Origin of the sequence: Streptomyces sp. BK340, assembly GCF_007827595.1 — a bacterium.
GTDB lineage: Bacteria > Actinomycetota > Actinomycetes > Streptomycetales > Streptomycetaceae > Streptomyces.
The window spans coordinates 1-110,695 of record NZ_VISR01000013.1 but is presented as its reverse complement, the minus strand read 5'-3'; the positions used below and the strand labels follow the sequence as shown (position 1 = coordinate 110,695).

Here is a 110,695-nt window from a genome sequence, read left to right as displayed (position 1 = left end):
CGTTCGGCTACGTCACCTCCGTCGCCACCGCGGCCGGCATCTGGACCTGGCTGATGATCCTGGTCAGCCACGTCCTGTACCGCCGCGCGGTCGACGCGGGCCGGCTGCCCGCCTCGTCCTTCCCGGCGCCGGGCGGTGCGGTGTGCTCGTACATCGCCATCGCGTTCCTGCTCTTCGTCACCGGCCTGATCGCCTACGACGCCGACTCCCGCGTCTGCCTGTACGTGATGGCGGTCTGGGCGGTCGCGCTCGGCATCGGCTGGCTGTTCCTGAAGAACCGCACGCCTCAGATCACCGACCGGCGTGAGCCGGAGCTGGAACAGGTGGGCTGACCACCGGGGAGACCATCCCCAGGACGTCCGGCCGCCGGGAGTACTCGTGGCACTCCCGGAGGCCGCCGCTCAGGACGTCCATCATGCGGGCCGTCCCGTACCACACCTCGGTACGGGACGGCCCCTCTGCTTATCCTGGCGGACATGCTGACCATCACCCAGGCCCTCGTCGACCAGATCGTCGCGCACGCGCGCAAGGACCACCCCGACGAGGCGTGCGGCGTCGTCGCGGGCCCGGCCGGTTCGGACCGCCCCGAGCGCTTCGTCCCGATGCTGAACGCGGCCATGTCGCCCACGTTCTACGAGTTCGACTCCGGCGACCTCCTCAAGCTCTACCGCGAGATGGACGACCGGGACGAGGAGCCGGTGGTGATCTACCACTCGCACACGGCGACGGAGGCGTACCCGTCCCGCACCGACATCTCGTACGCGAACGAGCCCGGCGCCCACTACGTCCTGGTGTCCACCGCCGACACCGACGGACTCGGCGACTTCCAGTTCCGCTCCTACCGCATCGTGGAAGGCGAGGTCACGGAGGAGGAGGTCAAGGTCGTGGAGGCCTACTGATCCCGCGATTCGGTCAGAATTCATCCACCATCTGAGATCACACTCTGGGAGCGGGACCGGGAATCGATACGATGAGCCCATGGTTCTGAACGACGTGAGCGAGATGACGCCGGGCATTCTGCTCGTGGCGCGGCTGCACGTCGACCTGTGCAGGCTGAACAGCGCCATCTGTTGACGTTCCCCGCCGCCGCACGGCCGTGCCGCGGCGCTCACCCGGTGCCGAACGCCTGGGGGGACCCGGGCGCGCCCACACCGATTCGACGAACCAACCCTTTCCGACAGGAGCCCGCAACCATGGCCATCGAGGTCCGCATCCCGACCATCCTCCGCCAGTACACCGACGGTCAGAAGGCGGTGGAGGGCAGCGGTGAGACCCTCGCCGACCTGTTCACCGACCTCGAGACCCGGCACGCGGGCATCCAGGCCCGCATCGTGGACAACGGCCAGCTGCGCCGCTTCGTCAACGTGTACCTGAACGACGAGGACGTCCGCTTCGTCGACGGCATCGACACCAAGCTGACCGACGGCGACACCGTGACGATCCTGCCGGCCGTGGCCGGCGGCATGGCCTGAGACCGGCATGCGCTACGACTCCCCGCTGGCCGCGGTGGGCAACACCCCCTTGGTGCGCCTGCCGCGGCTGTCGCCGTCCCCGGACGTCCGTATCTGGGCCAAGCTGGAGGACCGCAACCCGACCGGCTCGGTCAAGGACCGCCCGGCCCTGCACATGATCGAGCAGGCGGAGAAGGACGGCCGGCTCACCCCGGGCTGCACGATCCTGGAGCCGACCTCCGGCAACACGGGCATCTCCCTGGCCATGGCGGCGAAGCTCAAGGGCTACCGCATGGTGTGCGTGATGCCCGAGAACACCTCGCAGGAACGCCGGGACCTGCTCGGCATGTGGGGCGCCGAGATCATCTCCTCACCGGCCGCGGGCGGCTCCAACACCGCCGTGCGCGTGGCCAAGGAGCTGGCCGCCGAGCACCCCGACTGGGTGATGCTCTACCAGTACGGCAACCCGGACAACGCGGGCGCCCACTACGCGACGACGGGTCCGGAGATCCTCGCCGACCTGCCCTCCATCACCCACTTCGTCGCGGGCCTCGGCACCACCGGCACCCTCATGGGCGTCGGCCGCTACCTGCGCGAGCACAAGCCGGACGTGAAGATCGTCGCCGCCGAACCGCGCTACGACGACCTGGTCTACGGCCTGCGCAACCTCGACGAGGGCTTCGTACCGGAGCTGTACGACGCCTCCGTGCTCACCACCCGCTTCTCGGTCGGCTCGGCCGACGCGGTCACCCGCACCCGTGAACTCCTGCAGCAGGAGGGCATCTTCGCGGGTGTCTCCACCGGCGCCGCACTGCACGCGGCGATCGGCGTCGGCAGGAAGGCGGTGCAGGCCGGCGAGAGCGCCGACATCGTCTTCATCGTGGCCGACGGCGGCTGGAAGTACCTCTCCACCGGCGTCTACACGGCGGCCACCACCGAGGAGGCCATCGAGACGCTCCAGGGCCAGCTCTGGGCGTAGCACGCCTCAAGCGCACGTCAGCCCCCTCCTATGAGGGGGCCAATCCCATCCTATGGAGGGGCAAAGAATTACCTCCGGTACTGCCGGTGGCTCTCCGGCCGGGGCTACGGTCCTCCCGCACCCTGTCATGTCACGCTCACTCGACATGCGGGACGCCTGAAGTGTCATGCTCATGACTGCGCGGTACTGCCGCCGCTACGCGCGTCAAGGGCCTGCCCAACCAGTGCGAGAAACCCCACTTCCCCATGGAGGCAGTACCCCATGCGTGAGTCACGCCCGAGCGGGCGGACACGGAGTCTTCGAAGACTCGTCTCCGTCGCCCTCCCCACCCTCGCCCTGACCGTCGCCGGACTGGCCGCGGCGCCGGTGGCCGGGGCCCAGGCCGCCGCCGCTCCCGCGCCCCACATCTCGCGGGCCGCGCAGAACGCCAAGGCCCTGACCGCACCCGAGCGCCAGATCTTCCACTCGACCGGCAAGGCCGGGCAGAAGGTCCCGACGACCCATCTGTGCGCCACCGCCGAGCCGGGCCACGCGTCCTGCTTCGCCCAGCGGCGCACCGACATCAAGCAGCGGCTCGCCTCGGCGCTCGCCGCCGCCGCACCCTCCGGCCTCTCCCCGGCCAATCTGCACAGCGCCTACAACCTGCCCTCGACGGGCGGCTCCGGCCTGACCGTTGCCATCGTCGACGCCTACAACGACCCCAACGCCGAGTCGGACCTGGCCACTTACCGCTCCACCTACGGCCTGTCCGCGTGCACCAAGGCCAACGGCTGCTTCAAGCAGGTCAGCCAGACCGGCTCCACCACCTCGCTGCCGACCAACGACACCGGCTGGGCCGGTGAAGAGGCGCTCGACCTCGACATGGTCAGCGCGGTCTGCCCGAACTGCAGCATCGACCTGGTCGAGGCGAACTCCGCGAACGACACCGACCTCGGCATCGCCGAGAACGAGGCCGTCACGCTGGGCGCCAAGGTCGTCTCCAACAGCTGGGGCGGCTCCGAGTCCTCCTCGCAGACCAGCGAGGACACCCAGTACTTCAAGCACCCGGGCGTCGCCATCACCGTCTCCTCCGGTGACTCCGCCTACGGCGCCGAGTACCCGGCGACCTCCCAGTACGTGACCGCCGTCGGCGGCACCGCGCTCTCCACCGCCTCCAACTCCCGTGGCTGGAGCGAGTCGGTGTGGCACACCAGCTCCACCGAGGGCACCGGCTCCGGCTGCTCGGCGTACGACCCGAAGCCGAGCTGGCAGACCGACAGCGGCTGCTCCAAGCGCATGGAGGCCGACGTCTCCGCGGTCGCCGACCCGGCCACCGGCGTGGCGGTCTACGACACCTACGGCGGCTCCGGCTGGGCGGTCTACGGCGGCACCAGCGCCTCCGCCCCGATCGTCGCCGGCGTGTACGCCCTCGCGGGCACCCCGGGTTCCGGCGACTACCCGGCGAAGTACCCGTACTCCCACACGAGCAACTTGTACGACGTGACCAGCGGCAGCAACGGCTCCTGCTCCACCTCGTACTTCTGCACCGCGGGCACCGGCTACGACGGCCCGACCGGCTGGGGCACCCCGAACGGCACCACCGCCTTCACCGCCGGCACCAGCACCGGCAACACGGTGTCCGTCACCAACCCGGGCAGCCAGTCGACCACCACCGGCGGCTCGGCCGGCCTGCAGATCCACGCCACCGACAGCGCGGGCGCGACCCTGACCTACAGCGCCTCCGGCCTGCCGACCGGTCTGTCCATCAACAGCTCCTCCGGCCTGATCTCCGGTACGGCGTCCACCGCGGGCACCTACCAGGTCACGGTCACCGCCACCGACTCCACCGGCGCCTCCGGCTCGACCTCCTTCACCTGGACGGTCGGCTCCTCCGGCGGCACCTGCACCTCGGCCCAGCTGCTCGGCAACGCGGGCTTCGAGTCGGGCAACACCACCTGGACCGCGAGCAGCGGCGTCATCACCAACGACTCCGGTGAGGCCGCGCACGGCGGTTCCTACAAGGCCTGGCTCGACGGTTACGGCTCCTCGCACACCGACACGCTGTCCCAGTCGGTGACCGTCCCGGCCGGCTGCAAGGCCAGCTTCACCTTCTACCTGCACATCGACACCGCCGAGACCGGCAGCACCGCGTACGACAAGCTGACCGTGACCGCCGGTTCGACCACCCTGGCGACGTACTCGAACGTCAACGCCGCCTCCGGGTACGCGCAGAAGACCTTCGACCTGTCCTCGTTCGCGGGTCAGACGGTCACCCTGAAGTTCAGCGGGGTGGAGGACTCCTCCCTGCAGACCAGCTTCGTCGTGGACGACACCGCCCTGACGACCAGCTGATCCTTACGGCAATCGGATCCCGTACCCGGAAGAAGGCGTTCCGGGTGCGGGATCCGTCCGTGCCGGTGGTACGTCTCATCTGCACCAGGAGACCGGCAGGCCGGCCGGTCACGGCAGAAAGGCGGACCCCATGCGCCGTACGACGACCGTCGCCCTCGCGGCGGCAGCGCTGCTGCTCGCGGGCTGCGGCTCCCAGAACGGCGGGGGCACCGGCAGCGGCAGCGGTGACAACGGCAAGGTGTCGCCCTCGGCGTCGGCCCCTTCGTCCGGCAGCGGCTGCGTCACCCACGTGGAGCTGACCGCCGCCGACAACGGCCGTACCGTCTGCCTGGCCAAGGGTGGCGAGCTGCGGCTCACCCTCGACGGGACCAGGAGCCGCCCCTGGAAGCCGGTAGCGGCGAGCGGCACCGCCCTCAAGGCGATCAACGCGGGCTTCGTCCTCCAGCCGGGCGACGCGAGCGCCGCCTACCAGGCGGTGGCGGCCGGAAAGGCCGAGCTGACGTCCTCCCGCCCGCTGTGCCCCGAGCCCACGGCCTCCGGCCAGGTCTCCTGCAAGGGCATCGAGGAGTGGAGGGCCACCGTGACGGTCAGCTAGCCGGCGAGGTGTCTGACCTGGTCCCACAGGACCGGGTCGACCACGCCCACCCGGCGGCGGAAGTCCCACACCGGGACCTCCCGCAGCTCGTCCGTCTGCAGGAAGCTGGGCCGGCCGTGGGCGTCGCCGACGGCGCCGGGCGGCAGCGGGATCACCCCGGCGCGCTCGTCGTGGTACTTGCTGGTGATCTTCGCGACCGTGGCCCGGTCGCCGCGCACGGCCAGCACCAGACAGGGCCGGTCCTTGATCTCGGATCGGTCCTCGTAGGGCACGTTCGCCCACCAGATGTCCCCCGGGTGCGGACGTGTCGTCACCCGGGCCCGGCCGCCGGGGCGCCCGGGCGGCCGCAGCCTGCGCCCGCCGGGACGGCGGCCCCGGCCCCAGCCGTCGACGAGCGTGGCGACCAGCGCGAGCAGCACCACCGCCGCGAGCGCCAGCCACCATGACGTGTCCATACGGACGACGTTACCGGCGTGCGCTTGGCGGCGCGCGCCCTCTTGTGAGCTACCTGCGCCCCCGGTCCAGCCGAACCGGTGACAGCACAGGTGAGTTCGCCCACAACGGCCCCTGGCGGAGGAGCGACCGGCCCTTTTGCGCCTTACGCTCGACGAACCGCACGACCCCCGTCTGCTCCCTTCCCGACCCCTCTCCCCGGATCCCGCCCATCGGTTTCCCGCCTACGGAGGTTTCTGCTTCATGAAGCTCACCGTCGTCGGCTGCTCGGGGTCGTTCCCGTCCGCGGAATCGGCCTGTTCGAGCTACCTCGTAGAGGCCGACGGCTTCCGGCTGCTCCTCGACATGGGCAATGGCGCCCTCGGAGAGTTGCAGCGTCACTGCGGTCTCTACGACCTCGACGCCATCTTCCTGAGCCATCTGCACGCCGATCATTGCATCGACATGTGCGCGTACTTCGTCGCGCGCTACTACCGTCACGACGGCGGCCGCTGCGGCCCGATCCCGGTCTACGGCCCCGAGGGCACCGAGCACCGTCTGACCACGGCGTACGCCGACACCCCCTCCGCCTCCTCCATGAGCGAGGTCTTCGACTTCCACACGGTCAAGCCGTCCACGTTCGAGATCGGCCCGTTCACCGTGCACACCGAGCGGGTCCGGCACCCCGTGGAGGCGTACGCCATCCGCATCGAACACGGCGGGAAGTCCCTGACGTACTCCGGCGACACGGGCGTCAGCGAGGCGCTGGACGAGCTGGCCCGGGACACCGACCTGTTCCTGTGCGAGGCGGCGTTCACGCACGGCAAGGAGAACATCCCCGACCTGCACCTCAACGGCCGTGAGGCGGGCGAGGCGGCGGCCCGCGCGGGCGCCCGCAGGCTGGTCCTCACCCACATCCCGCCGTGGACGGACCCGCAGGTCAACCTCGCGGACGCGCGCGAGGTCTTCGCGGGGCCGGTGGAGCTGGCCGCGCCGCGGGTCACGTACGAGATCTGACCCCGCCCCCGGACAACGCGAAGGCCCCCGGAGCCGGCACGGCTCCGGGGGCCTTCGCGTTGTCCGGGGCCGGCCGGCCTACTTGGCCTCGGCCTTCTGCAGTTCGGCGAGTTCCTCGTCGGACTCGCGGCCCGGCGTGGGCAGGTTGAACTTGATGATCGCGAAGCGGAAGACCGCGTAGTAGACCACCGCGAAGCACAGGCCGACCACGACCAGCCCCAGCGGGTTGCTCGCGATGCCGAAGTTCAGACCGAAGTCGACCGCGCCGGCCGAGAACCCGAAGCCGTCCCGCATGCCCAGCGACCAGGTCAGCGCCATGGAGACACCGGTGAGGACCGCGTGGATGGCGTACAGGACCGGCGCGATGAACATGAAGGTGAACTCGATCGGCTCGGTGACGCCGGTGACGAAGCTGGTCAGCGCGAGCGAGAACATCATGCCGCCGACCACCTTGCGGCGCTCCGGGCGGGCGCAGTGCACGATGGCGAGGCAGGCGGCCGGGAGACCGAACATCATGATCGGGAAGAAGCCGGTCATGAACTGGCCCGCGTGCGGGTCACCGGCCAGGAAGCGCGCGATGTCACCGCTCTTGCCGTGGTACTCGCCCGCCTGGAACCACGGGAAGGAGTTCAGCAGGTGGTGCATGCCGATCGGGATCAGCGCACGGTTGGCGACACCGAAGATGCCCGCGCCGACGGCGCCCGAGCCCACCAGCCACTCGCCGAAGTTGTGCAGGCCCGTGCCGAGGACCGGCCAGATGTAGCCGAAGACGATGCCGATGAGCAGGCCCGCGAAGGCGGACAGGATCGGGACGAGGCGGCGGCCGCCGAAGAAGCCCGCCCAGTCGGGCAGCTTGGTGCGGTAGAAGCGCTGGTACAGCAGAGCCACGACGATGCCCATCACCACGCCGCCGAGGACCTTGGCGTCGACCGGGGCGTTCACCATCTGGACCTTGCCGTCGACGACCGTCGCGATCTTCGGCAGGTTCTTGTCGGTGAACGTGGCGAGCACGTTCTTGAAGACCAGGTAGCCGACCACCGCGGCGAGCGCGGTCGAGCCGTCCGACTTCTTCGCGAAGCCGATCGCGATGCCCACGGCGAACAGCAGCGCCATGTTGTCGAGGATCGCGTTGCCGCCGGCCGCCATGAAGGAGGCGATCTTCGTCAGGAACGCCGGGTAGTTCGGGTCGCCCAGCATGTCCGTGTTGCCCAGACGCACCAGGAGGGCGGCGGCGGGGAGCACCGCCACCGGCAGCATCAGGGAGCGGCCGATGCGCTGTAGCACAGCCATCGCCCCGGCGCCCTTCTTCTTCTCCGCCGCGGGAGCGGCGCTGGCCGTGGTCACAAGTTCCTCCAGGAGGGCAAGGCGCCGCCCGGGAACCATGGAAGGGGACGGCAGCGTCTCTGGTCTACACCACTTAGTGGTGTAGACCTGTTGTACACGATGAAGGCGGCATAAGGAACCCGTGAATCCGCTGTCGTGGGATTACGCGCCGTGCTGGTCACCGGGCCCGTCGGCGGGGACGCCGAAAGACCCCCGGACCATCGGTCCCGGGGCCTTTCTCGGACGGGGCGTCAGACCTTCGTGACGTCCTCGACCTGGTCCTCGGGTTCGCGGCCGGGTGTTCTGAGGTCGAACTTCGTGATGGCGAACCGGAAGACGACGTAGTAGACGGCCGCGAAGCACAGACCGATCGGGATGATCAGCCACGGTTTGGTGGCCAGGTTCCAGTTGATGACGTAGTCGATGAGACCGGCCGAGAAGCTGAAGCCGTCGTGCACCCCGAGCCCCCAGGTCACCGCCATCGACACCCCGGTGAGCACCGCGTGGACCACGTACAGCAGGGGCGCGATGAACATGAACGAGTACTCGATCGGCTCGGTGATGCCGGTCACGAACGAGGTCAGCGCCACCGAGAGCATCAGACCGCCCACCTCCTTGCGGCGGTTCGGCCGCGCGCAGTGGGTCATCGCCAGCGCGGCCGCCGGCAGCGCGAACATCATGATCGGGAAGAAGCCCGAGGTGAACTGGCCCGCGTGCGGGTCGCCCGCCAGGAACATGTTGATGTCGCCGTGCACGACCTTCCCGTCGGGTGTCGTGTAACTGCCGAACTGGAACCAGATGGGCACGTTCAGGAACTGGTGCAGGCCGATGACGAGCAGCCCCCGGTTCGCGACGCCGAAGACGCCCGCGCCCCACGACCCCGCGTCCCGCAGCCAGTGGCTGAAGCTCTCCAGGGCGTCGCCGACCGGCGGCCAGACCCACAGGCACACCGCCGCGAAGGCGATGGCGACGAACGACATGATGATCGGGACCAGGCGGCGGCCGTTGAAGAAGCCCAGCCAGTCCACCAGTTTGGTGCGGTGGAAGCGGGCCCAGAAGAACGCGGCCAGCAGACCCAGGACGATGCCGCCGAAGACACCCGGGTTCTGGAACGTGAAGGTGGACACCGTCCCTGCCTGGACCTGGCAGCCGACGTCCGGGATCGTCCTCGAGCCGGCCGGGCACTGCTCCGGGAACTGGTGCAGCACGCCGTAGTAGACGAGGAAGCCCGCCACCGCCGCGAGGGCCGTCGAGCCGTCCGACTTGCGGGCCATGCCGATCGCGACGCCCACACAGAACAGCAGCGGAAGGCCGATCGAGCTGTCCAGCAGCGCGCCGCCCGCCCCCTTCATCACCTTCGACAGGTCCGTCCAGCCCAGGCCGTCGGACCCGAACACGTCCGGCTGCCCCAGCCGGTTCAGGATGCCCGCCGCCGGCAGCACCGCGATCGGCAGCTGGAGGCTGCGGCCCATCTTCTGCAGGCCCTGGAAGAGGGTGTGCCAGCGGGCGCGCGCGGGGCTGACCGTGCTGTCGGCGCTCATGGACGTCCTCCCGGGCCGCTCGACTCGGACGCGGTTTGTCGACCGTACCGGCTGTGGTGTAGACCAGTTGGCGGACGGTTCCGCTGTCGTGATCGCCATCCTTCGGCACGCGCGGCATGACCGCTCGCAAAGATGGGCCAACTGTGGGTTACTGCGACAAAGCGGTTCTTATCAGGGAGAAGGAACATGGCCAGCAAGGCTGAGAAGATCGTCGCCGGCCTCGGCGGAATCGACAACATCGAGGAGATCGAGGGCTGCATCACCCGGCTGCGCACCGAGGTCTCGGACCCCTCGCTGGTCGACGAGACCGCCCTGAAGGCCGCCGGCGCCCACGGCGTCGTCAAGATGGGCACCGCCATCCAGGTCGTCATCGGCACCGACGCCGACCCGATCGCCGCGGAGATCGAAGACATGATGTGAGACCCCGTTCGAGCCGGGGTCACCTGTAAGGGGTTCTTCCCACCGTGGGAGGAGCCCCTTCCGTCACTCCCGATAGGCTCGTGGCCATGTCTCGAATCGACGGCCGCACTCCCGAACAGCTCCGCCCGGTCACCATCGAACGCGGCTGGAGCAAGCACGCCGAGGGCTCCGTCCTCGTCTCCTTCGGCGACACCAAGGTCTTCTGCACCGCCTCGGTCACCGAAGGCGTCCCGCGCTGGCGCAAGGGCAGCGGCGAGGGCTGGGTCACCGCGGAGTACGCCATGCTGCCCCGCGCCACCAACACCCGCGGCGACCGGGAATCCGTCAAGGGCAGGATCGGTGGCCGCACCCACGAGATCTCCCGCCTCATCGGCCGCTCCCTGCGCGCCGTCATCGACTACAAGGCGCTCGGCGAGAACACCATCGTCCTCGACTGCGACGTCCTCCAGGCCGACGGCGGCACGCGCACGGCGGCCATCACCGGCGCCTACGTCGCCCTCGCCGACGCGATCTCCTGGGCCCAGGGCAGGAAGCTCATCAAGGCCGGCCGCCAGCCGCTGACCGGCACGGTGTCGGCCGTCTCCGTCGGCATCGTCGGCGGCGTGCCCCTCCTCGACCTCTGCTACGAGGAGGACGTGCGCGCCGAGACCGACATGAACGTCGTCTGCACCGGCGACGGCCGCTTCGTCGAGGTCCAGGGCACCGCCGAGGCCGAGCCCTTCGCCCGCGAGGAACTGAACGCCCTGCTCGACCTCGCCGTCACCGGCTGCACCGAGCTGACCGCGATCCAGAAGGCCGCGCTGGCCGCCACGCTCGAAAAGTAAAGGACGTACCAACACTCGGGGGTGCGGCAGGGCAACCCCCGCCCGCTCCCCGACGTCCGTATGGGTACGGGCGTACGACCACCACCGTGCGCCCGGCCAGCCACCAGGGGAGGGAACACCACCATGGCCGCCAGCCGACGCCGAGGCCGTCTCACCGCCGTCGCCGCCGTCATAGCGACCGCCGCGCTCACCGCCGGCCTCACCACCGGCTGCGACGCCGTGAACAAGGCCCTCGACTGCGTGCAGACCGCCGACTCCATCGCCGACAGCGTCACCGATCTCCAGCAGGCCGTGGAGAACGCCTCGAACGACCCGACGCAGCTCGACCAGTCCCTCGCCTCGATCGACAAGAACCTCGACAAGATCGGCGACAAGACCGACAACGCCGACGTCAACAAGGCGGTCGACAACCTGAACAAGGCCGTGGACAACGTCCGTACGGCGATCAAGAACGGCGACAACACGCCCGACGTCAGCCCGGTGACGGACGCGGCGGGCGAACTGACGAAGGTCTGCACGTCGTAGGCGCCTTCCCGAGGGAGGGGGCGCGGACGAGGCCCGGGGCACAGCCCCGGGGACGTCAGCCCCCACCCCGGGGACGCATCACCCCTCGAGCCCGCGCCGCTCCTTGCGGTCCAGCCGCTCCTGGCGCCGCTGCTCCTTCAGCCGCTGCCGCTCCGCCCGGGGCACCTTGCGCTCCACGCCGACCCCGCCCCAGAAGGCGAAGCCGCCGATGACCACCCGCGGCGCGCCCGGCTCGGCCCGCTCGTCGCCCCTGGGGTGCTCGAAGCCCCCCATGACACCGATCCCGCGGACGACGACCTCGACACCCGGCGGCACGGTCACCTGCACCCCGCCCATGATCGCCACACAGTTGATGTGGACCTCGCGGTCCGCGAAGTCCGCCTCCCGCAGGTCGATCTCGCCGCCGCCCCAGAAGGCGAAGGCGGTGAACTTCTTCGGCACCGTCCAGCGGCCCTTGCGCTGGAAGCCGGACATGACGGCGACCGCCCCCGTGGACGAGCCCTCACCCCCGACGATCCGCCCGGCCCAACTCCCGCTCTCCACCGGCTCCTTGGTGAAGGAGACCGGAGCGGGCGCCACGGCCCCGCTGGCCGGCAGGTCACGGGTGATCGGCGTCAGCTCGGCGTACGTACGCGCCTTGTACGTCGCCTCCAGCCGCTCCTCGAACTCCTCCATGTCCAGCCGCCCCTCGGCGAGGGCGTCCCGCAGGACCTCGGAGACCCGCTCACGGTCGGCGTCGGAGGCACGGAGTTCCGGCACTGCGTCGTCGGTCATGGCAGAAGCCTACGAGAAGATGCCCGCGAAGAGTTGCCCACGAGATGCCCAGGAGATGCCCAGCGAGAAGACGCCTACGAGACCGCCTTCTCGGCGTACATCTTCGCGATGACGGCCTCGATGTCCGGCTCCCGCACCGACAGGTCGACCAGTGGATACTCGGCCGCGACCGCCGCCACCAGCGGCGCCGCCGACTGCCCCGCCGGGAACGCCAGCCACTGCCGCGGCCCCTCCACCCGCACCACCCGGCACGACGGCACCTCGATCGGCGGCAACTCCCGCTCCAGGTCCACCACCAGCGTCCGCTCGCCCTCCCCGGCCTCGTGCAGCCCGGCGAGCGGACCGTCGTACATCAGCCGCCCGTGGTCGATCACCATCACCCGCGAGCACACCTGCTCGATGTCCTGCAGATCGTGCGTCGTCAGCAGCACCGTCGTACCGCGCTCGGCGTTCAGCTCCCGCAGGAAGCCCCGTACCTTCGCCTTCGACACCACGTCCAGGCCGATCGTCGGCTCGTCCAGGTACAGCACCTCCGGATCGTGCAGCAGGGCCGCCGCGATGTCACCGCGCATCCGCTGGCCCAGCGACAGCTGCCGCACCGGTACGTCCAACAGCGGCTCCAGCTCCAGCAGTTCCACGCAGCGGTCCAGATTCTCCCGGTAACGGGCGTCCGGGATGCGGTACATGCGGTGCGCCAGCCGGTAGGAGTCGATCAGCGGCAGGTCCCACCACAGTGTCGTCCGCTGCCCGAACACCACCCCGATCCGGTGCGCCAGCCGCGTGCGCTCCCGCGAGGGATCGATCCCCGCCACCCGCAGCCGGCCCGCGCTCGGCATCAGGATGCCGGTCAGCATCTTGATCGTCGTCGACTTGCCGGCGCCGTTCGGACCGATGTAGCCGACCATCTCACCGCGCGCCACGGTGAAGGAGATCGAGTCCACCGCCCGCACCTGCCGCCGCTCCCGCTTCAGGAACCCGGTCCTCCTGCGCACCTCGAAGACCTTCTCGACCCCGGCCACCTCGATGAACGCGTCCACCGCTAACTCCCTGTACTCCGATACGACCGAAGGCCCACCCGCCACGCCAGCCCCGCCGCCACGCAGCACACCGCCGCCACCAGCGGCGGCGCGAACGCCGCCCACCGTGGCACGCCGTCCAGCGGATAGGGCTGCCCCAGCACATAGGCCGCCGGCACCCAGTTGACGAAGGCCAGCGGGAGCATGAACGTCACCCCGCGCACCAACTCCTTGCCGAACACCGTCGGCGGGTACTGCAACAGCGTCTGGCCGCCGTACGTGAACGCGCTCTGCACCTCGGACGCGTCCTGCGCCACGAACTGGAAGGCCGCCCCCGCCACGAGCACCGCGGAGAAGATCACCCCGCCGCAGACCAGCATCCCCGGCACCATCAGCACCTTGACCGGCGTCCAGCCGATGTCCGACGCGACCAGCGCATAGCCCAGCACCAGCGCCCCCTGCATGATCCGGCTGATCCGGCGCAGCGCGAACCGGTCGGCGGCGACCTGCGCCAGCACCGGCGCGGGCCGCACCAGCAGGGTGTCGAGCGTGCCGTCGCGCACCCGGCTGCCCAGCCGGCCCGCCGAACCGATCGCCAGGTCCGCGAGCCCGAACGAGGTCGCCGACAGCCCGTACAGGAACGCGATCTCGGGCAGCGACCAGCCGCCGAGCACGTCGACCCGCGAGAACATCAGCAGGATCGACACGAAGTCGAGACCGGTCACCAGCAGACCGCCGACCACGGTCATGACGAAGGACACCCGGTAGGTCAGCGTGGAGCGGATCCACATCCCGGAGATCAGCCGGTAGGCGCGCAGCCCCTCGGCCAGGGCGTTGTACTCAGCCACCCTGCACCACCACCCGTCGCGCCGCCGCCGTCTGCACCAGCCGCCCGGCCGCCAGCAGCACCACCGCCCACGCCGCCTGGAAGACGAAGGCCGGCAGCGGGTCGGCCTCGCCCATCAGCACGTCCGCGGGCACCTGGAGCTGCGCCGCCCACGGCAGCACCCGTACGACCTCACCGAGCGTCCCCGGGAAGGCGTTCAGCGGGAGAGTCATCCCCGAGCAGAAAATGCCGAGGATCATCAGCGCCTGAAGCGCCCCCGTACCGTCCAGCAGCCAGAACCCGGTCAGCGCCACCAGGTAGCGGATCCCGAAACTGACGATCATCGCGAGCGCCACGGAGACCAGGAAGGCCAGCCACCTGCCCGGATCGTCCGGGAGCGCCGTCGGGAACACGAGCGCCCCGAAGGCGAACGGAACCACCCCGCGCCCGAGCAGCTGGAACAGCGCCCGGCCCAAATCGTTCGCGAGCCACCACACTTGCAGATCCGCCGGCCGGTACAGATCGATCGCGACCTCACCCGTACGGATGCGTTCCATGAACTCGGTCTCGAAGCCGCCCCCCTGAATCGCCAGCGTCGCGTACAGTGCCTGCCCCAGCCACACGAAGGTGACCGCCTGCGCCTGGTCATAGCCTCCGAGGTGCGGTTTCTCGTCCCACAGCGCCAGGTAGGTGTAGACGAGAATCAGTCCGAAGACCGTGTTGGTGAACACCCCTGCCGCAGTGGCCGCCCGATACGTCGCGTACCGTCTGAATCCCCCCGCCGCGACGGCCACGTACAACCGTCCCGCGCCCACGCCAGTCGACCTCCCTGGACCGCTCGACACCGAAGCGCAGGAGCCTAGTCCGGAGGCCCGGCGACCGGCCACGCATTTTCCGCCCCGGATGCGTGCCGGAATCCGGGAACGGAACGCCAGGTGCGAGAGTCTTCAAACCGGGGGCGCAGAAGGCGTACGAGGCGTACGGGAAACGTACGACGCGAAACAGGAGTCCGTGCACGAGATGAGCGACGAGCCGCAGCCGCAGCAGCACACCAAGGGCGGGGCACCAGACGAACCGCTGCCGGCTGAAGTGTCCGGAGAGCCGGGGTCCACCACCCGCGGCCGCGAGGAGCGGACTCCGAAGACGCCCGACAGCGAGACCGCCGCCGAGAAGGACGGGTCCGTGGAGAACCGTCCGGGTCCGGCCGCCGGGTCGGTCCGGGATGCCGGTGCCGGTGCCGGTGCCGGTGCCGTTTCCGATCAGGCCGCGCGGGCTCGCCGGGCGGCTCAGGCGAGCCGTGCGGGGAGGACGGAAGGCCGGGGACTCCAGGTGGGTGCGGAGGCCGAGGAGTCCCCGAAGCCTCAGAAGCCCCAGTCGGCCGTGGAGCCGCAGGGCTCTGACGGGTCCCGTCGGCCCGAGGGGCCTGAGGCGTCCGACAGGTCGCAGGCGTCCGGGAAGACCCAGGGGGCCGAGAAGTCCCCGGCAGCCGGGAACGCCCAGGGTGCCGAGAAGTCCCAGGGTTCTGCCGAGTTCCGCCCCTTCGACAAGGCCAAGGGCTCCCAGGCGTCCGCGGGGTCGCGGCTCCCGGGGCAGTCGCAGGGCCCGGCGAAGTCCGGCGAGCCCCAGAAGCAGGGCGACCCTGCCACGACGTCCCAGCGGGCCTCGGTGCCCCAGCAGTCCGGGCGGACCCAGGCGGGCGACGGTTCGCACGAGTCCGAGCAGCCCAACGCAGCGGAGAGCACCCAGGTCCTCCGGCGTATCAAGGCACCCCGCGCTTCCCAGGAGGGGAACCAGGCGGCCGCCGCCTCCCAGGCCTCCGGCGAGGCTCCGGCTCCCGCCGAGACCACTCAGGTCCTCCGCCGCGTCAAGGCTCCCGGCAAGGCCGAGTCGACCCAGCAGAGCCAGTCGGCCCAGCAGAGCCAGCAGAGCCAGTCGGCCCAGCAGAGCCAGTCGACCCGGCCGACCCGGCCGACCCGGCCGAGCCGGCCCGGCAAGGGGAGCGCCGCCGCTGCGGCCGCCGCCGCGAGCGGTGCCGCCATGGCCGCCGGTGCCTCCGCGGCTGCCGCCCCGAAGCCCCCGGCCGGTGCTGCCGCCGCGGCCGGAGCCGCAGCCGGCGCTGCATCCGCAGCCGGCGCCCGCGCCACCTCCACCGCCCGAACCCCCGACGAGCCCGCCACCCCCCTCGCTGACAGCGGCGCCCCCGGCGCCCCCGGCGGCCCCGGAGGTCCCGACGGTCCCGGCGGCGGCAAGGGCAAGAAGCCCAAGCGGCCCAAGCGGACCGGATGGCGGCGGATCATCCCCACCTGGCGGATGGTGCTCAGCACCTTCGTGATCGGCGTCCTGCTGATCATCGGCCTCTTCTTCCTCGGCTACTCGCTCGTGAAGATCCCGCCGGCCAACGCCCTCGCCACCAAGCAGAGCAACGTCTACCTCTACGCCGACGGCTCCCAGCTCGCCCGCGACGGCACGATCAACCGCGAGAACGTCGACCTCTCCCAGGTCTCCAAGGACGCCCAGCACGCCGTCCTGGCAGCCGAGGACCGCGACTTCTACACCGAGTCCGCCGTCGACCCCAAGGCCATGCTCCGCGCCGCCTGGAACACCGCCACGGGCAAGGGCAGGCAGTCCGGCTCGACGATCACCCAGCAGTACGTGAAGAACTACTACCTGGCCCAGGAACAGACGGTCACCCGTAAGGCCAAGGAGTTCTTCATCTCGATGAAGCTGGACCGCAACAAGTCCAAGGCCGACATCCTCGAGGGCTACCTCAACACCAGCTACTTCGGCCGCAACGCCTACGGCATCCAGGCCGCCGCCCAGGCCTACTACGGCCGGGACGCCGCCGAGCTCGACCCGGCCCGCGCCGCCTACCTCGCCGCCCTCGTCAACGCGCCGAGCGAGTACGACGTCGTGGCCCACCCCGAGAACAAGTCCGCCGCCCTCGCGCGCTGGAACTACGTCCTGGACGGAATGGTCAAGAAGGGCTGGCTCAGCGAGACCAAGCGCGCCGGCATGAAGTTCCCCATGCCGAAGGAGCAGACCATCTCCACCGGTCTCTCCGGCCAGCGCGGCTACCTCGTCGAGGCGGTCAAGCACTACCTGACCACCAACAACATCATCGACCCCGACAAGCTGGCCCTGGGCGGCTACCGCATCACCACCACCATCCAGAAGGACAAACAGGACGCCTTCGTCAAGGCCGTCGACGACCAGTTGATGTCCAAGCTGGACAAGAAGAACAACAAGGTCGACAACGCCGTCCGCGCCGGCGGCGCCTCCGTCGACCCCAAGACCGGCAAGGTCGTCGCCATGTACGGCGGCGTCGACTACGTGAAGCAGTACACCAACGGCGCCACCCGCGGTGACTTCCAGGTCGGCTCCACCTTCAAGCCGTTCGTGTTCACCTCCGCGGTCCAGAACGGCTCGACCACCCAGGACGGCCAGACCATCACCCCGAACACCTACTACGACGGCACCAACAAGCGGCCCGTCCAGGGCTGGAGCGGCGGCCCCTACGCCCCCGAGAACGAGGACTCCAAGTCCTACGGCGACATCACCGTCCGCAAGGCCACCGACCTGTCGGTGAACTCCGTGTACGCGCAGATGGCCGTCGACGTCGGCCCGTCCAAGGTCAAGCAGACCGCCGTGGCACTCGGCGTCCCCGCCGACACCAAGGACCTCCAGCCCTACCCCTCCATCGCCCTCGGCACCGCCACCGCCAGCGTCCTGGACATGGCGGAGTCGTACGCGACCCTCGCCAACCACGGCAAGCACGGCACGTACACCATGATCGAGAAGATCACCAAGGCCGGCACCGACGAGGTCAAGCTCCCCGACGAGTCCGTCAAGCAGGCCGTCAGCCGCGAGGCCGCCGACACCACCACCTCCATCCTGCAGAGCGTGGTCCAGTCCGGCACCGCCACCGCCGCCCAGGCCGCCGGCCGCCCCGCCGCCGGCAAGACCGGCACCGCCGAGGAGGACACCGCCGCCTGGTTCGCGGGCTACACCCCCGACCTCGCCACGGTCGTCTCCGTCATGGGCCAGGACCCGGTCACCGCGGCCCACAAGCCGCTGTACGGCGCGATGGGCCTGCCGCGCATCAACGGCGGCGGCGCGCCCACCCAGATCTGGGCCCAGTTCACCAAGGACGCCCTCAAGGGCAAGCCGGCCACCGAGTTCGACCTCCAGCTGCAGCAGGGCGCCGAAGTCCAGGCACCCGGCACGCAGGCCCCGACCAACGGTGCCACGACCACCGGCGGCCAGGACAACGGCGGCGCCGACACCACCGGCGGCCACGACAACGGCGGCCCGACCGGCACCCCCACCAACGGCACCACCACCGGCGGTCAGGACACCGGCGGCCAGGACACCGGCGGCACCCCCGGCGGCGGCACCACCACGGACGGCGGCGGTACGACCACCACCGGCGGAGACACCACCGGGGGCGACACGGCCGGCGGCACCACGGCCGGCGGCCCGACCACCGGCGGAGGCACACCCGCCGGAGGCACGACCACGGGCGGCGGCACACCCGGTGGCACCACAGGCACCACCGGCGACGCCGGAGGCCAACCCTAGGAAGAGTCAGTGACCGCTGGTCGCCTTCAGCCCCACGACGGCGACCAGCAGCAGACAGACGAAGAAGATCCGGGCGGCGGTGACCGGCTCACCCAGCACCACCATGCCGAGCACCGCCGCCCCGGCCGCCCCGATCCCCACCCACACGCCGTAGGCGGTACCGATCGGAAGCGACCTGGCGGCGTAGGACAACAGCACCATGCTGGCGACGATCCCGGCACCGGTGAGCACACTGGGCACGACCCGCGTGAACCCGTCGGCGTACTTCATCCCGATCGACCAGCCGACCTCGAGCAGACCGGCCACGACAAGCAGCACCCAGGCCACGACAACACCTCCGAGACGAACGGACGACTCTCTGCGGTGCGTCGTCTTTGCCTGCATCCCGGTACGGCGCGTCTCGTCGGGCTCCTTCGAACATAGCAAAGCAACGACAAAGGGGCTGGCGACAACCGTCACCAGCCCCTTCCCGGCTTCCGAGCAGAGATGCCTCTGATCAGAGATACAGGCCCGTGGAGTCCTCGCCGCCCTCGAACCGGTCGGCGGCCACCGCGTGCAGATCACGCTCCCGCATGAGCACGTACGCCACGCCCCGCACCTCGACCTCGGCCCGGTCCTCCGGATCGAACAGAACCCGGTCACCCGGCTCCACGGTCCGTACGTTCTGACCCACCGCGACGACCTCGGCCCAGGCCAGCCGCCGCCCGACCGCCGCGGTCGCGGGAATCAGGATGCCGCCGCCCGACCGCCGCTCGCCCTCACCGGCGTCCTGCCGCACGAGAACCCGGTCGTGCAGCATCCGGATGGGCAGCTTGTCGTGCTGAGGGTTGCTGTGCTCGTTTCTGTTGGCGCTCACGCCTCGAACCTACCTGCCTCGGACGGACTCGTACGACCCCGGGCCACCACTCGTCTCCGCCCTGGTCAGCGCTTACGCCGCCGCGACCCGACCGCGAGCAGGCCCACGACCCCGACGACGACCAGCGCGACGGGCACGACCCGCTCGAGCCGCGGCGCGCCCTCCTCGTCCACGAACTGCGCCCGCACCTCACTCACCACCCGGTTGACCTGGACGTAGGCCCGCCCGACCGTGTGATCGATATTGGCGACGACCTTGGCCTTGGCGTCCGCGACGATCGTCTGCGGATGCACCCGCACCCCGATCTCGTCGAGCGTCTCGGCCAGCACGTCGCGACGGCGCTTGATGTCCGCCTCGATCTGCGCCGGGGTTCTGGTGTCCGACGTGTCCGCCACCGTACGGCCTCCGAAGTCTCCTGATGCTGTCCCGGACAGTCTGTCAGCTCCACCCGCCACCGCGCCGCAACGCCCCCCGTTACGCTGGACCGATGAGCGAGCGACTCCAGCCCGGTGACGTGGCCCCCGCCTTCACCCTCCCCGACGCCGACGGCAACGAGGTGTCCCTGTCGGACCACAAGGGCCGCAAGGTCATCGTCTACTTCTACCCCGCGGCCCTGACTCCAGGCTGCACCAAGCAGGCCTGCGACTTCACGGACAACCTCGAGGTCCTGGCCTCCGCCGGCTACGACGTCATCGGCGTCTCCCCCGACAAGCCCGAGAAGCTGGCCAAGTTCCGCGAGAAGGAGTCCCTGAAGGTCACGCTGGTGGCCGACCCCGACAAGAAGGTCCTGGAGGCTTACGGCGCCTTCGGCGAGAAGAAGCTGTACGGCAAGACCGTCGTCGGCGTCATCCGCTCCACGGTGGTCGTCGACGAGGAGGGCAAGGTCGAACGAGCCCTCTACAACGTCAAGGCGACCGGCCACGTCGCCAAGATCATCAAGGACCTGGGGATCTGAGTTCCCGCGGCACGCTTCTCGTGCCCGACGGCCCGCACCGGGACACCCCGGCGCGGGCCGTTCCCATTCCGTGCGTGACTGTCCGATAAACGGTTCGTTACTCCGTACGAGCTGCGAACACGCAGCCGGAACGGAGGGGGCTCGATGGGGGCCAGTGCGTACAGCAAGGAGCGGCTGGAGGAGGCGGCTCGGGGGGCGCGGACGTTGTCGGAGGCGCTGATTCGGCTGGGGGTGGATCCGAAGAGTTCGACACGGCAGTACGTGCTCGGGCGGATGAAGAAGCTCGGAGTGGATGTCTCGCACTTCGAGCGGGAGGGGGTGAAGTGGACGCGGGAGGTGCTTGAGCAGGCGGTGGCTGCGTCCACGAACATGTGCGAGGTGCTGCGCCGGCTCGGGCTGGAGGTTGTCGGCGGTCATCACACGCACATCAGTCGCCGGATCCAGGCCTACGGCATCGACACCTCCCACTTCCGGGTGTCGAACCAGCGCGGCAAGCCCCGGCGTCCCCGAACCCCCGAGGGCCTGCTTGTCGAGCAGCCCGTCGACCAGGCCCGACGTATCCCGAGCGACCGGCTCAAGTGGGCGATGACGGCACTGGGCGTGCGGGAGTGCTGCGCGCTCTGCGGTACGGAAGGGAGCTGGCGGGGCCGTCCACTCCCGCTGGAGGTGGATCACGTCGACGGCAACTGGCGGGACAACCGGATCGAGAACCTGCGGTTGCTGTGTCCCAACTGCCATTCAGCGACGGACCATTACCGGGGGCGGGGCAAAGGGAGCGCCAGGGGTGGCGACGCATGAGCAGCGGCGTGCAGTACACCCGTGAGAGGTTGGCCGAGGCCGCCAAGCAATGTTCCGACATCGACGAGGTCATCGCCTTCTTCGGTACCCAGCCGTACGGCAATCTTCGGTGCCACCTCTTCCGGCGCTTCGACCACTTCGGGATCGACGTCTCCCACATGCCACGGCGGAGGCGAGGCAAGGCGCCGCACAGGCCAACCGCCGATGAACTGCGGCACGCGGTCGAGGGGACGACGTCTGTCGCCGGTGCGCTGCGTGCCTTGGGCCTTGAGCCGTACAACGGCCCGCTGCGCGCCCGGTTCCGTCAGTGGGTGACGCAGGACGGTCTCGATGTCTCCCACTTCCTTGGGCAAGCACACCAGCGCGGGAAACCGGGCGTGACCCCCGTGAGGCGTGCCGAGGACATCCTGGTGCGGCACGATGGCCGACGCCGGACGAGGACCCATCTGCTGCGCCGCGCGCTACGCGAGGTGGGAGTTCCCGAGGTGTGCGCCGAGTGCGGTGTGGGCCCTGAATGGCGAGGCAAGCCCATGACACTGGAGGTCGATCACATCAACGGGGACTGGAGCGACGACCGCCAAGCGAACCTGCGCTTGCTCTGCCCCAACTGCCACGCAGCCACCAGCACCTGGTGCCGAGGCGGTCGGCGACGGCATACTCTCCCCCGGTAATGTAGGGCCTGGCTAGGCGCCCGTACGCCAACGGCCGAGCGGCGATCTTTAGGTGGTCGTGTTTGTCGGTTCGAATCCGACCGGGCGCACAGGTGAATGGAGCCCCACACCTTCGAACCGTAGGTGCGGGGCTCTTTCGTGAAGTCAGCCCAACAACTCCCGCACAACCGGCACCAACCCCCGGAACGCCTTCCCCCGATGGCTGATCGCGTTCTTCTCCTCGGGGCTCAGCTCCGCGCAGGTGCGGGTCTCGCCCTCCGGCTGCAGGATCGGGTCGTAGCCGAAGCCGTTCGTGCCCGACGGGGCGTGCCGCAGGACACCCGGCAGCCGGCCCTCGACGACGCGCTCACGCCCGTCCGGCAGGGCCAGCGCCGCCGCGCAGGCGAAGTGGGCGCCGCGGTGTCCGTCCGCGATGTCGGAGAGCTGGGCGAGGAGCAGGTCCAGGTTGGCCTTGTCGTCGCCGTGGCGGCCGGCCCAGCGGGCGGAGAAGATGCCGGGGGCGCCGTTCAGGACGTCGACGCACAGGCCCGAGTCGTCGGCGACGGCGGGCAGGCCGGTGGCCTGGGCCAGGGCGTGGGCCTTGAGGAGGGCGTTCTCGGCGAAGGTGACGCCGGTTTCCTTGACGTCGGGGATGTCGGGGTAGGCGTCCGCGCCGACGAGTTCGTGGGGGAGTCCGGCTTCGGCGAGGATGGCCCTCAGCTCGGTGATCTTTCCGGCGTTGCGGGTGGCGAGGATCAGGCGGGTCATGGGGGCCAGTATTCCTGGGCGGCGGGGGGTCGGGGTGCGGGGGATAGGGGTGCGCGGGTCAGGCTCCGAGGCTCTGTGAGATCACGTAGATCAGCAGGCCCGCGAGTGAGCCGACCACGGTGCCGTTGATCCGGATGAACTGCAGGTCGCGCCCGATGTGGGCCTCGATCTTGCGGGTGGTGTGGTCGGCGTCCCAGCCGGCCACGGTGTCGGTGATCAGGGAGGTGATCTCCTTGCGGTAGGTCGTGACGATGTGCACGGCCACGCCCTCGAACCAGCTGTCGACCTTCTCCTGGACCTTGGGTTCGGCGGCCATCCGGGAGCCCAGGGAGAGCAGGGCGGCCCGTACCCGCAGCCGCAGCTGGCTGTGTTCGTCGTCGGCCGCGGCGACGATCATGGAGCGTACGGCCGTCCAGGCGGAGGCGATCAGGTCCTGTACCTCGCCGCGGCCCAGTACCTCGCCCTTGAGCCGCTCGACCCGCGCGCGGGTGTCCGTGTCGGACTGGAGGTCGGAGGCGAAGTCGGTGAGGAAGCGGTCGAGGGCGCCGCGTGCGGGGTGGGAGGGCATGTCGCGCATCTCGGTGACGAAGCGCAGCAGCTCCTTGTAGACGCGTTCGCCGACCTTCCGGTCCACGAACCGCGGGGTCCAGCCGGGTGCGCCGCCCTCCACGGCGACCATGACGTCCTCGCGGTGTATGACCAGCCAGTCGTGGGCGCGGGCGACCACGAGGTCGACCACCCGTTTGTGGCCGCCGTCGGCGACGATCTTCTCCAGCATCTTGCCGATGCCGGGTGCGATCTCCTGGGCGTCGGCGCGCCGGGTGATGGCCTCTCCGACGACGGCCTGTACGTCGGAGTCGCGGAGCACGGTCAGGGCGCCTCTGACGGCGGTGGCGAGTTCCGCGGTGACCCGGTCGGCGTGGGCGGGTTCGGCGAGCCAGGCGCCGAGCCGGCTGCCGATGCCGACGGCGCGCAGCCGCTGTCGTACGACGTCCTCGGAGAGGAAGTTCTCGCCGACGAACTCGCCGAGGGAGACGCCGAGCTGGTCCTTCTTGGTGGGGATGATCGCGGTGTGCGGGATGGGCAGTCCGAGCGGGTGCCGGAAGAGGGCGGTGACCGCGAACCAGTCGGCCAGGGCGCCGACCATGCCGGCTTCGGCGGCTGCGGCCACGTAGCCCGCCCAGGGGCCGGCGCCCTGGTGCGTGGCCCAGGTGGCCAGGACGTAGACGACCGCGACGAGCAGCAGCAGTCCGGTCGCCGTCAGTTTCATGCGCCGTACCCCGCGCCGGCGCTCCTCGTCGGCCGGGGTGAAGGCGGTCATGGTCCGGTACGACGTGGTCCGGGTCGGTGTTTCGGTCTCCGTCTGTTCCATCAGCTCCACCCGTTCGGTGATCCCGCACACAATTGTCCCTTCCTGACCGACTCCCGGAACGGAACAGGAGTTCCCGGCGTCTGTCTGGACGGGGGTTTTTGGGCAGGGCCCTGTCAGCTCTCCCTGGCCCATGAGCGATCATGGGCTCTTCAGACCGGAGCCTCGGGCTCCCATTTTCCGGGGGAGAAAAGCAGCAGCGTGACCAAGCGTCGTGGTTATGCCGTTCTCAGCGCGCTCGTCGCGCTGGTCGTGGTCGTCTGTGCCGCCATCTACGTCACCGTGGCGACCGACGACGGCACCCCTGGCGGCGGCTTCGCGGGCGGCCGCCCGCACCACGACTCGTCCGTCGCTCCCGCTTCGACCGGCACCTGGGTCGGTGCCTGGGCCACGGCGCCGATGGGCGGTGAGCCGGGCACGGAGACCCAGGGTCTGGCCGGCCGCTCGGTGCGGAACGTGGTGCACGCGAGCACCGGAGGTACGAGTGCCCGGATCACGCTGTCCAACCTGTACGGCCAGTCCCCGCTGACCATCACGCACGCCTCCCTCGCCCTCTCGGCGGGCGACGGCACCGCCGCGGCCGACGCGGAAACGATGCGGCGCCTCACGTTCAACGGAAGCACCAGCGTCGTCATACCGGCCGGCGGGCAGGTGCTCAGCGATGCGGTGCGCCTGGCGATCGCGCACGGTACGGACGTCCTGGTCACCACGTACTCGCCCACGCCGTCGGGCCCGGTGACGTACCACCCGCACGCGCGGCAGCTGTCGTACGTCGCCCAGGGCGACCGCACCGAGGACGCGACCGGTACCCCGTACACCGAACAGACCCCGTACTGGCGTTATCTGACGGCCCTCGACGTCCTCAGCAACGAGGCCACGGGCACGGTCGTCGTGTTCGGCGACTCCATCACCGACGGCATAACCTCCACCGTCGGCGCCAACCACCGCTGGACCGACGTCCTCTCCGGCCGGCTGCGCACGGCCGTCGAGAACGGCGACGCGCTGCCCCGCTACGGCGTCGTCAACGAGGGCATCAGCGGCAACCAGGTCCTCGCCGACGGCCTCGGGAGGCCCGCCGAGAACCAGAGCGGCCTGGGCCGCTTCGGCCGGGACGCGCTCTCCCGGACCGACGTCAAGGTCGTCGTCATCGACCTCGGCATCAACGACATCCTGCGCAACCCGAAGCTCGCCGACCCGAACCGGATCGCCGACGGCCTGCGCATCCTGGTCCGCCAGGCCCACGCCCGCGGCCTGAAGGTGGTCGGCGCCACGCTCATGCCGTTCAAGGCCCACCGCGGCTGGACCCCGGCCCGCGAGGCGGTGCGTCAGCAGGTCAACGCCCAGATCCGGGCGGGCCGCGTGTACGACGCCGTGGTCGACTTCGACAAGTCCCTCAGGGACCCCTACGACCCGCGCCGCCTGCGCCCCGAGTACGACTCCGGGGACCATCTGCACCCCAGCGACCTGGGTTTCGCCAAGATGGGCGAGGTCTTCGACCTGAACGCGCTCAAGGGCGCGGGGCAGGCGGAACTGTAGGCGCTGCCGGCGCTGTTCCGAGCGCGGGCGGTCGTGACCCGCCGCCGACAACAGGGACTCAGGCTCCGGTCGTCGACCCCGGCCGCACGATCATCAGGATCGTCACGGCCGCCCACAGCAGGTTGAACACCCCGGTGAACATGGCCAGTCGTACGGTCTTCTCGCGTGTCCCCTCGCCCTCCACGAGCGCGGTCTGGGCGGGCAGCACCAGCGCGGCGAGCACGAGGGCGGCCAGCGCCGTGAGCCCTATGGACACGATCAGCCAGGCGCTGCCGAGCACGCCCATGTTGCTCGCGGTGGCGAACCCGAAGACCGGGACGACGACACCGGCGACGGCGTAGACCTTGCAGATCCGGTGCAGCAGCCGCACCGTCTCCGCGGCCCGGGTGTCGTCCGGGGCGGCCAGGGCCCGGCGGGCGGCGGGCGGGAACATGCTGGCGGCGACGGTGACGGGCCCGATGGCGACGATCGCGGCGAGGACGTGGACGGCGAGGAGGAACTTGGTCACGGGGGGAGGCTAGGCGGGCGGCGGATCCCGGGAACAGTGGCGAGGTTGCCACCGGGCGACGGATTCTCGCCAGTTCTCTGTTCGCGGGTAACAGGGGAGACAGGCCTGCAGGGCCAGGTTGGCGACAATCCGGCGTACGGCTAGTTTCCTGCCATGCACACCGTGGCCGTCCTGGCGCTCGACCAGGTGATCCCGTTCGACCTGTCCGTCCCGGTCGACGCCTTCGGCTGGGCCCGGCTGCCGGACGGGCGGCCCGCCTACCGGGTGCGGGTCTGCTCCCCGGCGGGGGAGGTGAGCGCGGGCGCGGGGGTCTTCACCGTGCGGGCGCCGTACGGCCTGGAGGCGCTGGCGGAGGCGGACACGATCATGCTGCCGGGCGTCGCCGACCCGACCGCGCCGCTGCCGCCGGGGGTCGCGCAGGCGGTGTGCGCGGCGGCGGCGAACGGGACGCGCGTCGCGTCGATCTGCGTGGGCGCGTTCGTGTTCGCGGCGACGGGGCTGCTGGACGGGTGGCGGGCGACGACGCACTGGAGGGCGGCCGGGGACCTCGCCGCGATGTACCCGAAGATCACCGTCGACCCGAACGTCCTCTACGTCGACAACGGCCAGTTCCTTACCTCCGCGGGCGCGGCCGCTGCCATGGACATGTGCCTGCACATGATCCGCAGGGACCACGGCTCGGCGGTCGCCGCGCATGCGGCACGGTCGGCCGTGATGCCGCTGGAACGGGAGGGCGGGCAGGCCCAGTTCATCGTCCACGACCTGCCTCCGGCCCCGGCCGGCGCGACCCTGGAGCCGCTCCTGGCCTGGCTGGAGGACAACTGCGACCGCGACCTCACCCTGGACGAGATCGCGGTACAGGCCCGCATGAGCGGCCGCACCCTCAACCGCCGCTTCCGCGAGCAGACCGGTACGACACCGCTGCAGTGGCTGCACCGGGCGCGGGTGCGGCGGGCGCAGTACCTGCTGGAGACGACGCCGTACCCGGTGGAACGGATCGCGGCCCAGGCGGGCTTCGGGTCGCCGACGGCTTTCCGGGAACGGTTCCGCCGGGTGGTGGGGACGAGTCCGCAGGCTTACCGGCGGTCGTTCCGGTCGGCGAACGGGGTGGGGTGACCCGGTTCCGGTGGTCCGGTCGGCGAACCGGGGTGGGCCGATCCGGATGTGAGCCGACTCAGCCCCGACGCTCCGGTCGGCGAACGAGGTCGTCCGACTCGGCCCCGGCGGTCGGCGAACGACGTGGGGATACTTCAACCCCGGCGGTCGGTGAACGACGTGGGGACAGCTCAGCCCCGCCGGTCTGCGACGGCCCAGGAGGCCAGGGCCACGGCGCCCGCGACACCGAACACCGACGGCCAGGCGCCGACCTTCTTCGCCAGCGGGTGCGATCCGGCGAACGCGGCGACGTACGCGGCGGTCAGCGCACCGGCGGCCCTGCCGCCCGCCTGCCGGCGCCACTGCTGCGCGGCGGCGGCACCGGCGACGGCCAGGACGGCCCCGCCGAGCTGCCGCTTCTTGGTCCAACGGGCGACGCCGTAGCCACCGACGAGCCCGGTCGCGGCGATCACCGAGCTGGGAACCTTCGCCATGTCTGCCTCCCTTTGTCTGTGTCCCGAGGCTAACTCCGGGGTCGGCGGACGAGCTGAACCTGAGTCGGGGCTTGTCAAGTTTCCACGGAGGGAATCACCCCGACCGGTTCCGAACCCGGCGATGGACCGGTCAGTCCCACTGCTCGGCCGCGAGGGAGCTGACCGGCTGCGGCTTGCCGATGACGGCCAGGGCGATGAAGAAGTTGATCTGGCCGATCGCGATGGTGAGGGTGGCCAGCGCCTTCTGGTCGTAGTGCTTCGCCACCTCCGCGTACAGCTCGTCGGAGACGCGCTCCTGGCCGTGCGGGGCGGGCTGGAGGGTGGCCTCCACCAGGGCGAGGGCGGCACGCTCGGCGTCGGTGAAGTACGGGGCGTCCATCCAGGAGGAGACAGCCGTGATGCGCTCCTCGGACTCCCCGGCCTTGCGCAGGAAACCGGTGTTCAGGACCGTCAGGTAGGTGTTGCCGACGATCTGCCCGGCGCGCAGGTGGACGAGGCTCATCGTGCTGCGCGGCACCGAGCGGTTGCCCGTCGCCCGGAAGAGGGCGGCGCTGATGTCGTTCAGCTCGGGGACGAACTCGGCCGGGTTGGGCATACGGGAGATCGAGGTGTTCGTCATGGCTGCTCTCCTTGGTGAGTGCCTGATCGGCGTCTGCACAGCACTGACGGATGGGTGCGCGGAGATGTGACAGGAATCGGGGAGAGATTTTTTCGGACGTGGTCCGAGCTTGCTTCGGGCATGCTCGGGGCTTGCTCCGGGCCTGGTGGCGGCCCTGCTTGCCTCAACTTCGCTCGTAGAAAGAGACGTTGATGAAGCCCGCACCCGTACGCGGACGGCAGTGGCACGGCACCCTCACCGCGGCCTCGTTGGGCCCGACGGGTGCTCCAGCCCCTTCACCGTCGAGGCGTATGACGGGAACGGCGGTCGAGCCGTGGAAGGATCGGCGCCATGGGTGGCACCGAGAAGCACTGGGTGTACCGGGTCGACGAGCCGCACGGTTCGCAGGGCTGGCGCCCTTATGGCGGCCACCCGGAGCGCCGGCGGGGGACCGTCACCACCGACGACCCGGCCCATGGCGCGAGGTACGTCGCCGCGCTCGTCGTCACCGACCTGGTGACCGAGTGGGAGCTGCGCGGCATCGGGGAGCGGCATGTGCGCGTGATCGTCTGGGAGGACGAGGAAGGCGTCGGCCCCGAGGACGCGGTCTTCACCCTGGAGATCCAGCCCGACATCAACTCCTGAGAGGGCGCCTCTCAGACCCGCTCGAGCGCCCGATGCGGGCTGTCGGGCAGCTCCACGGCGATGGCGTCCCCGGGCCGTACAACGCCCCCCACCTTCACCACACCCATGACCCCGGCCCTGTACACGACGCGCCCGTCCTCACCGCGCCCCACGACCTCCTTCAGAAGCCCCTTCTGAAAGGTGTCGATCTGAGCACAGGGATTGCGCAGCCCGGTCACCTCGACGACGGCGTCGTCCCCGATCCGCAGCAACGCCCCGGTGGGCAGCCCCAGCAGATCGATCCCCCGGGTGGTGATGTTCTCCCCGAGCTCCCCGGCCGCCACCCGGAACCCGTTTCCCGCGACCTCCTCGAAGAGCTCCTCCTGAATGAGGTGCACTTGGCGCAGGTTGGGCTGAGTCGGATCCTGGGCAATGCGGAACCGGTGCTTGACGGTGACGCCGGCATGCACGTCCCCTTCGACCCCGAGCCCGGCAAGCAGCGTGATGCTCTCCCGATTCGGCTTGCTGAAGGAGTACTCCCCGTTGCTGCTCACAGCAGTGACAGTCCCACCCATGTCGCAACCCCCGCTTCCGCTCGTCCGCTCGTCCGCTGTCGGCTCCAAGATCCGCCGAGAGCCTAACCCGCGCCGGATGCGGCGCTGATGGCGGCGGGTCGGGGGACGGGTTGGGGGCGGGTGCTCGCCCGACGACGGAATCGGCCGGCCGAGCACCCGAAGACACGGCGACGCGGTCCCCTCGCCCCCTCCTTGCCGCCCTCCTTGCTCCGCGGGGCCATGGCATCCTTCCGGGGGACCGTCCCTGACCCGACAGGCGGTGACCCCTGTGAACAACCACGACCGCAACCACGACCACGACCTGGACCTGGCCTTGGAACTGGACCTGGACCGTGCTCTGGCGGTCGCGACCGACCTGGCAGCCTGGGCGTCAGAGGCGATCCGCCGCCCGCGTGACGGCGGGGTACGGGAGAAGGCGAGCCCGGCCGACATCGTCACGCAGACGGACGAGACCATCGAGGCCCACGTCCGTTCGGTCCTGCGGTCGGCCTTCCCGGCCCACGGCATCGAGGGCGAGGAGTACGGCACCGACGAGCCGGCGACCCCGAACGCCCCGTACTGGGTGGTGGACCCGGTGGACGGCACGACGAACTACGCCCACGGCATCGGCTGGTGCTCCTTCTCCCTGGGCCTGGCGGCCGCCGACGGCACCCCGCTGCTCGGCCTGGTGGCCGACCCCTGGCGAGGGGAGACCTTCACGGCGGTCCGAGGTCGGGGCGCCTACTTGAACGGCACCCCGATCCGCGCAGCCACCCACACCACCCTCACCGGCCACCTCTTCCTGACGGAATGGGCGGCTCACGCCCACTGGCCGGGCCTGGACGCTCTCCTCGCCGCCCTGTCCGCCCGCCACTGCACGACACGGGTGATGGGCTCGACGGCACTCTCCTTGGTTCAGGTGGCAGCAGGCCGAGCCTCCGCGGCAGCCGTCGGCGAGTTCCACGCGGTGGACGGGCTTCCGGCGTACCTGATCGCGAGGGAGGCGGGGGCGGTGGCACTCCCTCAGGTGCCTGCGTATGACGAGCCGTTGCTGCTGATGGCGCCTGGTGTGGTGGAGGAGATGGCGGAGCTGTGGCGGGCGATGACCCCTCGGAGGAACACGTCCGAGTAGACCTCACACCGTCTATCCGTCTATCCGTACTAACCCGGACACGTCAGTTCAGGCTTCGAACGGTTCGGAGAGCAGGTAACCACAGCAAGCGACAGGTACGAGGGCCGCTCGAGATAGAACCCGAGCGACACATCACTCCCTGAACTGAGCTTCTCGACAGCCGAGTTGACCAACAAGCCGAGTTCGATGAAGTCGCGCTCCCCTTCGGAGGCGAACCTGGGCGCGTACTCGGCCATGCGCGCTGCGATCCAGGAGGCCGCGTCCTTCGCCTCATCCCACGTGTCACGAACCAGGGAACGTGGTTTGACGAGCCAGTAAGCCGTCTCCAGCGGAGGGAGGTCCACGGTCGTGAACGCCGCCGCCACCTCGCGATAACGCTGGATCAGCTCGGGCTTGCTTCCGGCCGGTGGCGGCACGGGATGCGGAGGTCGCCGGAGGGCCTCCTGGTCGAAACGCTCTTTCGCCCCAACCCATAGATAGCCGTGGTGATGCACGAGTCGTTCCTGTCGCGCGTCGAAGACCGAGAGGGGACCGGTCCCGGTTCCACACGGGAGCCGGGACCGGCCGAGGGGGAGGGTCAGACACGCAGTCCGAACCGCGCCGGATCGATGCCGGCCGCGTCCAGCTCCTCCGTGGTGAACCGAAGCGGCTCCACATCCGGCCGCTTGCTGTCACCCAGCGCCCAGGCGTCGTCGCCGATCCGGGCCAGCGTCACGCACCCTTCCGTGCAGGGACCTCCGCAGGCCTTCACGAAGGAGGCCCCGCTGATGTCGAGCCCGTACAGCTTGGTTCCGTCCAGCATCACTGCACCTTCCTGCTCAGCTGACGCGGCCGCGAGCGACCGCCGCCGCCCATCCCGGGCGGGAGATCTTGGAGTAAGACAGATGCCTCGGGGCGCGGCGGAGCTGTCCCCGATGAAGTCCGGGTGGGTTGGGGGGACTCCGACCGAGGTTTCAGGCCCTGTCGAGCGGCATAGCCGAGGGCGACTCGGTCGGGAGGGAGGAGACGGTCACACGAGCGTGGTCGGTGCATGCACGCCGGAACAGCTCGTGGTCCGTCTTGGCCGTGTGGCGCATGGCCCATTCGGAGCACTTTTTGTCTCGGTCGGCGATGTGCGAGTCGGCGCAGCCGAAGGTCGCGCAGAAGATCTCCCACGTCACGCCGGCCTCGCTCACGTGACTGATCGTGTAGTTCACGAATCGCCATACAGAACGCGCCGGCATCAGAACCGCCTCGTGTTCATCTCGTTCACACGTGCCCGCAAGCGTTCGTTGGCGTCGGCCGGCCAGAGCTCGTCCGGATCTGCCTCCCATTCGATCCCCCCGCCCAAGGGGCGCAGCAGGGCCCGTCCCGCCTGGTAGTCCACTACCTCGCCGACACGGTCTCGCTTGGTGTCGTAGACCAGCTCACCTACGTCAGGAGTCACCGTTTCCGCCATGCAAATCACGCTAGGTAGCGGCCAGGTGCGCCCTCAACGAACGTGCCAGAACTTGCCGACGATCACCTGAGTGCGTCGATCGCCGAGGTAATCAGCTCGCGGGCCTTCGAGCCGTAGACGGCCAACTCCTGCAGTGCACAGAAGGTCTGCGCATACAGGTCGATCTCGTGGCTCTGGGTCACAGTGAGGTGCGCGGAGACCAGCTCGACGTTGGCGACCTCGGTGTCGTACAGAAAGAAGCCCTCAACGGGCCAGATGCGAGACCGGTCCGCGGTCAGCGGGATGATCCCGAGCGAGACGGACGGGAGGGAGGCGGCGGACAGCAGGTGGCCGAGCTGTCCGGCCATGACCTCGGGGCCGCCGATGCGGTAGCGAAGCGCGGCCTCCTCCAACACGATTGCGAAGCTGTGGTCGCCTTCGTGGATGACGTGCTGCTTGGCAATGCGGACGCGCACCGCTTCTTCCACGTCATCGACCAATTGGCGGCGATCACGGATCGACGTCAGCACCGCTTCAATGTAGGGGGCCGTCTGCACTGGGCCCGGGATGAGCCAGGACGAGTAAATACGAAAACGGCGGGTGCGTTCCCAGAGTGGAACCACAGACTCTTGCGCGCGACGCAGCCCGGATCGCTCCATGCGCCGCCATTCGACGTACATGCCGTCGATACCGCGTGCCGTCGTGACGAGATCGTCAGCGAGGTGGGGAACACCGCAGTGCAGTGCCCATGACCGAAGATCGGCTTCAGAGGGACTACGGGTCCCGCTCTCGTACCGAGAGCACTTGGATTCGTGCCAGCCGGCAAGCGCAGCCAACGCCCGCGCCGTGAGGTCGGCGTCGAGCCGGATCTCACGCAGGCGTTGGCCGAGCGCCTTACGGGCTTCCTGAACGCTGGAGGAAGGGGACGACATGGCGTTGCGCTGAACTCTTCCCCTGCCGATCAGGCGAGTTGGTAGTCGGCGTGAGGGACTCCCAGTTCCCAGACCGCCTCAAAGGCACTCGCGCACAGCTTGATTTCCTGGGGATCGGTGCTGAGAGACGGCTCCAGCCACTCACCCTCGCCGTCGAAGTGGTTCACGAGTAGCAGGGACGAGTCGAACAGCCAGAAGTCGTTGCCGGGCAGAGCGACGCCGGTGGCCTTCCTGCGCGGCAGCCAGCGCACTTCTTCGCCTGCCGCTATGTTCAGGGCATTGGTCACCTCGTGCTCGAACCGGATGTACTTGCTCACTGGCTCGGACACGACGCGGGCGCGGCGGACCTCCACTCCTCGCCTCGTCGCCTCGGTGACCAGTGCGAGCCAGTCAGCCCACCTCTCAGCGGGGTTGATCACCGCGCCGGCGGCCCAGGCGATGTACGCCGGATCCGACTTCATGTAGGCGTCCCGCATCTCCAGATGGACTGCTGATTCGCGGCAGTCGCGGAACAGTTCCTCAAACGTCGGAACCGTGGTCACGCTGTACCTCCAAGAAGAACTGGACCATGCGTCGCGGGATCTCCACCACGGACTCGTGGCCGGGGATGTCCATCTGGCCGAGCCGCTCGTCGTCCAGCACCTTCCATCCCTGCACGAGATAGGTGTCCTTCTCCTCGTCCAGATACACAGTGGGCGAGCCACCGCTCGGGCTTTCGGGGTCCTTGCCGAGCTTGCGCAGGGCCATAGGTCCACCTCCGTCGTAGGTGACGATCCGTATGCCAGAGCCTGCCGCCCAAGACGCTTCAGAGGACAGTAGCTTGCCAGAACTTGCCAGTAGTGACAGCTATTCGCCTGCGGCGAGGGGCGTGCACAACTGGCTGGCCGCGTCGGACGGCGTCATCGTGTGGGGTTGCGGTGTGCTTCGAAGCCGTCATTACTGATGCGCGGAGCACCGGGTGACAAGGAGAAGAGAAGCGCCGTGATCGAAGCGGAGCTGGAGGCCCGGATCCACTCGCCTGAGGCGCTTGTGCGGCAGATCGATGAGCGTGCGACAGCGGGCGTTGAGGCATACCGGGTCCCGCACTACGACCGGCCCGACGGCTCGTTGGAACAAGTCGGATCAGGGGGGTGGCGGGACGTGGCCGTTCAGGTGCCGTCAGCCTTCGGCGCCGTGCTTCACGGAACGTATGAAGGAGAGCCAAGCCCCGCTGCCGACGGTGATCTCAGGTCCGTCTGCACTCTTCGAGTCTCGCACCTGGGCCTGATCATCCGCCAGCGCGCACTGGACGCACTCCCCTCCGGCACCGTTGCTGTACGACGACGTGCGCCACACCGGTCGGCTGCTCCCATCCGGGGCTGCAATGGTCAACTTGCGTATCCCTTCAAGACCGTTTCGATGAGTTGGGCCGAACGCTGAGGGCTCAAGGCGGCAGCCCGGAGGCCGTCGAAAGCCCGGGTGTACTCACGAACATGATGCTCGCCCTCCAAGTAGACAGCATCAGTGATGCCGTCCCGGTAGACGATGTCCGGATCCTCCAGGGCAGGAAAGCCCAGCATGGTGAAGGAGCCCGTGGCCGGATAGGTGCCCGAGTCGAAGGGGAGGACCTGCAGGGTCACGGTGGGCAACTTGGCTGTGTCCAGGATGCGTTCGGTCTGCTCCCGCATCAGCCCACGATCTCCGATGACATTGCGCAGAGCGCCTTCGTTCACGATGAACCAGGCTTCTGGCGCATCGGGCCGCGTCAGCATGGCTTGACGCTCCATGCGTACTCGAACCGCCCTGTCGATGTCCTCGGCGGACATGTGCGCACCGGTCTTGTGGATCTCGGAGGCGTAGGCGTGGGTCTGCATGAGGCCGGGCACCAACTCGCACTGGTACTGGCGGAAGCTCGACGCGTCCTGTTCCAGGCCGATGTAGATGTTGAACCACTCCGGAACACCTGAGCCGTGGACCTGCCACCAGCCCCGCACCTTGGCCTGGCGGGCCAGCGACTTGAGAAACTCGCGCAGCTCGTCGCCGGTGCCGTAGAACCGGCACAGGGCATCGATGTCCGAGGGCTGCACCCGGCCGCTGCCCGTCTCCATGCGGTTGACCTTGGAGCCGCTCCAGTCCAGAGCCTGGCCGACCTGGGCGCAGGTCAGCGTGCTCTGCTCACGAAGCTTCTTCAGTTCGATAGAGAGGCGGCGTCGGCGTGCCGTGGGTGATCCGGCCATATCAACCCCGTTTCGACTAGCGGGCGTTCAGTCTCGCGCCAAGGGGTGGGCTTGCCAATCACTCGGAAGTGGGAATCCCGTCGTGCACATTGCATGAAGGGATCCGCTCGTCGCACTCTGATGGCGACGCAACTCATCGTGATCCCCTGTGACGCTATGTGGTTCATGGGGTGTCGCCTGCGACGAGAGGGGTTTTCGTGGGGCAGGAAGCGTGCATGACGCGCAAACCATGGGATCTCGCCTTCACCGCCGAGCCGACGGAAGTGGCCGTCTTACGACGGGCCTTGCGGCTGCACCTGGGCATCTGGGGTTTGCACGAAGTCACCGACGAAGCTCAGCTCTGCGTGAGCGAGTTGGCGTCCAACATCATCACGCACGTCGGCCTTGGCACCCCGGCCACACTCGCGGTTTCGATGAACGGGGTGCACCTGCGCATCGAGGTCCACGATCCCGATACGCGCGTTCTGCCCACCCTCCTCGACCCAGACCTGGACTCGGAGGGCGGGCGAGGCATGGCCCTCGTCGACGCGATCGCCGCCCGCTGGGGTGTGCAGCTCCGCCTCGACCGGAAGGTCACGTGGTGTGAGCTGGCAACCGGTCTCACGTCACCGAACGGCCACGTAGAGGGCCCCGGCGTGCAGCGGGCCGAGGCCCTGTTGGAGTTCTACGCAGGTGCGAAACCGCCCCTCCGGCCCGGTGCCGGGAAGCTGGGGAGGGCTGTGGCCGAGGAGTCGGTGATCACGGCCATCACGGACTTTCTTCATTGGCTCCGCGCGCACGGCTGCGACGCGGACGAGGCTTTGGATCGTGCTCAGACACGCTACGACGCTCAACTGAACAGCTGAGATTACGGCGTCGCCGTACGTGGCGAGCAGAAGTGCATCGTGCAGGGCCGTCCGGTACCCCTGCCCTGATGCAGGGCCATCCCTGCATCAGGGCGACAGGCCACTGCTCGCCGTGCTGGCGCAGGTGTGCGACGGCGGACCCTGGATCGAGATGAGGCGTGCGTTGCATGCGCACTCTGCCCGCCAGCAACGGGAGCTTCCATGAAGCGTTGAGACAGCGGGCCGAACGTTGGGTGAGTAGGCTCTCCGTACTCAGGCCACCCGATTCAGTCGCGCAGGTAGGAGTGAATTGCCGCCGCGATGGCCTTCCCCAGTGGAATCGGAACCGCATTCCCGATCTGGGTGGCAATTTCTGTCTTCGTGCCACACCAGCGAAAGTCCATCGGGAACCCCTGGATGCGAGCCGCCTCGAAGTGTGTGATGGGGCGATCTTCTTGCGGGTGGAGGTAGCGACCCTTCTCGGGCTTGAAGAACTCGGTGCGGATGGTCACCGACGGTTCGCCGAGGCGGAGCCTGCCCATGACGTCGCCGGTTCCGGAGTTGTGCTTGTCCCAACTTTCGGTCGAGAGGTATCCGACTGGAGTCCTCACGCCAGGAGGATTCGATGTGTTGAAGTACTTGAACTCGCCGAATTCGTCCTGGGTGTACCACCGGCCACTGAGGTGCTTGCGGTTCCCACCGGCAGGGATGGCGCCGTATCGGGCCAGAGAGATCGTCTCCGGATTCCGGCCGAAGTGAAGGTCTTCGGTGTTGAAGATGCCGGGCAGCTCGGTCTTCAACTCGGGCACGAACTTCTTCATGTTCGGCAGTTCTCCAAGTGCGCGCTTGGAGGATTCACGGAAGATGTCGTCCACGGTCTCCCAGTACGAAATCCCCGCGTCGACACCGTCGATCGGTCGATTGGCCGGCGTGGATCCGTTTTTCGGGCGACGGAAGTGCGACTTGATGGGGTATGTCATCGTGCGGCCGTTTTCAACATCGCGCCGAACGCCTATGACGATGGCTCTGCGGCGAGCCTGCGCGGCACCGTAGTCCGCAGCGTTGAGGAGGTAGCGCTTGTTCTTCTCCTCCTCGGAGTCGGTGGGCTCATGGCCGGGGGGATCGACGAGTCGGTATTCGGCGAGCTTGCCCCCCTTCTTCACCTCGTTGAGGAGATTCCGAAATTCGTCCGACTTCAGGAAGCGGTCCACATTTTCGATGACGAAGACCTTGGGGCGGATTTCCGCCACAATGCGAACGTACTCCTCCCAGAGGCGGTTGCGTTCGGTGCCCTTTTTCGCGCGGTTCAAGGCCGAGAAGCCCTGGCACGGAGGACCCCCGACGACGACGTCCGCGTGGAGCGCCTCCGGGGTCGGCCTCCAGGCCTCGATGTCGCCGACATGCACCCGAGCCGCCGGCACCCGACCGTCCTTCCGGAGCTCCCCGAAGTTCACCGCGTACGTGGCCGCCGCGGCACGGTTGTGTTCGACGGCGGCGAGGCTGTGAAAGATCGGCCCGCCATCGCACTTCCCGGCGGGGCGGAACTCGTGGAACCCCTGAGTGAAGCCCCCGCAGCCGCTGAACAGATCGACGACGGTGATGGGTTCGGGGGTGACGGAACGGGGCGTGAGCATAGGCCGATCTTAGCTTCGGAGTGCGGTTGCGAGGGCGTGGCCGAGAGCGGCTGCCAATGGAGGTGGCATCGCGTGGCCCACTTGACGATACCTGGACGTCTTGCCGCCGAAGAGCTTCCAACCATCCGGGAAGGCCTGGATCGTCGCCGCCTGTTCCACGGTCAGCTTGGGCAGTTCATCCAAGGGGAAGTCGGCTCCCGGAGGCTCGTCCCCGAGGCTGTTGCCGTTGACTCCGAGTGCGGCCCACGCCTTCTTGCTGCCCGTCGGACCGAGGTCGGCTCCACCTCTGCGGTCGGAGCCCCCGACGAGGGCCGGGGCGATCCGGTCGGCTTTCTTGATCCAACGCTCGGCGCCGGGCCAACCTCCGGCAGACATGGAAGCGCCGAGGGCCTCTCCCACCGTGGGCGGTGGTTCGTCATTCGGCAGGGGCCATGAGAAACGCCCGAAATACGGCTCTCGCAGAGCGACCAGAAAACCGCTCTTCCGGTTTTGAGGGACGCCGAAGTCGGAAGCATTCAGGATCTTCCAACCGGTGCGGTAGCCAGCCTGGTGCAGCTCGTGGTCGATCCAGGCCCGATCCGCGGCAAATTCCGGGCCGTCGACCAGATCAGGGACGTTTTCGAAGAGAACTGCCTTCGGTCCGATGTCGCACGCAAGGCTGATCGCGGAGCGGAGGACCCGGCGTTCCTCCGTGTCCTCTGCCCGCCCGACCGTCGCCGACGACTTGACACGTGGCAGTCCGCCGCTGATGAGATCGACGTCAGCGGCGTCGGAGCGCATCCGCGGGTTGAATTGGACCACGTCCATGCACACGACGTCCCAAGCCGGTCGGTTGAGGTCGATCGAGAAACAGGCATCAGCCTTGCTGTCGATGAGCAGCACCGGGTCGAATCCGGCGCGTTCGAGGCCGAGTGCCTGGCCTCCTGCTCCCGCACAGATCTCCAAGGACCTGAATCGTCGGCTTTCGGGGGAAGCTGGCGGTGTTCTTTGGGGGAGCGGGGGCACCTGGTCAGGGGACGCAGAAATGGGAGCGGGATCGACTGCGCCGCCGGAAGCCGCCGGATCCGAAACGGCTTGGGTCGAATTCGGTGCTGGTCTCGGGCGCTGGGCGTCCACCGACTCCTGGGCCACGGCACGCAACTCGCTGTCGAGAGCGTGCTCCGCGATGCCGTCGAACAGCACGAACGGGGCGAGTCGGAGCAGACGCTTGAGGAAGTCACGGAGGGTTTCGCGCTCGTTCAGACCGGTCAGATCGAGATCTTTCCACACCCGCAGGATCGCCCTCACCAAGTGAGGGCTTCCACCCAGCGCGGCGCGGCGCGCGTAAATCTGGTCGAACGCGGCCTCACCGAGGATCTCGAGAGCGCGGTACGGCTCCGACTCCTCGGGCGCCCGCACGAGCTGTGCCCGCCACCAGAGACGCCCAAACACGTGCCGCGTGAGGTCAGTGCCGAGGACCCGGTCCTTGGGAGGCTGCGGATAGCGCCAGAACGCAACATCAGGAAGGACGACGAGAGCCAAGAAGGCCCAGACGTCTCTGGATGCGGCTTCGGCGGGCACCATGCCCATCTCGGAGTGCAGCAGCGCGGCCAGCCGCAGGTCGAACTCGGCATTGCGCGCACGGTCGGAGTCGTCGGGGAAACCGGCACGCTTCGCGAGCTCCAACACGCCTTCCCGCATTTCACGGAGCTGAGCGGAGGGGACCCGGTCACCGCCCGTGGCCACGTACACCGCGGAGTCGTGGGTGAGGGCGACGCGTCGGGACAGGTCGGCCGGCGTGAGGTGACGGCACTCCTCGAAGAGAGGTCTTGCTTGTTCGGCGAGGAGTCGAGGGTAGAGAAAGCTCATCATGACACCTCGAAGATCTTGACGGCGGCCTGCAGATCCGACGAGAACAAGGCGGGCGACTGCCGGCGGCGGAGTCGTATGTCGGTGATCGACTGCCCGGGGAACAGCTGGTCGAACAAACTCAGCAGGGTGGCGCCAAGGGAACCGTCGGGGAAGTCCGCGTCCTCGACGAACTCTTCATGTCCTAGCGCGTGCTCGACCATGACCCTGGCGGCATCCGCGTACACCGCCGAGAGAACGATCCGATCAACGGGGCGAGGCTTGGCCGCGTTCTGGAATGCCGTGGCGGTGACCGTGTTCTGCTCGTTGACGAGGAGTAGCAGGGCACCCATGGTGGCGCTCTCCAGGCCTCCACTGATTTGCAGGTGCCAGGCGGCGTGCTCCGGGAACGATGTCCGCGCGAAGTCGATCACGGCCATGGGGAACTGCGGGGCGTCTCCCTGCAGACGAAGTGCCTCGCGATCGCTCCACAGCACGGATCCCGCTCGCCTCGGCGAGCTCGGCCGTGCGTCGTTCATACGTTCGGCGAGCACGAGCGCGGTGTCCAGGAGTAGCAGACCGCCGAGGTCGGCACCACGCAACCGGACGTCGAATGCGACTGTCTTTGTGCCGGCTTCGGACATGCGCACATGCTGAGCAGGGCCACTGAGGTTGGAACCTGTGGCAGTCCAGACGACCGAGAGCATGAGCGCCGCGTTCGCCGACAGCCCCGTCTGCTGCCTGACCCGGTCCAGGTCGACACGGACGGTTCGGCGTACGTGCACGTCCATTTGGTAGTCCCAGTCGGGCAAGGCCTCGGGCAGGGTCACCTCGCCGTCCTCGACCACCAGACGCCAGGGTTCCGGTGTCACGACGTCCTCGGTCGGGGCCCGGTAGGGCAGTACGCGTCGCGTCACGGCGTCCTCACCGCTTCGACCTTGATGCCGATCTCGGTCATGGTGTCCGGAGCAGGCCGTACAACGGCACGCCAGACGGAGTCGCCGCCTTCGACCACTTGCGGATCGGAGGTGTGGAGCTGTCCTGTGGCGTCCTCCCAACCGATCAGTACGGGCATGCTCGCCCCGATGGGCGGATCGGTCTCTCGCCCGCCGGTGCCGGGCAGAGTGACCGCGAGATCGATGCGTACGCGCTGAGGCCCGGGTACCGGCAGTCGGAACTCCTGAACCAGAACGGAGCTGTCTCCGCGGTCGTCGTAGTAGGGGTCGCCGACGTACTGCACTCGAGGACGACGACGAGGAGCGTCGAGCATTCCAGGGTCAGATGTTCCTGTGGCCGGCCGGTCGTCGTCGCCGAAGCCCTCAGTGGGGTGTGTGCCGCTGAAGTCGGTCCGGTCGCTGAACTGCGTCGTGGTGCGTCGACCGCCGGCGGCCTGGTGCGTTGTGGTCTCCTCGGCGTCGGTCGACCTGGAGGAACTCGTAACGGTGCTGCCCGGTTTGGAATAGGCGGTGGCTCCACCGATGCCCCAGGCTCCGCCGACCAATCCCGAAAAGAGTGAACTGGCCGCTCCCAGGGCGACGTTGCTGGCGCCGGGGCGCGCGGTGCCGCTCAAGGAGAGCAACGTATCCAGACCTTCGCCGATGCGTCGAAACGTCGTCTGTACGTACGTGCTCTCAGGTCTGTCGAGGGAATGTGGGTTCCAGGCGTCGTGAGTGGGTGGCTCGGCCTTGGCGTACACGTCGTCCATGGCTTCGTCGGCCCTGAACACTCCGGCGTATCCCTGATTCGAGCTCGGTGGTTTGGGTCCGGCGTGATAGGTGACGACGAGCTCGGCAGGTCGCATCAGGCAGACGTGATGGATCAGGTCCTCGATATCCAGCATGCGGGAGGCTCGCGTGGGGTCCAGCGGGGGCATGATGCGCTTCACCAGGCCGAGCCGGCCCAAGTGCTTCTTGGGCTTGAGGCATTCCAGGTCGTTGCCGCCCGGGCCGACCATCGTCTCGTATGCCGCGACGAACATGTTGAGGGGGCGCATGGTGCGTGGATCAGGTACCGGGTGCTGCACTCCGTCGTGGGCCACGGAGAATCGCATGGCAGCTGGTTTGCCCGCTGTGGAGATCATTTTGGGCCACAGGTGCCAGGCGATGGTGTCGCCCAGATATTCGGCCGCCTGTGCGGGCTCGAGATCGTCAAGATTCGGGTCGATGACGGCGACCGTGGTGCCGGTCTCCTCCGGTCCGAAGGCCTTGAGGCCGAGGCGTTGAGCCACGGCTTCCGCCTCTGCGCCCACGAGTGGCTCGATCACTTCGCCCGATGTGTCGCCCCACCAGTGTCTACCGGTGTAGCGGCGACCGCCGTCGGATTCCGCCGCAACGTAGCTCTTCCAGAGGGTGCAGCCGATGAGACGTGTTTCGTGTCCGCCCGCAGCGGTTCGGCAGCGGGAATGGACGATGACGGTCCCGGGCCTGGACAGCAGGTAGAAAATGCCTTTGCCGAAGCCGTAAGTGCCACCGCCGAGCGCTGTGTCGCGTGGTTCGCCGATGTTGCGGATGAAGGAGACGAAATCCCGCTCGGGACCCACGGCATTGTCCGCTCGCGTGGGGCCTCCGAGCCCTCGGGTGCCGCGATCGGACACGGACAGAACCCGGACCGGGGCCCCCTTGAGCGTGTCACGAAGCGGGAAGTGCTCGGTGTTGTTCGGAGCGCCTGCCAGCAGAAGCTCTCGCCACGCGCCGGCGTGGGCGGGTCCGACGGTCCACATGTCGATGCGATAGTCCACGGGTGCCGCTGACTGCTCGAGCCGGGCATCCCAACTGTTCTGGGCGGACTCCCGCACCAGGATGGTGAGCAGATCGAGCTCGGGCCGGCCGAGCTGATTGCGAATGCCCTCGGCGGCGCTCGCACCTTCCGGAGGGTAGGGCTGGGAGAACCAGCGGGGTTCCGTCACGCGGACTCCTGGATCATGCGGTCGATCGTTCGGGACACCGCGTCGGGCGCCATGGGGACCGGAGTCTCACCGGAAAGGTCGATGGTGTACTCGACGTCGAGAACGGAAATCGGCAGGCCTGCTGTGACGAGTGCTCGGCTGGTCAACGAGGGAAAGCCGGCGGTCACTTCGTACCAACGCTCCTCAGTGACGACGAAGCGCACATCGCGGTACCGCTCGGCATCGACGGACCGGTAACCGGCTTGGGAGAGAAGGTCGAGGAGCGCGATTTCGTCGTCACAGGAGCGAAGCGTCCGTTCGAGCAGTTCCAAGAATCCGACACCCGAACCGCCACTGACGGTGCGGTGCAAGCGGAACCAGGCCAGGCTGAGGGTTCCACCCTGCGGGGCGTCGAGTTGGTCGAGCCCGTGAACACGCGGCCTTCGCCCTTCTCCTTTGGTGCTCGTCTTCACCTCGACAGCGAGGTCTCCGGAGGTGAAGTCGTGGTGGTGACCTTCTGGTCCGCGCCAGAGGCGATGCGCGCTGGGGTCCAAATGCAGGAGTCGGTCGAGCACCAGCAGCTCCCCGAACAGGCCCGCCAGTTGTTCGGGACCCAGCACGGCGCCCTGCGGTTGGAACAGAGCCTTCCAGCGGTCGAGGACCCGATAGAGAGCCTTGACCGGGTTGTTCGACAGTCCCTCTGTCGCAGCCAGTATGTCGGCGCACAGCTCTGTGAACAGGTCGTTCAGGTCCGTGCGCAGGCAGGCGAGATCGGCGTACGTCTGGTATGTCTCCTCATCCTCCAGGGGGCGCTTGTGCAAGTGGAGGACGGGGCCGTCGAGGCCGGAACGAATCTTCAGATGCGGGTGCACCGGTACGAGCACGTGACGGAACCCGTCGTGATCGACCGCTGCCACCAAGGCGCCTTGCTCGGTCAGCACCGGCAGTTGTGAAACGCGGAGGCGACGCTCGCCGCTGGTCGGCGCTGCTTCGAGCGCGGCCCAGTGCTCCTCGACCACCTCACGGAAGGCATCGCCGCTCATGCGTCTTCACCTTCGAGGAGGCTGAGGTCCTCGTCCTCCAATCGCACACCCGACAAATCGGCGGAGACGTACTTCTCCACCGTGCTGTCCCCGTGCTGCGGTTCCGGGAAGACGAGGCCGACGCCGATCACGTCTTCCTCGGCGTTCAAAGGGGCACGCAGCTTCTTTCCCGGGCCGGGTTCGGACGTCTTGTCGATCGGATACAGAACCAGCAGGCCCGTGTCCGGAAGCTGGACGCGACGCTCGTCGATGATGCCCTTCTCATTGAGTTTCGCAGTGTCTCCGGTCAGATCCACGGCAGCATCACGGCGGCTCATGAGCGTCTTGATGTCGGCGAAGTCCGGAGAGGGGTTGGTCGTGGCGACGCGGCTACGGAGGTTGCGCCCGACGGATATCCCGGGCACGAACTCGAAGGACTCGCCCGCGGAGCTGCCGACGATCGCGATGTTCCACCGGCGCAGCGAGCCGGCTGCCACCCGCTTCCGGATGTAGCCGCTGATCAGGTCCGCATCGTTCTCGGGCGACTTCTCATGGAACTTGTAGGACGCCAGGAAGTCGGTCACGGCGTCGTACGGCACGTCACGGAAGATGTATCGGCTCTCGGTCGAGCGACTCTCCACCCTGACGGCATTCGAGAGCGCCGCAGTGACGAGCTCTCGTGCGGCAGCGGTGTTTCCACGCAGCCAGTCGGCGTTGGTGTGGAAGTAGTGGGTCTGAACCCGTTTGCCTGCGTACGAGGATGCAGCCGTGACCGCGTCGCGCATTTTGGCGGCCGCAGTCACGCGCAGAGCAGGGTGGGTACGCAGACGCACGGCGAAGGTGAGGGGCGTCTCGGACTCGGTTATGTAGATGTCGATGTCCCGGCGCATCTCGGTCTCGACCGTGGCAAGGTGCCGGAACCACTCGGCCAGTTCGTCGGTCATCCAGATGCGGGGCAGGTCGGCGTAACCGTTGCGGAAGCCGAACCAACGGCCCATCTGCAGCAGAGTGTCGTATGCGGAGACGGCACGTACGAAGTAGCTGACCGACAGGCCTTCGAGGGTGAGTCCGCGCGAGAGGGTGTTGCCTCCCACGGCTATCGCCACGACTGGACCGTTCTCGTAGTCGAGGCGAGCCTCACTGCTGGAGTTGTCCATGATGATGCGGCAACTGCGAAGAACTCCTGGCAGTTCGGGCAACAGGTCGTCGAACGGCACCTTGGTCTCGCCGAAGTCCTCGGCGGGAACGCGCGCCGTCTCCTGATCCCAAAGATCACGCAACCGGGAGAGGAAGACCGTGTCGGTCATTGTCTGCGAGGCCCGGTTCAGCAAGTGCTGCAGCGGTCGCTCGAAGCTGTTGTGCACGGCGGTGTTGACGCTTGTGTGGATCAGCATCGTGCTGTGCGGATTGCCGGTACGGCGGACACGGCGAGCAGCCGTCACGAGCCAGAAGTACTCGACCGCCCTGCGGAGGGTGTCGGTGATGACGGGCTCGAAGCCCTCAGCGTCGGCCTTTGTCTCGGGACGCACGCACGGGACATCGTCCTCCGGCACAGACCTGATCATGTCGTGGCCGTCGTCGACCTGGTCGGGATCCTCGCCGTCCAGTGCATAGCGCCCGAAGAGGACCTCCGTACCGAAGTGTCCATCAGGCTTGGGCAGATTGACGACGAAGTCCCGCGGATAGAGATCCTCGGCGCTCGGATCGATCAGCAGGTTGGCGAACGGCGATGCCGTGTATCCCACGTACGCGGAACGCGGCAGGCTCTTCATCATGCTGAGGATCAGCGGATTGATGGACTTCGTTGCAACGGTGGCCTGGTCCGCCTCGTCGTCGATGATCAGGGCCGGGCAGTCCTTCAGGTAGTCCGCCGCCTTGTCCAGCCACACGGCCAGCTTGCGCAGCACGGTTGCGTTCTTCTTCACCACGCACAGCACGTGCGTCTTGTTGCTCTTCCCGAAGTACGAGGCTGGATTCGCCGTAGGGGTGAAGTCCTTGTCCAAATCGGTCAGTTGGGACCACAGTGAGGGGTTGGGCTCCACGAGCTGCTGAACCAGGCGGGCCTGGGTTTGACGGCGAAGGCCGTTGTGAATGCCCGCAAGGACAATGAACAGCTTGTAGCCGCGATCGGCGGCCTTGGCCATGACCGAAGTGAAGTTCGTCGTCTTGCCGGACTGGACATAGCCGACTACGAGACCCCGCGTCGAGAACGCCTTTTCCTTCGGGTGGTTAAGCAGCGAGACGACCCGAGTGGAGGAATCGTCCAGGTTCTGGATGGCGGTGTCCTTGGGCCAGCCGTCCTTGAGCAGCAGGTCCTTGATTGCGGGCCAGTACTTGTCCCTGGGCTGTGGGCCCGTGTACCAGGTGTCGCGGTTGCCCAGAACGACGGCGTGGGGTTCTTCGAGTTCCTTGATGCGTATCGTCTGCTGCTCGTGACGATCGCGTATCTGCTGGATGACCTCCGAGGGGACGCCCATCAGCTCCAGTCGCTTCACGGCCTCGGACGGGGGGAAGGCGTCCAAGATTGCCTTGAACGTCTCGTACATGTCATCGAATTCGTCGGTCACAGGACTCGACCGCCCCCGCTCTCGCTCGTCACGCCGCCCGACCGTAGAGCTCTGCCGTCGCGACAGACCGCTCTGAAGCGCAGGTCGGCACCCCACTTGCACAACCCCTACACATTATTGGGTGAGGCGGTTGTTGATAAGTGGATCAGGGGCACGATTGGTTGTCACCATCACCGGTCTCGGTGTGGCCTGTGCCGGTGGCGTGCTCCGGTGGGAGTGGTCGCTTGGATGCCAAGGACGCGGAAATGTGGCGGGCTACATCCGCAGCAGACTCGTGCTCCCAGAAGCGCAGTACTGTCCACCCTGCAGCGGTGAGGTGCTCGGTAGTCTCAAGATCGCGCGCCATGTTCTTGTCGAGCTTCGCCCGCCACCACTCTGCGTTGGACTTCGGCTGCGTTGCGTGTTCGGGGCAACCGTGCCAGAAGCAGCCGTCCAGGAAGATCGCGATCTTGGCTTTACTGAAGGCGATGTCGATGGTTCTGCGAGGTATGCCCGGTACGGGGACATTGACCCGATAGCGAAGCCCCGAGGCGTGCAGCAGGCGTCGGACAGCGACCTCTGGTGCCGTATCGCGGGAGCCCTGGCGGCTCATGCGGGCGGAGACGGATGGGGAGGACGGGACAGCGCCAAACACTGAAGTATTCTGCCGGCGTGCTTGAGGCATGGCCAACTCTGACCGCAGATGTCATCGATCGCCGTATGCTTCGACTGCGGCTGGACCAGACGCGACCACCGCCAAGTAGCCCGTGGAAACTATGTTGTTCTCCATGAATCGGGCACCGCGCTGGCAAGGTTGTAGTGACCGGCGCCGCCCGAGGCCAAGGCACCGCAGAAGCGGATGCCCCCGCCCGTGCAGCGCCCAGGTGATCAGGACTGACGTACGCCTCGAAGACAACTGCCGAGACTTCGACGTCGCCAGTGAGGTGGACTGGTCGGATCTGTCCACCGAAGTCCGTGACACCTATGGCCACACCCACGGCCTGGTCAACAACGCTGGCATCATCCAGCGGGACCGCCTCGGCGAGGTGCGCCCAACTTCGCGCAGTCCCCGCAGCGAACACGACCGGCCCGCTGTTGGGCGCCCAGTAACTCGCCCCGTTGATGCCGCCCGACTCGTCCATCGTGAACGTCGGGTCGTCTGTGTGCTCATTGGTTACTACCCAGTGGCGCACAGCGCCAGTATGTGGGCCTTGCGTGGGGTGACGAAGATCGCTGTTCTGGAGTTGGGCCGCGGGGGATCCGGGTCAATACCGTGCACCCGAGCTACATCCAGACCGAGATGACGTCCGCTGTCACCGCTGCCTTCCGTGAGACGACCATCCCGGAGACGCTCCCGGCTGAAGAGGTACCGTCGACGACATCGTGCCTCTCGGGGGCTACACCTCTCCGACGAGTCTTCCTTTGTCACCGGAGCGGAGATTCCCATGGACGGAGGCCTCACCGCGCACGGTGGTGTGAAGTCCATCTCGGACCTGATGCGACCGGACCAGACGACCGTCGGGTGAGCCACCCTCGTGCCGATCTGCCTCTACGCTTCGTACATTGCTGCCCCGTGGCACCCCTCATAGATCCCACCAGAGCCACACCAGCACTCCGCCCCCCGCTGAGGCGGCCAAACCACAGCCCGCCCCCGCGCAGCCAAAGTCGTCGCATACTGCGGCAGCAACGTCGCATCCCCCGGCGACGCCCCCTCCGACGCCGCGAACGCCTCGTACGACGGGACCGTGCCCGTGACGATGCCGAGGTTCGGAGTGCCGGAACCCGCCAGCTCCCTCAGTGAGGTCTCTATCGTCGTGAGGTGCTCGGGGTGGGAGGGGTACTCGTCGGCCAGGTCCGGGTACGCCGAGAGCAGTTCGCCCAGTTCGTCGGACGGCCAGTGCAGGACCGCCACGGGGAAGGGGCGGGACAGGGCCTCCCGGTACGCCCCCAGCTCCGCCCGCAACCGCGAGATCTCCGCCTGCAGCTCCGCCGGATTGTCCGACCCCAGCGACCACACCCGCTTCGGGTCGTGGAGTTCGTCCAGGGAGACCGAGGAGACCGGGGACGAGTGGAGGGTGTCCGCCAGGGTGTCCCAGTCGTCGTGGGCCAGGCCCAGCATCCGGCGGACGCGGTGACGGCCGAACAGCACCGGATGTGTCGAATACGGAGGCTCCGAGCCGTCCGTCAGCAGCAGGGTCGCCGCCTCCGTGAAGGTCTCCGCCGCCGCCTGCAGCTCGTCGTGCGCCTCCAGGGACTCGGCCACGATCACCCAGGGGGCCGGGTCGCGGGGCGCCGACGCCCGGATTCCGTCGATGATCGCCCTTGCCTCTGCCTCGTGGTCGTACTCCCAGAGGTTCGACGCCTTCAGAGCCCGCACCAGGTGGGGGTTCTCCAGCGAGGAGAGATCGGACAGCAGGCGGTCGTAGAGCGTCGTCGCGGCGGGGCGGTCGCCGGAGAGTTCGAGGTGGGCCGCGGCGCGCAGCAGCAGGGCCTCGGCGTCCTCGGGGTACAGGCCGGCGGTCCGCTCCAGGCGTGCCGCCTCGGCGGTGTGGTCGACATTCTCGGCAGACGTGTCGGGGCGCATGGGTGACACCGTACTGCCGGGCGGTGACAAACGTGAGGCGCAAAGGGGAGGGAAAGAGGTGAGAAAGGGGAGGTGGGAAGTGGGGCCGGGCGCGCGGGAGATGGTGGAACGGCCGATATGGGCCGCTATCGTCGACGCTGACATCGACAAGCGGAGTCGGCATGGATAACACAGGCGCCCTGGTCGCCGAGGAGCAGGCGCCAGCCGGCGCCGTGGCGGACGGTGCGGGAGACCGTGACGCGAGGCAGGAGCGGGCCCGGTACTGGCCGCTTCTGCTGATCGGATCAGCCGTCGTGCCCGGCACGGTCGTGGTTCTCCTGGGGCGCTGGGGGGACGCCCCCGCCGTGCAGGCCTGGCGGACCGTGTGCCTGGCCGTCACGGTGCAGGCCCTGCCCTTCCTGCTGCTCGGCACGGCCCTGTCCGGGGCGATCAACGCGTTCGTACCGGAGCGGGTGTTCACCCGGGTGCTGCCGCGGCGGCCCGTGCTCGCCGTACCGGTCGCCGGTGTCGCAGGGGCCGTCCTGCCCGGGTGCGAGTGTGCTTCCGTGCCGGTCGCCAGCAGTCTGATCGGGCGCGGGGTCGCACCCGCCGCCGCCTTCGCCTTCCTGCTGTCCGCCCCGGCCATCAACCCGGTCGTGCTCACCGCCACCGCCATCGCGTTCCCCGGGAACCCGGCCATGGTGCTGGCCCGCCTGCTCGCCTCGCTCACCGCCGCCGTCGTCATGGGGTGGCTCTGGCTCCGGTTCGGGCGGGACGAGTGGCTGCGGCCCTCCGTACGGCACACCGGGCACCAGGAGGGGCACAGCCGGTGGAACGAGTTCCGGCTCGGGTTCCAGCACGACTTCCTGCACGCCGGCGGGTTTCTCGTCCTCGGGGCCATGGCGGCCGCCACCTTCAACGTCGCCGTTCCCCGCTCCGTCCTCGACACCTTCGCCGGGGCACCCTGGCTGTCCGTTCTCTTCCTGGCAGGTCTGGCCGTACTGCTCGCCGTGTGTTCCGAGGCGGATGCCTTTCTGGCCGCCTCGCTGACCGGGTTCCCGCCGGTCGCACGGCTGGCGTTCATGGTGGTGGGGCCCATGGTCGACCTGAAGCTCATCGCCCTGCAGGCCGGCACCTTCGGGCGGGCCTTCGCCGTACGGTTCTCCGCCGCCACCGTCGTCGTGGCCGTCGCGTGCAGCTCGGTGATCGGCGGGGTGCTGCTGTGAAGCGATTCCTCCAGCCGCTCCTGCTCGTGCTCTGCGGGCTCGGGCTGCTGCACGTCTCCCTCTTCACCGACCTGTACCTGAGGTACGTCAAGGAGGGGATGCGGCCCCTGCTGATCGCCTCCGGGGCGGTGCTGCTCCTGCTGGGCCTGGCCGGCGCCGTGCTCGACAAGCAGAAGGAGGAAGAGGAGGGACACGGTGGGCACGGGCACGATCACTCAGGCCTGCCCCGCGTCGCCTGGCTGCTCCTTCTCCCGGCGCTCAGCCTGCTCTTCTACGCGCCTCCCGCCCTCGGCGCCTACACCGCCTCCCGGCAGCCTCCCAAGGTCATCGCCGAGGAGAGCGACTTCGATCCGCTCCCCGCCATCTCGCCCGTCCCCATGACCCTCTCCGACTTCACCAGCCGGGTACAGCAGGACCGGGACGACCAGGACGTCAAGGGGCGCAGCATCCTGATGACCGGGTTCGTGACACCCGGAGGGCCGGGCGGCAGCTGGGACCTGACCCGGGTCATCCTCAACTGCTGCGCCGCGGACGCCCAGTCCGTGAAGGTGCGGATCTACGGCGGTCCCGCGCTCTCCGCCAACACCTGGGTGACGGTCACCGGGACCTGGCACCCGGGCGGGAAGCTGGGCACCAGGTCCGCGCCGGTCGCGCTCGACGCCCGTACGGTCAAGAAGGTGCCCCGCCCGTGGAACGCGTACCAGGACTCGCTCCCGCCCGGGGCGCTGAGCCTCGGGGCTACACGGTGACCCCGTCGACCTGCAGCGTCTGCACCGACTTCGCCGCGAAGGGGACGGCCACGGTCCTGCCGGACAGGTTCGTGTCCGAGTGGGAGGCGTAGAGGTCCCCGCCGCCGGTGGTCACCGTGTTCCAGCGGGGGACCAGGCCGCCCGTCCCGCCCGTCACCGTCGTGAACCGGGACAGGTCGAACGTGAGCGTCTGGGCCGACGACGAAGTGTTCGCCGCCACTATCACCAGCCGTTTCGCCGGCTTGTCCAGCGCCGCCACCGCGTAGCTCACGCCTGTGTCCAGGATCGTCATCCCCGGGCGGATGTGGCGGCTGAACTGAGCCATCACGTAGTACTTGGTCTGGATCGCCCCGGGCTGCAGCGTGCTCGCGTCGTAGGCGATCATCGCCCAGCCCGCGCTCGGGTCCATCACCTGCCAGTAGACCCAGGCCGTGGGGTGCAGCCAGCGGAAGTCGTAGAGGAGGTTGCCGGCCAGGGTCATCCCCGTGCCGTCGCTGTCTCCCGTCTCCGAGTTCCACAGGGCCTTGCCCGCGGTCGTCACCACGTCCGTGTACAGCAGGTCCCGGCGGCCGCCCGAGCCCTGGTAGCCGTGGACGTTGACCCGGTTCACATAGCCCTTCGTCGTGGCGGAGAAGGAGTTCCAGGTGGTGCGGGCCAGGTCGTAGCTCGTCTCGTCCGATGCCGAGATCCTCGTGGCCGTCAGGCCTCGCTTGTCCAACTCGCTTCTCAGGTACGGGAGTACGGCCGACTGGACCGTCGCGTCCATGTGGCAGCCCTCCTGGGTGCCCGTCGCCGTCCACCAGGACGACGACGGCTCGTTGAAGGCCTCCACCGTCGCGAAGTCCACGCCCCAGTTCTGCTTCGCGTGGAGGGCCACCGCCGCGAGGTGCGAGGCGTGCTGGCGGTAGTTCCAGGACTGGAGGTTGTTGCCGCCGCCGGCCGCGCCGGAGGGGTTGTGGTTGAGGCACATCCACCACATCGGGGAGTTGGCGAACAGCTCGGTCGTGGCGCCTCGCGCCGTCGCCTTCACCAGCATCGCGCGCTGCGTCGCGTCCGCCGTCCACTTCCACGCCGAGGACGTGGGGTCCTCGTTGTTCCAGTCCTGCCAGTAGCCCTCGATCTGCTTGAAGGACGGGATGTCGGGGGAGACCGCCATCGACTCGCCGCCGACGCTGTTCGAGCTGCACGCGCCCAGGTTGTAGCGGGCGATGTTCAGGCCCAGGCCGGGGAGCGCCGTGCCGTTGTACGTCGTCGTCTTCGTGGTGAAGAAGAGGTCCGCGAAGTCTTCCCGGGCGCCGAAGACGTTCGCCCACCAGGCCAGGGAGGTGCCCCAGCCCTCCCAGGTGCCGTAGGTCGTGGACGGGTTGACGGCGATCGTGGCGTCGGCGTGGGCCGTGCCCGTGGCCAGGGCGCTGCCCAGGAGGCCACCGCCCGCGGCGGCCAGCAGCGTTCTGCGTCGGATCATGGCTTCTTCTCCGCCTCTCCGTGCGGCTCGAACGCCGGTTCCCCGACCGGCGTCGTCTCGTCCCCCCGCATGCCAACAGGAAGCATCGGGTGTGGCGCGTGAGGTTGTCGAGGGTTGTGACAGCCCTTTCTAAAACCAGTTGAGGAAGCCGACGCCGGCGACAAGAGGCCTACGGACTCTGGTGAGTTCACCCGGCTCGCCCTATCGTGCGGGCGGCTCCTGGGAGGCGGGTGTGCGGATGCGTGTCGTGCAGCATCGTGATCGGCGCAGGCGTGCCAGGTGGCGGCGGGGGCTGTGGGGTGGCGGCGAGGTGCTCGTCACCGTCGGGGCCGTGCTCATGCTGCTTGTCGTACACCAGTTGTGGTGGACCAACAGGGAGGCGCGGCAGGGGGCCGAACGGAAGGTCGCCGCCCTGGAGAAGGAGTGGGGGAGCGGCAGCCCCGCCTCGGGTGACGCGCCCGCGTGGCCGTCGGCGCCGGCGCCGACGGCCACGCGGGCGCCCGGACGTGCGCGGCAGCGGTCGTACACCCCCGTCCTCGTCCCGGGCAGGCCCCGCCGTTCCCAGGCGTACGCCGTCCTCACCATCCCCAGGCTGCATCTGCGTGTCCCCGTCGCCGAAGGCGTGAGCAAGCCGGACGTCCTCAACAGGGGGTACGTCGGCCACTATCGGGGCACCCAGCAGCCCGGCCAGGCGGGGAACTTCGCGCTCGCCGGGCACCGGAACACCCACGGCGAGCCCTTCCGGTACCTGCCGAGGCTCCGGCCCGAGGACACCCTGCAGGTGGAGACGGAGGCGGCCACGTACACGTACGCCGTCGACAAGATCCTTCCGCAGACGTCCTCCCGGGACTCCGGGGTCGTACGGCCCGTGCCGCGGTCGCTCGTCCGGCCGTCCTACGGGTACGACCGGCCGGGCTACTACATCACCCTGACCACCTGCACCCCGGAGTTCACCTCGCGCTACCGGATGGTGGTCTGGGGGAAGCTGGTGTCGATGCGGCCCAGGGGGTAGCGGGACCGAGCCGGTTCACCCCCGCTCCCGCAGCACACCCACGGCCACCGCGCCGAGTGCGGCCAGGCCCGCCGACACCACCATCGCCACGTCCGCGCCGCGCGCCAGGCCGCCGCCCGACGACGTGACGAGGGCGATGGTCAGGGCCACGCCCGCGCAGGAGCCGATGTAGCGGAACGTCTGCTGGGCGCCGGAGCCCATGGCCGCCCGGGCGACCGGTACCGACTCCACCGCCAGGAGGGGCAGGGCGGCGTTCAGGAGGCCGCTGCCCACGCCGCCGAGCACGAGTCCGGGCAGGAGCCGTGTCCAGGAACCCGAGCCGATCGCGCCCAGCATCGTCAGCGCGCCGACCGCGTGGAGCAGGAAGCCGGCCGCCAGCTGCCGGCGCGGGGCCACCCGCCCCGCCAGCCGCTTGGCCTGCAGCGCGACGGTGAAGGAGACGCCGGACCAGAGCAGGAACAGCCACGCCGTGTCCATCGCGGACATGCCCAGGGCCTGCTGCAACAGGGCCGGCAGGAAGCTGAACAGGCCGATCACGGTCAGCCCGGTGAACAGGCCGCCGGCGGAGGAGGCCAGGAAGCGGGGGTGGCGCAGCAGGCCCAGGTCGATCATCGGGGTCTTCGCCACACGGGTCTCCACCAGGGCGAACAGCCCGAGCAGCACCACGGCCGCCGCCAGCAGCAGGCCGACCGGTGCCCGCAGCCACCCGTCCCGGCCCAGCGTGAGCGCGGCCACCAGGGCGACCAGTGCCGACCCGAAGGTGAGGGCGCCGAGCACGTCGGGGCGCCCGCCCCGTGGCGCCCGGGACTCGGAGAGCCGGCCGAGCGCCAGGCCCGCCACGGCCAGCGCGGCCGCGCCGAGGACGACGTAGGCCAGCCGCCAGTCGGGTATCGCGCCCGAGACCAGCGGGCCGACCGCGATGCCACCGCTCACGAAGGCACCCCACACGCCGGTCGCGTGCAGCCGGCCGCGCGGGCTCGGGAAGGCGGTCACGAGCAGGCCCAGGCTGCTGGCCAGGATCGCCGCGCTCGCCGCGCCCTGCGCGACCCGGGTCAGGGTGAAGACCCAGGTGGAGGTGGCCAGCCCGCTCAGTGCGGTGGTGAGGCCCAGGGCCAGGGTGCCGGCGAGGAAGACGCGGCGGCGGCCGTAGTCGTCGGCCAGGCTGCCGGCCACCAGGAGCAGGGCCGCGAGGCCCAGCGGGGTGCCGTTCAGGAGCCAGGCCTGGGCGGAGAGGGGGGTGTGCAGCGCGGCCGCGGTGTCCGGGAGGGAGACCGCCGGCGCCGTGTACGTCATCAGGGCCACGCCGGTCGCGGCGCTGGTCAGGGCCAGGGTCGCCCGGGGGTGGTGCGGGGGCGCCGAGGGGTGGGTGTCCGGTCGCGCCGCCGTGGGGCGCGCGGTGAGAGTTCTTTCATTGAACCTAACCATGGATGTACCGTAGCACCGTAGGTTCGGTCACTGAACCAACATGTCGGAAAGTGGCTAAGGTGGACGCCATGGCACTGGGCAAGGACTATGCGACGCAGGAATGCGCGATCGCCCGCGCGCTCGAGGTCGTCGGCGAGCGGTGGACGCTCCTCGTCGTCCGCGACGCGATCTACGGCGTCCGGCGCTACAACGACTTCCTCGTCCACCTCGGCATCCCGCGCGCGGTCCTCTCGGCCCGGCTGAAGACGCTCACCGAGGAGGGGGTGCTCGACAGGCGCCGGTACCAGGAGTCGCCGCCGCGCTACGAGTACGTCGTCACCGAGCGCGGTGTCGCGCTGTGGCCGGCTCTGCGGGCCCTCGCGCTGTGGGGCCGTGAGAACTTCCAGACGAGCCGGCTGCGGACCTTCCAGCACGCGGAGTGCGGCACCGAACTCGGGCCGTACGGCGAATGTCCCGTCTGCGGAACCGTCGTACCCGCCGCGGACGTTGTCATGATGCCGGGCCCGGGACTCGATCCCGACCCGGCGGATCCGGTCAGCAGGGCGCTGCTCAAGCCGAAGAGGCTCCTGGAGCCTCTGGAGATCGATCCTGTATAACCGGAAGTGAGCAGAGACAGCAGGTCAGCGGCGAAGGGGGAGGAAGTGGATCGCAGTCGTGTCCTCGGCACACGTCCCGTCGCCCTGCTGCTCGTTCTGGTGAATCTGCTCCTGCTCCAGGCCGCGCTCCTCGACACCGGCAGCCTCTCCACCACCGTCGCGCTCGCCGCGACCGCCGCCGCCGGTTCCGCGCTCGCCGCGAGCTCGCTCGTCGCCGCCCGCTGCGCACCCGCCGTCCCGCCCACCCGGGTCCGTACGGCGATACGCGACCGGGCCCGCCGTACGGCCTTCCTTCCCCAGCGCGACCCCGACGCCTCGGGACGCCGCCGGCCCCGGGCACCCGGACACGCCCTCGCGACGATCCGCGCGTAGGGCACCGCCGAACCCGGTCACACACCTGGCTTCCGCCGGATTCGGTCACGGCCGGTTCGTCCCGCCGGGCTCGGCACCAGCTGGTCTCTGCCGGACTCGGTCAGAGCTGGTTCCCGCCGGGCATCGGCGACGTCTGGTCTCCGCCGAACCCGGCAACAGCTGATCTCCGCCGGTGAGGACTCACTTGGCCCAGCCGATTCCGGTCACGCCCGGCCCCAGCCGATTCCGGTCGAGCCCGGCCCCAGCCGATTCCGGTCGAGCCCGGCCCCGGCCGAACCCGGTCACCCCTGCCCCCCCGCGGGTCGTCATGCCGCAATGCCATCTCCGGTCACCCCGGCACGACGACACACCCCTGCACGGAGGGTCCCGCCATGTCCGCGTTCATGTCCGTTTTCGCCCGCCTGGTCGAGCAGCTCGCCGACCTGCTCCAGCCGCTCTTCCACGCCTCCGCGGCCGCCGCCGCGATCGTCCTGTTCACCGCGCTCGTACGGCTGCTCGTGCATCCCCTGTCCCGGGCCGCGGCCCGCGGCCAGCGTGCCCGGGCCGAGCTCCAGCCGAGAATCGCCGAGCTGCGCAAGGAGCACGCCAAGGACCCCGAGCGGCTGCAGAAGGCGGTGCTGGAACTGCACGCCGAGGAGAAGGTCTCGCCGCTCTCCGGCTGCCTGCCCAGCCTGCTCCAGCTGCCCGCCTTCTTCCTCCTCTACCACCTGTTCTCCAACACCTCGATCGGCGGCGAGGCCAACACGCTGCTGACCCACTCGCTGTTCGCCGCGCCGCTCGGCGGACGCTGGGCCGACGCCCTCTCGGGCGGCGGGGTCTTCGGGGCGGCCGGACTCGTCTACCTCGCGCTCTTCGCCCTCGTCGCGGCCGTCGCCGCCTTCAACTACCGGCGCACGAAGCTGATGATGGCCAAGAACCCGGTCACGGTCACCGCCGGTGAGGGCGCGCAGGTGCCGGGCCTCGGCGCGGTCAACAAGGTCATGCCGTTCATGTCCTTCTTCACGCTCGTCACCGTGGCGGTGATGCCGCTCGCGGCCGCGCTGTACGTCGTCACCAGCACGACGTGGAGCGCGGTGGAACGGGCCGCGCTCTACCGCTGAGCCGGCTCGCCCGGAGCGACCGGTCCGGCGCACCCGGAGCGCGGGGCCGCCTCCTGGGCAGGGGCGTGGTTACGGTCCAGTCCGTGAACAAGGTCTTGCGGACTGGACAGCCGGATTGGAGGATCGACCAGTCCTCCGATGGCTGCACCCATTGGCGGGCGCCCGCGATCGAGGGAGATTGTGACCATGAAGCTGCTGCGAGTCGGTACGGCAGGGGCTGAGCGCCCCGCGCTGCTCGACGCCGAGGGGACCCTGCGGGATCTGTCGGGGATCGTCGACGACATCGACGGGGCGCTGCTCGCGGACGCCGGTGCGCTCGGCCGGGTACGGGCGGCGGCGGGGGCCGGTGAGCTGCCCGCGCTGGACGTGGAGGGTCTCAGGATCGGGCCCCCGCTCGGCCGGATCGGCAAGGTCGTGTGCATCGGGCTCAACTACCACGACCACGCCCGCGAGACGGGGGCCGAGCCGCCCGCCGAGCCCGTGATCTTCTTCAAGGCCGCGGACACGGTCGTCGGGCCGAACGACACCGTGCTCGTGCCGCGCCGGTCCACCAAGACCGACTGGGAGGTGGAGCTGGCCGTGGTCGTCGGACGTACGGCCCGCTACCTGGAGTCGGCCGAGGAGGGGCTCGCGCATGTCGCCGGGTACGCGGTGGCGCACGACGTGTCCGAGCGGGAGTTCCAGATCGAGCGGGGCGGGACCTGGGACAAGGGGAAGAACTGCGAGACGTTCAACCCGCTGGGGCCGTGGCTGGTGACCGCCGACGAGATCGCCGACCCGCAGACCCTGCCGCTGCGGCTGTGGGTCAACGGGGAGCTGAAGCAGGACGGGACCACCGCCGACCAGATCTTCCCCGTGGGCGAAGTCGTCCGCTACGTAAGCCAGTTCATGACCCTGTACCCCGGCGACGTCATCAACACCGGTACGCCGGCGGGCGTCGCGCTCGGGCAGCCCGAGCCGAAGCCGTTCCTGCGGGCCGGGGACGTGGTGGAGCTGGAGATCGACGGACTCGGCCGGCAGCGGCAGGAGTTCAAGGACGCCTGAGGCGCCGGGGCGTCGTGCTTGCCAAGCGACACTTCCGCGGGCAAGCATGGCGCCGTTGCCGGCAGTGCCGAAGGGTGGGGGATGGCCGCGACGGGAGCTGATGAGACCTCGACGACCGGTCGGAGAGGAGTCAGGCCGTTCCAGTGGGCGGCGGCTGTGCTGGTGACACTCGCTGCGGGCGCGGCCATTGTCCTGTTCTTCACCACCGACGTGTGCGATCAGCAGATGGCTTCGAACGGGAACGTCGTCACGGTCTGCCGGCACCCGCAGATGACGGATCCTCCGATGGTCGTCCTCGGCCTCGTGATCCTGGTGCTGCTGGGTGTCTTCTTCTCCGAGATATCCGGATTCGGGATCACCCTGAAGCGCCAGGTGGAGGAAGCGCGGAGTACGGCGCAGGAGGCCATCCGCGAGACGCGGCAGATCGAAGCCAGGCATCAGGAGGCGGCCGGCGACCTGGCCGACGGGGTGCGGGAGGCGCTCAGCAGAGCGCAGCCGGGCGGCCTGCCCGCCGCGCCGACGCCGGCCGACCCGGTCGATCAGCTGGCGGCGCGGTACAACGAGATCCGATGGACCATGTCCAGCGGGCGGGCGCGGACGCGTGCGATGTCCGAGGTGGCGGACGAGATGGTCGGTCTGCTGCGAGACGCCCGGGACTTCGACGTCGAGAGCCGTCTCCGCAGCAGCGACAGCGGCGTGCGACTGACCGCCGCCACATACCTCTACGCCAATCCGGACCCGGCGTGGGTGGGCCCGCTCGCCCGGGCGGCGGTGTCCGAGGACAAGCCGTTCAACGAGTACTGGGCGCTCAAGGCGCTGCGCGAGGTGCTCCGGGGGCACTGCGAGGCACTCGACGAGGAGACGAGGGGCCTGCTCCGACGGCGCATGCGCCGACTGCCCCCGGGCACCGACCGCGCCGAGCAGATCGGCAAGCTGCTGCGCGACTGCCCGGAGCAAAGCGGCGGTCAGGACACGATCTGAGGCACGCTGACCGAGTTCAGCCCAGCACGGACGCCAGCCTGCGCCATGCCTCGCGCGGCAGCGCGTCGCGCGAACCCCCGTCGACCACCTGGATCGCCACGTGGTCCGCGCCCGCCTCGTGGAACGCGTCGATCCGCTCCCGGATCCGGTTCTCGTCCCCCCACGCGTAGAGCGCGTCGACCAGACGGTCGCTGCCACCGGCGGTCAGGTCGTCCTCGGTGAAGCCGATGCGCAGGAAGCTGTTGGTGTAGTTGGGGAGCGTGAGGTACAGGCCGAGGTGGTCGCGGGCCAGTTCGCGGGCGCGGGCCCGGTCGGTCTCCAGGACGACCCCGAACTCGGGTGCCAGCAGCGGCTCTTCGCCCAGGATCTCGCGGGCCTGAGCGGTGTGCTCGGGGGTGACGAGGTAGGGGATCGCGCCTGCCGCCCGGTCCCGGGACAGCTCCAGGGTCTTCGGGCCGAGGGCCGCCAGGACCCGGTGCCCGGCCGGGACGCCGGCCGCGTCCAGGGCGTCCAGGTAGGCGACCAGCGCCGAGTACGGGCGGCGGTACTGGTCCGCGAGCTTGGCGTGGCTCACGCCGAGGCCGAGCAGGAAGCGGCCGGGACGGTCCTGCTCCACCTCGGCGAAGGCGGCCGCGCTCGCGTCGGCCTCGTACTGCCAGATGCTCTGGATGCTCGTGCCGACGACCAGCCGCGACGTCGCTTCCAGGAGCGGGGCGGCATGCCGGACGGCGCTGCTGCCGCCCAGCCAGGCCGCGCCGTATCCGAGTTGTTCCAGTTCCGCCGCGGCCTCGGCGATGTCGCCGCGCCGGGCCGGGTCCTCCGAGCGGAGCCCCACGCTCCAGACGCCGTACCGGCCGATCGACTCCTTGACGGAGCGCGCGCTGCTCGTCGACTCGCTCATCGGGTCCGTTCCCTCCGGGTGGGTGTCGTGCCGTGATCGTCGTGCACGTCGGTGCCAACCGGAGGGAGCCGCGCGGTAATCCCACGCACGGGCTATTCGCCCAGGAACTGCTCCAGAACCTCCACCACGAAGCGGTGGTCCTGCAGTTGGGGCAGGCCGGACACGGTCACCGTGCCGATGACGCCCACGTCCTCGACATGGATCGGGAACGAGCCGCCGTGGGCCGCGTAGGTGTCCGGGTCCAGACGGGAGGACTCCTCGAACGTCGTGCCCTTGGCGCGGAAGCGGGCGCCGACCAGGTAGGAGGAGGCGCCGTAGCGCTCCACCACCCGCCGCTTGCGGTCGATCCAGGCGTCGTTGTCGGGCGTGGAGCCGGGCAGGGCCGCGTGGAAGAGCTGCTGGCCGGCGCGGCGGATGTCGATGGCCACCGGCGCCTGGCGTTCCCTGGCCAGCTCGACCAGGAGGGAGCCGAGGGCCCAGGCGTCGTCGTGGGTGAACCGGCGGAAGACCAGGCGGCGTTCCTGCGCCTCCAGCTCCTCGACGCTCGGGGTGATCTCGGGGGCGAACTTCGGGGTGATCTTCGGGTGGTGCATCACAGGGTCACCGTCACCTTGTCGCGGGCGGAGCGCCGGGCGGCTTCCAGCACGTCGAGTGCGGCGGCCGCCTCGAGGGCGGTCACCGGGTTGGAGCCGGCGCCGGTCAGCGCCGCGGCCACGGCCGCGTAGTAGGCCGGGTAGTCGCCGGGGACGCCCGGTACGGGGCGGCCGCCGCCGGTGAGCGGGGACTCGCCGGAGCCGATGCGGCCCCACAGGGACTCGGGTTCGGCGCCCCAGGCGGGGCCCGGCCGCAGGCCTTCCCTGAGTGCCGCCTCCTGCGGGTCCAGGCCGTACTTCACGAAGCCCGCCTGCGAGCCGAGGACCCGGAAGCGCGGGCCGAGCTGGGCCGTGGTGGCGGAGACGTAGAGGTGGGAGCGGGTGCCGTTCTCGTGGGTCAGCGCGATGAAGGTGTCGTCGTCCGTCTCGGCTCCGGGGCGGCGGACGTCGGTCTCGGCGTACACCTCGGTGACCGGACCGAACAGGACCAGGGCCTGGTCGACGACATGGCTGCCGAGATCGTAGAGCAGACCTCCGATCTCTGCCGGGTCGCCGGACTCGCGCCAGCCGCCCTTCGGCTGCGGGCGCCAGCGCTCGAAGCGGGACTCGAAGCGCCAGACGTCGCCGAGTTCGCCCTTCTCCAGCAGCTGGCGCAGGGTCAGGAAGTCGCTGTCCCAGCGGCGGTTCTGGAAGACCGAGAGCAGCAGGCCGCGCTCCTCGGCGAGGGCGGCCAGCTCGCGCGCCTCGGCCGCCGTACCCGCCACCGGCTTGTCCACGACCACCGGCAGGCCCGCCTCGAGGGCGGTGGTGGCGAGCGGGACGTGCGTCCTGTTCGGCGAGGCGACGACGATCAGATCCAGCTCGTCGGCGCGGTCGAACAGCTCGTCGGGGGTGCTGACGACGCGGACGCCCGGGAACTCGGCCTGGGCCTGCTGCTGCCGCTCGGAGTACGAGGTGACCACCGTGTCCAGGGCGAGGCCCTCGGTGGCGGCGATCAGCGGGGCGTGGAAGACGGAGCCTGCGAGGCCGTAGCCGACCAGGCCGACGCGGAGGGGGGTACCAGTCATGCGTCCTACTTTCGCAACGCTGTTGCCAAAGTGCAAGCGGAGGGGAGAATGGTGGCGTGAACAGGACGAGGAGCGGCGGCCCGGTGGGAGCGAACCTGCTGGCCGTGCGCAGTCACAACACCGCGCTGGTGCTGGATCTGCTGCGCGCGGCGGGGGCGGAGGGCATCAGCCGTCTGGAACTGGCCGAGCGGACCGGGCTGACCCCGCAGGCCGTCAGCAAGATCACCGCACGGCTGCGCGAGGAGGGGTTCGCGGCGGAGGCCGGGCGCCGGGCGTCCACCGGGGGCAAGCCGCGCACCGTGCTGCGGCTGGTGCCGGACGCCGGGCATGCGGTGGGGGTGCATCTGGACCGGGACGAGCTACGGGCCGTGCTGGTGGATCTGGACGGGGCGGTGGTCGGGGAGCGGCGTGGTGGCGTGGACCTCGGGGCCGGGGCCCAGGCCGTGCTGGGGGTGGTCGCCGACGCGGTGACCAGGCTGGTCGGGGAGGTCCTGGGCGGCGCCGGCGGAGGACTTCGGGCCGTCGGGTCGCTGCTCGGTGTGGGGGTCGCTCTCCCCGGGCCGCTCGATCACGCGCGCGGGGTGCTGCACCGGGTCACCGGGTTTCCCGAGTGGGACGGGTTCCCGCTGCGGGACGCGCTGGCCGAGCGGCTCGGGGTGCCGGTCGTGGTGGACAAGGACACCAACGCGGCGGCGCTCGGGCTCTCGGTGGACGGCGAGGGCGGGTCCTTCGCCTATCTGCATCTCGGTACGGGCCTGGGCGCCGGCCTGGTGATCGGCGGCAGCGTGCACCGGGGGGCGCGGACCGGAGCCGGGGAGTTCGGGCACCAGGTGCTTCAGCTGGACGGACCGCTGTGCGAGTGCGGGAACCGGGGCTGCGTGGAGGTGCTGTGCCTGGGGGCCGTGGCGCGGGGAGAGGTGGCGCAGGCCGCGCGGGTGCTGGGGGTCGGGGCCGGGAACCTGGTGGGGCTGCTGGACATCGACCTGGTGCTGCTCGGCGGGCGGACGGTCTCCGGAGCGCCGGAGCCGTTCGTGCGCGGGGTCGCCGAGATGCTCGACGCACGGGCCCGGCGGGAGGGTGTGCCCGGCGGGACGGTCCCCGTGCGGGTCGTTCCACGAGGGGAGCGGGTCGTCGCGGAGGGCGCGGCGCAGCTGCTGCTGGCGCCGCTGTTCGGGCGGGCGGACGGCTGACCCGGGCGGGCGGTCCGCCGGTCCGGGCGGGTGGCCCCGGGCCGGGGGTGCACCGTCCGGACCACTCGCCTGCCCCATCGGGTGATTGCCGGACGAGTCGCGAGCGGAGCACGCGTCGCACGGGTACGGCGTCTGCGCACGGAGATGCCCCGGACTCGTGAGGAGAACAGCGTGTACGCAGCCGTCAGACGGTACGAAGGGGTCACCGATCCGGCCGAGGCCGGGCGCCAGGTGAACGAGGGATTCGTGCCGCTCATCCGCGACATCCCCGGCCTCCTGGCCTACTACTGGGTCGACGCCGGCAACGGCGTCATGGTCTCGACCAGCGTCTTCCAGGACGAGGCGGGAGCCCACGAATCGATCAGGAGGGCGGCGGTGTTCGTGCGCGACCACCTCGCGTCGCTGCTTCCCAACCCTCCCCAGGTCATGTCCGGCCAGGTCGTGGCCTCCGTCTAGCCCGTCGGCCGATCGAGCGGACTTGCCGACGACCCCGGAGCGGCACGCCGTGCCTGCGCTCCCCACCCGGCATGGTCATATGTTCATGCGACTGTGCACGTCCCTGCCCCTCAGTCTCGCCGCAGCCGCCGCTCTCGTGTCCCTGTCGCCGGCTGCCGCCCACGCGGACGCGGACGCGGACGCGTCGTCCTCCTGCGCGGCACCCGGCGGCCGTGCCTTTCCGGTGACCACCCGGATCCACGGCGGGCCCGCCTCCTACGAGGCGGGCGGAGGCTTCGGCACCTGGTACATCGACCTCACCAACACCACCGGCCGCACCTGCACCGAGGTCCACCCCGTCGTCGTCCTCGTCGACGACAAACGCACCCTGAAGCCGTCCCAGCCCAAGCTGGACTTCTACGACGGCTCCCGCGCCCGTCCCGTCACGTTCGAGAGCACCGACGAGCAGGAGCTGGTCGGCGTACTGGACGGCACGGGGTTCGACGGGTTCACCGTGGCGCCCGGCGCGACCGTCAGCGTCAGGGTCAGGCTCTCGCTCACCTCCGACGCCGTGCCCGACGACGTCACCGTCAAGGCGGCCGTCGTCCAGCGCCGGGGCGAGGACGGCGACTGGGTCGGGGAGTCCAACGACTACCGCTTCGGCATCGGGGACGAGCCGGACGAGCCCGTCGATCCACAGGAGTCGCAGGGTTCGGGGCAATCGCGGGGTCCGGGGGACCCGGAGCCGACGGCGACCGCCCCGTCCGGCACTCCCACGGCCACCCCGAGCAGCACCGGCGACCCCGACGGACCCGACGACCCCGACGACTTCGGCGACCCTCACGACTTCGGCGACCCCCACGACTTCGACGACCCCTCCCTCCCCTTCGCGGCCGAGGCAGAGGAAGCCGGAGAGCGGGCCCGGGAGCTCGCCCGCACCGGGCTCGGGCTCGCCCACGGGCTGCTCGCGGCGGGAGCCGCCCTGCTCTCCGTCGGCGCGGGCGCGTTCCTCCTGGGCCGCCGGCGCCGCTGAGGCGCGGGCCGCCCTAGGGCCTGTCGTCAAATTCCCGTCGTCGCCCGAAGGGCGGCCTCGCGGCGTCTGGTGCGTGCTCTCGGCGTGCCGGGCGGAAGTCCTCGTACTGGACGTACTTGGGCTTTCGCCCGGTGCGGCGAGAGTGCGTGCCAGGCGTCGTGGGGCAGACGGGAATTTGACGACAGGGCCTAGGACCGGCCCGCCCCCGTCTGCGACGATCCCTGCGTGGACTACCCGAACGACCAGGCCCCCGGCGCCCCCGTCCGCTCCGGCATCCCCGAGCACGGGCGCATCCCGAAGTACTACGCGGTCAAGGCGCGCATCGCCGGACTGCTGGAGGAGCTGGGGGAGGGGGGCCTCATCCCCACCGAGCGCGATCTCGCCGAGCGGTACGACGTCGCCCGCGAGACCGTACGGCAGGCCGTGCGGGAGCTGGTGCTGGAGGGGCGCCTGCAGCGGCGCGGCCGGGGAACCGTCGTCGCCGGGCCCAAGCTGGCCCAGCCGCTGTCCCTCGCCAGCTACACCGAGGGCGTACGCCGGCAGGGCCGTACGCCCGGCCGTACCCTCGTCACCCTCGACCGCTTCCCGTGCCCGGAGCCCCTCGCCGCCGAGACCGGGCTGACCCGGGGCGAACTCGTCTGGCACCTGGAGCGCGTGCTGCTCGCCGACGACGAGCGGGTCGGCCTGGAGAGCACCTACGTCGCCGTCGACCGGGTCCCCGACCTCGACTCCCGCTTCGACCCCGACTCCTCCTTCTACGCCTACCTGAAGGATCAGGGCATCGAGTTCGGCGACGCCGACGAGCGCATCGAGACCGTGCTGGCCACCCCTCGCGAGGCCCTGCTCATCGGCACCCCGCCCGCCCTTCCGATGCTGCTGATCCACCGCGTGTCCCGGGACACCGGCGGACAGCCGCTGGAGCGCGTGCGCACCCTGTACCGGGGCGACCGATTCTCCTTCACCACGCACCTGAAGGGCTGAGAACCGCCTGAAATCACCCGTCACCCACCCCCCTATCATCACGAAAAGATAACGGGTCTAGCCCAAACGCGATGGGTCGTTCACGCTCTCGTTGTCAGCCGGACCCCTTCCGGTTCCCTGTGCGCGAGGAGCGTCGCCGCCGTGAGAGTGACAGTCGTAGGAGCAGGCGTGGTGGGCACCATGCACGCCTGGCAAGCAGTGCGGCGCGGCCACCAGGTCGTCCAGATCGAGCGTGAGGCGGAGGCGCGCGGCGCCTCGCTGCGCAACTTCGGGCAGATCTGGGTCAGTGGGCGCGCCGGTGGCGAAGAGCTGGAGACCGCGCTGCGGGCACGGGAGTTGTGGGAAGGAATCGGCGGGCGCGTGCCCGGGCTCGGCTTCCGGGCCAACGGGTCGCTCACCCCGGTACGCGGTCCCCTCGAACTCGCCGTCGCCGAGGCCGCCGTGGCCCGCCCGGACGCCGCCGAACGCGGCTACAAGCTGCTGACCCCCGGCGAGGCACGAGCCCTCAACCCCGCCCTGCGCGGCGAGTTCACCGCCGCCCTGCACTGCGAACGCGACGCCGCCGTCGAGCCACGCACCGCCCAGCCGGCGCTGCGCGCGGAGCTGCTGAAGTCCCCGGACTACACCTTCCTTCCGGGGCGCGAGGTACGCGAGGTGGTCGGTGCCGGGGCCGTCCGGGACGACCACGGCGACGTGCACCACGCGGACGCCGTCGTGCTGTGCACCGGCGCCTGGCTCGGCGGACTGGTGCGGGAACTGGCCGGGCCCGAGCTGCCCGTGCGCCGTGTCCGCCTCCAGATGATGCAGACCGACCCGCTCGGCGAGCCGCTCACCACCTCGGTCGCGGACGCCGACAGCTTCCGCTACTACCCGGCCTACGCCTCCTCGGCGCTCGACGCGCTCAACGCCGGGCAGCCGCAGCCGGCGACCGCCGCCGAGCACAAGATGCAGCTGCTCATGGTGCAGCGCGCCGACGGCGGCCTGACCATCGGCGACACCCACGAGTACGAGCACCCCTTCGCCTTCGACACGCTCGAGGACCCCTACGACCACCTCACCGAGGTCGTCGAGTCCCTTTTCGGCCGGCCGCTGCCGAAGATCCGGCGCCGCTGGGCCGGCGTGTACGCGCAGTGCACCGACACCAGCCGGGTCGTGCACCGGCAGCAGGTGAGCGACGGCGTGTGGCTGGTCACCGGGCCCGGCGGGCGCGGCATGACCTGCTCGCCGGCGATCGCCGAGACCACCGCGAACGAACTGGGCTGGTGAGAGAGTTGACCAACGACATCCACGACATCCGTCTCGTCGTCCTCGACATGGCCGGCACCACCGTCGCCGACGGCGGCCTGGTCGAGCGCGCCTTCGCGGCGGCCGCCGCCGAACTGGGCGTCGAGCCCGGCTCCGCCGACCACGCGGAGAAGCTGGACTACGTCCGCGCCACCATGGGCGAGTCCAAGATCTCCGTCTTCCGGCACCTGTTCGGGGACGAGAGCCGCGCCCAGCGCGCCAACACCGCCTTCGAGAAGGCGTACGGCGACCTCGTCGACGCGGGCCTGATCGCCCCGGTCCCCGGCGCCCGCGAGGCGATCGAGGAACTCATGGGCAGCGGCCGTACCGTCGTCCTGACCACCGGCTTCGCCCGCGTCACCCAGGACGCAGTCCTGGCCGCCCTCGGCTGGCAGGACCTCGTACCGCTCACCCTCTGCCCGGCCGACGCGGGCGGGCGCGGACGGCCCTTCCCGGACATGGTCCTGGAGGCCTTCGTGCGGACCAAGGCCGCGGCGGACGTCCGGCAGGTCGCCGTGGCCGGGGACACCTCCTACGACGTGCTGAGCGGCGTACGGGCCGGTGCGGGCCTGGTCGCGGGCGTGCGCACCGGGGCCCACGGGGACACCGAGTTCCGCGCCGCCGGCGCCACCTTCGTCCTCGACTCCGTCGCCGCCCTGCCCGACCTGCTCGCGGGAGCCCGGTGAGATGGGCATCCGCTTCGACTCCGTCACGGTCGCCTAAGACGGCAACGTCGTCCTCGACTCCCTCGACCTGACCGTCGAGCCCGGCGAGGTCATGGCGCGGCTCGGGCCGTCCGGCTCCGGCAAGACCACCGCGCTGCGGGCGGTCGCCGGGTTCGTACGGCCCGCCTCCGGGCGCGTGTTCCTCGGCGACCGTGACGTGACGGACCTGCCGCCCCACCGGCGCGGCATCGGCATGGTCGTCCAGCAGTACGCCCTCTTCCCGCACATGCGGGTGGACGACAACGTGGCCTTCGGCCTGAAGGCCCGCAAGGCCCCCAAGGGCGAGATACGGGGGCGGGTGGCCGAGGCGCTGGAGATGACCGGCATGGCCGCCTACGCCCGCCGCTTCCCGCGGGAGCTGTCCGGCGGGCAGCAGCAGCGCGTCGCCATCGCCCGCGCGCTCGCCATCCGGCCGGACGTGCTGCTCCTGGACGAGCCGCTGTCCGCGCTGGACGCCCTCGTCGGTTCCTTCCAGTTCCTCACCACACCGTGGGGCGTGCTGCTGGCGGAGGTCACCTACTTCACGCAGTTCGTGATGCGGCCGCTGCTCCAGGTCCCGGCCGGGGCCCGCTCGGCCCGGGTCCGCTTCCGCTGCACCGGCGGGAACAACTGGTACTGGGTGATCGACGGCGTACGGATCGGCCGGTGATCAGCCGGTGACGAGTCGGTCCTGACCAGGGTCAGGATCAGGCCTTCCTGATTAGGCTGGGGGCGTCGGTACGCCGTGGTTCCGGCGCCCCCGCTTCTTGACCGTACGCACGCAGGAGACGCAAGCACATGGCAGACCGCAAGCCCATCGAGTCGTGGCTCACCGACATGGACGGCGTCCTGATCCACGAGGGGGTCCCGATCCCCGGCGCCGACGCCTTCCTGAAGAAGCTCCGCGACTCCGGGCGGCCCTTCCTGGTGCTCACCAACAACTCCATCTACACCGCCCGGGACCTGCACGCCCGGCTGCGCCGGATGGGCCTGGACGTGCCGGTGGAGAACATCTGGACCTCCGCCCTGGCCACCGCCCAGTTCCTGGACGACCAGCGGCCCGGCGGCAGCGCCTACGTCATCGGCGAGGCGGGCCTGACCACCGCACTGCACGACGTCGGCTACATCCTCACCGACCACGACCCCGACTTCGTGATCCTCGGCGAGACCCGCACCTACTCCTTCGAGGCCCTGACCAAGGCCGTACGCCTGATCAACGCCGGTGCCCGGTTCATCGCCACCAACCCCGACAACGTCGGCCCCTCCACCGAGGGCGACCTGCCCGCCACCGGCTCGGTCGCCGCGCTGATCACCGCCGCGACCGGCAAGCAGCCGTACTTCGTCGGCAAGCCCAACCCGCTGATGATGCGGGCCGGGCTCAACGCGATCGGCGCCCACTCCGAGAACTCCGCGATGATCGGCGACCGCATGGACACCGACGTCCTCGCGGGCCTGGAGGCCGGGATGCGCACCTTCCTGGTGCTGACCGGCGTCACCCAGCCCGGGGACGTCGACCGCCACCCCTTCCGCCCCTCCCAGGTCGTCGACTCCATCGCGGACCTCGTCGACCTCGTCTGAGCAGGGACGGCCAAACCCGGCCCGTACCCCGGATCACCCGTATGGAGCAGTCGCGCGCCTCCCCGGGATGCGCAGGGGCGCCGTACGGGGGAGCCTCCCACTATCTGGAGGTTCACGATGGGCTCAGCACGCCTCACTCTCTGTACAGCAGTCCTGGCCGTCACCGCCCTGACCCCGGCGGCGTACGCGGCCGACGGCGGCCCCGGTGTCACGGTGACCCCGGCCTCCCCGACCCCGGGCGGTGATGTGTCCCTGCGGGTACGGGGCTGCGCCGGAGCCCAGGGCACCGCCGTCTCCGACGCCTTTGTCTCCGACGCACGCCTCACCGGCAGCCAGGGCGCACTGGCCGGGGAGACCCGTATCCGCACCTCGCTCCCGCCGGGCGGCTACCAGGTGCGGATCAGTTGTTCCGGAACGGTTGTCACCGGCACGATCACCGTCGCGGGGGCGTCCTCGGACCAGCACGAGGAGCCGTCCGACACCGCCGCGTCGCCCGTCGCACCCGTCGACGCGGGTGGCGGCGGCACCGCACACTTCGCCACGGTGGCCACCAGCGGGTCCGCCCCCGGCACCGGCCAGGCGTTGACCGGCCTGGCGCTCGCCGGGGTCGCCGCGGCCGCCGTCGGGCTGCTCGGGGCCCGCCGGAGCCGCGGCACGGACTGAGGGCGTACCGCGGCCATGTCCGAGGAACCCGGGCGCACCACCGGCGGCGCGCGCCTGATCACCGTCCTGGCCTGGACGCTCCTGCTGCTCGCGCTGTGGCTGTGGGGCCGCGGCGTGACCGACGTGGCGGAGAGCCCGGCCGGCCCGGGCGACGTGGCCGGCCTGGGGGCCGATGCGGTCCGGCTGCCGCCCGCGGCCAAGCCGCTCGGCGCCGCGGTCCCGCAGCGTATCGACATCCCCCAACTGGGCGTGCAGGCCCCGGTGATGGCCCGGGGCCTGGACAGCCGGGGCGCCGTCGACCCGCCGCCGTTCGGCCAGCCGGGAGTGGTCGGCTGGTACGGCTCCGGGACAGCGCCCGGCGCGGCAGGGGCCGCGCTGATGGTGGGTCATGTCGACACCCGGACCCGGGCCGCCGTCTTCTACAAGCTCAGCACCCTGAAGCCGGGCGAGACGGTCCGGGTGGTCCGCTCGGACGGCAAGGTCGCCCACTTCACCATCGACGGCATCCGCGTCCTGGCCCGCGACGACTTCGACGCCGGGCAGGCCTACGGACCCCACGAGGCGGGCCGCGCCGAACTCCGCCTGATCACCTGCGGTGGTGCTTTCGACCGGACCAGCGGCAGCTACACGGCCAACGTGGTGGTCTCCGCGTACCTCACGGGCACCGGTCCGTGAGACCCCTGACACCCCCCGCGCGACCTCGTGACGGGCACGGCCGGTATGCCACGATTGGTACTCGGTCGACCGGGCCGACGATGCGCTCAGGGGGGAATCGCATGTACGACACCAGGGGGGCCCGCTCTTCGGCACGGGCACGGGCGTCCGCGGCGGTGCTGGGGGCGGCGGCACTGCTGCTCGCCGGATGCTCCTCCTCGGACGGGGACCGGGCGGCCGGCGCCACGATCACTCAACAGCCCAGGTCCGCCGACCCGTTCTGGGTGAACCCGGACAGCACCGCGGCCCGCCGGCTCGCCGCCTACGAGAAGGCCGGCAAGAAGACCGAGGCCGCACAGATCCGGAAGATCGCCGAGCAGCCGACGGGGGAGTGGATCGGCCCGGAGAACCCGGAGCGGGAGGCCCGCGGCTTCACCGAGGCCGCCGAGAAGTCCGACCGCACGGCCCTGCTCGTGCTGTACGACATCCCGCACCGCGACTGCGGCCAGTACTCGCAGGGCGGCGCGGCGGACGGCAACGCCTACCGCGCCTGGATCGACGGTGTCGCCCGGGGCATCGGGGACCGCCCCGCCACCGTCGTCCTGGAACCCGACGCCGTACTCCACCTCGCCGACGGCTGCACCCCGGACCAGTTCCACGAGGAGCGCTACGACCTCCTCAAGGGTGCCGTCGCCAAGCTCAAGTCCCTGAAGAACACCAAGGTCTACCTGGACGCCGGCAACGTCGGCTGGGGCCATCCCGACCAGATCGTCCAGCCTCTCCGGCAGGCCGGCATCGACCGGGCCGACGGCTTCGCCGTCAACGTCTCCAACTTCTACTCCACCGAGGACTCCATCGCCTACGGCAAGCAGCTCTCCGCGAAGGTGGGCGGCAAGCACTTCGTCGTCGACACCAGCCGCAACGGCAACGGCCCCTACACCGGGGGCGATCCGGCCGAGAAGTGGTGCAACCCACCCGGCCGGGCCCTGGGCGCGACGCCGACGACGAAGACGACGGACCCTCTCGTGGACGCCTACCTGTGGGTCAAGCGCCCGGGAGAGTCGGACGGCACCTGCAAGGGCGGCCCGAAGGCGGGCCAGTGGTGGGCGAGTTACGCACTCGCCCTGGCCCGGAACAGCAAGTAGCTACGGCACCTTGACCCACTGAGCCTTGGACGGCGTCCCCTGGCCGTCGTCCACGAACAGCATGTACCAGCCCGACTGCACCAGGTTCCGGTTCTTCGGGACGGTGACGGTGATCTTGTCGCCGGCGGTCCTGAAGTCCAGGGCGATCGACCGCTGGTCCACGTCCGTCACGTGGGTCGAGGCGCTCGGCCGGATCAGCCGCACCTTCTTGATGCCCGAGGCGTGCTTCGAGGTGAACGTCCCCGAAGCACCCCGGGCGATGGTCCGCGGCCCCCCGTCGAGCGACGGCCGGGAATCCCGGTACAGGTAGGGAGGCGTGTAGATCTCGATGCGCTGCTCGAACTTGCCCGGCCTGGTGTTCGCCTTGTCCGCGTACAGCGAGTCGGACCCGAAGAACATCACCCGCCCGTCGGGCAGCAGGATCGACCCGGAGTGGTAGTTCCGCCCGACCAGCGGATCGGCGACCTGGGTGAAGCTGTTGCTGTCCGGGTGGTACAGCCGGGCCTGACGGATGTTGGAGTCGCCGCGCCCCCGGTAGTCCTCCGAACCCCCGGACACCAGCACGGTGTCGTCGGGCAGGATCGAGGTCTGCGGATACCGGGTGCCCTTCGCCAGCTCGGGCCCGTCGACGAAGCGCGGGCTCTTCGCCTTCAGGTCGATGAGCCGCGTCCTGTTGCTGGACAGCTTGGACTCGCCGACCCCGCCCCCGCCGATCACCATGAACTTCTCGTTCTGCGCCGGAGGCAGCAGCACCGTCCCGGACGTCTCCATCCGGTCGGGGTCACTGAGCCCGGGCAGCTTGGTGAACTTGTTGGTGTCGACGTCCCAGATGCCGGGAACCCGGCCCACGTTGTCCGGTCCGTAGCCCGCGTTGGAACCCGAGTAGAAGATCTTCCCGTTCTGCATCAGGAACAGCGCCGGGTACGTCGGGAACTGCCGGATCTTCTGCGTGTACGTCCACTTCTTGGTCTTGGGGTCGAAGATCTCGTTCTTCCCCGGGACCAGCTGACCGATGTCGTCGAGACCGGAGACGCTGAGGATCTTCCCGTCCGACAGGGTCGTGAGCGTCGGGTACCAGCGGGCCTCGTTCATCGGGTCGACCTTGATGTACCGCTCGGCGACCGGATCGAACTCGTAGGCGTCGCGGATGCCCTGGAAGTCCTTCTTGTCGAGGGCGAGCTTCTGCGCGATGCCGTACGTGTTGCGCGCGTCGGCGCCGGTCAGGCCCTGGATCCGGTAGTTGTCCTGGGTGCCGGTCTCGTACCTGGTGCCGCTTCGCTGCGCCTCGACGTAGATACGGCCGAGCCCGGGGTCGTTGCGCAGGAACACGCCCGTCTGCGGGTCGAAGACCTTCTTCGCGCGCGGTACGAGCACCGGGTCCTTCGAGACGAAGGTCTTGCCGTTCTCCTTGCCGGTGAACTTGGTGCCCGGGGGCAGCGTCATCGGCTTGTCGGGGTTCTCGTTGTGCACGACCATCAGGCCGCCGGCCTTGGTGACGTCGCCCTTGAGCTTCTCGTAGCGCTTCGTCCCGCCCGCGATCAGCAGGTTGCCGTTGGCCAGCTGGGTGTGCCCGGTGCAGAACAGGTCGGCGGGCGTCGGCACCTTCTTGATGGTGCCCTTGACCGGGTCCCAGATGCGGGTGTCGAACTTCTTCTTGTCGAAGTTGTCCTGGTTGTTGCCCGAGCCGGCGACCAGCAGCACCTTGCCGGTGTGCAGGAGCGCCGCGTGGATGGTGTCCTGACGGTACTCCTCGGGGAACTCGACGATGTCCCAGTGGCCGTTGGCGGCCTTGTACTCGGGCTTGTTGATCTTGTACTGGTGGTACTGCTCGGTTCCGAAGCGGTACAGCCACGGCCCGTTCATCCCGGCCAGCGCGAGTACCACCGCCGTGCCTATCGCGAGTCGACGGGCGCGACGGCGGCCGGCCTGGTCCTTCATTCCTTACGTCCCCCAAGTCCACCGAGCGCGATCTGCATGGTCTGGTCGTCCCCCGCCGCGGGGTCCCCGCCCGGCCCGCGGGGCGCGGCGGCCCAACTGGGCCGCTGCTGCGGGGCGTGGCCGCGTGCCGCGTGGGCGTACTGCGCGGGCACCGCGTCCTGCGGCTCCGCCGCCGGCGCGGGAGCGGCGGTCCCGGCGGCCGGGACCGCGCCCGGGGCCGCCTGAGCCGTCTGCCGCGGGTTCTTCTTCTCCTGCCGCAGCGCGTGCCGCCAGGCGAAGATCGGCGAGGCGGTGATCAGCATGGCGAAGACCGCCCACGTGATCATCGCCGGGTGGGAGTGCCCGAACACGAAGCCCGCGGCGAGTGAACCGCCGAAGACCAGGATGAAGAACCAGTGGATGCGGAAGGTCCCGAACAGCGTGTCCGGGCTGGCCGAGTCGCCCTTGGGGGTCACCACGAACTTGCTCTTGCGGCGCAGCACCGCGTCCATCAGCGAGCGGGCGTAGATCGGCGCGGAAAGCGCCGACATCACCATGCCCGCGACGCCGCCGGAGCCCTCCGGCTCGTGCGGCGAGACGTTGTGCCGGCGGTTCCAGATGTACAGGCCGATCTGCAGCGCGGACGCGTTGCCGTACAGCATCAGCCACACCGTCGGGTCGATGTTCACACCCGAGGCGCCCAGGCCCAGGAACAGCGCGCAACTCAGCGCCGCGAGGATCCAGTTGAGTGCGGACATCGGATAGAAGATGATCATCATCGTGTAGTTGAAGAGCTTGCCGGGCGGCAGCGAGTAGAAGCCCTTCCAGTACTGCTTGAGGATCGTCTCGTACGTCCCCCGGGACCAGCGCATCTGCTGGGTGAAGAAGTCCGTCCACGCGTTCGGGCCCTCGCCGACGGCGAGGACGTCCGGGGTGTAGACCGACTTCCACTTCCGGCCCGTGGCCGGGTTCTTGGCGCGGTGCATCTCGAACCCGGTGGCCATGTCCTCGGTGATCGAGTCGTACAGGCCGCCGATCTGCTTGATCGCGCTGATCCGCACGGCGTTCGAGGTGCCCACGAACATCGGGGAGCCGTAGCGGTTGCCGGCGCGCTGGATGAGGGCGTGGAAGAGGAACTGCTGCGACTCGGCGGCCTTGGTGACGAACGTGTCGTAGTTGCCGTAGACCTGCGGGCCGATGACGAAGCCGACGTCCGGGTCACGGAAGTAACCGAGCATCCGCTCCAGGTAGTTGGGCATCGGCACGTGGTCGGTGTCGACGGAGGCGAAGAAGTCGTACTCGCCGCCGTGCGCCTCCAGCCAGGCGTTGTAGTTGCCGTGCTTGGTCTTGGCGCGGTGCGGGCCCTTGGGCTGGTTCCACCGGGCGACGCCCTTGCGGGAGAAGTGGTGGACGCCGAGCCGGGCGCAGACCTCCTTGACGGCCGGGTCGTCACCCTCGTCCAGCAGCCACACGTGCATCACGCCCCGGTGGCGCAGCTTGACCGCCGCCTCCAGGGTCCTGGTCACCATCTCCAGCGGCTCCTTGCCGGGCACGAAGGAGGTGAGGAAGGCGACGCGGGTGCCGGTCTCCGGCACGACCGGCACCGGGTCCCGCGCGACCAGCGTGGCGTGCGCGTTGGACAGCACGTTCATGCAGCGGAAGAACTCGATCAGACCGATCGAGACGAGCATGACGATGTCGAGCGCCGGCAGGAAGTCGTGGGCCGGGTAGTCCCGTTCGGTCCAGTGCTCGGGCTGCAGCAGCCAGAACAGCAGGACCAGGGAGAGCACCGGGGCGGCGCCCAGCATGAGCGCGGCTCGTATACGGTGCGGCTCCTGTGAGAGCAGCGAACGGTACTGCACCGTGTAGGGCTTGCCCGGGTCGGGCTGGGTGAGGGGGCCCGCCAGTCGGCTGTAGTGCTCGTAGTCGTATCTCGGCAGGCTTTTTCTGATGCGGCGGAACTGGCCGGTCCGGTGCCCGATCGCTCGGAGCTGGGTGGTCTGTGACGGGTCGTCGTGCTGATCGTGGCTCTGCCGGGCGCCCTTCGGCGTCGACGTCATGAGTCATTCCCCCCACACGCAGGTCACCGCGTGTTCGTCGGTCCTTCGCCCGGTCGGGGCCCCCTCGGCCGTCACAGGCGGTTCAGTGGTGAGTCACAGTCACCACGTCTTGCTCACCTATAGACATGGGACTGCGGCCTTCCGGTTGCATGATGCCCCCCTCGGCACCGATTCATGAGCGGGGCCCCCTCCCCGCCGGTGCGCAACCGCTTTCCCCCCAAGTGCCGCGAACCCGCGGCTTCATGGGCAACCAGGGTTCTACGGTGATCGCATGATCGCAAGACGCGAAACGCGGTGTTTACCGGTCAAACCCGTTCATTGGGGCGCGGGTGGGGCTCGGGAGGCTCGGGTGCGCCGGTGGGGGAGAGGCGGGCGCGGATGTTGCCGAAGTGATCTCTTATGGCCTCCTCCGCCCGTATGGAATCGCCGGACCGGACCGCGTCGAGGATCTCCCGGTGCTGACGGCAGGTGACCCGCGGGTCCTGCGGTACGTCCATCAGATCCCGCTGGACCCGGTGGAACGCGTCCCAGAACGCCTCCAGCACCTCGCTCAGCAGAACGTTGTCCAGCCCCCGGTAGAGGGTGGCGTGAAACGCACGGTCGGTCGCGGCGAGGCCGCAGCCCTCGGCGGCCTCCTGTTCCATACGGTTCACGAGGCCCTCCAGTTCAACGAGGTCCGTTTCCGGCAGCCGTCCGGCCAGTCGCGAGACCAGTCCCGTCTCGACCGCCTCGCGCAGCTCCAGCAGCTGGAGCAGGGAGTCCTCGCCCCGGTAGTGCCCGGCGACGGTACGGAAGGCGAGCCCCTCGATCATCGGGGCGAGCGACATCGGGCCCACGTAGGTCCCGAACCCGTGCCGGATCTCCACGATCCCCATCGCCTGCAGCGCCTTCAGTGCCTCCCGCACCGAGTTCCGGCTCGCCCCGAGGAGCTCCATCAGCTCGGGCTCGGTCGGCAGCGGGGCACCCGAGGGCAGCCGCCCGTCGATGATGAGCTTCTTGATCCGTTCCTGGAGGTCACGCGCTGCCATGGCCAGAGAGTATCCGGCCAAACAGCAGCAGGCCCCCCGTTCGCACGGGGGGCCTGCTGTCGCCGGGTGTGGGTGGCGGAGCCCCCACTGCGCGGCGTAGCCGCGCCGTGACAGAGATGGCGAGCCAGGTCCGCGTTTTCTGCGGACGTGGCTCGCCATCGTCATTGTGCGCCGCCAGGGACTCGAACCCCGGACCCGCTGATTAAGAGTCAGCTGCTCTAACCAACTGAGCTAGCGGCGCCTGCTGACGAGAGAACTCTACCTGAGCTGGAGGAGTGCTCCCGACCACCCTCGGGTGACCCGGAGGGCGGCCGTGCCCGTCTGTACATCATTCGGACCGTCAACATGCGCGCCCCGGTGACAGTTGTGAAACTGATCAACGTGCACATCCGCGAACAAATCAACCCAGAGTGTGAGGCAGATCGCATGACCGCTCCGGCGTTCGAGGAAGTCGACCCCACGAGCGACTGCGGCTGCCCCGGCTGCGCCCGCCACCGGGCGAGTCCCCGCCCGTCCGGCCGCTTCGGCGGCAACCCGGCCGTCCGAGGGGTGGTGGTCGTGGCCACCGCCGCGTCCGCCGCCTTCGGAGCGGCTCCCCCGGCCGCCGCCCTCACCGCCCCCCATGTCGCGCCCCGCCCCGGCGCCCCGGCTGCGGACGACGGGCCCGCCACCCCGCAGGGCCCCCGGGCCCCGCTGCACGGCCCGGCCGGCGGGCCGGTCAAGCAGCCGGCCACCCCGTATCCCGCCGCCACCCGGACCCAGATCATCAACCGGGCCAAGCTCTGGGTGGGCGCCAAGGTGCCGTACAGCATGGACGACTACTGGTCCGACGGTTACCGGCAGGACTGCTCGGGCTATGTCTCCATGGCCTGGGGCCTGGGCACCAACGAGTGGACCGGCAGTCTCGACCAGTTCGGGGTGAAGATCACCAAGGAGGAGCTGCAGCCCGGCGACATGCTCCTCTTCCACAACCCGGACAACCCCGAGAAGGGTTCCCACGTCGTGATCTTCGGCGGCTGGACCGATCACACGCACACCAACTACCTGGTCTACGAACAGACGCCCCCGCACGCGCGCAGCCAGCCCACCCCGTACCCCTACTGGACCCACGCCGACAAGTACGTCCCCTACCGCTACAAGGGCGTGACCGCCGGCACCGCGGGTGCCCAGCAGGCCGCCGACGGCAGGAAGCCGGCGCCCTTCCCCGGTGCCGGGTTCTTCGGCCCCGGCACGAACAACAAGTACGTCACCCAGCTCGGCCGGCTGCTCGTCTCCCGTGGCGCCGGCTCCTTCTACACCGAGGGGCCCGGCCCGGCCTGGGGCGAGGCGGACCGGCGGGCGACCCGGGCGTTCCAGCTGGCCCAGGGCTGGGCGGACGAGGACGCCGACGGGCTGCCCGGCCCCGGCACCTGGAAGCTGCTCGTCACCGGGCAGGGCAGGAGCCTGCCTTCCGGAGCGGCCGGCGCCCGGCCCGCCTCGCACGGGGTGCCCGGCTATCCCGGCCGGAACCTCTTCCGTCCGGGCGCGGAGAACGAGTACGTCACCCAGCTCGGGAGGCAGCTGTCGAAGAAAGGATTCGGCAGGTTCTACGCCGACGGGCCGGGGCCGAGCTGGGGCGAAGCGGACCGGCGGGCCGTGGAGGCGTTCCAGCGCAGCCAGGGCTGGCGGGGCGGCGCGGCGGACGGCTACCCGGGCCCGGAGACCTGGCGCCGCCTGTTCGCGTAGCCGGCGCCGCCCACGTTCGTGAGCACACCTGATCCCACTTCCACTCCCACTTCTCACTGTCATGACGCATCTGGCGCGGAGGCTGGAGGCACGCATGAGTACGACCACGTCACACACGTCCGAGTCCGGGGAGCGGCCGGAGAGCGCGGTGGCCACCGGGGGCACGGCCACCCGCCCGGCCCGGCTGATCCAGAACGAGGTGACCACCGAGATCCCCGTCCATCTGCTCTTCCGTGACGAGCCCGAGCCGGTGCCGGTGCCGGTGACGCCCGCCGTCGTGGGCCGCCGGCAGGGCACCGGCGAGCAGCCCCGACAGAGGCGCCCGGCCCCGGCCCGCAGCCGGACGGTGCCGCAGGTCGACCCGGATCTGGTGGAGCGTCCGGCGCGGGTGCTGCCCGGGCTGGCCGGGGTGCTGGCCGGGGCGGGCGGCGTCGTGGGGTGCCTGGCCACCTCGTGGTGGGCGGGCGTGCTGCCGCCGCTCGCGGCACAGGCGCTGCGCCTGCCGGTCTGCACCGGCACCGGGCTCGGGCCCGCGCAGTGGGCGGCGTACGCCGGGGCCGGTTCGCTCGGCGTGCTCGGCTTCGGCGGGCTCGCCCGCGGCCGGACCGGACAGGCGCGGCTGCTCGGGCTGTTCGGCCGCTACCGGGGGACGGTGCGGCGCACAGGACTGCTCTGGGTGAACCCGCTGCTGGTGCGCCGCCGGGTGAATGTGCGGCTGCGGCACTGGCGCAGCGAGGCGATGCCGGCGGCGGACGCCAACGGGGTGGCGCTGCGGGTCGTCGTGCTGGTGGTCTGGCGGGTGCGGGACACCGCGCGGGCCGTGCTCGGCATCGACGACCACGAGACCTATCTGCAGGGGTGCGTGGAGGCGGCCCTCGCCCGGGTGCCGGTGGACCTTCCGGGCTCGGCGCGAGGCGGGGTGGCCGTGGCGGGGGAGGCGCTGACCCGGCTGGTGGCGGCGGACGCGGGGCCGATCGGCCTGGAGGTGTTCTCGGTGCAGCCGCTCCGGGTGGAGTACGCGCCCGAGGTCGCCGCGGCGATGCACCGGCGCACGATCGCCGCACTGGACGCCCGGCAGCGGGCCACCATGCTCAACTCGGTCGTGGACTCGGTGGAGGACACGGTGACCCGGCTGACCGTGCGCGGTCTGGTCGAACTGGACGACTACGAGCGCAAGGTGCTCGTCCGGGACCTGACGGTGGCGTTCTGCTCGGGCCGCAGGGAGCCGATGTGACGGCCCGGCAGCCCCTCGGCGCAGGCGGCGCGATCGGTATGGACACGTCTTGATATGGACACGGCCAACTGACGGCAATAATCTGAGACTTGGTCTAGACCTACTGTACGGCTCAGCTCGGCTCAGTGAACCTCCCCCACGTTCTCCAGGAGCGGCAGCATGCGTACGAAGACCAGATTCTCGGCGTTGTCCGCAGTCGTGCTGGGTGTGGTGACCGCCGGAGCCTTCGCGCTCTCCACCGGTGGCGCCAGCGGGCACGGCTACACCGACCTCCCCATCAGCAGGCAGAAGCTCTGCCAGAACGGCACCGTGACGAACTGCGGCGACATCCAGTGGGAGCCGCAGAGCGTCGAGGGACCCAAGGGCTTCCCGGCCGCCGGACCCGCCGACGGCCAGATCTGCAACGGCGGCGTGAGCCGCTTCGCCCAGCTCAGCTCGCCGAAGACGCCGTCCGGCACGGCGTGGCCCACCACGAAGGTGACCGGCGGTCAGTCGTACACCTTCCGGTGGCAGTTCACCGCCATGCACGCCACGACGGACTTCAAGTACTACGTCACCAGGCAGGGCTGGAACCAGAACCACGCCCTGGCCCGCTCGGACCTCAACACCACGCCGTTCCTGACGGTGCCGTACAACGGCCAGCGCCCGCCGGCCACCCTCAGCCACAGCGGCACCCTGCCCGGCGGGCTGAGCGGTCACCACGTCATCGTCGCGGTGTGGACGATCGCCGACACGGGCAACGCGTTCTACGCCTGCTCGGACGTCACGTTCTGAGCATTACTTGAGTCAGTCCGGCGGACTCCGCGGGTACCGTCCTGACACGCCTACCGACGAGTAGGGCGGTACCCAAGACCGGGGGATCCCATGGACGTGCTGTTCTACCTCGTGCCCTGCCTCATCATGGCCCTGGCCCTCTTCATGGCGTACCGCGTGCTGCACCGCTGGCTGCAGATCCGCAGCGCCTGGAACAGCGGGCTCACGGCCCAGGGCCGCTGCCTGCGGATGTTCACGACGACCCACGGCGGCGCCAACGACACCTCGGTGACCACGACGATCCACCACGTCTACGAGTTCACGGCCCGCGACGGCCGGGAGATCCGCTTCGAGGAGGAGAACGGCCCCGCGACCCGCCTGGAGGGCGACCTCGTCACCGTCTACTACAAGGACGGCCCCATGGTGGTCGCCACGGCCCACGAACCGGGGCAGGTCAGGCAGGCGGCGGCGGCCTTCGGCTTGGTCGCGTTCCTCGGCGTCGTGGTCGTGCTCTGCGTCGGCTTCATGGTCACGTGCACCGACGCCTTCGCGAACAACGACATGGGCGGGTTCTGAGCCTCCACATCTGACGGCATGTCAGTTACCGTGCCTCGCCATGAGGTCCACGATGAGCACGGTGGCCGAGCTGGTCGCGGCACGGTGGGGGGACCACCGGCCGGGGCTGTGGTGCGAGATGGGGGTCCCCCCTGCTCGAGCGGAGGCGATGGCTCGGGGGAGGATGCTGACCCATCACGAGGTGGCCGCGGGGGCGGCCGCCCGGGCCGCACTGCTCGCCGATCTGCTGCCACCGGACGCCGTTCCGCACATCGGCGTGCTGCTCGACAACACCGGGGAGTTCCCGCTGTGGCTCGGCGCGGCCGCGCTCGCCGGGGCCGCCGTCGCCGGGATCAACCCCACCCGCCGGGGCGCCGAGCTGGCCCGGGACATCCGGCACACCGAGTGCGCGGTGCTCGTCACCGAGCGGGCGCGGCTGCCGCTGCTGGCCGGGCTCGAGATGCCGGACGTGCGCGTCCTCGTCACCGACGACGACGCCTACGACGCCCTCCTCGCCCCGTACGCCGGCGCCGTACCCGACCCCGCCCGGGCCGCGCCCGCCGACCGCATGCTGCTCTACTTCACCTCCGGCTCCACCGGCGCGCCCAAGGCCGCCCTCTGTTCCCAGGGGCGGCTGGCCGCGGCGGGGTATGCGCTGGCCGGGCAGTTCGGGGTCCGCGCGGACGACGTGCACTACGTCTGCATGCCGATGTTCCACGGCAACGCGGTGATCGCGGACTGGGCGCCCGCGCTGGCCGCCGGGGCCGGGGTGGCGCTGCGCCGGCGGTTCTCGGCGTCCGGGTTCCTGGCGGACGTGCGGCGGTACCGGGCGACGTACTTCACCTATGTCGGGCGGGCGATCCAGTACATCCTCGCCACCGAGCCGCGGCCCGACGACCGGGACAACCCGCTGCGGACGGGCTTCGGGACGGAGGCCGGGGCGGTGGACGCGGCAGCCTTCGAGCGGCGGTTCGGGGTGCGGCTGGTCGAGGGATACGGGTCGTCCGAGGGCGGGGCGGCCATCCAGTGGGCGCCGGGGACCCCGGCCGGAGCGGTGGGGCCGGCGGGGCCCGGCCTGGTGGTGCTCGATCCGGGTACCGGGCTGGAGTGTCCGGTGGCCGAGTTCGACGCCGCCGGGCAGCTCCTCAACGGTGACGAGGCCATAGGGGAGCTGGTGAACCAGGGGCCCAGTCCCTTCGAGGGGTACTGGCGCAATCCGGCGGCGGAAGCCGAGCGGCGGCGGGGCGGCGCCTGCTGGACCGGGGATCTGTTCTACCGGGATGCCGGGGGATACCTGTATTTCGCCGGCCGCGCCGACGACCGCATCCGGGTCGACGGGGAGAACCTGGCCGCCGCGATGATCGAGAACATCGTCGCCCGGTACGAGGGGGCGGTGGGCGTCGCCGTGTACGGGGTGCCGGATCCGGTCACCGGGGACCAGGTGATGGCGACCGTCGCCGGGCGGTTCGACCCGTGGTCCTTCGCGGAGTTCCTGCGGGCCCAGCCCGACCTCGGGACGAAGATGGCGCCCCGGTTCGTGCGGGTGGTGGAACGGATGCCCGTGACCGCCACCAACAAGATCGAGCGGGCGCGGCTGCGGCGCGAGGGGTTCCGGTGCGCCGACCCGGTGTGGTGGCGGCCGCCCGGGGAGGACACGTACCGGAGGCTGACCCCGGAGGACGTCGAAGGGCCCCTCGCTTCCGCGAAGGGCCCGCCAGTAGGGGGTGTGGGTGGCAGCGCCCCCACGGCGCGCGGCGCAGCCGCGCAATAACAGCGATGGCGAGCCAGGCCCGCGCTTTCCGCGGACGTGGCTCGCCATCGTCATTGTGCGCCGCCAGGGACTCGAACCCCGGACCCGCTGATTAAGAGTCAGCTGCTCTAACCAACTGAGCTAGCGGCGCATGACTCTCGCCTTCCGCGGATTTCTTCTCCCGCGGTCGGCGACGAAGAAAATACTACCTGGTTCTCAGGGGTGCTCGTGACCACTTAGATCGCGAGCGAGAGCAGCACCGGAGCCGCGTTCCGGTTCAGTGTGTCCGCGGCCTGCCGGAGCCGGTGCGCGTGCTCCACCGGGAGGGACAGGGCCAGACAGCCGACCGAGGAGCCCGCGGTGATCGGGACGGCCGCGCAGACCGTGCCGACCGCGTACTCCTGGAGGTCCAGGACCGGCACCGTCGGCGGCTGCGACTCCAGGCGGGACAGCAGCAGCTTGTCGCTGGTGATGGTGCGCGAGGTGAGGCGGGCCATCTTGTGCCGGGAGAGGTGGTCGCGGCGGCCGTTGTGGTCCAGCTGGGTCAGCAGGCTCTTGCCGACGGCGGTGGCGTGCGCGGAGTAGCGGAAGTCGACCCACTCGTTGACCGCCGGGGTGGCCGGCCCGGCGGCGTACTGGGTCACCGTGACCTCGCCGTCCACGTACCGGCTCATGTAGACGGCCGCGCCGACGGAGTCCCGCAGCCGGTCCAGGGTGTGCTGGAGCTTCTCGCGCAGGGCCCGCTCGCGGTCGTGCGTCGAGGTGAGGCGGCGCAGGGTCTCACCGGTGACGTACGCGCCGTCGGTGATCTGCTCGACGTAACCCTCGCGGCGCAGCATGCGCAGCAGCGCGCTCAGCCGCTCCGGGAGCAGGCCGGTGTGGCGGGCCAGTTCGGTGTCGGTGACGCCGGCGGGATGACGGGCCACGCTCTCCAGCACGCGCAACGCGTCCTGGGCGGAGTGGTACGGGGCGGTCGGCTCGTGCATCAGCGCCACGGTGTTTCCCCCTGCGCTCGCCTGTCTGTGGCCGCTAAGTCCGGTCGGCGGATCGCTACCACGATAACGGGGAAAGGCCTGTTGGGGAGAGGGTGTTGGCGAGATTGTGGTGCCCGCCGCCCCTCTCCCAACTGGGACGCAGGCCCTCTGGCATATGCCAAAGTCATCACCCAGCGCCCGGACCTCGGCTCTTCGTGTCTTCACACTTCGTAGTCACAGCACCGCGCTGAGAAAATCCCGGGTACGGTCCCGCTCCGGATCGCTGAAGATCTTCTCCGGCGGGCCCGACTCGATCACCCGTCCGGCGTCGAACATCAGTACCTGGTCGGAGATGTCCCGGGCGAAACCCATCTCGTGGGTCACACAGAGCATCGTGATGTCGGTGGTGCGGGCGATGTCCCTGAGCAGGTCGAGGACGCCCGCCACCAGTTCGGGGTCGAGCGCCGACGTCACCTCGTCCAGCAGCAGCACCCGCGGCCGCATCGCCAGCGCCCGGGCGATCGCCACCCGCTGCTGCTGGCCGCCGGAGAGCCGGGTGGGCCGTGCGTCGCTCTTGTCGGCCAGCCCCACCAGGTCCAGCAGCTCCCGCGCCCGCTCCTCCGCCTCGTCCCGGGACATGCCGAGCACCTGCACCGGTGCCTCGGTGATGTTCCGCAGCACGGACATGTTCGGGAACAGGTTGAACTGCTGGAACACCATCCCGATCTTCTTGCGGACCTCCCGGACCTGCTTCTCCGGCGCCGGGAACAGCGGCTGCCCGTCGACGGTGATCGTGCCCTCGTCCGGCTTGGTGAGGGTCATCAGCAGCCGGAGGATCGTCGTCTTGCCGGAGCCGGAGGGGCCGATCAGGGTCACGTGCCGGCCCGTTTCCACGGTGAGGTTCAGGCCGTCGAGGACCGTGTTGTCCCCGAACCGCTTGGTCACCCCCTCCAGGCGGACCAGCTCGGTCGGATGGGTGTCGGTGGCGGCGGTCTGTTCACGGGTCTCAACGGACAAGGCGTCGCTCCAGGGCTCGCAGGAGAAGGGAGGCCAGGTAGGAGATGAGGATGAAGGCCACCCCGATCACGGTCAGGGGCTCGGTGAACTGGAAGTGCTGCTGGGAGAAGAGCCGGGCCCGCCCGAGCATCTCCAGCACGGTGATCACCATCAGCATCGGCGTGTCCTTGAGCATGGCGATCACGTAGTTGCCGAGGGCGGGGACCACCCTGCGGAGCGCCTGGGGCAGGATCACCGCGGCCCAGGTCCGGTACCGGGGCAGGTTCAGCGCCGTGGCCGCCTCCCACTGGCCGACGGGCACCGCCTCGATACCTGCTCGGTAGACCTGCATCGTGTACGTCGAGTAGTGCAGGCCGATCGCGAAGACGCCGGTGGTCAGCGCCGAGAACGTCAGGCCCCACTCGGGCAGCACGTAGAACAGGAAGAACAGCTGCACCAGCAGCGGGGTGTTGCGCACGAACTCCGTGACCACCCCGACCGGCCAGCGCACGATCCCCCGAGCTCTCGACTTCGCTCGACCAGGGGGGACCCCCATGCTCGGCGTCCGCATCAGCAGCGCCCACACCAGGCCGAGGGTGAAGGACAGCAGCGAGCCGAGGGCCAGGGCCTGCAGGGTGACCAGCAGCCCGTCCCAGAAGTGCGGCATGAAGTCGCTCACCGCGTTCCAGTCCCACTTCATGCGACCCGCCCCCCCACTCCGGTCGTCTGCGCCCGCTTCAGCTCACGCGCCGCCGACTCCGTACCGGCGTCCTCGCCGACCCCGGCCTTCAGCCGCTTCTCCAGAGAGCGCATCAGCCGGGTGAGCACGAAGGCGATCGCGAAGTAGATCAGCAGCACGTACGTGTAGATCTCCGCGCTCTGCTGCAGCGCCAGCCGCACCAGGTTGGCGCTGAACGTCAGATCGCCCATGCCCATGACCGACACCAGTGCCGTGCCCTTGAGCAGCTCGATCAGCAGGTTGCAGAAGGACGGGATCATCTCCGGCACCGCCTGCGGCAGCAGGACCAGCCGCAGCCGCTGCCAGGGCGTGAGACTGAGCGCGATCGCGCCTTCCCGCTGCGCCGGGTCGACCGCGTTCAGCGCGCCGCGCACGATCTCCGAGCCGTACGCGCCATACGTCAGCCCGAGCGCCAGCGTGCCCGCCCACAGCGGCACCAGCTGCCAGCCGAAGGCGACCGGCAGCACGAAGAACACCCAGAAGATCATCACCAGTGCCGAGGTGCCGCGGAACACCTCGGTGTAGAAGCCGGCGAGGAAGCGCACGATCCACAGGCGGTGGGTGCGCGCGACACCGACGGCGAAGGACACCGCGCCGGCCAGCAGCGCACTGAACACCAGCAGCTGGACGGTGGTCCAGACGCCTTTCAGTACGAGTTCCCAGAGCCCCGAGGTCATCCGCCGCACAGCTCCTTCGTGGTGAGGTCCGTCAGCTCGGCCTTGGTGAAGCCGAAGGGCCGCAGGATGCGGAAGAGTTCCCCGCTCTGCTTCAGCCGGTGCAGCTCGGCGTTGAAGGCGTCGCGCAGCTTCGTCTCGGTGGGCCGGAACGCGAACGCGCCGCCGTCGACATGCGGCTTGCCCTTGACCAGCGGTGCGAACGGCGCGGTGGCCTCCGCCTTGGCGGACTTCTTCACCACCTCGCGGGCGGTCAGCGCCGTACCGGCGAACACGTCCACGCGCCCGGCCTCGACGGCGTTCAGTCCGGCGACCTGGTCCGGGACGATCAGGATGTCGTCCTCCTTGTACCCGGCCTCCACCGCGTACTGGATCTCGGCGTACCCGGTCCCGGTCGCGAACCTCGCCTTCTTCGCCACCACGTCCTTGTAGGAGTGCAGCCCCTTCGGATTGCCCTTGCGGACGATGAAGGAGTCGAGCATCTGGTAGTCCGGATCCGCGAAGATCACCTGCGCGCAGCGCTCGGGATTGACGTACATCCCGGCGGCCACGACGTCGAACTGCTGCGAGTTCAGGCCGGGGATGAGCGAGCCGAACTCGGTGGGCACGGGCTGCACCCGGTCCACCCCGAGCCGCTTGAAGATCACTTTGGCCAGCTCGGGCGCCTCCCCGGTGAGATGGCCGTCCCGGTCGATGTACCCGAAGGGGATCTCGCCGGCTATCCCGAGCCGTACGACCCCCTGCGCGCGCAGCCGGTCGAGCAGGTCGCCGCCCTTCACGCCGGACGCCGAGGCCACCCGCGTACAGCCCACGGCACCCAGTGCGCCCATCGCGCCCAGCGCCGCGGCCCCCGCGAGCACCGAGCGTCTGCTGTGTCTGTGTTCCGACCGGATGGTGTGTACGTCGTTCCCAAGTGGTGGAGCCATGGCGGCGCGGCTACCCAAGCGCATCAGTCCTATGCACCCTGGATTCCATGGCCGATCGATTCGTCACCGTCTCGCTCGAGAAGCGGGAAGTGCACTGCACGGCACGACTGCTGGACGACCGCGCGCCCCTGACCTGCACGGCGGTGTGGGAGGCACTGCCGCTCGCGGGGGACGTCTTCCACGCCAAGTACGCGCGCAACGAGATCTACGCCCTCTTTGCGCCCTTCGCCTCCACGGAACCCCCACTGGAGAACCCGACGGTCACCCCGATCCCCGGAGACCTCTGCTACTTCTCCTTCGCCGGCACCGAACTGGGCACGAAGGCCTACGGCTACGACCGCGAGGTCCGCCCCGGCACCACCGTGGTCGACCTGGCCCTGTTCTACGAGCGCAACAACCTGCTGCTCAACGGGGACGTGGGCTGGGTGCCCGGGATCGTCTGGGGCCAGGTCGTGACCGGTCTTGAGGAGATGGCCGAGGCCTGCAACGACCTGTGGCGCAGTGGGGCGGCGGGGGAGACGCTCAGTTTCCGGAGAGCGTGAGCCCCGCCTCGTAGAGGGCGTGCGAGGCCCGTAGCACCAGGTCGTCCCGGTGCCGGGCCGCGACGATCTGCATCCCGACCGGCAGCCCGTCGCCGTCGGCGCCCACGGGGACCGTCGCCGCGGGCTGCTGGGTGAGGTTGAAGGGGTACGTGAACGGCGTCCAGCCGGTCCAGCGCCGCAGGCCGGACCCCCCGGGCACCTCCTCGTCCGCCTCGAACGCGGTGATGGGCAGGGTGGGCGTGACCAGCAGGTCGTACCGCTCGTGGAAGCCGCCCGTCCGGCGGCCGAGGTCCATGCGGACGTCCACCGCGGCCAGATAGTCCAGCGCGCTGTACCGGGCGCCCTGGGCGCAGATCTCGCGCAGGCCGGGGTCGAGCAGTTGCCGCCGGCGCGGCGAGAAGCTCTGGGTGAGCCGGGCCGCGCCGCTGAACCACAGGGTGTGGAAGGCGTCCACCGGGTCGCTGAAGTCCGGGTCGGTCTCCTCGACGTACGCGCCGAGGTCCGCGAGCCCGGCCACCGCCCGCCGCACGGCCGCCGCGACCGCCGGGCGGACGGCCACCTGCCCGCCCAGGGTCGGCGAGTACGCCACCCGCAGCCCGCGCACGCCCTGGTCCAGGCCCGCGGTGAACGACTCCCGCGGCGGGCCCAGCGCCGACCAGTCGCGGGCGTCGGGGGCGGTGATCACGTCCATCATCAGTGCCGCGTCCGCCGCGTCCCGGGTCATCGGGCCGACGTGCGCCAGCGTGCCGAACGCGCTCGCCGGATACAGGGGCACCCTGCCGTACGTCGGCTTGAGGCCGAAGATCCCGCAGAAGGCGGCCGGGATGCGGATGCTGCCGCCGCCGTCCGTGCCCAGTGACAGCGGGCCCGCGCCGAGCGCGACGGCCGCCGCGCTGCCCCCGCTGGAGCCGCCCGCGGTGCGCGCGGGGTCGTGCGGGTTGCGGGTCACGCCGGTCAGCGGGGAGTCGGTGACGCCCTTCCAGCCGTACTCCGGTGTCGTCGTCTTGCCGAGGAAGACCGCGCCGTGCTCGCGCAGCCGGGCGACCGAGGGCGCGTCCTCCTCCCAGCGGCCCTGCTCGGACACGGTCTTCGAGCCGCGCAGGGTGGGGTGGCCGCGCAGCAGCAGGATGTCCTTCACGGTCACCGGCACCCCGTCCAGCAGCCCGGCCGGCTCGCCGCGCCGCCAGCGCTCCGCCGACTCCCGCGCCCGCGTGAGCGCGTCCTCCTCGGTGAGGCGCACGAACGCGTTCACCTCCGGCTGGATCCGCCGCGCCCGCTGCAGGGCCTGTTCGGTCGCCTCCACGGGACTGAACTCGCCCTTGCGGTAGCCGTCGAGGAGTTGTACGGCGGTCAGGTCGGTGAGCTGCATGCACCCTCCTGGTGGTTCAGTGACCGGGGACGTAGCCGCGCTTCTTGTCGACCACGTTCACCAGGGATCTGCCCGCGGCCCATCGCTCGTACAACTCCACGAACTGGACGCCGAGTTCATCGCGCCATCCGACCGTGTCGCCGCTCATGTGCGGGGAGACGATCAGCCCCGGCAGCCCCCACAACGGGCTGTCCCCGGGCAGGGGTTCGGCGGCGAACACGTCCAGGGCGGCGCCCGCGATCCAGCGCCGCCGCAGTGCCTCGGCGAGCGCGTCCTCGTCGACCAGCGGCCCGCGGCCGACGTTCACGAAGACCGTCGAGGGCTGCATCACGCCGAACCGGCGGGCGTCGAACATGCCGTGCGTCTGCTCGGTCAGCGGGGCGGCGGCGATCACCCAATCCGCGCGCGAGATCAGCCGGTCCAGGTCGCCCGGGCCGTGGATGCCGGTGCGTGGGACCCGCCCGACCAGCGCGGTCGTCACGTCCAGGGCCTTCAGCGTGTGCGCGATCGCCCGGCCGATCGGTCCGGAGCCGACCACGCACGCGCGGGTGCCCGCCACCCGCCGGGTCTCCCGGTGCCGCCAGGTCCGCTCCCGCTGCAGCTCCAGCGTGCGCGGCAGATCCTTGGCGACCGCCAGCACCAGGGCGGCCACGTACTCGGCGATCGGCTGGTCGAAGATCCCGCGCGCGTTGGTCACCACCGTCTCGGAGGCGGCGAGCTCCCGGCACATCAGGTGGTCCACCCCCGCGCTCGCCGTGTGCACCCAGCGCGGCCGCGGCCCCGCCCCGGGCCAGGCCTCCCGTACGGCGTGCGAGGTGAAGTCCCACACCAGCAGCACGTCCGCCTCCGGCAGCCGCCCGGCGAGTCCGGCCGCGTCGGTGTGCACGATCCGGGCACGCCCGGTGAGGCGGCCGAGCCGCGGCGGCGGGTCGGCGTCCAGGACGAGCAGGGTGGGCAGGGTCAGCGTCATTCGGGGCCGCTCCGAGCGTCTGACATGCGCGGATTGACCACGCTCGCACCGGAACCTACCTTCGTCAACACGGGCGTACCCACCGACCGTTCCTCCGTCGTCTCTCAGCATGAGGCGGTGCCAGTCATGGACGTCTCCTTTCTCGGCGGTCCCCGCCCCCAGCGCGGTGTCGGGGTGGTGGCCCCCTTCGACTTCGCCCTCGACCGGGAGCTGTGGCGCTGGGTGCCCGACGAGGTGTCACTGCATCTGACCCGGACCCCCTTCGTGCCGGTCGAGGTGAGCCTGGACCTGGCACGGCTGGTCAGCGAGCACCAGACCCTCGCCGAGGCGGTGCGCGCCCTGATCGCCGTCGCCCCCGAGGTCGTCGCCTACGCCTGCACCTCCGGCAGCTTCGTCGACGGTGTCGCGGGCGAGCGGGCGATGCGCGCGCAGATGAGCAGCGCCGGCGGCGCCCTGCCCGCGGTCACCACCTCGGGCGCCCTGCTGGAGGCCCTGGCGGAGCTGCGGGTCCGCCGGGTCGCCCTGGTCACCCCGTACACGGTGTCCGTCACCCGGGCCCTGCAGGAGTACGTCGCCGAGGCCGGCGTACGGGTGACCGGCTGCGCCTTCATGGGGCTGACCCGGCACATCTGGCAGGTGCCGTACCGGGACGTGGTCGCCATGGCCCGTGCCGCGGTCCGCCCCGGCGGCGCCGACGCGCTGTTCATCTCCTGCACCAACCTTCCGACCTACGACGTCATCCCGCAGCTGGAGGCCGAGCTGCGCATCCCCGTGCTGTCGGCCAACCAGGTCACGATGTGGGCGGCCCTGCGCAGGCTGGGTACCCGAGCCGTGGGGCCCTATCAGGCGCTGCTGGACGAAGCCGCGCGGGAATGGCCCGTACTGCCGGAAGAAACGCAGGAACACCAAGAAGGGCCGTCATGACTGCACTCGGATTCCTCTACCCGGGCCACTCCGGCGAGGACGACTATCCACGCATCGAGCAGCTCCTGGGCAGCGACATCCGGGTGGATCTGGTCCACACCGACATCGGCGTGGACGCACACCGGGTCGACGCGCTGCGCGAGATGGGTTCGGAGCAGCGGCTCGCCGCCGGTGTGGCGGAGCTGCGGCTCACCGGCGTCGAGACGGTGGTGTGGGCGTGCACCAGCGGCAGCTTCGTGCACGGCTGGGAGGGCGCCCAGGAGCAGGTGCGGTCGCTGGCCCGGCTGGCCGGGATGCCGGCCTCCTCGACGTCCTTCGCCTTCGTGCACGCGGCCAGGGAGCTCGGGGTACGACGGGTCGCCGTGGGCGCGACCTACCCGGAGGAGGTGGCCGCGCTGTTCGCGGACTTCCTGCGGGCCGGGGGGCTCGAGGTGGTCGCGGTGCGGTCGTCCGGGATCGTCACGGCGGCCGAGGTCGGCACGTGGGGGGAGGAGGAGGTGCTGACGCTGGCGCGCGCGGCCGCCGCGGACGCGGACGCCGCCGGCGCGGAGGCGGTGCTGCTGCCGGACACGGCGTTGCACACGGCGGCGTACCTCGGCCTGCTGGAGAAGGCGTTGTCCAAGCCCGTGCTCACGGCCAACCAGGTGTCGGTGTGGGAGGGGCTGAGGCTGGCCGACCGCCGGGTGAACGCGCCGCGGCTGGGGGCGCTGTTCACCCGGGAGCCGATCGTCCAGGTCTGACCTGCCGGCCCGACCCGTCCGGAATAAACGGGGACCGCCTCCTGTTAGGCCCGGGCAGAACAGCTCACGGCCACAACAGGAGGCTCACACCGTGTCGGCAGACGAGATCCGGGGCACGACGCACGGGACCGCCCCCGTCCCCCTCTCCGTACTGGACCTGGTGACCGTCGGCGCGGGCAGTACCGCCACCGACGCGCTGCGCACCAGCGTGGAGCTGTCCCGGTTCGCGGAGTCGCGCGGCTTCCACCGGTACTGGGTGGCCGAGCACCACTCGATGCCCGGCGTCGCCTCCTCGTCGCCCGCCGTGATCCTCGCCCACCTCGCCGCCCACACCGACCGCATCCGGCTCGGCTCGGGCGGCGTCATGCTGCCCAACCACGCGCCCCTGGTGATCGCCGAGCAGTTCGGCACGCTGGAGGCGCTGGCGCCGGGGCGGATCGACCTGGGGCTCGGCCGGGCGCCCGGCACGGACGGTGCCACCGCCGCCGCGCTCCGCCGCACCGACACCCTCGCCGAGGGCGCCGACGACTTCCCGCAGCAGCTGGCCGAACTCACCCGCTTCCTGGACGACGACTTCCCCGACGGGCATCCCTACCGGCGCATCCACGCGATCCCGGGCCCGGTGCAGGGCAGCAGCCCCGGCGGCGTCCAGTCCGCGCACCGGCCGCCGATCTGGCTGCTCGGCTCCTCGGGCTTCAGCGCCCGCCTCGCCGGTCTCCTCGGGCTGCCCTTCGCCTTCGCGCACCACTTCTCCGCGCAGAACACCATCCCGGCCCTCGACCTGTACCGGCAGACCTTCCGGCCCTCCGAGGTGCTGGCCGAACCGTACGCCCTCATCGGCGTCTCCGCCCTCGCCACGGACGACGAGCGGGAGGCCGGCCGCCAGGTACGGGCCGCCGCGCTGAACATGCTCCGGCTGCGCACCGGCCGCCCGGGCCTGTTCCCCGACCCGGCCGACGCCGAGAAGTACGAGTTCGGCCCGATGGAGGAGGACTTCGTCGCCTCCTGGACCGGCAACATCGTGCACGGCACGGCGGACGAGGTCCGCTCCGGCCTGGACGACCTGCACAAGCGCACCGGCGCCGACGAGCTGATGCTCACCTCGCACGCCCACCGCGGCGAGCTGCGGGTGCGCTCCTACGAACTGATCGCCGACGCCTACGGCTTGCCCACCGCGTAGGCCGCCTGGCCGCCCAGCAGCTCGGAGATACGATCCGGCGGCACCGGACGGGAGTACAGCCAGCCCTGCCCGGTGTCGCAGCCGATCCGGCGCAGCCGGGTGGCCTGTGCCGAGGTCTCCACGCACTCCGCGGTGACCGTCAGGCCGAGGCGGTGGGCCAGCTGGATCATCGCCTCCACGATCACCTCGTCGGCCGGGTTGGGCGGCACGGCCACCGTGCTCTTGTCGCCCTCGTACTGGAAGCCGCGCACGAAGGAGCCGTCCAGCTTCAGCACCGACACCGGCAGCCGGCTCAGGTAGGCCAGGTTCGAGTAGCCGGTGCCGAAGTCGTCGATGGCGATACGGACGCCCATGTCGCTGAGGGCCTGCAGGGCCTGGAGCGGGCGGCCCGCCGAGCCCATGACGGCCGACTCGGTCAGCTCCAGCTGGAGCAGGTGCGGGGCGAGCCCGGTCTCGGCGAGGGTCCGGGCCACGTCGGCCACCAGGTCGGAGTCCCACACCTGGCGTACGGCCACGTTCACGCTGACGAAGATGGGCGGCTCGTCGGGGTGGTCCACCTGCCAGCGGCGGGCCTGCCGGCAGGCGGTCTCCAGCGCCCAGCGGCCGAGCTGCACGATCGAACCGTCCTCCTCGGCCAGTCCGATGAACCGATTCGGCGTCAGTGTGCCGAACTGAGGATGATTCCAGCGGATCAACGCCTCGACCCCGCTCAGCCGGCCGTCCTCCATGCCCACCAACGGCTGGTACTCGAGGGCGAATTCACCGCGCTCGATGGCGGGACGGAGGGCGGAGGAGAGGGCCTGACGGGTCACCAGGTGCGCGTTGCGCTCGGGGTCGAACAGGGTCCAGCGGGCCTTGCCGTCCGCCTTCGCCCAGTACAGCGTCGTGTCGGCGGCCTGCATCAGGCCCGTGGCGGTCGTACCTGCCGCGTGCCGTTCCACGACCCCGATGGACGCGGTCAGCGACAGCCGCTGACCGGCCAGGTCGAAGGGTGCCTCCAGGGCCTTCAGCGCGGACTCGGCGAGGTCGGCGAGCTGCTCGGTGCCGGTGGAGTCCTCGACCAGCAGGGCGAATTCGTCGCCGCCGAGCCGGGCCACCAGGGGGGTACCGGCGCGGGCGTACCCGGTCTCGTCGGCGACCTGGGTCAGCCGCTCGGCCACGGCCGAGAGCAGCCGGTCGCCGACGCGGTGGCCGAGGGTGTCGTTGACGGCCTTGAAGCCGTCCACGTCCAGGTAGCACAGGCCGATCCGGCCGGTGCCGCTCTGCTCGTACGACTCCGCCTCCAGCGCGGCCGTCAGGCGCTCGAAGAACAGGGTCCGGTTGGGCAGCCGGGTCACCGGGTCGTGCATCTGCAAGTGCCGCAGCCGGGCCTGGAGTTCGCGGCGGGCGCCGATGTCGGCGACCGACACGAGGACGCCCGGCTCGCGGCCGGCCAGCGGGGCGACGGTGACCTGCACCCACACCGAGTGCCCCTCGGGATGCTTCAGCCGGCGGGTGCAGCGCAGCCTGGCCTGCCGGCCGCGCAGGACCTCGCGGTAGGCGTGCCAGGTGCGTGCGTCCGCGGCCAGGTCCACCAGATCGGCGGCGGCTCGTCCGGTCAGCCCGTCCGGATCGGCGCCGAGCAGGTCGCCGAGCGCGGGGTTGGCGCTGACGACGAGACCTTCGCGATCGACGACGGCCATGGCGAGCGTCGCCGCCGCGAAGACACGGCGATAGGTGTTGTGGTCACTGTCTGTGACGGCTGACCGGTCGAGGTCTGCCGCGGGCGTCGGCCCTTCGGACGTTCCGCTCACCGCTCGCTCCCGCAGTGCACTCGATCTCTGTCCGTGCCGGAAAGTGTGCCGATCATAGAGGCTGGCCCGGAGGCCTTCCAGCCACTCTCCAGTGTCCCGGACAGACCACAGGTTCTGACAGATCGTTTCTGCCCGCACCTGGACGGGTTCTTCAGGCCCCCGACCAGTTGTGACGTTCCGTGAGTGTTTCGGGGTGTCGGCTGTTGATGCACTCCGGCGCCCAAATGGACGTACTCACCCTTCTGGTTCAGGCAAACAGGACGAACAGTTATGAACTACCACAGTCTGGATTCGGTGTCCCGTGAACCGCGTCCGGAGGTCCTTTCGTGCCCAAGCTGCGCAGCACCGCCGCCGTGTTCACCACGATGTCGGCGCTCGCCGCGACCTCGATCCTCACCGGCCCGTCGGTCGCCGAGCCCTTCTCGACGGCCCCCTGTGCCCTGCACCGCAGCGAGGCCCACCACTCGGAGGGCGTGGACACCTGGAACCCCGAATACACCCGCCCGACCGGCGCGCTCGACGCCGTCATGATCTTCCTGTCCTTCCCGGACGCCACCCCTCGCACCACCCCCGCCGAGCTGACCGCCGACCACTTCCCGGCCACCAGCCGCTTCTTCGAACAGGCCTCGTACGGCCGGTTCACGCTGCGCCCGCACCCGCTCGACCACTGGCTGCGCATGCCGCAGCCGTCGACCTCGTACGCCATGAAGCGCGACTGGAGCGCCGATGACCGCGCCGCCTATCTGCGCGACGCGTTCGCCGTGGCGGACCAGGAGGTCGACTTCTCCCGCTACCGCGTCGTCTATTTCGTCGCCGACCCGGACGCTCCCGGTGTCGACTCGGACGCGACGAAGGTCGTCAACCTCGACACCCCCATGCACGTGGACGGCACGGACGTGCGCCGGGTCGTCACGGTGTTCGAAAGGCATCCGCCCGACCGGCTGGTCCTCGCCCACGAGACCGGTCACGTCTTCGACCTCCCCGACCTCTACCACCGCCCGGTCGACGGCAAGGGCGACTGGGACACCTACGTCGGCGACTGGGACCTGATGGGCAGCCAGTTCGGACTGTCCCCGGACCTGTTCGCCTGGCACAAGTGGAAGCTGGGCTGGCTGGACCCGCGCCAGGTGATGTGCGTGCGGGGTGCCGGGCCGACCCGGCTGACCCTGGAGCCGCTGGCGGCGGGCCCCGGCATCCCGGTGCAGGGTGCGGCCGGTGCCCCGGCCTTCGGCCTCGGCCGCGGCACGAAACTGGCGGTGGTGCGCACCGGCGCGGACAGCGTCCTGGCCTTCGAGGCGCGCGGTCCGGTGGGCAACGACCGCGCGGGCTGCCGGCAGGGAGTCCTGGTCTACCGGGTGCGCGGTGGCGCGGAGTCCGGCGGCGGTCCGGTCGAGGTGGTGGACGCCCACCCGCACACCGAGGCGTGCTGGGAGAACTCGGTCTACCCGCCCCTGGCCGACGCCCCGGTCTCCCTCGGGGAGAGCTTCACGGTGCCCGGGGACGGTGTGAAGGTCGAGGTGGAGGGGCGGACGGCGTCCGGGGCGTGGACGGTGAAGATCACGCCGGGGCTGGAAGGCTGAATCCTGTCGCCCGCGGGGCTCGGCCGGATTCTGCCTTCTGCGGCGCCAGTGCATACGAAAACGGCGGGCCGGAATCTTTCGAAACCGACCCGCCGTCGTACGGGGGTTTGGGTGGCGGAGCCCCCACAACGCGCGGCGAAGCCGCGCAGAAACAGAGACGGCGAGGAGGTTCGCGCTTTCTGCGAACCCGCCTCGCCGTCGTCATCGTGCGCCGCCAGGGACTCGAACCCCGGACCCGCTGATTAAGAGTCAGCTGCTCTAACCAACTGAGCTAGCGGCGCCTGCTGACGTCGTAGACCTTAGCATCCTGGTCGGCGGGAGGAAAAATCGAAATTCGCACCGCGGTACGGGCGGCCCGTACGGCCGCCCAGAGCAGGACCTCGGGGCCCGGCAGCCAGGGGTGACGGGTGTCCGGTGCGACCAGCCAGCGGGAGCCGCCGGGGGTGGGGGAGGCGTCGCCGGACAGGGCGGGGACGGTCACCGCGTCTCCCGTGCCGTGGCAGAGCAGCGGCGGTACCGCCTCCGTGCGGTGGGACCCCCACTCCTCCCAGCTCAGCAGCGAGGGCAGCCGCTGGGCCGTGCCCGGGGCGGCGAACAGCAGCATGCGGCCCCGGAACACCGCGACCGGGCCGGATCCCGGCCCCTCGTCCCATAAGCGGTCCAGCATCCGGCGCCCGAAGACCGCCGGGGCGCTCACCACGTCGAAGACCGCGCCGCACGGGAGGACCAGCGGGGCGTCCGGGCGCTCCTGCCACAGGGCGAGCGTGCTTCGCGGATACGTTCCTGCCGAGGCCAGCCAGGCGGCTCCGTCGGCGGTGGCGCAGGTGACATGCGGTGTGCAGCTCATGCCGACTACATCTACCGGCCGTGAGTGCGCGGTTCTCCTGAGTTGCGGAAAACCGGGACAGGCGTGGGCGGGCAGGAGTATCTTGCCCGCCTGGCATATGCCAGGCGCGTGGGCTAGACCGGGTCGACGGGGCTGCGGCCCTCCGTGTCGGCGCCGCGCAGCAGGTCCCGCCCGAACTCCACCATCTTCTGGGCGTAGTCCTCGGTCCACTCCGCCCGCTCGGCGATGTCCGCCGGGGTCAGCCGGTCGAACCGGCCCGGGTCGGCGAGCTGGGCCGCCGCGACGGCCTGGAACTCCACCGCCCGGTCGGCCGCCGCCTGGAAGGCCAGGGCCAGCTCCGTCGCCCGCGCCAGCAGCGCGCCCGGATCCTCCATCGACTCCAGGTCGAAGAAGTGCTCGGGATCGGAGGCCGCCTCCGCGGGCTCGAAGATCAGGGGCGCGGGGCGTAGCCGCGGTTCATGCCGACGCGGCGTGGGCTCCGCCATGTCTCGTCTCCTCCTCGTACGGTCCGGTGGGCCCCGCCGGGAGGCGGGCCACCCACCATTGTCTCGCGTGGGCGCAAGGGGACCCCTCAGTCGCCGGAGGTCCCGCGCACACCCACCGGGAGACTCAAGGCCGCCAGCTCACGCGATGTTCCGCCAGATGTGCCAGAACCGCGTGATTCGCCTCCCAGCCGTCGGGAAACTTCACCAGCGTTCCCAGCTGGACCGGTTCCGTGGACGGGTAGTCGTCCAGCAGGTCGCCGACTCCTGCGCGGCAGACCACGATGCAGGCGTGGCGGTGGCGGGAGGCCAGGACGCACAGCCGGCCGGTCTCCAGGTGGAAGGCGGTGGCGTCGGGGCGGCCGGAGAGGGGGTGGAGGACGACCGTGACGTCGTACTCGCGACCCTGGAGACGGTTGGCCGTGTCGACGGTGACGTCCGTGACGCCCAGCTCCGCGAGCGCCGAGCGGACCGCCGCCGCCTGGTCGCGGTGGGCCGTGCCGACGGCGACGCGGTCGGGGGTGAGGGGGGAGGGGTCCGGGGAACGTTCCGAGACGGCCGCGCCCTCGCGGTCCAGCAGGCGCCGTACGACCGTCGCCACCGCCCGCACCGCCTCCGGGTCCGTGCGCGGGGTGTGCCGGGCCGGCAGCTCCAGCAGACCCCAGCCGGACTCCGCCGCCTCGTCGATCACCCGGTCCGGGCCCGAACCGTCGGAGGGGACGGCGAAGGCGAGACGGCGGTCGTCGGGGCCGGTGCCGCTGCGGAACCGCGTGTAGGGGTAGAAGGCGTCCGAGACCAGCGGGGCCGCGGAGGCCGGGAGGCGCCAGGAGACCGGGAGCCGGTGCTGGGGCAGGCCCGGGTTGTGCGCCAGAAGGGTGGTGACCGCCGAGGCCGAGGGGTCGTACGACAGGCCCGCCCACTGCTCGCTGCCCACGATCGCGAACGGGTCCAGCTGGCCCGGGTCGCCCACGAACAGCGCCCGCTCGAACAGGCCGGCCACGGCCAGCAGGGAGTCCGAGCGCATCTGGTACGCCTCGTCGACGATCGCGTGCCGCCACGGCTCGTCCACCTTGACGTGCGCCCACTTCGCGGCCGTGGACAGGACGACCGGGAGGCCGGTCAGCTCGGCCGCCTTCGCCGACATGCGGACCTGCGGCAGATCGTCCAGTGCCTTGTCGTAGGCGTCCCTGTCGCTGCTGTGCAGCCGGCCGACCGGCAGCTCGGGGTTCTTCTCGGCGAGCCGCAGCACCAGGTCGTCCACCTGGGCGTTCGTCTGCGCGACCACCATCAACGGGCGCCCGGCCTCGGCGAGTTCCAGGGCCGCGCGGACCACCAGGGTGGACTTCCCGGCGCCGGGAGGGGAGTCGACCACCACACCCCGCTCCGTGCCCCGCAGGGTGTCGTGGAGGATCGCGTCCGTGGCGCGGGTGGCAGCGGCTCCGGGGTCGAAGTCGACCGTCGTCACAGGACGTCCTCCTCGGTCATGCTGTCAGGGGCCTCCGGCACGGCCTCGCCCGGCGGGCCGCCGTGCGTCCACGGGGTCTCCTCCGGGTCGGGCAGCTTCGCGCCGCCGCGCTGCTCGTGCTCGAAGAGGGTGAAGCAGACCGCGTCGCCCTTCTCCGGCACCGAACCGGGCTCGGGCTCCTTGCCCCGGCCCATCTTGTCCACGATCCGCAGGACGAGCACACCGTCGTCCGCGGAGCCCTCGTACCCGGCGAACTCCGCGGCCTGCGGCTTGCCGCCCAGCGAGCGGTAGACCTTCGCGCGCTCCGCCAGATGCGGCCGGTCGTCCGTGCGGACCGTCACCAGCGGGCGCGGGCTCGGCCGCCTGCCCTCGCTGTACGCCATGACGACATCGGTCACCTCGCCCGCGAAGGCCTCCCCGGCCAGCCGCCGCCCGGCCATCACCAGCGGGTCGTCCAGCGCCTCCTGGGCCTCCAGCCGGGCCTGCTCACGCTCGCGCGTGGCCAGTTTGTTCGCCGCCGTCACCGCGTCGTCGCGACGAGGCTGCGGCGGCTCGCCCGCCACGACCCGGTCCCGGTGGCCGGTGAACGACCAGCGGTCCCGGGTCCACCGCTCCTCGGCATGCGACCCCTGCGGCAGTGCCCGCAACAGGTCCAGGCCCCGCCACACCGCGTCCCAGGTGGGCCGGGTACGGCTCTCGACCAGTTCGCGGATGTCCCGCTCGGCCGCGGTGAGCGCGGCCAGCCGGTCGTCGGCCTGCAGCGCGTCCTCGGCGGCGGCCAGCGCACCGCGCGCGCGGTCGTAGCGCTCGATGGCCGGGGCCAGGAGCTTGTTGTCGAACGCCGGGTCGGTGGCCGGACCGGCCGGCGGGCACAGCAGCTGGCCGTCGGCGTCGCGGGCCAGTTCGGCCCGGTGGGCGGCCTCGGCGCCGGTGCCGCCCCCGGGCGGGGCGATCCAGGCGAGCAGCGCGCCCAGGTGCTGGTCCTCCAGGCTGGACTGGCCGGTCGCCCAGTGCCGGGACAGCACGTCGGTCAGGGCCAGGAGGAGCGAGGAGCCGGGTACCCGGGCCCGCTCGCCGTAGTGGGTGAGCCAGCGGCCCAGCAGGGGGATGCGGGGCGGCGCCGGGTGGGGCGTCTCCGGGTCCTGCTCGGCGGTGCGGCGGAAGCGCATGGAGCGGCCGAGCAGCCGTACGAAGTCCACGCCCGCGCGGCTCGGCACGATCAGCTGGGGCGCGTCCGTGCACAGCTCGACCTCGACCTTGACCCGCTTGCCGGTCTCCGGGTCGGTCTCGCCCCGCTCGGCCGCCTCGACGTCCTCCGCGTAGGAGTCGAGGTACGGCAGGACGACGTCGGCCAGCTCGGCGAGGAACGCGAAGCGCAGGTCGCGGTCGCGGGGCTGGGGTACGACCAGCAGCCGGGGCGCGTCCCGGTCGGTGCCGACGAGCGCGCCGAGCGGGGCGCCGGCCTCACCGGCGGTGGTGAGCGGCACGAACACCAGGGGGCGCTCGGACAGGTGCCGGTGGCGGACGGTCGCGGCCGGCTGGGCGTATCCGGTACTGACGGCCTCGAGCCGGGCCAGGGTGGCGATCAGGGACACGGGGCCACCGCCCGGCCGGCCGTGGCCAGCGCCTCCGCGCGCAGGCTCGCCGCCCGGCGCAGGGCGGCCACCGCCGGGTCGTCGGGGTCGCCGCTCTCGCCGCGGGCCGCCGCGAGGACGTCCTCGACCGTGGTCAGGCCGCCCAGTTCGGCCCGCAGCGGGCGGCCGAGACGGGCCACGGCATCCGCCGCGCGAGAGCGTTCCCGGCAGTGGAAGGCCAGTTCACAGGCCGACAGGCACTCGGGCGCGTACGTCGCCGGGACCGCCCCGACGGCCGCCGTCAGCTCCTCGGCCGGGCGGTCCGGTGCGAAGCACACGCCCTCGGGCAGGGCGTCGGCGATCTCCTCGACACGGGTGAGCCGGGCCAGCTGGCGGGCGGTGACCGCGCGCTGTTTGCGCACGTCCACGGCGGAGGCCGTGGCCAGGTTCGAGAAGTCCTTCGGGCACACCAGCAGCACCCGGTGCCGTACCCGAGGGGCCGGGGCGCTCTCCCGGGCGGGCGCCCCGGCCGGCTCCGGCTGCGCGCCGAGCCGGGCCGCGACCTCCTCCAGGGCCAGCACGTACACCGCCGCCTGCCGGGCGGCCGCGCCCACCTTCGCCGGGTCGGCCGAGCCGTCCAGCATGGGGAAGGACTTGATCTCCACGACGGTCCAGCTGCCGTCCGGGTGCACGACCACCGCGTCCGGCTCCAGGAAGGCGAGCGAGCCCGCCACGTCCAGCGCCAGCATCGGGTGGTCGAGCAGCGTCCAGCCGCCCGCCGCCACGGCCTCGCGCAGCGCCAGCGCCGTACGGGCCGTACGCCCCTCGGGGCCGTGCGCGGACAGGTCCGGGACGGCCGCCCCGGCGGGTGGCTCCGCGCCCGGGTCCAGCCGGGCGTGGACCAGCCGCAGCAGCTCGGCGCCGCCGTCCGCCTTCACCCGTGCCTCGAACGCGTTGCCCCGGGTCAGCGCGAACTGCGACTGCCCGAAGCCGGAGGGCGCGCCCAGCGCGCTCGCCAGCGCCGCCTTGTCCACTCCGGCGCCGTCCAGGATCGCCCGCCTGCGGCACCCCGGGTTCGCGGCGAGCGCCGCGAGGGCACGCGCGTCCAGGGACTTGGCCGGTACGTCGGGACCGCGCAGCTCAGCGAGCCGCTGCCGGAGCCTCGTCCCCTGCGTCGGCGGGGGAGCCGTCCGGTTCGGCTGCGGATGCGCGCTGCGACTCGCGCTGCCGTGGAATTCGCTCACCCGCGGAAGTCTGGCATCCGGCACTGACAATCGGGGAACCCGTGCCCGACGGGACCGCGGGGGTACGGGGGTTGAACCGGGCCCGCAGCAGGTCCGCACCGCGCATCACGCGCGGCGCGAGCAGCAGACCGACGCCCATCACGGCGACGCCCGCGACCGCGTCCAGGAAGTAGTGGTTGGCGGTGCCCATGACGACGATCGCGGTCACCAGCGGGTAGGCGACGCCGAGGACCTTGGTGAGACGGGTGCCGCCGTACCGCCACAGCATGACCCCGCACCACAGTGCCCAGCCCACGTGCAGGCTCGGCATCGCCGCGTACTGGTTGGTCATGCCGCCCATGCCCCGCGGCGCGCTGGCCTCGCCGCCCCACCAGCCGTAGGAGCTGTACTGGGCCATCGTGTCGACGAAGCCGTGGCCGTCGGCGAGCAGCCGGGGCGGGCAGGTGGGCAGCAGGGTGAAGCCGATCAGGCCTATGAACGTCGACGTCATCAGCCAGGTGCGGGCCGCCCGGTAGCGCTCGGCGTGGGCCCGGAACAGCCAGACGAGGATGACGGGCGTGACCAGGTAGTGCAGCGAGGCGTACCAGAAGTCGGCCGGTATGCCGAGCCAGGCCTCGCGCGTGAACAGCCGGTTGAGCGGGTGCTCGGCGTTGAGGTGCAGGGCCTTCTCGACGCGCAGCAGCGCCAGGCCGTGGTCGACGGCGGAGGAGACGTCACCCCGCGCCAGGAGCCGGCCGGCCGTGTAGCAGCCGTAGACCAGCAGGATCAGGGGCAGCTCGGTCCACCACCGCAGCCGGGTTCGGGGGGCCGCCTCGGTGCCCGGTATCTCGGTCTGCGGCATCCGATGCCCTCCCCCTTCTGCTGCGCGGCGCCCGGCGGGCGACCGTGTCACTTTACGCGGTGCGTATCCCGGCCATGCGGGCGCTTCAGCCCTCAAAGACGCCGGGATCTCCCGGCGGGTTGCCCCTGCCCGGCGTGAGCGATGATGGAGGGAACCCTCGCTGCTTCCGGAAAGGTCTCCCATGGCACCGCGCATCCTGCTGGCCCGGCACGGACAGACGGAATGGTCGCTGTCCGGCAAGCACACCGGCAGGACCGACGTACCGCTCCTGGAGGAGGGCCGGCGCGGGGCCAAGCTGCTCGGCGAACGGCTCCACCGCGCTCCGCTGGACGGGCTGCCGGGCGTCGAGGTGCGGACGAGTCCACTGGCACGCGCGCGCGAGACCTGCGAGCTGGCCGGGTTCGGGGAGCGGGCCGAGTCCTGGGACACGCTCATGGAGTGGGACTACGGCGCGTACGAGGGCATGACGCCCGCCGAGATCCAGGCCGTGCGGCCGGGGTGGCTGATCTGGCGGGACGGTGTCCCCGAGGGCGAGAGCATCGCCGAGGTCACCGCGCGCGCGGACGAGGTCGTGGCCTGGGCCCGGTCCGCCGACCGTGACGTACTGGTCTTCGCCCACGGGCACATCCTGCGGTCCATCGGCGCGCGGTGGCTCGGTCTGCCGCTGGACTTCGCCGCGCGTATCCGCCTGAACCCGACCTCGCTGTCGGTGCTGGGCTGGGCGTACGGGGATCCGGCCATCGAGAGCTGGAACGACCTGGGGCACTTGGCGGGGTGACTGGCTGGTGCTGGGCGGGGGTGGGGACGCTTCCCCGCACTGGCAGGGCGCCGCTGCGAGTACGGTGACAGCAACTCCCCAGGGGCGCGGGGCTGTATCGATGCGCGGCTCCGCCGCGGTGGGGGTGCCCCCTGTTCGAGCGAAGCCGAGAACTCGGGGGAGCGACCGGCCCCCACCGGCCCGCAGCCGGCGACCGGGACCCGACAGTCCCCGCCCCTACACCCGCCCAACCCGCGGCAACGACGCATGACGGTCCAGGAAGTCCGACACCCCCGACGCCCGCCGGTGCGGCAGCAGTACGCGTGCCGTCCCCGCCAGCATCGCCTGGATCCGGGACGACTGGACCTGGTCGAGCAGATCGAGCACGGACACCGCCGCCTGCGCCGCCTCGTCGGGACGACCCCCGCGGGCCAGGTCGTCGGCCAGCTCGGCGGTGTACAGGGCGATGTTGCGGGTGAAGTGGGGATCCTGGAGGCCTGCCGCGCGCCGGGCGTGCCGGGACGCGCGCCGCCAGTCGCCCAGCATCGACCAGCACTGCGCCTCCAGCCCCTCCAGTTCGGCCTCTCCGTAGAAGCTCATCCACTCGGGGTCGGCGTCCGAGTGGCCCCGCTCGAAGAGGGCCTGGGCCCGGGCCAGTGCCTGTTCGCAGCCGGCGCGGTCGGCGAGCCCCGCCCAGCCGCCCGCCTCGCGCAGGGCGAGCAGGGACATCAGACGGGCGGAGCCCAGGGGGCGGCCGACGCGCTGGGCCGCCTGCGCGGCGCGCACCGCCTCGCGGGGGCGGCCGGCATCGCGGGCCAGGAACGCCGTGTTGCAGAAGGCGTGGGCCTCCAGACCCGCGTCGCCGGTCATCCGGGCGGTCGCGAGTGCCTCCGCGTAGTGCGAGCGGGCGTCGTCGAAACGCCCGGAGTCGTGGGCCAGCCAGCCCACGGAGATGGCGAGTTCACCTGCGCCCGAGTGCAGCCGATCGGCGGTCGTCTGCCGGGTCGCCCCGGCGTCCAGGAGCGCGTAGGCAGCGCGCAGCGGCGCCGCTGCGCGCCGGTACAGGCCGTCCGCGCCATGGCGGTCGTCGAGCAGCCGGATGCGGCGGACGGCCTCCTCGAGGGCGGCCGCCTCGGGGCTTCCGGCGCGGCGCAGCGGCCGGGCCGCCGCCACGGCGTCGGTGGTGAGCCCCAGCGGGCCCATGGTGGCGGCGGCGACCGTGGCGCCTCCGCCGGTCATGAATGCGCGACGCAGCACGTCGCTCTCCTCGTGGTCCAGGTGGTCGTTCTCGTGCGGGTCGTGCGGGTCCTGCGGGTTGTACCGGTCCGTCGTGTCATACGTCTCGCAGACCCCTCGCGCCTCAGCGGTACCGAACGCCGGGGGCGCGTCCCCGGGCGTACGGGCCGCGCGTCCGCGGACGGAGGAGCGCGGCGCGAAGCCGAGGTCGGTGAGCGTGCGGCCGGGGAACATGTGCATGAACACCCGTTCGTAGGCGTAGTTCGGGCAGCGGATCTCACCCGCCTCCACCCTGCCGACGTAACGCGCGTCACAGCTCACCCGCTCGCCGATCTCGCGTGCGGCGCGCCGCACCAGTGCCGCGAACTCGGCCGGTGAGCGCCGGCCGCGCAGCTGCCGGAAGGCGAGGTTCGGCCGGGGTGGCCGTTCGGGCTGTGACGAGGTCTCGGTTGACGACGCCATGGCCGGGTCCTCTCGTGCGAACCGTCGAACCATGCCGGGTCCGGGGTGGATTCGGGCTGAGTTGTCCGAGTGGCACCCTGGTCCCGGCGAGCAAGAACGTACCTGCTGTGTCGGACCCGCCACGCTGTGTTTGGCTACAAACCGGATATCTCATCCACGATCTGCCATGAACTGCCATCCTTTGCGGCGCACTTGTGCCGTAGCCGTTGACGCCCTCACGCGTTGTTCTCCGTGGACTGCAAGAGGGCAGCGTGGTGGAGGCCGGCATGGAGACCAGCCAGAGCAACGAACCTTGTATGCCGGACACTCCGGTTGCGGCGTCGCCGGTGACGGCGGGCGACGCGGCGTGCGACCTCGTGACGGTGCCGGCCCGGCAGGGGCTGGAGGCGGTCGACATCCTGCGGCGGGGGGCCGGGGAGGCGGTGGGGCCCGTCCTGCACGACGACGGATGCGACACCCTCGGCTTCCTGGTGCCGGCGGGCACCGCCGCCTGCTGGGACGTACCGGGCAGCACGTGCACCGAGACGGACGGGCAGGGGCTGCGGCTCGCCCCGCAGCCGCCGGTCGAGGGCTCGGACTGGCTGCTGCCGCCCGGCGAGGCCGACCTCGCGACCGATCCGGTGGTGCTGCGCCGGGCCCTCGGGGAGGCGGCCCGGCTGATCAGGGCGGCCGACAGCTGCCGGTGAAGCGGGCGGTCGCCGCAGCTGCGAAAATGGACGGATGGGCAGGTCCAGGAACAACCGGCGCGGGTCGGCCGCCGTCGAGGCCGTGGTGGAAACGGTCGACGGCGGGCTCGCGCAGCTCATACCCGACCCGGACCGCGCCCGCGCCTGGACGCTGCTGATCGACGGTGCGCCCCAGTCGCACGTCGACCTGGACGACCCGGCGTACCTCTCCTTCGAGTACCAGCGCCGCCTCGGCCATGTCATCGACCTCGTCGCCCCGCCCGGCAGGCCGGTGCAGGCGGTGCACCTCGGCGGCGGCGCCCTCACCCTCGCCCGGTACGTCGCCGCCACCCGCCCCCGCTCCACCCAGCAGGTCGTCGAGCGGGACGCGGCCCTCGTCCAACTGGTCCGACGCGAGCTGCCGTTGAATGCGAACGCCCGTATCAGGGTGCGGGCGGCGGACGCCCGCGAGGGGCTGGCCAAGGTGCCGGACGGCTGGGCCGACCTGGTCATCGCCGACGTCTTCAGCGGCGCCCGGACCCCCGCCCACCTCACCTCCACCGAGTTCCTGGACGAGGTCCGCCGGGCCCTCAAGCCCTCCGGTGTCTACGCCGCCAACCTGGCCGACGGCCCGCCGCTCGCCCATCTGCGCGGCCAGATCGCCACCGCCGCGGCCCGATTCCCCGAACTCGCCCTGATCGCGGACCCGGCCGTGCTGCGCGGCAAGCGCTTCGGCAACGCCATCCTGGCCGCCTCCGACCTTCCGCTGCCGCTCCCCGAACTCACCCGCCGCGCCGCCTCCGACCCGCACCCCGCCCGCGTCGAACACGGCAAGCAGCTCCTCGACTTCACCGGCGGCGCCACCCCCGTGACGGACGCGGCGGCAGTGGCCTCCCCGGCCCCGCCGCCCTCGGTGTTCCGCTGAGCCACCCGCCGGGGGTCAGTACGTGCCGATCTCCACATGCGGCGGTCCGTCGTGCCAGGTGCAGAACACCGACACGCGGTCCGCGCCGCTGCTGAACTCCACCCGGATCCACGTCTGCGTCTTCCACACCTGCATCGACCAGCCGGTGCCCGGAGTCGCCGAGACGAGGGTCGCGCTCGAACTGCCCAGGTCGAAGACCGCCCGGCCGCCGTCGGTGTCGTAGGACTTGACCTGGCCGGAGGTGGTGGCGGACGGGGCCGGGGGCCGGGCGGTGCCGCCGGACGGTGTCCGGGAGGGGGTGGGGGCCGGTGATCCGGATGATCTGCTCTTCGACGGGGACGGCCGGGTGCTCGGCGGATCCAGCGGCTTCGACTGCTGCGTGGCCGTGTCCGCCGCCGTGATCGGCAGGGCGCGCGGCGGGTCGTACGCCGTCCCCGCCATCACCGTGTGCACACCCCACCACGACAGCGTGACCGCCGCTCCGGTGGCGAGCAGCCACGCCAGTACGTGTACGAGTCCTCTGCGCATCGCGGGCCATACTGCCTCAGGGGCACGGCAGTGCGCACTCGTCCCGAGTTATCCACAGGCCCCGGCCGGCGTCGGCCGTATGGCGTACGGTGCGGCGCATGGCAAGTGTTCTCGTGGTCGAGGACGACCAGTTCGTACGCTCGGCGCTCATCCGGCATCTGACCGACGCCTCGCACACCGTGCGCAGCGTCGGTACGGCACTGGAGGCGCTGCGCGAGGTCGCCCATCTCCGTTTCGACGTGGTCATCCTGGACCTCGGACTGCCCGACCTGGACGGCTCCGAGGCCCTGAAGATGCTGCGCGGCATCACCGACGTGCCCGTCATCATCGCCACCGCGCGGGACGACGAGGCGGAGATCGTCCAGCTGCTCAACGCCGGGGCGGACGACTACCTGACCAAGCCGTTCTCGGTCGAGCACCTGTCCGCGCGCATCGCGGCCGTGCTGCGCCGGGCCCGCTCCGGCGGCGGCGAGGCCGCGCCCTCGCCGGTCATCCGGGTCGGGGGGCTGACCGTCGACCCGATGCGCCGCCAGGCCGAACTGGACGGTGTCCGGCTCGATCTGACCCGCCGCGAGTTCGACCTGCTCGCCTTCCTCGCCGGCCGCCCCGGTGTCGTCGTGGCGCGCAAGGAACTCCTCGCCGAGGTCTGGCAGCAGTCCTACGGCGACGACCAGACCATCGACGTCCATCTGTCCTGGCTGCGCCGGAAGCTGGGAGAGACGGCCGCCCGGCCGCGCTATCTGCACACCCTGCGGGGGGTCGGCGTGAAGCTGGAGCCGCCCGTGCTCGCCGACGGGGAAGGGGAGCCGCCGCGATGAGATGGGCCCTGGTCAAGGTGTGCCTGGCGGTCACCACGATGGTCGTGGTCGCCTTCGCCGTGCCGCTCGGCCTCGTCGTCAAGGAGATGGCCCGCGACCGCGCCTTCTCCAACGCCGAGCGCGAGGCCGCCGCGGTCGCCCCGGCCCTGTCCATCACCACCGACCGGGACAAGCTGGAGCGGGTGGTGGCCTCCGCCGGCGCCGACTCCGGGATGGCCGTGCACCTGCCCGCAGCCGACGGCCGGGCCGCGCTCGACCTGGGCAGGCAGCGCGCCGCCCACCGGGACATCGAGGCCGTGCGGAAGCTGGGCCGCGCCTCCACCACCTCGGTCGGCGGCGGCTCCACGCTGCTGCAGCCGGTCGCGCTCAGCTCCGGGACCGCGGTCGTCGAGGTGTACGTCCCCGAGTCCGAGGTGAGCAACGGCGTCGGCACGGCCTGGGCGGTGCTCGCCGGTGTCGGCCTCGCGCTGATCGTCGGCTCGGTCGCGGTCGCCGACCGGCTCGGGGTGCGCATGGTGCAGCCCGCGCAGCGACTGGTCGAGGGGGCGCACGAGCTGGGCGAGGGCAAGCTGGGCGCCCGGGTGCCCGAGGAGGGCCCGAACGAACTGAGGCTGGCGGCCGTCGCGTTCAACTCCATGGCCGACCAGGTCGTCCAACTCCTGGCCAACGAGCGTGAGCTGGCGGCCGACCTCTCGCACCGGCTGCGCACCCCGCTGACCGTGCTCCGGCTGAACGCGGCCTCCCTCGGCGGAGGTCCGGCCGCCGAGCAGACCCGGACCGCCGTCGCCCAGCTGGAGCGGGAGGTCGACACCATCATCCGTACGGCCCGGGAGGCCAAGCCGCAGACCGCGGCGGCCGGGCCCGGGGCCGGTTGCGACGCGGCCGAAGTGGTCCGCGAGCGCATGGACTTCTGGTCCGCGCTCGCCGAGGACGAGGGCCGCAAGTGGCGGGTGGCCGGGGTGGAGCGGCCGGTGCGTATACCCGTGGCCCGCGCCGACCTGGCGGCCGCGCTGGACGCGCTGCTCGGCAACGTCTTCCGGCACACCGCCGAGGGCACCGCCTTCGCGGTCGACGTGCACAACGGCGAGGACGCGGTGATCGTGCTGATCTCGGACGCGGGCCCCGGTATATCCGACCCCGAGGCGGCGATGGCCCGTGGCCGCGGTTCCGGCAGCGCGGGCTCGACCGGCCTCGGCCTCGACATCGTGCGCCGGCTCGCGGAGGCCACCGGCGGCGACGTCCGTATCGGCTCCTCCGTGCTGGGCGGCACCGAGGTGCGGATCTGGTTCCAGCTGGACGGGCGCAAGCCGGGGGGCAAGGGGCACCGCGGGGCGGTCCGGAGACGCCGATCGGGCAAATTGGTCTCGACCTTTAACCGTCCCCGATCCCTTCCTTAAGCGCACCATAAGATCCCCGACGGCCGTCCTTATCAAGCCGTTTGTCCGATTCCCGCCCGCTAGCGTGCTGCCCACCCCACCCCGTGAACACCGAAGGCAGGCACGCGCATGAGCACGCACCGGCGCAGGATCAGTGGCAGGAACAAGGCGATCGGCGGTCTGGTCGCAGCGGCCGTGGTCGGTGGCGGCGCGGTCCTGCTGACCGGCACGGCGAACGCGGCCGGCGTGAACGCCGCGTACACCAAGACCAGTGACTGGTCGACGGGCTACACCGCGCAGTACGTGGTCACCAACAACAGCGGTCAGGCGGAGAAGACCTGGACGCTGGAGTTCGACCTCCCGGCGGGCGCGAAGCTCAGCTCGCTGTGGAACGGCGAGTCGAGCACGAGCGGCCGGCACGTCACCGTGAAGCCGGCCAAGTGGGACACCGAGGGCCTCGCGCCCGGCAAGTCGGTCACCGTCGGCTTCGTCGTCAACGGCGCCGGGGACCCCACCGGTTGCCGTATCGACAACGAGAGCTGTTCCGCGGACGGCGGCGCGACCCCCGAGCCGAGCGGCCGCCCGACGCAGACGCAGTCGGCGACTCCGACCCCCACCCCCACCAAGAGTGCGACCCCGACCCAGAGCGCCACCCCCACCCAGAGCGCGACGCCCACGCCGACCGGCAGCACCGGCAGTGGCACCACCGCCTCCGCCGGCTTCGCGCCCTACGTCGACACCTCCCTCTACCCGGCGTTCGACCTGCTCGCCGCGGCCGACGCGACCGGCGTGAAGAACTTCAACCTCGCCTTCATCACCGATGGCGGCGGCTGCACCCCCAAGTGGGGCGGTGTCACGGACGTCACCAGCGACGGCGTGGCCGCGCAGATCGGCTCCCTGCGCGCCAAGGGCGGTGACGTCCGGGTCTCCTTCGGCGGCGCCTCCGGTTCCGAGCTGGCCACCACCTGCTCCTCCGCGGACGCGCTGGCCGCGGCCTACGGCAAGGTCGTCGACGCGTTCAAGCTGACCAAGGTCGACTTCGACGTCGAGGGCGGCGCGCTGCCCAACACGGCCGCCAACACCCGCCGTGCCCAGGCCATAGCCAAGCTCCAGGCCCAGCACCCGGGCCTGGACGTCTCCTACACCCTCCCGGTGCTGCCGCAGGGCCTCACCCAGGACGGCGTGAACCTCCTGTCCGACGCCAAGTCCAACGGGGTGAAGATCGGCACCGTCAACATCATGGCGATGGACTACGGCCCCTCGTTCAGCGGCGACATGGGTGACCTGGCCGAACAGGCGGCCACCGCCACCCAGGCGCAGGTCAAGAGCGTGCTCGGGCTGTCCGACTCCGCCGCCTGGAACACGGTCGCGGTCACCCCGATGATCGGCGTCAACGACGTCTCCTCCGAGGTCTTCAAGGTCGACGACGCCACCCAGCTGGCGAACTTCGCCAAGTCCAAGGGGCTCGGCGGGCTCTCCATGTGGTCCGCGACCCGCGACAAGCAGTGCGACGGGGGCACCAAGCCCACCGCCGACGCCACGTGCAGCTCGGTCACCCAGGACAAGTTCGCGTTCTCGAAGGCGTTCAACACCTTCAAGTGACACGTCGGGCGGGGCGAGTTCTGCACCAATGCGGCATGATCATGCCTATATAGTTCCGGCCCGGGTCGATCTTCGGCCCGGGCCGGCCGCCGTCCGCACAGGGACGTACGGCCCGTTCGACATGCCATCACCCGGGCCGTTCCTGCCCGGGCCGCACCACTTCGGGGGAACAATGCCGTCCATCCGCCATGCCCTGGTAGCCACCGTCCTGGGCTGCGCCGCGCTCACGCTGACCGCCTGTCAGCCCACGGACACGACCGCCGACGCCGACGGCACCGCCGGCCCGTCGGCCTCCGCGAGCCCCTCCGCCAAGGGCGGCTGCCCGACCCTCGCCAAGGGCCACAAGTACGTCCTGGTCGAGAGCGTCTCCGGCGCCATGAACACCCTCACCACCAAGGACGCCGTGCAGCACTGCAGCTCCAGCGAGGGTGCCTTCTACCAGGCGACCGGGAAGGAGCACGAGTACACCGTCGAGTCCGGTGACACCCCCATCACGGTCCTGCACGTGAAGAAGAGCGGCCCGGCGAAGATGACCGCCGCCGGCGGCGGCCTCCAGCACATCCGTGTCTGCGTCAACGGCACCGAGCAGGACACCGCCACCGCCAAGGCCGACACCAGCGACTGCTACGGCGAGAACTTCTTCGACGTGGCCGTGGGCGGCGACGGCAAGCTCACCGAGCTGACCGAGCTGTTCGGCTCCTGACCGGCGGGGCGCGGCACCCCGGGGGGGGGGTGCCGCGCCCCCGGCCCGCTAGGTCCTGTCGTCAAATTCCCGTCGTCGCCCGAAGGGCGGCCTCGCGGCGTCTGGTGCG

The 110,695-nt window shown here is 70.6% G+C and carries 112 protein-coding genes, 4 tRNA genes, 2 pseudogenes and 1 riboswitch (1 of these 119 cut by a window edge); of the genes and pseudogenes, 58 read left to right on the top strand and 60 right to left on the bottom strand.

Features of this window, described 5'->3' with window-relative positions; genetic code table 11:
* The 7 genes from FB157_RS23190 to FB157_RS23160 all read left to right on the top strand — a co-directional run.
* On the top strand, positions 1-332 hold the final stretch of the coding sequence (locus FB157_RS23190; RefSeq protein ID WP_145882530.1) for an amino acid permease. 1,087 nt of this gene lie to the left of the window's left edge; the window shows 332 of its 1,419 coding nt (coding positions 1,088-1,419); the start codon falls outside the window, past its left edge; it ends in the stop codon at positions 330-332.
* 144 nt (positions 333-476) lie between these two features.
* Positions 477-899 carry a Mov34/MPN/PAD-1 family protein gene (locus tag FB157_RS23185; protein WP_145882529.1) on the top strand — a complete coding sequence of 141 codons (423 nt, stop codon included), beginning with the start codon at positions 477-479 and terminating at the stop codon, positions 897-899.
* Positions 900-978: 79 nt separating this feature from the next.
* On the top strand, positions 979-1,074 hold the full coding sequence (locus FB157_RS49450) for a putative leader peptide (protein ID WP_315903834.1): 96 nt from the start codon (positions 979-981) through the stop codon (positions 1,072-1,074).
* 119 nt (positions 1,075-1,193) lie between these two features.
* The gene (locus FB157_RS23175; protein WP_145882527.1) at positions 1,194-1,472 is read left to right on the top strand and encodes a MoaD/ThiS family protein; all 279 of its coding nucleotides are present in this window, start codon (positions 1,194-1,196) and stop codon (positions 1,470-1,472) included.
* Positions 1,473-1,479: 7 nt separating this feature from the next.
* Positions 1,480-2,430, top strand: a complete 951-nt coding sequence (locus FB157_RS23170; RefSeq protein ID WP_145882526.1) for a PLP-dependent cysteine synthase family protein — start codon at positions 1,480-1,482, stop codon at positions 2,428-2,430.
* Positions 2,431-2,691: 261 nt separating this feature from the next.
* Positions 2,692-4,761 carry a putative Ig domain-containing protein gene (locus FB157_RS23165; protein ID WP_145882525.1) on the top strand — a complete coding sequence of 690 codons (2,070 nt, stop codon included), beginning with the start codon at positions 2,692-2,694 and terminating at the stop codon, positions 4,759-4,761.
* A 130-nt stretch (positions 4,762-4,891) separates the two neighbouring features.
* Complete coding sequence (locus tag FB157_RS23160; RefSeq protein WP_145882524.1) at positions 4,892-5,356, top strand: hypothetical protein; 465 nt, start codon at positions 4,892-4,894, stop codon at positions 5,354-5,356.
* On the opposite strand, the gene FB157_RS23155 is transcribed toward FB157_RS23160, so the two are convergent.
* Positions 5,353-5,811, bottom strand: a complete 459-nt coding sequence (locus FB157_RS23155; protein WP_145882523.1) for a type II toxin-antitoxin system PemK/MazF family toxin — start codon at positions 5,809-5,811, stop codon at positions 5,353-5,355. The genes FB157_RS23160 and FB157_RS23155 overlap by 4 nt on opposite strands.
* A 241-nt stretch (positions 5,812-6,052) precedes the next feature.
* Here FB157_RS23155 and FB157_RS23150 point away from each other — a divergent pair, with 241 nt between their 5' ends.
* Positions 6,053-6,805: an MBL fold metallo-hydrolase gene (locus FB157_RS23150; protein WP_145882522.1), complete on the top strand. Its 753-nt coding sequence runs from the start codon at positions 6,053-6,055 to the stop codon at positions 6,803-6,805.
* 78 nt (positions 6,806-6,883) lie between these two features.
* Here FB157_RS23150 and FB157_RS23145 read toward each other — a convergent pair whose 3' ends face one another.
* Both FB157_RS23145 and FB157_RS23140 read right to left on the bottom strand, forming a co-directional pair.
* The gene (locus FB157_RS23145; protein WP_145882521.1) at positions 6,884-8,149 is read right to left on the bottom strand and encodes a PTS transporter subunit EIIC; all 1,266 of its coding nucleotides are present in this window, start codon (positions 8,147-8,149) and stop codon (positions 6,884-6,886) included.
* 230 nt (positions 8,150-8,379) lie between these two features.
* Complete coding sequence (locus tag FB157_RS23140; RefSeq protein WP_145882520.1) at positions 8,380-9,669, bottom strand: PTS transporter subunit EIIC; 1,290 nt, start codon at positions 9,667-9,669, stop codon at positions 8,380-8,382.
* Between the two features lie 186 nt (positions 9,670-9,855).
* Between FB157_RS23140 and FB157_RS23135 the strand changes: the two genes are divergently transcribed.
* From FB157_RS23135 to FB157_RS23125, 3 genes are all read left to right on the top strand, one after another.
* A complete protein-coding gene (locus FB157_RS23135; protein WP_069780600.1) occupies positions 9,856-10,089 on the top strand; it encodes a glucose PTS transporter subunit EIIB in 234 nt (77 codons plus the stop codon).
* 86 nt (positions 10,090-10,175) lie between these two features.
* On the top strand, positions 10,176-10,913 hold the full coding sequence (gene rph, locus FB157_RS23130; RefSeq protein WP_145882519.1) for a ribonuclease PH: 738 nt from the start codon (positions 10,176-10,178) through the stop codon (positions 10,911-10,913).
* Positions 10,914-11,036: 123 nt separating this feature from the next.
* Positions 11,037-11,438, top strand: a complete 402-nt coding sequence (locus tag FB157_RS23125; RefSeq protein WP_145882518.1) for a hypothetical protein — start codon at positions 11,037-11,039, stop codon at positions 11,436-11,438.
* Positions 11,439-11,516: 78 nt separating this feature from the next.
* Here FB157_RS23125 and FB157_RS23120 read toward each other — a convergent pair whose 3' ends face one another.
* The 4 genes from FB157_RS23120 to FB157_RS23105 all read right to left on the bottom strand — a co-directional run bounded on the left by FB157_RS23120 (position 11,517) and on the right by FB157_RS23105 (position 14,869).
* Positions 11,517-12,212, bottom strand: coding sequence for a DUF1707 domain-containing protein (locus FB157_RS23120; RefSeq protein WP_145882517.1), 696 nt, complete (start codon positions 12,210-12,212; stop codon positions 11,517-11,519).
* Between the two features lie 74 nt (positions 12,213-12,286).
* Positions 12,287-13,294, bottom strand: coding sequence for an ATP-binding cassette domain-containing protein (locus FB157_RS23115; protein WP_145882516.1), 1,008 nt, complete (start codon positions 13,292-13,294; stop codon positions 12,287-12,289).
* Positions 13,252-14,019, bottom strand: a complete 768-nt coding sequence (locus FB157_RS23110) for an ABC transporter permease (protein WP_186581655.1) — start codon at positions 14,017-14,019, stop codon at positions 13,252-13,254. Before FB157_RS23110 ends, FB157_RS23115 begins: the two co-directional genes overlap by 43 nt.
* A 49-nt stretch (positions 14,020-14,068) precedes the next feature.
* Complete coding sequence (locus FB157_RS23105) at positions 14,069-14,869, bottom strand: ABC-2 family transporter protein (protein ID WP_145882514.1); 801 nt, start codon at positions 14,867-14,869, stop codon at positions 14,069-14,071.
* A gap of 1,222 nt (positions 14,870-16,091) precedes the next feature.
* On the opposite strand from FB157_RS23105, the gene FB157_RS23100 reads away from it, so the two are divergent.
* Positions 16,092-18,632 (top strand): transglycosylase domain-containing protein, encoded by a 2,541-nt coding sequence (locus FB157_RS23100; protein ID WP_186581654.1) that lies wholly within the window; start codon positions 16,092-16,094, stop codon positions 18,630-18,632.
* A 6-nt stretch (positions 18,633-18,638) separates the two neighbouring features.
* On the opposite strand, the gene FB157_RS23095 is transcribed toward FB157_RS23100, so the two are convergent.
* The 3 genes from FB157_RS23095 to FB157_RS23085 form a co-directional block, all read right to left on the bottom strand.
* On the bottom strand, positions 18,639-18,959 hold the full coding sequence (locus FB157_RS23095; protein WP_145882513.1) for a multidrug efflux SMR transporter: 321 nt from the start codon (positions 18,957-18,959) through the stop codon (positions 18,639-18,641).
* A 35-nt stretch (positions 18,960-18,994) separates the two neighbouring features.
* A riboswitch (guanidine-III (ykkC-III) riboswitch) is annotated at positions 18,995-19,065 on the bottom strand.
* A gap of 63 nt (positions 19,066-19,128) precedes the next feature.
* Positions 19,129-19,431: a GroES family chaperonin gene (locus FB157_RS23090; RefSeq protein ID WP_385165896.1), complete on the bottom strand. Its 303-nt coding sequence runs from the start codon at positions 19,429-19,431 to the stop codon at positions 19,129-19,131.
* A gap of 122 nt (positions 19,432-19,553) precedes the next feature.
* Positions 19,554-19,883 (bottom strand): DUF3618 domain-containing protein, encoded by a 330-nt coding sequence (locus tag FB157_RS23085; RefSeq protein ID WP_145882511.1) that lies wholly within the window; start codon positions 19,881-19,883, stop codon positions 19,554-19,556.
* Between the two features lie 92 nt (positions 19,884-19,975).
* On the opposite strand from FB157_RS23085, the gene bcp reads away from it, so the two are divergent.
* From bcp to FB157_RS23065, 4 genes are all read left to right on the top strand, one after another.
* Positions 19,976-20,443, top strand: coding sequence for a thioredoxin-dependent thiol peroxidase (gene bcp / locus FB157_RS23080; RefSeq protein ID WP_145882510.1), 468 nt, complete (start codon positions 19,976-19,978; stop codon positions 20,441-20,443).
* Positions 20,444-20,587: 144 nt separating this feature from the next.
* Positions 20,588-21,241 (top strand): HNH endonuclease, encoded by a 654-nt coding sequence (locus FB157_RS23075; protein ID WP_145882509.1) that lies wholly within the window; start codon positions 20,588-20,590, stop codon positions 21,239-21,241.
* Positions 21,238-21,912: an HNH endonuclease gene (locus tag FB157_RS23070; protein WP_145882508.1), complete on the top strand. Its 675-nt coding sequence runs from the start codon at positions 21,238-21,240 to the stop codon at positions 21,910-21,912. The genes FB157_RS23075 and FB157_RS23070 overlap by 4 nt, the downstream gene beginning before the upstream one ends.
* Before the next feature lie 16 nt (positions 21,913-21,928).
* A tRNA-Leu gene (locus FB157_RS23065) sits at positions 21,929-22,001 on the top strand.
* A gap of 55 nt (positions 22,002-22,056) precedes the next feature.
* Here the strand turns inward: FB157_RS23065 and rdgB are convergent.
* Together rdgB and FB157_RS23055 are read right to left on the bottom strand one after the other, a co-directional pair.
* Complete coding sequence (gene rdgB / locus FB157_RS23060) at positions 22,057-22,659, bottom strand: RdgB/HAM1 family non-canonical purine NTP pyrophosphatase (protein WP_145882507.1); 603 nt, start codon at positions 22,657-22,659, stop codon at positions 22,057-22,059.
* Positions 22,660-22,717: 58 nt separating this feature from the next.
* Positions 22,718-24,031: a DUF445 domain-containing protein gene (locus tag FB157_RS23055; protein ID WP_186581641.1), complete on the bottom strand. Its 1,314-nt coding sequence runs from the start codon at positions 24,029-24,031 to the stop codon at positions 22,718-22,720.
* A 198-nt stretch (positions 24,032-24,229) separates the two neighbouring features.
* Between FB157_RS23055 and FB157_RS23050 the strand changes: the two genes are divergently transcribed.
* Positions 24,230-25,564, top strand: a complete 1,335-nt coding sequence (locus FB157_RS23050; RefSeq protein ID WP_145882505.1) for an SGNH/GDSL hydrolase family protein — start codon at positions 24,230-24,232, stop codon at positions 25,562-25,564.
* Positions 25,565-25,622: 58 nt separating this feature from the next.
* On the opposite strand, the gene FB157_RS23045 is transcribed toward FB157_RS23050, so the two are convergent.
* Positions 25,623-26,072, bottom strand: a complete 450-nt coding sequence (locus tag FB157_RS23045; protein WP_145882504.1) for a DUF2269 family protein — start codon at positions 26,070-26,072, stop codon at positions 25,623-25,625.
* A gap of 153 nt (positions 26,073-26,225) precedes the next feature.
* On the opposite strand from FB157_RS23045, the gene FB157_RS23040 reads away from it, so the two are divergent.
* On the top strand, positions 26,226-27,188 hold the full coding sequence (locus tag FB157_RS23040) for a GlxA family transcriptional regulator (RefSeq protein ID WP_145882503.1): 963 nt from the start codon (positions 26,226-26,228) through the stop codon (positions 27,186-27,188).
* A gap of 170 nt (positions 27,189-27,358) precedes the next feature.
* Here FB157_RS23040 and FB157_RS23035 read toward each other — a convergent pair whose 3' ends face one another.
* Together FB157_RS23035 and FB157_RS23030 are read right to left on the bottom strand one after the other, a co-directional pair.
* Complete coding sequence (locus FB157_RS23035) at positions 27,359-27,661, bottom strand: hypothetical protein (RefSeq protein ID WP_145882502.1); 303 nt, start codon at positions 27,659-27,661, stop codon at positions 27,359-27,361.
* Positions 27,662-27,791: 130 nt separating this feature from the next.
* Positions 27,792-28,280: a carboxymuconolactone decarboxylase family protein gene (locus FB157_RS23030; RefSeq protein ID WP_145882501.1), complete on the bottom strand. Its 489-nt coding sequence runs from the start codon at positions 28,278-28,280 to the stop codon at positions 27,792-27,794.
* A gap of 330 nt (positions 28,281-28,610) precedes the next feature.
* Here FB157_RS23030 and FB157_RS23025 point away from each other — a divergent pair, with 330 nt between their 5' ends.
* On the top strand, positions 28,611-28,904 hold the full coding sequence (locus tag FB157_RS23025; protein WP_145882500.1) for a hypothetical protein: 294 nt from the start codon (positions 28,611-28,613) through the stop codon (positions 28,902-28,904).
* Positions 28,905-28,915: 11 nt separating this feature from the next.
* Here FB157_RS23025 and FB157_RS23020 read toward each other — a convergent pair whose 3' ends face one another.
* Positions 28,916-29,458: an MOSC domain-containing protein gene (locus FB157_RS23020; protein ID WP_145882627.1), complete on the bottom strand. Its 543-nt coding sequence runs from the start codon at positions 29,456-29,458 to the stop codon at positions 28,916-28,918.
* A gap of 268 nt (positions 29,459-29,726) precedes the next feature.
* Between FB157_RS23020 and FB157_RS23015 the strand changes: the two genes are divergently transcribed.
* Positions 29,727-30,569, top strand: coding sequence for an inositol monophosphatase (locus FB157_RS23015; RefSeq protein WP_261386462.1), 843 nt, complete (start codon positions 29,727-29,729; stop codon positions 30,567-30,569).
* Positions 30,570-30,598: 29 nt separating this feature from the next.
* Here FB157_RS23015 and FB157_RS23010 read toward each other — a convergent pair whose 3' ends face one another.
* The 9 genes from FB157_RS23010 to FB157_RS22970 all read right to left on the bottom strand — a co-directional run bounded on the left by FB157_RS23010 (position 30,599) and on the right by FB157_RS22970 (position 35,134).
* On the bottom strand, positions 30,599-31,063 hold the full coding sequence (locus FB157_RS23010; protein WP_145882499.1) for a hypothetical protein: 465 nt from the start codon (positions 31,061-31,063) through the stop codon (positions 30,599-30,601).
* 83 nt (positions 31,064-31,146) lie between these two features.
* On the bottom strand, positions 31,147-31,371 hold the full coding sequence (locus FB157_RS23005) for a DUF397 domain-containing protein (protein ID WP_145882498.1): 225 nt from the start codon (positions 31,369-31,371) through the stop codon (positions 31,147-31,149).
* 151 nt (positions 31,372-31,522) lie between these two features.
* Positions 31,523-31,744: a hypothetical protein gene (locus tag FB157_RS23000; protein WP_261386461.1), complete on the bottom strand. Its 222-nt coding sequence runs from the start codon at positions 31,742-31,744 to the stop codon at positions 31,523-31,525.
* A 47-nt stretch (positions 31,745-31,791) separates the two neighbouring features.
* Positions 31,792-32,007, bottom strand: a complete 216-nt coding sequence (locus tag FB157_RS22995) for a hypothetical protein (RefSeq protein ID WP_261386458.1) — start codon at positions 32,005-32,007, stop codon at positions 31,792-31,794.
* A gap of 62 nt (positions 32,008-32,069) precedes the next feature.
* Positions 32,070-32,918, bottom strand: a complete 849-nt coding sequence (locus FB157_RS22990) for a DUF5753 domain-containing protein (protein WP_145882496.1) — start codon at positions 32,916-32,918, stop codon at positions 32,070-32,072.
* A gap of 29 nt (positions 32,919-32,947) precedes the next feature.
* Positions 32,948-33,460, bottom strand: coding sequence for a DUF6879 family protein (locus tag FB157_RS22985; RefSeq protein ID WP_186581640.1), 513 nt, complete (start codon positions 33,458-33,460; stop codon positions 32,948-32,950).
* Positions 33,438-33,665 carry a hypothetical protein gene (locus FB157_RS22980; RefSeq protein ID WP_145882495.1) on the bottom strand — a complete coding sequence of 76 codons (228 nt, stop codon included), beginning with the start codon at positions 33,663-33,665 and terminating at the stop codon, positions 33,438-33,440. Before FB157_RS22980 ends, FB157_RS22985 begins: the two co-directional genes overlap by 23 nt.
* Positions 33,666-34,076: 411 nt before the next feature.
* Complete coding sequence (locus tag FB157_RS22975; protein ID WP_315903835.1) at positions 34,077-34,253, bottom strand: DUF397 domain-containing protein; 177 nt, start codon at positions 34,251-34,253, stop codon at positions 34,077-34,079.
* A 32-nt stretch (positions 34,254-34,285) separates the two neighbouring features.
* A complete protein-coding gene (locus tag FB157_RS22970; RefSeq protein WP_145882493.1) occupies positions 34,286-35,134 on the bottom strand; it encodes a helix-turn-helix transcriptional regulator in 849 nt (282 codons plus the stop codon).
* 215 nt (positions 35,135-35,349) lie between these two features.
* Between FB157_RS22970 and FB157_RS22965 the strand changes: the two genes are divergently transcribed.
* A complete protein-coding gene (locus FB157_RS22965; RefSeq protein WP_145882492.1) occupies positions 35,350-35,979 on the top strand; it encodes an ATP-binding protein in 630 nt (209 codons plus the stop codon).
* A 266-nt stretch (positions 35,980-36,245) separates the two neighbouring features.
* Here the strand turns inward: FB157_RS22965 and FB157_RS22960 are convergent, their stop codons facing one another.
* From FB157_RS22960 to FB157_RS22930, 7 genes are all read right to left on the bottom strand, one after another.
* Positions 36,246-37,592 (bottom strand): DNA cytosine methyltransferase, encoded by a 1,347-nt coding sequence (locus FB157_RS22960; protein WP_145882491.1) that lies wholly within the window; start codon positions 37,590-37,592, stop codon positions 36,246-36,248.
* A 9-nt stretch (positions 37,593-37,601) separates the two neighbouring features.
* On the bottom strand, positions 37,602-39,443 hold the full coding sequence (locus FB157_RS49445) for a DNA cytosine methyltransferase (protein WP_222440956.1): 1,842 nt from the start codon (positions 39,441-39,443) through the stop codon (positions 37,602-37,604).
* Complete coding sequence (locus tag FB157_RS47970) at positions 39,440-40,291, bottom strand: hypothetical protein (RefSeq protein WP_222440955.1); 852 nt, start codon at positions 40,289-40,291, stop codon at positions 39,440-39,442. Before FB157_RS47970 ends, FB157_RS49445 begins: the two co-directional genes overlap by 4 nt.
* 41 nt (positions 40,292-40,332) lie before the next feature.
* A complete protein-coding gene (locus FB157_RS22945; protein ID WP_145882490.1) occupies positions 40,333-42,324 on the bottom strand; it encodes a hypothetical protein in 1,992 nt (663 codons plus the stop codon).
* Positions 42,321-43,346 (bottom strand): PD-(D/E)XK motif protein, encoded by a 1,026-nt coding sequence (locus tag FB157_RS22940; RefSeq protein WP_145882489.1) that lies wholly within the window; start codon positions 43,344-43,346, stop codon positions 42,321-42,323. Before FB157_RS22940 ends, FB157_RS22945 begins: the two co-directional genes overlap by 4 nt.
* Positions 43,343-45,892 carry a Z1 domain-containing protein gene (locus FB157_RS22935; protein WP_145882488.1) on the bottom strand — a complete coding sequence of 850 codons (2,550 nt, stop codon included), beginning with the start codon at positions 45,890-45,892 and terminating at the stop codon, positions 43,343-43,345. The genes FB157_RS22940 and FB157_RS22935 overlap by 4 nt, the downstream gene beginning before the upstream one ends.
* Before the next feature lie 145 nt (positions 45,893-46,037).
* Positions 46,038-46,484 carry a very short patch repair endonuclease gene (locus tag FB157_RS22930; RefSeq protein ID WP_145882487.1) on the bottom strand — a complete coding sequence of 149 codons (447 nt, stop codon included), beginning with the start codon at positions 46,482-46,484 and terminating at the stop codon, positions 46,038-46,040.
* 179 nt (positions 46,485-46,663) lie between these two features.
* On the opposite strand from FB157_RS22930, the pseudogene FB157_RS48625 reads away from it, so the two are divergent.
* Positions 46,664-47,397, top strand: a pseudogene (locus FB157_RS48625) (SDR family NAD(P)-dependent oxidoreductase).
* 23 nt (positions 47,398-47,420) lie between these two features.
* On the opposite strand, the gene FB157_RS22920 reads toward FB157_RS48625, so the two are convergent.
* The gene (locus tag FB157_RS22920; RefSeq protein WP_145882486.1) at positions 47,421-48,455 is read right to left on the bottom strand and encodes a hypothetical protein; all 1,035 of its coding nucleotides are present in this window, start codon (positions 48,453-48,455) and stop codon (positions 47,421-47,423) included.
* A gap of 161 nt (positions 48,456-48,616) precedes the next feature.
* On the opposite strand from FB157_RS22920, the gene FB157_RS22915 reads away from it, so the two are divergent.
* Both FB157_RS22915 and FB157_RS22910 read left to right on the top strand, forming a co-directional pair.
* Complete coding sequence (locus FB157_RS22915) at positions 48,617-49,660, top strand: permease (RefSeq protein WP_145882485.1); 1,044 nt, start codon at positions 48,617-48,619, stop codon at positions 49,658-49,660.
* Positions 49,657-50,409, top strand: coding sequence for a TIGR03943 family putative permease subunit (locus tag FB157_RS22910; protein ID WP_145882484.1), 753 nt, complete (start codon positions 49,657-49,659; stop codon positions 50,407-50,409). The genes FB157_RS22915 and FB157_RS22910 overlap by 4 nt, the downstream gene beginning before the upstream one ends.
* Here the strand turns inward: FB157_RS22910 and FB157_RS22905 are convergent.
* Positions 50,399-51,874, bottom strand: coding sequence for a glycoside hydrolase (locus FB157_RS22905; RefSeq protein ID WP_145882483.1), 1,476 nt, complete (start codon positions 51,872-51,874; stop codon positions 50,399-50,401). The two genes, FB157_RS22910 and FB157_RS22905, sit on opposite strands and share 11 nt — an antisense overlap.
* 238 nt (positions 51,875-52,112) lie before the next feature.
* Here FB157_RS22905 and FB157_RS22900 point away from each other — a divergent pair, with 238 nt between their 5' ends.
* Complete coding sequence (locus FB157_RS22900; protein ID WP_261386454.1) at positions 52,113-52,886, top strand: class E sortase; 774 nt, start codon at positions 52,113-52,115, stop codon at positions 52,884-52,886.
* 15 nt (positions 52,887-52,901) lie between these two features.
* Here FB157_RS22900 and FB157_RS22895 read toward each other — a convergent pair whose 3' ends face one another.
* Entirely contained in the window at positions 52,902-54,311 is a 1,410-nt protein-coding gene (locus FB157_RS22895) for an MFS transporter (protein WP_145882482.1), read from the bottom strand.
* 68 nt (positions 54,312-54,379) lie between these two features.
* On the opposite strand from FB157_RS22895, the gene FB157_RS22890 reads away from it, so the two are divergent.
* The 5 genes from FB157_RS22890 (at position 54,380) to FB157_RS22870 (ending at position 58,404) form a co-directional block, all read left to right on the top strand.
* Complete coding sequence (locus FB157_RS22890) at positions 54,380-54,907, top strand: helix-turn-helix domain-containing protein (RefSeq protein ID WP_186581639.1); 528 nt, start codon at positions 54,380-54,382, stop codon at positions 54,905-54,907.
* A 45-nt stretch (positions 54,908-54,952) separates the two neighbouring features.
* The gene (locus FB157_RS22885; RefSeq protein ID WP_145882481.1) at positions 54,953-55,279 is read left to right on the top strand and encodes a DUF6412 domain-containing protein; all 327 of its coding nucleotides are present in this window, start codon (positions 54,953-54,955) and stop codon (positions 55,277-55,279) included.
* Positions 55,280-55,662: 383 nt separating this feature from the next.
* Positions 55,663-56,379, top strand: coding sequence for a membrane protein insertase YidC (locus FB157_RS22880; protein ID WP_145882619.1), 717 nt, complete (start codon positions 55,663-55,665; stop codon positions 56,377-56,379).
* Positions 56,380-56,565: 186 nt separating this feature from the next.
* Positions 56,566-57,423, top strand: coding sequence for a fumarylacetoacetate hydrolase family protein (locus tag FB157_RS22875; protein ID WP_145882480.1), 858 nt, complete (start codon positions 56,566-56,568; stop codon positions 57,421-57,423).
* A 225-nt stretch (positions 57,424-57,648) separates the two neighbouring features.
* Positions 57,649-58,404 carry a hypothetical protein gene (locus FB157_RS22870; protein ID WP_145882479.1) on the top strand — a complete coding sequence of 252 codons (756 nt, stop codon included), beginning with the start codon at positions 57,649-57,651 and terminating at the stop codon, positions 58,402-58,404.
* A gap of 16 nt (positions 58,405-58,420) precedes the next feature.
* On the opposite strand, the gene FB157_RS22865 is transcribed toward FB157_RS22870, so the two are convergent.
* The 3 genes from FB157_RS22865 to FB157_RS22855 form a co-directional block, all read right to left on the bottom strand.
* The gene (locus tag FB157_RS22865) at positions 58,421-59,305 is read right to left on the bottom strand and encodes an LLM class F420-dependent oxidoreductase (RefSeq protein WP_145882478.1); all 885 of its coding nucleotides are present in this window, start codon (positions 59,303-59,305) and stop codon (positions 58,421-58,423) included.
* Positions 59,306-59,397: 92 nt separating this feature from the next.
* Positions 59,398-59,898: a heme-degrading domain-containing protein gene (locus FB157_RS22860; protein WP_145882477.1), complete on the bottom strand. Its 501-nt coding sequence runs from the start codon at positions 59,896-59,898 to the stop codon at positions 59,398-59,400.
* Positions 59,898-60,965 carry a Gfo/Idh/MocA family oxidoreductase gene (locus FB157_RS22855; protein WP_145882476.1) on the bottom strand — a complete coding sequence of 356 codons (1,068 nt, stop codon included), beginning with the start codon at positions 60,963-60,965 and terminating at the stop codon, positions 59,898-59,900. Before FB157_RS22855 ends, FB157_RS22860 begins: the two co-directional genes overlap by 1 nt.
* A gap of 56 nt (positions 60,966-61,021) precedes the next feature.
* Here FB157_RS22855 and FB157_RS22850 point away from each other — a divergent pair, with 56 nt between their 5' ends.
* From FB157_RS22850 to FB157_RS22800, 11 genes and pseudogenes are all read left to right on the top strand, one after another.
* Positions 61,022-62,155 carry an ROK family transcriptional regulator gene (locus tag FB157_RS22850; RefSeq protein ID WP_145882475.1) on the top strand — a complete coding sequence of 378 codons (1,134 nt, stop codon included), beginning with the start codon at positions 61,022-61,024 and terminating at the stop codon, positions 62,153-62,155.
* 171 nt (positions 62,156-62,326) lie between these two features.
* Positions 62,327-62,611 (top strand): hypothetical protein, encoded by a 285-nt coding sequence (locus FB157_RS22845; RefSeq protein ID WP_145882474.1) that lies wholly within the window; start codon positions 62,327-62,329, stop codon positions 62,609-62,611.
* A gap of 79 nt (positions 62,612-62,690) precedes the next feature.
* The gene (locus FB157_RS22840) at positions 62,691-63,623 is read left to right on the top strand and encodes a hypothetical protein (RefSeq protein ID WP_145882473.1); all 933 of its coding nucleotides are present in this window, start codon (positions 62,691-62,693) and stop codon (positions 63,621-63,623) included.
* 225 nt (positions 63,624-63,848) lie between these two features.
* The gene (locus tag FB157_RS22835; protein WP_145882472.1) at positions 63,849-64,604 is read left to right on the top strand and encodes a GntR family transcriptional regulator; all 756 of its coding nucleotides are present in this window, start codon (positions 63,849-63,851) and stop codon (positions 64,602-64,604) included.
* Positions 64,605-64,745: 141 nt separating this feature from the next.
* On the top strand, positions 64,746-65,870 hold the full coding sequence (locus FB157_RS22830; RefSeq protein WP_145882471.1) for a TIGR03364 family FAD-dependent oxidoreductase: 1,125 nt from the start codon (positions 64,746-64,748) through the stop codon (positions 65,868-65,870).
* Positions 65,867-66,574: an HAD family hydrolase gene (locus FB157_RS22825; protein ID WP_145882470.1), complete on the top strand. Its 708-nt coding sequence runs from the start codon at positions 65,867-65,869 to the stop codon at positions 66,572-66,574. The genes FB157_RS22830 and FB157_RS22825 overlap by 4 nt, the downstream gene beginning before the upstream one ends.
* A gap of 1 nt (position 66,575) precedes the next feature.
* Positions 66,576-67,082: pseudogene (locus FB157_RS22820) on the top strand (ABC transporter ATP-binding protein); the annotation flags it as partial.
* Positions 67,083-67,390: 308 nt separating this feature from the next.
* A complete protein-coding gene (locus tag FB157_RS22815) occupies positions 67,391-68,170 on the top strand; it encodes an HAD-IIA family hydrolase (RefSeq protein WP_145882469.1) in 780 nt (259 codons plus the stop codon).
* Between the two features lie 117 nt (positions 68,171-68,287).
* Positions 68,288-68,833, top strand: a complete 546-nt coding sequence (locus tag FB157_RS22810) for a hypothetical protein (RefSeq protein WP_145882468.1) — start codon at positions 68,288-68,290, stop codon at positions 68,831-68,833.
* Positions 68,834-68,848: 15 nt separating this feature from the next.
* A complete protein-coding gene (locus FB157_RS22805) occupies positions 68,849-69,508 on the top strand; it encodes a class F sortase (RefSeq protein ID WP_145882467.1) in 660 nt (219 codons plus the stop codon).
* Between the two features lie 101 nt (positions 69,509-69,609).
* Positions 69,610-70,632 carry a glycoside hydrolase family 6 protein gene (locus FB157_RS22800; RefSeq protein ID WP_145882466.1) on the top strand — a complete coding sequence of 341 codons (1,023 nt, stop codon included), beginning with the start codon at positions 69,610-69,612 and terminating at the stop codon, positions 70,630-70,632.
* Here the strand turns inward: FB157_RS22800 and FB157_RS22795 are convergent, their stop codons facing one another.
* From FB157_RS22795 to FB157_RS22780, 4 genes are all read right to left on the bottom strand, one after another.
* Positions 70,633-72,570: a kelch motif-containing protein gene (locus FB157_RS22795; RefSeq protein WP_145882465.1), complete on the bottom strand. Its 1,938-nt coding sequence runs from the start codon at positions 72,568-72,570 to the stop codon at positions 70,633-70,635.
* A complete protein-coding gene (locus FB157_RS22790) occupies positions 72,567-74,609 on the bottom strand; it encodes a glycosyltransferase family 2 protein (RefSeq protein ID WP_145882464.1) in 2,043 nt (680 codons plus the stop codon). Before FB157_RS22790 ends, FB157_RS22795 begins: the two co-directional genes overlap by 4 nt.
* A 305-nt stretch (positions 74,610-74,914) precedes the next feature.
* Positions 74,915-75,637 carry a FadR/GntR family transcriptional regulator gene (locus FB157_RS22785; RefSeq protein WP_145882463.1) on the bottom strand — a complete coding sequence of 241 codons (723 nt, stop codon included), beginning with the start codon at positions 75,635-75,637 and terminating at the stop codon, positions 74,915-74,917.
* Between the two features lie 167 nt (positions 75,638-75,804).
* Positions 75,805-75,878 (bottom strand) — tRNA-Lys (locus FB157_RS22780).
* Between the two features lie 185 nt (positions 75,879-76,063).
* Here FB157_RS22780 and FB157_RS22775 point away from each other — a divergent pair.
* The 5 genes from FB157_RS22775 (at position 76,064) to FB157_RS22755 (ending at position 81,675) form a co-directional block, all read left to right on the top strand.
* On the top strand, positions 76,064-77,362 hold the full coding sequence (locus tag FB157_RS22775; RefSeq protein WP_145882462.1) for a peptidoglycan-binding protein: 1,299 nt from the start codon (positions 76,064-76,066) through the stop codon (positions 77,360-77,362).
* Between the two features lie 94 nt (positions 77,363-77,456).
* A complete protein-coding gene (locus FB157_RS22770; RefSeq protein ID WP_145882461.1) occupies positions 77,457-78,596 on the top strand; it encodes an SPFH domain-containing protein in 1,140 nt (379 codons plus the stop codon).
* Between the two features lie 159 nt (positions 78,597-78,755).
* Entirely contained in the window at positions 78,756-79,370 is a 615-nt protein-coding gene (locus FB157_RS22765) for a lytic polysaccharide monooxygenase (RefSeq protein ID WP_145882460.1), read from the top strand.
* 90 nt (positions 79,371-79,460) lie between these two features.
* Positions 79,461-79,925 carry a DUF3592 domain-containing protein gene (locus FB157_RS22760; protein ID WP_145882459.1) on the top strand — a complete coding sequence of 155 codons (465 nt, stop codon included), beginning with the start codon at positions 79,461-79,463 and terminating at the stop codon, positions 79,923-79,925.
* A gap of 40 nt (positions 79,926-79,965) precedes the next feature.
* Positions 79,966-81,675, top strand: a complete 1,710-nt coding sequence (locus FB157_RS22755) for an AMP-binding protein (protein WP_145882458.1) — start codon at positions 79,966-79,968, stop codon at positions 81,673-81,675.
* Positions 81,676-81,731: 56 nt separating this feature from the next.
* Here FB157_RS22755 and FB157_RS22750 read toward each other — a convergent pair.
* The 6 genes from FB157_RS22750 to ehuB form a co-directional block, all read right to left on the bottom strand.
* Positions 81,732-81,805: transfer RNA gene (locus FB157_RS22750), tRNA-Lys, on the bottom strand.
* An 85-nt stretch (positions 81,806-81,890) separates the two neighbouring features.
* Positions 81,891-82,649 (bottom strand): IclR family transcriptional regulator, encoded by a 759-nt coding sequence (locus FB157_RS22745; RefSeq protein WP_145882457.1) that lies wholly within the window; start codon positions 82,647-82,649, stop codon positions 81,891-81,893.
* Positions 82,650-82,862: 213 nt separating this feature from the next.
* Positions 82,863-83,645 carry an ectoine/hydroxyectoine ABC transporter ATP-binding protein EhuA gene (ehuA, locus tag FB157_RS22740; RefSeq protein WP_145882456.1) on the bottom strand — a complete coding sequence of 261 codons (783 nt, stop codon included), beginning with the start codon at positions 83,643-83,645 and terminating at the stop codon, positions 82,863-82,865.
* Positions 83,635-84,324 (bottom strand): ectoine/hydroxyectoine ABC transporter permease subunit EhuD, encoded by a 690-nt coding sequence (ehuD, locus tag FB157_RS22735; protein ID WP_145882455.1) that lies wholly within the window; start codon positions 84,322-84,324, stop codon positions 83,635-83,637. Before ehuD ends, ehuA begins: the two co-directional genes overlap by 11 nt.
* Positions 84,321-85,040, bottom strand: a complete 720-nt coding sequence (gene ehuC / locus FB157_RS22730; protein WP_145882454.1) for an ectoine/hydroxyectoine ABC transporter permease subunit EhuC — start codon at positions 85,038-85,040, stop codon at positions 84,321-84,323. The genes ehuD and ehuC overlap by 4 nt, the downstream gene beginning before the upstream one ends.
* Positions 85,037-85,963: an ectoine/hydroxyectoine ABC transporter substrate-binding protein EhuB gene (gene ehuB, locus FB157_RS22725; RefSeq protein ID WP_145882453.1), complete on the bottom strand. Its 927-nt coding sequence runs from the start codon at positions 85,961-85,963 to the stop codon at positions 85,037-85,039. Before ehuB ends, ehuC begins: the two co-directional genes overlap by 4 nt.
* Before the next feature lie 47 nt (positions 85,964-86,010).
* On the opposite strand from ehuB, the gene FB157_RS22720 reads away from it, so the two are divergent.
* Complete coding sequence (locus FB157_RS22720; RefSeq protein WP_145882452.1) at positions 86,011-86,505, top strand: DUF3830 family protein; 495 nt, start codon at positions 86,011-86,013, stop codon at positions 86,503-86,505.
* Here FB157_RS22720 and FB157_RS22715 read toward each other — a convergent pair.
* On the bottom strand, positions 86,486-87,874 hold the full coding sequence (locus tag FB157_RS22715; RefSeq protein ID WP_145882451.1) for an amidase: 1,389 nt from the start codon (positions 87,872-87,874) through the stop codon (positions 86,486-86,488). The two genes, FB157_RS22720 and FB157_RS22715, sit on opposite strands and share 20 nt — an antisense overlap.
* Positions 87,875-87,890: 16 nt before the next feature.
* Complete coding sequence (locus FB157_RS22710; RefSeq protein WP_145882450.1) at positions 87,891-88,844, bottom strand: D-2-hydroxyacid dehydrogenase; 954 nt, start codon at positions 88,842-88,844, stop codon at positions 87,891-87,893.
* Positions 88,845-88,970: 126 nt separating this feature from the next.
* Here FB157_RS22710 and FB157_RS22705 point away from each other — a divergent pair, with 126 nt between their 5' ends.
* From FB157_RS22705 to FB157_RS22695, 3 genes are all read left to right on the top strand, one after another.
* Entirely contained in the window at positions 88,971-89,768 is a 798-nt protein-coding gene (locus FB157_RS22705; protein WP_145882449.1) for an aspartate/glutamate racemase family protein, read from the top strand.
* Positions 89,765-90,508, top strand: coding sequence for an aspartate/glutamate racemase family protein (locus FB157_RS22700; protein WP_145882448.1), 744 nt, complete (start codon positions 89,765-89,767; stop codon positions 90,506-90,508). Before FB157_RS22705 ends, FB157_RS22700 begins: the two co-directional genes overlap by 4 nt.
* Before the next feature lie 91 nt (positions 90,509-90,599).
* Positions 90,600-91,688: an LLM class flavin-dependent oxidoreductase gene (locus FB157_RS22695; RefSeq protein ID WP_145882447.1), complete on the top strand. Its 1,089-nt coding sequence runs from the start codon at positions 90,600-90,602 to the stop codon at positions 91,686-91,688.
* On the opposite strand, the gene FB157_RS22690 is transcribed toward FB157_RS22695, so the two are convergent.
* Complete coding sequence (locus tag FB157_RS22690) at positions 91,667-93,481, bottom strand: bifunctional diguanylate cyclase/phosphodiesterase (protein ID WP_145882446.1); 1,815 nt, start codon at positions 93,479-93,481, stop codon at positions 91,667-91,669. The two genes, FB157_RS22695 and FB157_RS22690, sit on opposite strands and share 22 nt — an antisense overlap.
* A gap of 365 nt (positions 93,482-93,846) precedes the next feature.
* Between FB157_RS22690 and FB157_RS22685 the strand changes: the two genes are divergently transcribed.
* Positions 93,847-95,061 (top strand): M6 family metalloprotease domain-containing protein, encoded by a 1,215-nt coding sequence (locus tag FB157_RS22685; RefSeq protein WP_145882618.1) that lies wholly within the window; start codon positions 93,847-93,849, stop codon positions 95,059-95,061.
* Between the two features lie 207 nt (positions 95,062-95,268).
* Here the strand turns inward: FB157_RS22685 and FB157_RS22680 are convergent.
* The 7 genes from FB157_RS22680 to FB157_RS22650 form a co-directional block, all read right to left on the bottom strand.
* Positions 95,269-95,342, bottom strand: a tRNA-Lys gene (locus FB157_RS22680).
* The gene (locus FB157_RS22675; protein ID WP_145882445.1) at positions 95,333-95,908 is read right to left on the bottom strand and encodes a bifunctional DNA primase/polymerase; all 576 of its coding nucleotides are present in this window, start codon (positions 95,906-95,908) and stop codon (positions 95,333-95,335) included. Before FB157_RS22675 ends, FB157_RS22680 begins: the two co-directional genes overlap by 10 nt.
* Before the next feature lie 113 nt (positions 95,909-96,021).
* Complete coding sequence (locus FB157_RS22670) at positions 96,022-96,393, bottom strand: hypothetical protein (protein ID WP_145882444.1); 372 nt, start codon at positions 96,391-96,393, stop codon at positions 96,022-96,024.
* A 124-nt stretch (positions 96,394-96,517) separates the two neighbouring features.
* The gene (locus FB157_RS22665) at positions 96,518-97,855 is read right to left on the bottom strand and encodes an AAA domain-containing protein (RefSeq protein WP_145882443.1); all 1,338 of its coding nucleotides are present in this window, start codon (positions 97,853-97,855) and stop codon (positions 96,518-96,520) included.
* Positions 97,852-99,450, bottom strand: a complete 1,599-nt coding sequence (locus FB157_RS22660; protein WP_145882442.1) for a hypothetical protein — start codon at positions 99,448-99,450, stop codon at positions 97,852-97,854. Before FB157_RS22660 ends, FB157_RS22665 begins: the two co-directional genes overlap by 4 nt.
* A complete protein-coding gene (locus FB157_RS22655) occupies positions 99,441-100,568 on the bottom strand; it encodes a hypothetical protein (RefSeq protein WP_145882617.1) in 1,128 nt (375 codons plus the stop codon). Before FB157_RS22655 ends, FB157_RS22660 begins: the two co-directional genes overlap by 10 nt.
* A gap of 1 nt (position 100,569) precedes the next feature.
* On the bottom strand, positions 100,570-101,514 hold the full coding sequence (locus FB157_RS22650) for a phosphatase PAP2 family protein (RefSeq protein ID WP_145882441.1): 945 nt from the start codon (positions 101,512-101,514) through the stop codon (positions 100,570-100,572).
* A gap of 181 nt (positions 101,515-101,695) precedes the next feature.
* Between FB157_RS22650 and FB157_RS22645 the strand changes: the two genes are divergently transcribed.
* Positions 101,696-102,292, top strand: a complete 597-nt coding sequence (locus FB157_RS22645) for a histidine phosphatase family protein (RefSeq protein WP_145882440.1) — start codon at positions 101,696-101,698, stop codon at positions 102,290-102,292.
* A gap of 216 nt (positions 102,293-102,508) precedes the next feature.
* Here the strand turns inward: FB157_RS22645 and FB157_RS22640 are convergent, their stop codons facing one another.
* Positions 102,509-103,969 carry a hypothetical protein gene (locus tag FB157_RS22640; protein ID WP_145882439.1) on the bottom strand — a complete coding sequence of 487 codons (1,461 nt, stop codon included), beginning with the start codon at positions 103,967-103,969 and terminating at the stop codon, positions 102,509-102,511.
* Positions 103,970-104,235: 266 nt separating this feature from the next.
* Between FB157_RS22640 and FB157_RS22635 the strand changes: the two genes are divergently transcribed.
* Both FB157_RS22635 and FB157_RS22630 read left to right on the top strand, forming a co-directional pair.
* Positions 104,236-104,655, top strand: a complete 420-nt coding sequence (locus FB157_RS22635) for a hypothetical protein (RefSeq protein ID WP_261386447.1) — start codon at positions 104,236-104,238, stop codon at positions 104,653-104,655.
* Between the two features lie 34 nt (positions 104,656-104,689).
* Positions 104,690-105,559, top strand: coding sequence for a spermidine synthase (locus tag FB157_RS22630; protein WP_145882437.1), 870 nt, complete (start codon positions 104,690-104,692; stop codon positions 105,557-105,559).
* Positions 105,560-105,574: 15 nt separating this feature from the next.
* On the opposite strand, the gene FB157_RS22625 is transcribed toward FB157_RS22630, so the two are convergent.
* A complete protein-coding gene (locus tag FB157_RS22625) occupies positions 105,575-106,087 on the bottom strand; it encodes a hypothetical protein (protein ID WP_145882436.1) in 513 nt (170 codons plus the stop codon).
* 98 nt (positions 106,088-106,185) lie between these two features.
* On the opposite strand from FB157_RS22625, the gene FB157_RS22620 reads away from it, so the two are divergent.
* The 4 genes from FB157_RS22620 (at position 106,186) to FB157_RS22605 (ending at position 110,586) form a co-directional block, all read left to right on the top strand.
* Positions 106,186-106,905, top strand: a complete 720-nt coding sequence (locus FB157_RS22620; protein WP_186581638.1) for a response regulator transcription factor — start codon at positions 106,186-106,188, stop codon at positions 106,903-106,905.
* Complete coding sequence (locus tag FB157_RS22615) at positions 106,902-108,302, top strand: HAMP domain-containing sensor histidine kinase (RefSeq protein WP_145882435.1); 1,401 nt, start codon at positions 106,902-106,904, stop codon at positions 108,300-108,302. Before FB157_RS22620 ends, FB157_RS22615 begins: the two co-directional genes overlap by 4 nt.
* Before the next feature lie 108 nt (positions 108,303-108,410).
* Positions 108,411-109,883, top strand: a complete 1,473-nt coding sequence (locus tag FB157_RS22610) for a cellulose binding domain-containing protein (RefSeq protein WP_145882434.1) — start codon at positions 108,411-108,413, stop codon at positions 109,881-109,883.
* 172 nt (positions 109,884-110,055) lie between these two features.
* Positions 110,056-110,586, top strand: a complete 531-nt coding sequence (locus tag FB157_RS22605) for a hypothetical protein (protein ID WP_145882433.1) — start codon at positions 110,056-110,058, stop codon at positions 110,584-110,586.
* Positions 110,587-110,695: the final 109 nt, after the last annotated feature.

Bases quoted from the DNA above. Each gene is read 5' to 3' on its own strand.
- FB157_RS23185 (WP_145882529.1), top strand. From the start codon at position 477: ATGCTGACCATCACCCAGGCCCTCGTCGACCAGATCGTCGCGCACGCG.
- FB157_RS49450 (WP_315903834.1), top strand. From the start codon at position 979: ATGGTTCTGAACGACGTGAGCGAGATGACGCCGGGCATTCTGCTCGTG.
- FB157_RS23175 (WP_145882527.1), top strand. From the start codon at position 1,194: ATGGCCATCGAGGTCCGCATCCCGACCATCCTCCGCCAGTACACCGAC.
- FB157_RS23170 (WP_145882526.1), top strand. From the start codon at position 1,480: ATGCGCTACGACTCCCCGCTGGCCGCGGTGGGCAACACCCCCTTGGTG.
- FB157_RS23165 (WP_145882525.1), top strand. From the start codon at position 2,692: ATGCGTGAGTCACGCCCGAGCGGGCGGACACGGAGTCTTCGAAGACTC.
- FB157_RS23160 (WP_145882524.1), top strand. From the start codon at position 4,892: ATGCGCCGTACGACGACCGTCGCCCTCGCGGCGGCAGCGCTGCTGCTC.
- FB157_RS23155 (WP_145882523.1), bottom strand. From the start codon at position 5,811: ATGGACACGTCATGGTGGCTGGCGCTCGCGGCGGTGGTGCTGCTCGCG.
- FB157_RS23150 (WP_145882522.1), top strand. From the start codon at position 6,053: ATGAAGCTCACCGTCGTCGGCTGCTCGGGGTCGTTCCCGTCCGCGGAA.
- FB157_RS23140 (WP_145882520.1), bottom strand. From the start codon at position 9,669: ATGAGCGCCGACAGCACGGTCAGCCCCGCGCGCGCCCGCTGGCACACC.
- FB157_RS23135 (WP_069780600.1), top strand. From the start codon at position 9,856: ATGGCCAGCAAGGCTGAGAAGATCGTCGCCGGCCTCGGCGGAATCGAC.
- rph (WP_145882519.1), top strand. From the start codon at position 10,176: ATGTCTCGAATCGACGGCCGCACTCCCGAACAGCTCCGCCCGGTCACC.
- FB157_RS23125 (WP_145882518.1), top strand. From the start codon at position 11,037: ATGGCCGCCAGCCGACGCCGAGGCCGTCTCACCGCCGTCGCCGCCGTC.
- FB157_RS23120 (WP_145882517.1), bottom strand. From the start codon at position 12,212: ATGACCGACGACGCAGTGCCGGAACTCCGTGCCTCCGACGCCGACCGT.
- FB157_RS23110 (WP_186581655.1), bottom strand. From the start codon at position 14,019: ATGTGGATCCGCTCCACGCTGACCTACCGGGTGTCCTTCGTCATGACC.
- FB157_RS23100 (WP_186581654.1), top strand. From the start codon at position 16,092: ATGGCCGCCGGTGCCTCCGCGGCTGCCGCCCCGAAGCCCCCGGCCGGT.
- FB157_RS23090 (WP_385165896.1), bottom strand. From the start codon at position 19,431: ATGCTGCACGACCGGGTTCTCGTGCGGCAGGACGCCGGTGAGGGCGAG.
- bcp (WP_145882510.1), top strand. From the start codon at position 19,976: ATGAGCGAGCGACTCCAGCCCGGTGACGTGGCCCCCGCCTTCACCCTC.
- FB157_RS23075 (WP_145882509.1), top strand. From the start codon at position 20,588: ATGGGGGCCAGTGCGTACAGCAAGGAGCGGCTGGAGGAGGCGGCTCGG.
- FB157_RS23070 (WP_145882508.1), top strand. From the start codon at position 21,238: ATGAGCAGCGGCGTGCAGTACACCCGTGAGAGGTTGGCCGAGGCCGCC.
- rdgB (WP_145882507.1), bottom strand. From the start codon at position 22,659: ATGACCCGCCTGATCCTCGCCACCCGCAACGCCGGAAAGATCACCGAG.
- FB157_RS23055 (WP_186581641.1), bottom strand. From the start codon at position 24,031: ATGGAACAGACGGAGACCGAAACACCGACCCGGACCACGTCGTACCGG.
- FB157_RS23040 (WP_145882503.1), top strand. From the start codon at position 26,226: ATGCACACCGTGGCCGTCCTGGCGCTCGACCAGGTGATCCCGTTCGAC.
- FB157_RS23035 (WP_145882502.1), bottom strand. From the start codon at position 27,661: ATGGCGAAGGTTCCCAGCTCGGTGATCGCCGCGACCGGGCTCGTCGGT.
- FB157_RS23030 (WP_145882501.1), bottom strand. From the start codon at position 28,280: ATGACGAACACCTCGATCTCCCGTATGCCCAACCCGGCCGAGTTCGTC.
- FB157_RS23025 (WP_145882500.1), top strand. From the start codon at position 28,611: ATGGGTGGCACCGAGAAGCACTGGGTGTACCGGGTCGACGAGCCGCAC.
- FB157_RS23020 (WP_145882627.1), bottom strand. From the start codon at position 29,458: ATGGGTGGGACTGTCACTGCTGTGAGCAGCAACGGGGAGTACTCCTTC.
- FB157_RS23005 (WP_145882498.1), bottom strand. From the start codon at position 31,371: ATGCTGGACGGAACCAAGCTGTACGGGCTCGACATCAGCGGGGCCTCC.
- FB157_RS22995 (WP_261386458.1), bottom strand. From the start codon at position 32,007: ATGGCGGAAACGGTGACTCCTGACGTAGGTGAGCTGGTCTACGACACC.
- FB157_RS22990 (WP_145882496.1), bottom strand. From the start codon at position 32,918: ATGTCGTCCCCTTCCTCCAGCGTTCAGGAAGCCCGTAAGGCGCTCGGC.
- FB157_RS22980 (WP_145882495.1), bottom strand. From the start codon at position 33,665: ATGGCCCTGCGCAAGCTCGGCAAGGACCCCGAAAGCCCGAGCGGTGGC.
- FB157_RS22970 (WP_145882493.1), bottom strand. From the start codon at position 35,134: ATGGCCGGATCACCCACGGCACGCCGACGCCGCCTCTCTATCGAACTG.
- FB157_RS22965 (WP_145882492.1), top strand. From the start codon at position 35,350: ATGACGCGCAAACCATGGGATCTCGCCTTCACCGCCGAGCCGACGGAA.
- FB157_RS22960 (WP_145882491.1), bottom strand. From the start codon at position 37,592: ATGCTCACGCCCCGTTCCGTCACCCCCGAACCCATCACCGTCGTCGAT.
- FB157_RS49445 (WP_222440956.1), bottom strand. From the start codon at position 39,443: ATGATGAGCTTTCTCTACCCTCGACTCCTCGCCGAACAAGCAAGACCT.
- FB157_RS22940 (WP_145882489.1), bottom strand. From the start codon at position 43,346: ATGAGCGGCGATGCCTTCCGTGAGGTGGTCGAGGAGCACTGGGCCGCG.
- FB157_RS22930 (WP_145882487.1), bottom strand. From the start codon at position 46,484: ATGAGCCGCCAGGGCTCCCGCGATACGGCACCAGAGGTCGCTGTCCGA.
- FB157_RS22920 (WP_145882486.1), bottom strand. From the start codon at position 48,455: ATGCGCCCCGACACGTCTGCCGAGAATGTCGACCACACCGCCGAGGCG.
- FB157_RS22915 (WP_145882485.1), top strand. From the start codon at position 48,617: ATGGATAACACAGGCGCCCTGGTCGCCGAGGAGCAGGCGCCAGCCGGC.
- FB157_RS22905 (WP_145882483.1), bottom strand. From the start codon at position 51,874: ATGATCCGACGCAGAACGCTGCTGGCCGCCGCGGGCGGTGGCCTCCTG.
- FB157_RS22900 (WP_261386454.1), top strand. From the start codon at position 52,113: ATGCGTGTCGTGCAGCATCGTGATCGGCGCAGGCGTGCCAGGTGGCGG.
- FB157_RS22895 (WP_145882482.1), bottom strand. From the start codon at position 54,311: ATGGTTAGGTTCAATGAAAGAACTCTCACCGCGCGCCCCACGGCGGCG.
- FB157_RS22890 (WP_186581639.1), top strand. From the start codon at position 54,380: ATGGCACTGGGCAAGGACTATGCGACGCAGGAATGCGCGATCGCCCGC.
- FB157_RS22880 (WP_145882619.1), top strand. From the start codon at position 55,663: ATGTCCGTTTTCGCCCGCCTGGTCGAGCAGCTCGCCGACCTGCTCCAG.
- FB157_RS22875 (WP_145882480.1), top strand. From the start codon at position 56,566: ATGAAGCTGCTGCGAGTCGGTACGGCAGGGGCTGAGCGCCCCGCGCTG.
- FB157_RS22870 (WP_145882479.1), top strand. From the start codon at position 57,649: ATGGCTTCGAACGGGAACGTCGTCACGGTCTGCCGGCACCCGCAGATG.
- FB157_RS22865 (WP_145882478.1), bottom strand. From the start codon at position 59,305: ATGAGCGAGTCGACGAGCAGCGCGCGCTCCGTCAAGGAGTCGATCGGC.
- FB157_RS22860 (WP_145882477.1), bottom strand. From the start codon at position 59,898: ATGCACCACCCGAAGATCACCCCGAAGTTCGCCCCCGAGATCACCCCG.
- FB157_RS22855 (WP_145882476.1), bottom strand. From the start codon at position 60,965: ATGACTGGTACCCCCCTCCGCGTCGGCCTGGTCGGCTACGGCCTCGCA.
- FB157_RS22840 (WP_145882473.1), top strand. From the start codon at position 62,691: ATGTTCATGCGACTGTGCACGTCCCTGCCCCTCAGTCTCGCCGCAGCC.
- FB157_RS22815 (WP_145882469.1), top strand. From the start codon at position 67,391: ATGGCAGACCGCAAGCCCATCGAGTCGTGGCTCACCGACATGGACGGC.
- FB157_RS22810 (WP_145882468.1), top strand. From the start codon at position 68,288: ATGGGCTCAGCACGCCTCACTCTCTGTACAGCAGTCCTGGCCGTCACC.
- FB157_RS22805 (WP_145882467.1), top strand. From the start codon at position 68,849: ATGTCCGAGGAACCCGGGCGCACCACCGGCGGCGCGCGCCTGATCACC.
- FB157_RS22800 (WP_145882466.1), top strand. From the start codon at position 69,610: ATGTACGACACCAGGGGGGCCCGCTCTTCGGCACGGGCACGGGCGTCC.
- FB157_RS22795 (WP_145882465.1), bottom strand. From the start codon at position 72,570: ATGAAGGACCAGGCCGGCCGCCGTCGCGCCCGTCGACTCGCGATAGGC.
- FB157_RS22790 (WP_145882464.1), bottom strand. From the start codon at position 74,609: ATGACGTCGACGCCGAAGGGCGCCCGGCAGAGCCACGATCAGCACGAC.
- FB157_RS22785 (WP_145882463.1), bottom strand. From the start codon at position 75,637: ATGGCAGCGCGTGACCTCCAGGAACGGATCAAGAAGCTCATCATCGAC.
- FB157_RS22775 (WP_145882462.1), top strand. From the start codon at position 76,064: ATGACCGCTCCGGCGTTCGAGGAAGTCGACCCCACGAGCGACTGCGGC.
- FB157_RS22770 (WP_145882461.1), top strand. From the start codon at position 77,457: ATGAGTACGACCACGTCACACACGTCCGAGTCCGGGGAGCGGCCGGAG.
- FB157_RS22765 (WP_145882460.1), top strand. From the start codon at position 78,756: ATGCGTACGAAGACCAGATTCTCGGCGTTGTCCGCAGTCGTGCTGGGT.
- FB157_RS22760 (WP_145882459.1), top strand. From the start codon at position 79,461: ATGGACGTGCTGTTCTACCTCGTGCCCTGCCTCATCATGGCCCTGGCC.
- FB157_RS22755 (WP_145882458.1), top strand. From the start codon at position 79,966: ATGAGGTCCACGATGAGCACGGTGGCCGAGCTGGTCGCGGCACGGTGG.
- ehuD (WP_145882455.1), bottom strand. From the start codon at position 84,324: ATGAAGTGGGACTGGAACGCGGTGAGCGACTTCATGCCGCACTTCTGG.
- ehuC (WP_145882454.1), bottom strand. From the start codon at position 85,040: ATGACCTCGGGGCTCTGGGAACTCGTACTGAAAGGCGTCTGGACCACC.
- ehuB (WP_145882453.1), bottom strand. From the start codon at position 85,963: ATGGCTCCACCACTTGGGAACGACGTACACACCATCCGGTCGGAACAC.
- FB157_RS22720 (WP_145882452.1), top strand. From the start codon at position 86,011: ATGGCCGATCGATTCGTCACCGTCTCGCTCGAGAAGCGGGAAGTGCAC.
- FB157_RS22715 (WP_145882451.1), bottom strand. From the start codon at position 87,874: ATGCAGCTCACCGACCTGACCGCCGTACAACTCCTCGACGGCTACCGC.
- FB157_RS22710 (WP_145882450.1), bottom strand. From the start codon at position 88,844: ATGACGCTGACCCTGCCCACCCTGCTCGTCCTGGACGCCGACCCGCCG.
- FB157_RS22705 (WP_145882449.1), top strand. From the start codon at position 88,971: ATGGACGTCTCCTTTCTCGGCGGTCCCCGCCCCCAGCGCGGTGTCGGG.
- FB157_RS22700 (WP_145882448.1), top strand. From the start codon at position 89,765: ATGACTGCACTCGGATTCCTCTACCCGGGCCACTCCGGCGAGGACGAC.
- FB157_RS22685 (WP_145882618.1), top strand. From the start codon at position 93,847: ATGTCGGCGCTCGCCGCGACCTCGATCCTCACCGGCCCGTCGGTCGCC.
- FB157_RS22675 (WP_145882445.1), bottom strand. From the start codon at position 95,908: ATGAGCTGCACACCGCATGTCACCTGCGCCACCGCCGACGGAGCCGCC.
- FB157_RS22670 (WP_145882444.1), bottom strand. From the start codon at position 96,393: ATGGCGGAGCCCACGCCGCGTCGGCATGAACCGCGGCTACGCCCCGCG.
- FB157_RS22650 (WP_145882441.1), bottom strand. From the start codon at position 101,514: ATGCCGCAGACCGAGATACCGGGCACCGAGGCGGCCCCCCGAACCCGG.
- FB157_RS22645 (WP_145882440.1), top strand. From the start codon at position 101,696: ATGGCACCGCGCATCCTGCTGGCCCGGCACGGACAGACGGAATGGTCG.
- FB157_RS22640 (WP_145882439.1), bottom strand. From the start codon at position 103,969: ATGGCGTCGTCAACCGAGACCTCGTCACAGCCCGAACGGCCACCCCGG.
- FB157_RS22635 (WP_261386447.1), top strand. From the start codon at position 104,236: ATGGAGACCAGCCAGAGCAACGAACCTTGTATGCCGGACACTCCGGTT.
- FB157_RS22630 (WP_145882437.1), top strand. From the start codon at position 104,690: ATGGGCAGGTCCAGGAACAACCGGCGCGGGTCGGCCGCCGTCGAGGCC.
- FB157_RS22625 (WP_145882436.1), bottom strand. From the start codon at position 106,087: ATGCGCAGAGGACTCGTACACGTACTGGCGTGGCTGCTCGCCACCGGA.
- FB157_RS22620 (WP_186581638.1), top strand. From the start codon at position 106,186: ATGGCAAGTGTTCTCGTGGTCGAGGACGACCAGTTCGTACGCTCGGCG.
- FB157_RS22615 (WP_145882435.1), top strand. From the start codon at position 106,902: ATGAGATGGGCCCTGGTCAAGGTGTGCCTGGCGGTCACCACGATGGTC.
- FB157_RS22610 (WP_145882434.1), top strand. From the start codon at position 108,411: ATGAGCACGCACCGGCGCAGGATCAGTGGCAGGAACAAGGCGATCGGC.
- FB157_RS22605 (WP_145882433.1), top strand. From the start codon at position 110,056: ATGCCGTCCATCCGCCATGCCCTGGTAGCCACCGTCCTGGGCTGCGCC.